Origin of the sequence: Mucilaginibacter pankratovii (genome assembly GCF_014773265.1) — a bacterium.
Classification (GTDB): Bacteria; Bacteroidota; Bacteroidia; order Sphingobacteriales; family Sphingobacteriaceae; genus Mucilaginibacter; species Mucilaginibacter pankratovii.
Window position 1 is genome coordinate 57,672 of record NZ_JACWMY010000015.1, and the last position, 115,343, is coordinate 173,014.

At 45.7% G+C, this 115,343-nt stretch carries 102 protein-coding genes and 1 tRNA gene (2 of these 103 cut by a window edge); 59 read left to right on the forward strand and 44 right to left on the reverse strand.

Annotated elements, in window-relative coordinates:
- Positions 1 to 108, forward strand: partial view of a glycosyltransferase family 4 protein gene (locus IDJ77_RS23995; RefSeq protein WP_191191527.1) — the 3' end only. 897 nt of this gene lie to the left of the window's left edge; 108 of the gene's 1,005 nt are visible here — the last part of the coding sequence; its start codon lies off the left edge, out of view; the stop codon is at positions 106 to 108.
- Between the two features lie 34 nt (positions 109 to 142).
- Here IDJ77_RS23995 and IDJ77_RS24000 read toward each other — a convergent pair whose 3' ends face one another.
- Both IDJ77_RS24000 and IDJ77_RS24005 read right to left on the reverse strand, forming a co-directional pair.
- Positions 143 to 514, reverse strand: a complete 372-nt coding sequence (locus IDJ77_RS24000) for a hypothetical protein (RefSeq protein ID WP_191191528.1) — start codon at positions 512 to 514, stop codon at positions 143 to 145.
- 163 nt (positions 515 to 677) lie between these two features.
- Positions 678 to 1,073: a hypothetical protein gene (locus IDJ77_RS24005; protein ID WP_191191529.1), complete on the reverse strand. Its 396-nt coding sequence runs from the start codon at positions 1,071 to 1,073 to the stop codon at positions 678 to 680.
- Between the two features lie 324 nt (positions 1,074 to 1,397).
- Here IDJ77_RS24005 and IDJ77_RS24010 point away from each other — a divergent pair, with 324 nt between their 5' ends.
- Together IDJ77_RS24010 and IDJ77_RS24015 are read left to right on the forward strand one after the other, a co-directional pair.
- Positions 1,398 to 2,294, forward strand: a complete 897-nt coding sequence (locus IDJ77_RS24010; RefSeq protein ID WP_191191530.1) for a hypothetical protein — start codon at positions 1,398 to 1,400, stop codon at positions 2,292 to 2,294.
- A 420-nt stretch (positions 2,295 to 2,714) separates the two neighbouring features.
- Positions 2,715 to 5,450, forward strand: a complete 2,736-nt coding sequence (locus tag IDJ77_RS24015; protein ID WP_191191531.1) for a DUF5695 domain-containing protein — start codon at positions 2,715 to 2,717, stop codon at positions 5,448 to 5,450.
- A 75-nt stretch (positions 5,451 to 5,525) separates the two neighbouring features.
- Here the strand turns inward: IDJ77_RS24015 and IDJ77_RS24020 are convergent, their stop codons facing one another.
- The 5 genes from IDJ77_RS24020 to IDJ77_RS24040 all read right to left on the reverse strand — a co-directional run bounded on the left by IDJ77_RS24020 (position 5,526) and on the right by IDJ77_RS24040 (position 11,948).
- Complete coding sequence (locus tag IDJ77_RS24020; RefSeq protein WP_191191532.1) at positions 5,526 to 6,995, reverse strand: glycoside hydrolase family 130 protein; 1,470 nt, start codon at positions 6,993 to 6,995, stop codon at positions 5,526 to 5,528.
- A 180-nt stretch (positions 6,996 to 7,175) separates the two neighbouring features.
- Complete coding sequence (locus tag IDJ77_RS24025) at positions 7,176 to 8,093, reverse strand: DUF58 domain-containing protein (protein ID WP_191191533.1); 918 nt, start codon at positions 8,091 to 8,093, stop codon at positions 7,176 to 7,178.
- 268 nt (positions 8,094 to 8,361) lie between these two features.
- Positions 8,362 to 9,081: a DUF2490 domain-containing protein gene (locus IDJ77_RS24030; RefSeq protein ID WP_191191534.1), complete on the reverse strand. Its 720-nt coding sequence runs from the start codon at positions 9,079 to 9,081 to the stop codon at positions 8,362 to 8,364.
- A 110-nt stretch (positions 9,082 to 9,191) separates the two neighbouring features.
- Positions 9,192 to 10,214, reverse strand: coding sequence for a hypothetical protein (locus tag IDJ77_RS24035; protein WP_191191535.1), 1,023 nt, complete (start codon positions 10,212 to 10,214; stop codon positions 9,192 to 9,194).
- A gap of 12 nt (positions 10,215 to 10,226) precedes the next feature.
- On the reverse strand, positions 10,227 to 11,948 hold the full coding sequence (locus tag IDJ77_RS24040; protein ID WP_191191536.1) for an ArnT family glycosyltransferase: 1,722 nt from the start codon (positions 11,946 to 11,948) through the stop codon (positions 10,227 to 10,229).
- Between the two features lie 114 nt (positions 11,949 to 12,062).
- Between IDJ77_RS24040 and IDJ77_RS24045 the strand changes: the two genes are divergently transcribed.
- From IDJ77_RS24045 to IDJ77_RS24060, 4 genes are all read left to right on the forward strand, one after another.
- Complete coding sequence (locus tag IDJ77_RS24045; RefSeq protein ID WP_224751216.1) at positions 12,063 to 12,515, forward strand: DinB family protein; 453 nt, start codon at positions 12,063 to 12,065, stop codon at positions 12,513 to 12,515.
- Between the two features lie 42 nt (positions 12,516 to 12,557).
- On the forward strand, positions 12,558 to 12,947 hold the full coding sequence (locus IDJ77_RS24050) for a hypothetical protein (RefSeq protein ID WP_191191537.1): 390 nt from the start codon (positions 12,558 to 12,560) through the stop codon (positions 12,945 to 12,947).
- 87 nt (positions 12,948 to 13,034) lie between these two features.
- Positions 13,035 to 13,277 carry a hypothetical protein gene (locus IDJ77_RS24055; protein WP_191191538.1) on the forward strand — a complete coding sequence of 81 codons (243 nt, stop codon included), beginning with the start codon at positions 13,035 to 13,037 and terminating at the stop codon, positions 13,275 to 13,277.
- On the forward strand, positions 13,274 to 13,573 hold the full coding sequence (locus tag IDJ77_RS24060; RefSeq protein WP_317174370.1) for a type II toxin-antitoxin system RelE/ParE family toxin: 300 nt from the start codon (positions 13,274 to 13,276) through the stop codon (positions 13,571 to 13,573). The genes IDJ77_RS24055 and IDJ77_RS24060 overlap by 4 nt, the downstream gene beginning before the upstream one ends.
- 55 nt (positions 13,574 to 13,628) lie before the next feature.
- On the opposite strand, the gene odhB is transcribed toward IDJ77_RS24060, so the two are convergent.
- A complete protein-coding gene (gene odhB, locus IDJ77_RS24065) occupies positions 13,629 to 15,197 on the reverse strand; it encodes a 2-oxoglutarate dehydrogenase complex dihydrolipoyllysine-residue succinyltransferase (protein WP_191191539.1) in 1,569 nt (522 codons plus the stop codon).
- 126 nt (positions 15,198 to 15,323) lie between these two features.
- Positions 15,324 to 18,143, reverse strand: coding sequence for a 2-oxoglutarate dehydrogenase E1 component (locus IDJ77_RS24070; RefSeq protein ID WP_191191540.1), 2,820 nt, complete (start codon positions 18,141 to 18,143; stop codon positions 15,324 to 15,326).
- A 240-nt stretch (positions 18,144 to 18,383) separates the two neighbouring features.
- On the opposite strand from IDJ77_RS24070, the gene IDJ77_RS24075 reads away from it, so the two are divergent.
- On the forward strand, positions 18,384 to 18,932 hold the full coding sequence (locus IDJ77_RS24075; RefSeq protein WP_191191541.1) for a hypothetical protein: 549 nt from the start codon (positions 18,384 to 18,386) through the stop codon (positions 18,930 to 18,932).
- Between the two features lie 336 nt (positions 18,933 to 19,268).
- On the opposite strand, the gene IDJ77_RS24080 is transcribed toward IDJ77_RS24075, so the two are convergent.
- Both IDJ77_RS24080 and IDJ77_RS24085 read right to left on the reverse strand, forming a co-directional pair.
- Positions 19,269 to 20,555, reverse strand: coding sequence for a DASH family cryptochrome (locus IDJ77_RS24080; RefSeq protein WP_191191542.1), 1,287 nt, complete (start codon positions 20,553 to 20,555; stop codon positions 19,269 to 19,271).
- 47 nt (positions 20,556 to 20,602) lie between these two features.
- A complete protein-coding gene (locus IDJ77_RS24085) occupies positions 20,603 to 20,854 on the reverse strand; it encodes a DUF2256 domain-containing protein (protein WP_317174371.1) in 252 nt (83 codons plus the stop codon).
- Here IDJ77_RS24085 and IDJ77_RS24090 point away from each other — a divergent pair.
- The 5 genes from IDJ77_RS24090 to IDJ77_RS24110 all read left to right on the forward strand — a co-directional run bounded on the left by IDJ77_RS24090 (position 20,805) and on the right by IDJ77_RS24110 (position 24,997).
- Positions 20,805 to 21,521 (forward strand): SDR family NAD(P)-dependent oxidoreductase, encoded by a 717-nt coding sequence (locus IDJ77_RS24090; protein ID WP_191191543.1) that lies wholly within the window; start codon positions 20,805 to 20,807, stop codon positions 21,519 to 21,521. The genes IDJ77_RS24085 and IDJ77_RS24090 overlap by 50 nt on opposite strands.
- A 90-nt stretch (positions 21,522 to 21,611) precedes the next feature.
- Positions 21,612 to 22,262, forward strand: coding sequence for a TetR family transcriptional regulator C-terminal domain-containing protein (locus IDJ77_RS24095; RefSeq protein ID WP_191191544.1), 651 nt, complete (start codon positions 21,612 to 21,614; stop codon positions 22,260 to 22,262).
- Between the two features lie 50 nt (positions 22,263 to 22,312).
- Entirely contained in the window at positions 22,313 to 23,038 is a 726-nt protein-coding gene (locus tag IDJ77_RS24100) for an HAD family hydrolase (RefSeq protein WP_191191545.1), read from the forward strand.
- 9 nt (positions 23,039 to 23,047) lie between these two features.
- A complete protein-coding gene (locus IDJ77_RS24105; RefSeq protein ID WP_191191546.1) occupies positions 23,048 to 24,376 on the forward strand; it encodes an ABC1 kinase family protein in 1,329 nt (442 codons plus the stop codon).
- A gap of 54 nt (positions 24,377 to 24,430) precedes the next feature.
- Positions 24,431 to 24,997: a hypothetical protein gene (locus IDJ77_RS24110; RefSeq protein ID WP_191191547.1), complete on the forward strand. Its 567-nt coding sequence runs from the start codon at positions 24,431 to 24,433 to the stop codon at positions 24,995 to 24,997.
- Between the two features lie 2 nt (positions 24,998 to 24,999).
- Here the strand turns inward: IDJ77_RS24110 and IDJ77_RS24115 are convergent, their stop codons facing one another.
- Positions 25,000 to 25,212, reverse strand: a complete 213-nt coding sequence (locus IDJ77_RS24115; protein ID WP_191191548.1) for a hypothetical protein — start codon at positions 25,210 to 25,212, stop codon at positions 25,000 to 25,002.
- Between the two features lie 276 nt (positions 25,213 to 25,488).
- Here IDJ77_RS24115 and IDJ77_RS24120 point away from each other — a divergent pair, with 276 nt between their 5' ends.
- The 3 genes from IDJ77_RS24120 (at position 25,489) to IDJ77_RS24130 (ending at position 29,227) form a co-directional block, all read left to right on the forward strand.
- Complete coding sequence (locus IDJ77_RS24120) at positions 25,489 to 26,937, forward strand: SDR family oxidoreductase (RefSeq protein ID WP_191191549.1); 1,449 nt, start codon at positions 25,489 to 25,491, stop codon at positions 26,935 to 26,937.
- Between the two features lie 84 nt (positions 26,938 to 27,021).
- Positions 27,022 to 27,927: a TIGR01777 family oxidoreductase gene (locus IDJ77_RS24125; protein WP_191191550.1), complete on the forward strand. Its 906-nt coding sequence runs from the start codon at positions 27,022 to 27,024 to the stop codon at positions 27,925 to 27,927.
- The gene (locus IDJ77_RS24130; RefSeq protein WP_191191551.1) at positions 27,920 to 29,227 is read left to right on the forward strand and encodes a cryptochrome/photolyase family protein; all 1,308 of its coding nucleotides are present in this window, start codon (positions 27,920 to 27,922) and stop codon (positions 29,225 to 29,227) included. Before IDJ77_RS24125 ends, IDJ77_RS24130 begins: the two co-directional genes overlap by 8 nt.
- A 2-nt stretch (positions 29,228 to 29,229) precedes the next feature.
- On the opposite strand, the gene IDJ77_RS24135 is transcribed toward IDJ77_RS24130, so the two are convergent.
- The 4 genes from IDJ77_RS24135 to ggt all read right to left on the reverse strand — a co-directional run bounded on the left by IDJ77_RS24135 (position 29,230) and on the right by ggt (position 33,107).
- On the reverse strand, positions 29,230 to 30,183 hold the full coding sequence (locus IDJ77_RS24135) for an FKBP-type peptidyl-prolyl cis-trans isomerase (protein ID WP_191191552.1): 954 nt from the start codon (positions 30,181 to 30,183) through the stop codon (positions 29,230 to 29,232).
- 6 nt (positions 30,184 to 30,189) lie between these two features.
- A complete protein-coding gene (locus tag IDJ77_RS24140) occupies positions 30,190 to 30,684 on the reverse strand; it encodes an FKBP-type peptidyl-prolyl cis-trans isomerase (RefSeq protein WP_191191553.1) in 495 nt (164 codons plus the stop codon).
- Positions 30,685 to 30,775: 91 nt separating this feature from the next.
- A complete protein-coding gene (locus tag IDJ77_RS24145) occupies positions 30,776 to 31,216 on the reverse strand; it encodes a MarR family winged helix-turn-helix transcriptional regulator (RefSeq protein ID WP_128535772.1) in 441 nt (146 codons plus the stop codon).
- Between the two features lie 178 nt (positions 31,217 to 31,394).
- Entirely contained in the window at positions 31,395 to 33,107 is a 1,713-nt protein-coding gene (ggt, locus tag IDJ77_RS24150; protein ID WP_191191554.1) for a gamma-glutamyltransferase, read from the reverse strand.
- A 168-nt stretch (positions 33,108 to 33,275) separates the two neighbouring features.
- On the opposite strand from ggt, the gene IDJ77_RS24155 reads away from it, so the two are divergent.
- The gene (locus tag IDJ77_RS24155) at positions 33,276 to 33,767 is read left to right on the forward strand and encodes a hypothetical protein (RefSeq protein WP_191191555.1); all 492 of its coding nucleotides are present in this window, start codon (positions 33,276 to 33,278) and stop codon (positions 33,765 to 33,767) included.
- A 155-nt stretch (positions 33,768 to 33,922) separates the two neighbouring features.
- On the opposite strand, the gene IDJ77_RS24160 is transcribed toward IDJ77_RS24155, so the two are convergent.
- A complete protein-coding gene (locus tag IDJ77_RS24160) occupies positions 33,923 to 37,660 on the reverse strand; it encodes a S8 family serine peptidase (protein ID WP_191191556.1) in 3,738 nt (1,245 codons plus the stop codon).
- 343 nt (positions 37,661 to 38,003) lie between these two features.
- Between IDJ77_RS24160 and IDJ77_RS24165 the strand changes: the two genes are divergently transcribed.
- Entirely contained in the window at positions 38,004 to 41,891 is a 3,888-nt protein-coding gene (locus IDJ77_RS24165) for a T9SS type A sorting domain-containing protein (RefSeq protein ID WP_191191557.1), read from the forward strand.
- Position 41,892: 1 nt separating this feature from the next.
- Positions 41,893 to 42,141, forward strand: a complete 249-nt coding sequence (locus IDJ77_RS24170; protein ID WP_191191558.1) for a hypothetical protein — start codon at positions 41,893 to 41,895, stop codon at positions 42,139 to 42,141.
- A 79-nt stretch (positions 42,142 to 42,220) separates the two neighbouring features.
- On the opposite strand, the gene IDJ77_RS24175 is transcribed toward IDJ77_RS24170, so the two are convergent.
- The gene (locus IDJ77_RS24175; RefSeq protein ID WP_191191559.1) at positions 42,221 to 42,838 is read right to left on the reverse strand and encodes a DUF4136 domain-containing protein; all 618 of its coding nucleotides are present in this window, start codon (positions 42,836 to 42,838) and stop codon (positions 42,221 to 42,223) included.
- 157 nt (positions 42,839 to 42,995) lie between these two features.
- Between IDJ77_RS24175 and IDJ77_RS24180 the strand changes: the two genes are divergently transcribed.
- Positions 42,996 to 43,244, forward strand: a complete 249-nt coding sequence (locus IDJ77_RS24180; protein ID WP_191191560.1) for a DUF6364 family protein — start codon at positions 42,996 to 42,998, stop codon at positions 43,242 to 43,244.
- A complete protein-coding gene (locus IDJ77_RS24185) occupies positions 43,241 to 43,654 on the forward strand; it encodes a type II toxin-antitoxin system VapC family toxin (RefSeq protein WP_191191561.1) in 414 nt (137 codons plus the stop codon). The genes IDJ77_RS24180 and IDJ77_RS24185 overlap by 4 nt, the downstream gene beginning before the upstream one ends.
- Positions 43,655 to 43,662: 8 nt before the next feature.
- On the opposite strand, the gene IDJ77_RS24190 is transcribed toward IDJ77_RS24185, so the two are convergent.
- Complete coding sequence (locus tag IDJ77_RS24190) at positions 43,663 to 45,312, reverse strand: NAD+ synthase (RefSeq protein WP_191191562.1); 1,650 nt, start codon at positions 45,310 to 45,312, stop codon at positions 43,663 to 43,665.
- 66 nt (positions 45,313 to 45,378) lie between these two features.
- Here IDJ77_RS24190 and gldB point away from each other — a divergent pair, with 66 nt between their 5' ends.
- Positions 45,379 to 46,419, forward strand: coding sequence for a gliding motility lipoprotein GldB (gene gldB / locus IDJ77_RS24195; RefSeq protein ID WP_191191563.1), 1,041 nt, complete (start codon positions 45,379 to 45,381; stop codon positions 46,417 to 46,419).
- Between the two features lie 255 nt (positions 46,420 to 46,674).
- Here gldB and IDJ77_RS24200 read toward each other — a convergent pair whose 3' ends face one another.
- From IDJ77_RS24200 to IDJ77_RS24215, 4 genes are all read right to left on the reverse strand, one after another.
- Positions 46,675 to 46,860, reverse strand: coding sequence for a hypothetical protein (locus IDJ77_RS24200; RefSeq protein WP_191191564.1), 186 nt, complete (start codon positions 46,858 to 46,860; stop codon positions 46,675 to 46,677).
- Positions 46,861 to 46,922: 62 nt separating this feature from the next.
- Positions 46,923 to 47,930: an NAD-dependent epimerase/dehydratase family protein gene (locus IDJ77_RS24205; protein WP_191191565.1), complete on the reverse strand. Its 1,008-nt coding sequence runs from the start codon at positions 47,928 to 47,930 to the stop codon at positions 46,923 to 46,925.
- Positions 47,931 to 48,030: 100 nt separating this feature from the next.
- A complete protein-coding gene (locus tag IDJ77_RS24210; RefSeq protein WP_191191566.1) occupies positions 48,031 to 49,809 on the reverse strand; it encodes a glycoside hydrolase family 9 protein in 1,779 nt (592 codons plus the stop codon).
- 51 nt (positions 49,810 to 49,860) lie between these two features.
- Entirely contained in the window at positions 49,861 to 51,345 is a 1,485-nt protein-coding gene (locus tag IDJ77_RS24215; protein ID WP_191191567.1) for an alpha-amylase, read from the reverse strand.
- Positions 51,346 to 51,482: 137 nt separating this feature from the next.
- Between IDJ77_RS24215 and IDJ77_RS24220 the strand changes: the two genes are divergently transcribed.
- From IDJ77_RS24220 to IDJ77_RS24245, 6 genes are all read left to right on the forward strand, one after another.
- Positions 51,483 to 51,830 carry an MmcQ/YjbR family DNA-binding protein gene (locus tag IDJ77_RS24220; protein ID WP_191191568.1) on the forward strand — a complete coding sequence of 116 codons (348 nt, stop codon included), beginning with the start codon at positions 51,483 to 51,485 and terminating at the stop codon, positions 51,828 to 51,830.
- A gap of 157 nt (positions 51,831 to 51,987) precedes the next feature.
- Complete coding sequence (locus IDJ77_RS24225) at positions 51,988 to 52,200, forward strand: YtxH domain-containing protein (RefSeq protein WP_191191569.1); 213 nt, start codon at positions 51,988 to 51,990, stop codon at positions 52,198 to 52,200.
- Between the two features lie 224 nt (positions 52,201 to 52,424).
- A complete protein-coding gene (locus IDJ77_RS24230) occupies positions 52,425 to 53,654 on the forward strand; it encodes a sensor histidine kinase (RefSeq protein ID WP_191191570.1) in 1,230 nt (409 codons plus the stop codon).
- On the forward strand, positions 53,654 to 54,061 hold the full coding sequence (locus tag IDJ77_RS24235; protein WP_191191571.1) for a response regulator: 408 nt from the start codon (positions 53,654 to 53,656) through the stop codon (positions 54,059 to 54,061). The genes IDJ77_RS24230 and IDJ77_RS24235 overlap by 1 nt, the downstream gene beginning before the upstream one ends.
- 199 nt (positions 54,062 to 54,260) lie before the next feature.
- On the forward strand, positions 54,261 to 54,983 hold the full coding sequence (locus IDJ77_RS24240; protein ID WP_191191572.1) for a DUF4397 domain-containing protein: 723 nt from the start codon (positions 54,261 to 54,263) through the stop codon (positions 54,981 to 54,983).
- A 137-nt stretch (positions 54,984 to 55,120) separates the two neighbouring features.
- On the forward strand, positions 55,121 to 57,676 hold the full coding sequence (locus tag IDJ77_RS24245; RefSeq protein WP_191191573.1) for a CheR family methyltransferase: 2,556 nt from the start codon (positions 55,121 to 55,123) through the stop codon (positions 57,674 to 57,676).
- Between the two features lie 96 nt (positions 57,677 to 57,772).
- Here IDJ77_RS24245 and IDJ77_RS24250 read toward each other — a convergent pair whose 3' ends face one another.
- From IDJ77_RS24250 to IDJ77_RS24260, 3 genes are all read right to left on the reverse strand, one after another.
- Complete coding sequence (locus tag IDJ77_RS24250) at positions 57,773 to 58,816, reverse strand: NAD(P)-dependent alcohol dehydrogenase (RefSeq protein WP_191191574.1); 1,044 nt, start codon at positions 58,814 to 58,816, stop codon at positions 57,773 to 57,775.
- Between the two features lie 147 nt (positions 58,817 to 58,963).
- Entirely contained in the window at positions 58,964 to 60,115 is a 1,152-nt protein-coding gene (locus tag IDJ77_RS24255; RefSeq protein WP_191191575.1) for a DUF3095 domain-containing protein, read from the reverse strand.
- A 65-nt stretch (positions 60,116 to 60,180) separates the two neighbouring features.
- Positions 60,181 to 61,170: a ligand-gated ion channel gene (locus tag IDJ77_RS24260; RefSeq protein WP_191191576.1), complete on the reverse strand. Its 990-nt coding sequence runs from the start codon at positions 61,168 to 61,170 to the stop codon at positions 60,181 to 60,183.
- Positions 61,171 to 61,492: 322 nt separating this feature from the next.
- On the opposite strand from IDJ77_RS24260, the gene IDJ77_RS24265 reads away from it, so the two are divergent.
- The 6 genes from IDJ77_RS24265 (at position 61,493) to IDJ77_RS24290 (ending at position 70,683) form a co-directional block, all read left to right on the forward strand.
- A complete protein-coding gene (locus IDJ77_RS24265; RefSeq protein WP_191191577.1) occupies positions 61,493 to 62,059 on the forward strand; it encodes a helix-turn-helix domain-containing protein in 567 nt (188 codons plus the stop codon).
- Positions 62,060 to 62,171: 112 nt separating this feature from the next.
- Positions 62,172 to 64,052, forward strand: coding sequence for an ice-binding family protein (locus IDJ77_RS24270; protein WP_191191578.1), 1,881 nt, complete (start codon positions 62,172 to 62,174; stop codon positions 64,050 to 64,052).
- Positions 64,053 to 64,133: 81 nt separating this feature from the next.
- Complete coding sequence (locus IDJ77_RS24275) at positions 64,134 to 66,068, forward strand: OmpA family protein (protein ID WP_191191579.1); 1,935 nt, start codon at positions 64,134 to 64,136, stop codon at positions 66,066 to 66,068.
- A gap of 173 nt (positions 66,069 to 66,241) precedes the next feature.
- Positions 66,242 to 66,619, forward strand: coding sequence for a response regulator (locus IDJ77_RS24280; protein WP_191191580.1), 378 nt, complete (start codon positions 66,242 to 66,244; stop codon positions 66,617 to 66,619).
- A gap of 372 nt (positions 66,620 to 66,991) precedes the next feature.
- Positions 66,992 to 69,460, forward strand: a complete 2,469-nt coding sequence (locus tag IDJ77_RS24285; RefSeq protein WP_191191581.1) for a TonB-dependent receptor — start codon at positions 66,992 to 66,994, stop codon at positions 69,458 to 69,460.
- Positions 69,461 to 69,465: 5 nt separating this feature from the next.
- Entirely contained in the window at positions 69,466 to 70,683 is a 1,218-nt protein-coding gene (locus tag IDJ77_RS24290) for a PepSY-associated TM helix domain-containing protein (RefSeq protein ID WP_191191582.1), read from the forward strand.
- A gap of 135 nt (positions 70,684 to 70,818) precedes the next feature.
- On the opposite strand, the gene IDJ77_RS24295 is transcribed toward IDJ77_RS24290, so the two are convergent.
- Positions 70,819 to 70,892, reverse strand: a tRNA-Ala gene (locus IDJ77_RS24295).
- A gap of 198 nt (positions 70,893 to 71,090) precedes the next feature.
- On the opposite strand from IDJ77_RS24295, the gene IDJ77_RS24300 reads away from it, so the two are divergent.
- From IDJ77_RS24300 to IDJ77_RS24340, 9 genes are all read left to right on the forward strand, one after another.
- Positions 71,091 to 71,591, forward strand: coding sequence for an RNA polymerase sigma factor (locus IDJ77_RS24300; protein WP_191191583.1), 501 nt, complete (start codon positions 71,091 to 71,093; stop codon positions 71,589 to 71,591).
- 18 nt (positions 71,592 to 71,609) lie between these two features.
- Positions 71,610 to 72,227 carry a hypothetical protein gene (locus tag IDJ77_RS24305; RefSeq protein ID WP_191191584.1) on the forward strand — a complete coding sequence of 206 codons (618 nt, stop codon included), beginning with the start codon at positions 71,610 to 71,612 and terminating at the stop codon, positions 72,225 to 72,227.
- 353 nt (positions 72,228 to 72,580) lie between these two features.
- Positions 72,581 to 74,185 carry a phosphoenolpyruvate carboxykinase (ATP) gene (gene pckA / locus IDJ77_RS24310; protein ID WP_191191585.1) on the forward strand — a complete coding sequence of 535 codons (1,605 nt, stop codon included), beginning with the start codon at positions 72,581 to 72,583 and terminating at the stop codon, positions 74,183 to 74,185.
- 32 nt (positions 74,186 to 74,217) lie between these two features.
- Positions 74,218 to 75,273, forward strand: coding sequence for a class 1 fructose-bisphosphatase (gene fbp, locus IDJ77_RS24315; protein ID WP_191191586.1), 1,056 nt, complete (start codon positions 74,218 to 74,220; stop codon positions 75,271 to 75,273).
- Positions 75,274 to 75,380: 107 nt separating this feature from the next.
- Positions 75,381 to 77,222 (forward strand): glycoside hydrolase family 13 protein, encoded by a 1,842-nt coding sequence (locus IDJ77_RS24320; protein ID WP_191191587.1) that lies wholly within the window; start codon positions 75,381 to 75,383, stop codon positions 77,220 to 77,222.
- A gap of 1,108 nt (positions 77,223 to 78,330) precedes the next feature.
- A complete protein-coding gene (locus IDJ77_RS24325) occupies positions 78,331 to 79,518 on the forward strand; it encodes an MFS transporter (protein ID WP_224751217.1) in 1,188 nt (395 codons plus the stop codon).
- Positions 79,519 to 79,749: 231 nt separating this feature from the next.
- A complete protein-coding gene (locus IDJ77_RS24330; RefSeq protein ID WP_191191588.1) occupies positions 79,750 to 79,941 on the forward strand; it encodes a hypothetical protein in 192 nt (63 codons plus the stop codon).
- A 22-nt stretch (positions 79,942 to 79,963) separates the two neighbouring features.
- Positions 79,964 to 80,116, forward strand: coding sequence for a hypothetical protein (locus tag IDJ77_RS24335; RefSeq protein WP_191191589.1), 153 nt, complete (start codon positions 79,964 to 79,966; stop codon positions 80,114 to 80,116).
- A gap of 44 nt (positions 80,117 to 80,160) precedes the next feature.
- A complete protein-coding gene (locus IDJ77_RS24340; protein ID WP_191191590.1) occupies positions 80,161 to 80,319 on the forward strand; it encodes a hypothetical protein in 159 nt (52 codons plus the stop codon).
- 72 nt (positions 80,320 to 80,391) lie between these two features.
- Here IDJ77_RS24340 and lpxB read toward each other — a convergent pair whose 3' ends face one another.
- On the reverse strand, positions 80,392 to 81,504 hold the full coding sequence (gene lpxB, locus IDJ77_RS24345; protein ID WP_191191591.1) for a lipid-A-disaccharide synthase: 1,113 nt from the start codon (positions 81,502 to 81,504) through the stop codon (positions 80,392 to 80,394).
- Positions 81,505 to 81,567: 63 nt separating this feature from the next.
- Between lpxB and IDJ77_RS24350 the strand changes: the two genes are divergently transcribed.
- Complete coding sequence (locus tag IDJ77_RS24350) at positions 81,568 to 82,029, forward strand: DUF7684 family protein (RefSeq protein WP_191191592.1); 462 nt, start codon at positions 81,568 to 81,570, stop codon at positions 82,027 to 82,029.
- 1 nt (position 82,030) lies between these two features.
- Here the strand turns inward: IDJ77_RS24350 and IDJ77_RS24355 are convergent, their stop codons facing one another.
- A complete protein-coding gene (locus tag IDJ77_RS24355; protein WP_191191593.1) occupies positions 82,031 to 82,297 on the reverse strand; it encodes a hypothetical protein in 267 nt (88 codons plus the stop codon).
- Complete coding sequence (gene surE / locus IDJ77_RS24360) at positions 82,287 to 83,063, reverse strand: 5'/3'-nucleotidase SurE (protein WP_191191594.1); 777 nt, start codon at positions 83,061 to 83,063, stop codon at positions 82,287 to 82,289. Before surE ends, IDJ77_RS24355 begins: the two co-directional genes overlap by 11 nt.
- 105 nt (positions 83,064 to 83,168) lie before the next feature.
- Between surE and IDJ77_RS24365 the strand changes: the two genes are divergently transcribed.
- Positions 83,169 to 83,723 (forward strand): Uma2 family endonuclease, encoded by a 555-nt coding sequence (locus IDJ77_RS24365; RefSeq protein ID WP_191191595.1) that lies wholly within the window; start codon positions 83,169 to 83,171, stop codon positions 83,721 to 83,723.
- Here IDJ77_RS24365 and IDJ77_RS24370 read toward each other — a convergent pair.
- The 5 genes from IDJ77_RS24370 to acs all read right to left on the reverse strand — a co-directional run bounded on the left by IDJ77_RS24370 (position 83,720) and on the right by acs (position 88,501).
- A complete protein-coding gene (locus tag IDJ77_RS24370; RefSeq protein WP_191191596.1) occupies positions 83,720 to 84,874 on the reverse strand; it encodes an acyltransferase family protein in 1,155 nt (384 codons plus the stop codon). The two genes, IDJ77_RS24365 and IDJ77_RS24370, sit on opposite strands and share 4 nt — an antisense overlap.
- Positions 84,875 to 85,054: 180 nt before the next feature.
- Entirely contained in the window at positions 85,055 to 85,240 is a 186-nt protein-coding gene (locus IDJ77_RS24375; RefSeq protein ID WP_191191597.1) for a CsbD family protein, read from the reverse strand.
- 128 nt (positions 85,241 to 85,368) lie between these two features.
- On the reverse strand, positions 85,369 to 86,316 hold the full coding sequence (locus tag IDJ77_RS24380) for an alpha/beta fold hydrolase (protein WP_191191598.1): 948 nt from the start codon (positions 86,314 to 86,316) through the stop codon (positions 85,369 to 85,371).
- Positions 86,313 to 86,504, reverse strand: coding sequence for a hypothetical protein (locus tag IDJ77_RS24385; protein WP_191191599.1), 192 nt, complete (start codon positions 86,502 to 86,504; stop codon positions 86,313 to 86,315). The genes IDJ77_RS24380 and IDJ77_RS24385 overlap by 4 nt, the downstream gene beginning before the upstream one ends.
- A gap of 95 nt (positions 86,505 to 86,599) precedes the next feature.
- The gene (gene acs, locus IDJ77_RS24390; RefSeq protein ID WP_191191600.1) at positions 86,600 to 88,501 is read right to left on the reverse strand and encodes an acetate--CoA ligase; all 1,902 of its coding nucleotides are present in this window, start codon (positions 88,499 to 88,501) and stop codon (positions 86,600 to 86,602) included.
- A gap of 179 nt (positions 88,502 to 88,680) precedes the next feature.
- On the opposite strand from acs, the gene IDJ77_RS24395 reads away from it, so the two are divergent.
- From IDJ77_RS24395 to bshC, 8 genes are all read left to right on the forward strand, one after another.
- The gene (locus IDJ77_RS24395; RefSeq protein ID WP_191191601.1) at positions 88,681 to 89,343 is read left to right on the forward strand and encodes a hypothetical protein; all 663 of its coding nucleotides are present in this window, start codon (positions 88,681 to 88,683) and stop codon (positions 89,341 to 89,343) included.
- Between the two features lie 9 nt (positions 89,344 to 89,352).
- A complete protein-coding gene (locus tag IDJ77_RS24400) occupies positions 89,353 to 90,123 on the forward strand; it encodes a hypothetical protein (protein ID WP_191191602.1) in 771 nt (256 codons plus the stop codon).
- A 126-nt stretch (positions 90,124 to 90,249) separates the two neighbouring features.
- Positions 90,250 to 90,483: a 50S ribosomal protein L28 gene (rpmB, locus tag IDJ77_RS24405; RefSeq protein WP_067187494.1), complete on the forward strand. Its 234-nt coding sequence runs from the start codon at positions 90,250 to 90,252 to the stop codon at positions 90,481 to 90,483.
- A gap of 77 nt (positions 90,484 to 90,560) precedes the next feature.
- The gene (gene rpmG, locus IDJ77_RS24410; RefSeq protein WP_067063463.1) at positions 90,561 to 90,743 is read left to right on the forward strand and encodes a 50S ribosomal protein L33; all 183 of its coding nucleotides are present in this window, start codon (positions 90,561 to 90,563) and stop codon (positions 90,741 to 90,743) included.
- 80 nt (positions 90,744 to 90,823) lie between these two features.
- Positions 90,824 to 90,982: a DUF4295 domain-containing protein gene (locus IDJ77_RS24415; protein ID WP_191191603.1), complete on the forward strand. Its 159-nt coding sequence runs from the start codon at positions 90,824 to 90,826 to the stop codon at positions 90,980 to 90,982.
- A 198-nt stretch (positions 90,983 to 91,180) separates the two neighbouring features.
- Complete coding sequence (gene ftsY / locus IDJ77_RS24420) at positions 91,181 to 92,146, forward strand: signal recognition particle-docking protein FtsY (RefSeq protein ID WP_191191604.1); 966 nt, start codon at positions 91,181 to 91,183, stop codon at positions 92,144 to 92,146.
- 128 nt (positions 92,147 to 92,274) lie between these two features.
- Positions 92,275 to 93,609 (forward strand): 30S ribosomal protein S12 methylthiotransferase RimO, encoded by a 1,335-nt coding sequence (gene rimO, locus IDJ77_RS24425; protein WP_191191605.1) that lies wholly within the window; start codon positions 92,275 to 92,277, stop codon positions 93,607 to 93,609.
- Between the two features lie 116 nt (positions 93,610 to 93,725).
- Positions 93,726 to 95,336: a bacillithiol biosynthesis cysteine-adding enzyme BshC gene (gene bshC / locus IDJ77_RS24430; RefSeq protein ID WP_191191606.1), complete on the forward strand. Its 1,611-nt coding sequence runs from the start codon at positions 93,726 to 93,728 to the stop codon at positions 95,334 to 95,336.
- A gap of 82 nt (positions 95,337 to 95,418) precedes the next feature.
- Here bshC and IDJ77_RS24435 read toward each other — a convergent pair whose 3' ends face one another.
- The 3 genes from IDJ77_RS24435 to IDJ77_RS24445 all read right to left on the reverse strand — a co-directional run bounded on the left by IDJ77_RS24435 (position 95,419) and on the right by IDJ77_RS24445 (position 99,546).
- Positions 95,419 to 95,940 carry a hypothetical protein gene (locus IDJ77_RS24435; RefSeq protein WP_191191607.1) on the reverse strand — a complete coding sequence of 174 codons (522 nt, stop codon included), beginning with the start codon at positions 95,938 to 95,940 and terminating at the stop codon, positions 95,419 to 95,421.
- 96 nt (positions 95,941 to 96,036) lie between these two features.
- On the reverse strand, positions 96,037 to 96,381 hold the full coding sequence (locus IDJ77_RS24440) for a TfoX/Sxy family protein (RefSeq protein WP_191191608.1): 345 nt from the start codon (positions 96,379 to 96,381) through the stop codon (positions 96,037 to 96,039).
- Between the two features lie 93 nt (positions 96,382 to 96,474).
- Positions 96,475 to 99,546: a GH92 family glycosyl hydrolase gene (locus IDJ77_RS24445; protein WP_191191609.1), complete on the reverse strand. Its 3,072-nt coding sequence runs from the start codon at positions 99,544 to 99,546 to the stop codon at positions 96,475 to 96,477.
- 224 nt (positions 99,547 to 99,770) lie between these two features.
- Here IDJ77_RS24445 and IDJ77_RS24450 point away from each other — a divergent pair, with 224 nt between their 5' ends.
- Complete coding sequence (locus IDJ77_RS24450) at positions 99,771 to 100,850, forward strand: Ldh family oxidoreductase (RefSeq protein WP_191191610.1); 1,080 nt, start codon at positions 99,771 to 99,773, stop codon at positions 100,848 to 100,850.
- Between the two features lie 41 nt (positions 100,851 to 100,891).
- On the opposite strand, the gene galB is transcribed toward IDJ77_RS24450, so the two are convergent.
- Together galB and IDJ77_RS24460 are read right to left on the reverse strand one after the other, a co-directional pair.
- Positions 100,892 to 103,336 carry a beta-galactosidase GalB gene (gene galB / locus IDJ77_RS24455; RefSeq protein WP_224751218.1) on the reverse strand — a complete coding sequence of 815 codons (2,445 nt, stop codon included), beginning with the start codon at positions 103,334 to 103,336 and terminating at the stop codon, positions 100,892 to 100,894.
- Positions 103,337 to 103,373: 37 nt separating this feature from the next.
- Positions 103,374 to 103,772 (reverse strand): DoxX family membrane protein, encoded by a 399-nt coding sequence (locus IDJ77_RS24460; RefSeq protein WP_191191611.1) that lies wholly within the window; start codon positions 103,770 to 103,772, stop codon positions 103,374 to 103,376.
- A gap of 170 nt (positions 103,773 to 103,942) precedes the next feature.
- On the opposite strand from IDJ77_RS24460, the gene IDJ77_RS24465 reads away from it, so the two are divergent.
- Positions 103,943 to 104,818 carry an alpha/beta fold hydrolase gene (locus IDJ77_RS24465; protein WP_191191612.1) on the forward strand — a complete coding sequence of 292 codons (876 nt, stop codon included), beginning with the start codon at positions 103,943 to 103,945 and terminating at the stop codon, positions 104,816 to 104,818.
- 180 nt (positions 104,819 to 104,998) lie between these two features.
- On the opposite strand, the gene IDJ77_RS24470 is transcribed toward IDJ77_RS24465, so the two are convergent.
- The 3 genes from IDJ77_RS24470 to IDJ77_RS24480 all read right to left on the reverse strand — a co-directional run bounded on the left by IDJ77_RS24470 (position 104,999) and on the right by IDJ77_RS24480 (position 108,385).
- A complete protein-coding gene (locus IDJ77_RS24470) occupies positions 104,999 to 106,408 on the reverse strand; it encodes a cyclodeaminase/cyclohydrolase family protein (RefSeq protein WP_191191613.1) in 1,410 nt (469 codons plus the stop codon).
- A 120-nt stretch (positions 106,409 to 106,528) separates the two neighbouring features.
- On the reverse strand, positions 106,529 to 107,305 hold the full coding sequence (locus IDJ77_RS24475) for a LytR/AlgR family response regulator transcription factor (RefSeq protein ID WP_191191614.1): 777 nt from the start codon (positions 107,303 to 107,305) through the stop codon (positions 106,529 to 106,531).
- 6 nt (positions 107,306 to 107,311) lie between these two features.
- Positions 107,312 to 108,385 carry a sensor histidine kinase gene (locus IDJ77_RS24480; protein ID WP_191191615.1) on the reverse strand — a complete coding sequence of 358 codons (1,074 nt, stop codon included), beginning with the start codon at positions 108,383 to 108,385 and terminating at the stop codon, positions 107,312 to 107,314.
- A gap of 259 nt (positions 108,386 to 108,644) precedes the next feature.
- Between IDJ77_RS24480 and IDJ77_RS24485 the strand changes: the two genes are divergently transcribed.
- The 3 genes from IDJ77_RS24485 (at position 108,645) to IDJ77_RS24495 (ending at position 113,330) form a co-directional block, all read left to right on the forward strand.
- Complete coding sequence (locus IDJ77_RS24485; protein WP_191191616.1) at positions 108,645 to 111,485, forward strand: outer membrane beta-barrel protein; 2,841 nt, start codon at positions 108,645 to 108,647, stop codon at positions 111,483 to 111,485.
- 374 nt (positions 111,486 to 111,859) lie between these two features.
- Positions 111,860 to 112,399, forward strand: coding sequence for a hypothetical protein (locus tag IDJ77_RS24490; RefSeq protein WP_191191617.1), 540 nt, complete (start codon positions 111,860 to 111,862; stop codon positions 112,397 to 112,399).
- A 118-nt stretch (positions 112,400 to 112,517) separates the two neighbouring features.
- Positions 112,518 to 113,330 (forward strand): 5'-nucleotidase, lipoprotein e(P4) family, encoded by an 813-nt coding sequence (locus tag IDJ77_RS24495; protein ID WP_191191618.1) that lies wholly within the window; start codon positions 112,518 to 112,520, stop codon positions 113,328 to 113,330.
- 14 nt (positions 113,331 to 113,344) lie between these two features.
- On the opposite strand, the gene IDJ77_RS24500 is transcribed toward IDJ77_RS24495, so the two are convergent.
- Positions 113,345 to 114,124 carry a potassium channel family protein gene (locus IDJ77_RS24500; protein ID WP_191191619.1) on the reverse strand — a complete coding sequence of 260 codons (780 nt, stop codon included), beginning with the start codon at positions 114,122 to 114,124 and terminating at the stop codon, positions 113,345 to 113,347.
- Between the two features lie 142 nt (positions 114,125 to 114,266).
- On the opposite strand from IDJ77_RS24500, the gene IDJ77_RS24505 reads away from it, so the two are divergent.
- Positions 114,267 to 115,343: the 5' portion of a bifunctional YncE family protein/alkaline phosphatase family protein gene (locus IDJ77_RS24505; RefSeq protein WP_191191620.1), read on the forward strand. 1,371 nt of this gene lie beyond the right edge of the window; only the first 1,077 of its 2,448 coding nucleotides appear in the window; the start codon lies at positions 114,267 to 114,269; its stop codon lies beyond the right edge, outside the window.

A 115,343-nucleotide genomic window follows, 5' to 3' on the forward strand; every position in this document is an offset into this window, starting at 1 on the left:
CTAAGTAACGTCAGCCGGCAAATATGCCGCGATTGGGCAGGTTCGCAATTTTCTGCGGAGAAGATGGCTGGGGATTATTTTAGGTTGTATCAGCAGATACTCAAGTAAATCATTGGTGTGGTTTATTCGCATCACACCTAATTCAATGTATTATCACTTGTAAATCAGAAGCTTTTTTAATTTCGATTTGAGGTTCGCCGTATAATTTAAGCAAACCATAGACTTTTATCGTTTGTCCTTTTAAATCCGAATTTAACGTCTTTTGGCCTAACTTATACTTTCTCCATATTTTATACGGAACCGTTATGCCAAGGCCTACTTTAATCGAATCGGTAATAACATAAAAAGATATTGAGTTTAAATATCCAGGACCCGCTTGCCCTTTGATTTCACCTACCACGAATACCTTTTCGCCTATATGCTTATAGGCGTCTTTAGCTTTTATTGTTTTTTGCGCCGATGCATTGAGATTGAAAAAGAAATATAGAATGATTGTTATACAAACATTTTTCATTCCTAAAGATATCTATTTTATATCACATAAAGACTTTCCGCTGCCGCGAGATTAGCGCAGCGCATCCCGTGGTGTGCATTGCACAAGCTTCCAGCTTGCGTCAGCTGAAAGCTGAATTGTGCTCACCACGAGTTGAAAACTCGCGGCAGCAAAAAATAAACCATCAACCAATATCCCTCAACCCTTCGCCAACGGTAATATGGCTCAACTCCGGCTGGTTATCGTAATTGATCAGCGGCCTTAGTTTGGTCTCTGTTGGCTGCATGTAGGGCTTCTCTACCACCTCTTCGTTATATGGGCCCAGGTCTGCCGGGCGGGCATAGCTATAACCCAATCGCTTGTTCTCCTCCTCAATAAAGGTAAACAGATCGCCCAACGCCGAGTGAACTGCCTGCAGGAATTTGTAGTTGGTTGATGTAAGGGCTTTGCCGGTATCATCGGGGCCTTTGCCTGGCTCGCAAAAGTTAAGGCGGGTAATTATGCCGTTTGTTAATTCAACCTCAAACTTGCCTTCGTTATGCCAGGTTAAATTATTTTTTATTTCTCTGTAGTGATCCATTTTGTTTGGTAATTATTTTTGCATGGGGTATTGTATAACAGCCACATTATTAGTTTAATAAAGGCTCATTATCATCAAAGCAATGTGTGTGCCAGCCACTGCGAAAATGCCGGCTTACAGGCCTCTTACCCGCTTTTATTTTACATGGTTAATTAATCATTAAAAAAGTTTAACGTTTCTTAATAATTCTGTAGTAAAAATCCAAAATGCATTTATCGCGGGTTAGTTTTATAGCTAAACACCGTACGGTTGTTCAGAAATATATACACTGCATTATTGCTTTATTATATGCTGATTTTTAATAAATTGCATCTGATTTAACCAATGACCGACAAACAAAAATTAGGGAACCCATACTTTATCGGCGCTGTCGCGACGCTGCTGATAAACGATTGGTATCTTAAGCAAGCGTATCATAACCAGCTCACGGGCAAGCTGTCGGATTTTTCGGGGTTGTTTGCTTTTCCCTTCTTTTTAAGCGCACTTTTACCACGCAGGGCCGTATCTATCTACCTTGCTACGCTGCTATTATTTATTATGTGGAAATCACCCTTGGTGCAGCCTTTTATCGATAGCATCACAACGCTGGGTATCCCACTTTGGCGTGTGGTAGATTATAGCGACTACCTTGCGTTGCTGGTGATGCCTTTGTCGTTCTTTGTATTCAAGACATCCTCTGCTTACCATTTAAAACCGGTGCTTTTAAATTTTTTTATGGTGGTATCGGCCTTGTCGTTTGTGGCAACCAGCATGGTGCGCGGCAAGTACACCAAAATTACGGGTATCAATAAAACTTACACTTTCAATTTTTCTAAGCGCGACCTGGTATCCAGGATAAACTCGCTGCAGCTGGAATACGTGCGCGATTTTGAGAATAGCGTGCGCAGCCAAAATAAGCTAAGTAACAAAACACCTCGACCCGATAGCGCCTGGATAGATTTCGACAGCAAAGCCAACATATTTTACTACAGCAGCACACTCAGCAAAAAAGACACGATAGCCCGGATATTGGATTATGAGCGACTGAAAGATGCCGATACCATCAGGTTGCGCACCATGTATGCAGATATCAATATTTCTGGCAATAGCACCCGTTCCGAGCTAAAATTACTGGGCCTTGTAAAATTCGTTGCAGCAACTGCCAAAACCGATGATCGGGAAATAGCCATCGGCTTTTTTGAAAAGGGTGTAATTAAGAAGATTAAGAGCTATGGAAAGTAGGAGCACGCCGGATAAGATATTGGTTTTTACCGATAAGCACGCGGCGGTTATAATCGACTGGGCCTTTATAATTGTTGCATTATTTGTCTTTTGGATATTGTCGAGGCCTTTATTTGCACGACAACCGCACGAAGGTTTTACAATTGCTCTGCTTACCTCCAATATTGCGCTTCCTTTATTGCGAGGCTTGGCTGGCAAAAAGTATAAACGTTTAGGCGGTTATTTGCATGGTACCGCGATACTTACTATCGTCGTCGTGTTCCGGATATTATATCTTTAAATCGACCAAAAGAATTATCTCAATTATTCCATATATCAGGCTTTAATAGGATAATTTATCGCCATAATCGGGCAAATTCCAACTAATTAATGGTCGATAATCAAGTACATTTACCTATCAATTTAGCTTTCGTGTGTAATATGCAAACATTCAACCGCTCTTTCCGCAATATTTTTTTCGCGATGCTTTTCGCATCGGCGTTAGTTTCCACTACTTCGGTTCGTGCACAGGACCCCTGGAAAAACCTGGAGAAAAGGCCATCAACGCTTAATCTGGACAAAGGGTTTTTAACCTTTAAAACGCCCGCATTCCGCCTAAAACTGGTGAAAGCATCGCAAACCATTGCCGCGCTGCAACCCAATACCGAAAAGGATTTTGATTATACACCCGCGGCTCGCCTTGCCCAGCGCAGCAGCAATGAAATGTACCATTTGGGTGATATTAACCTGCGGCTAAAAACCGAGGGCGATACCGGCTGGACGAAATATGCCACCGCCACCAACCGGGTCGATGTGATTCCCTTGGAAACAAAGCAAGCCGGCGTACTCGCCGCATCTGATCTTTCGCCTACCCTGCCCGCCAATATCCCCTTGAAGGTGCAGCGATACTGGCAGGTAGTAAACGGTAACCTGGTGTTGCTGTTTAAACTTAAAAATACCGGTAGCCGTACTGTGGAAATTGGCGCTTTAGGCATGCCGATGATCTTCAACAATATTTTACAGGGCGAGGAACTAGAACAGGCACACGCCCGCAATGTATTTTACGACCCCTACATTGGTAAGGACGCGGGCTACCTGCAAGTTACCCGTTTAAGTGGCAAAGGGCCTGTTTTGTTGGTAACGCCCTACGGGCATTCACCTTTTGAGGCGTACAACCCCTTATTAACCGACCCAACCCCAAAAGGGATAGATTTTGAAGGTTTTTACGAGTGGATGGTACACAGTAAAGCCTACGCCGAAACCGACTGGAAAAAAGTCGAACCCTGGAATAAGCCAACCTCGGTATTGGTAAAGCCCGGCCAAACGGTTGAGTACGGCGTTCAATTTGCGCTATCTCCGTCCATCAAAGGCATCGAACAAAAGCTGGCAGAACAGCGCCGCCCGGTTGCGGTAGGCGTGCCGGGGTATGTATTGCCGCAGGGAGCCGATGGCAGCCTGTTTTTGAACTATGGCAAAAAAGTGAAATCGATATTGGTTGAGCCGGCGGGTGCTTTAAGCGTTACGCCAGCAAGCGCCGAAAATAAAATCCTGCAGGCCTACCATGTAAAAGGGCACATATGGGGCCGCGCCCGCTTAACTATTACCTATACCGACGGGCTTTGCCAAACTATCAGCTACAAGGTGATCAAAGCAGAAAGCGACCTGGTGAAGGATTTTGGCCGGTTCCTCACCAATGAGCAATGGTTTGATAAACCCGATACTTTTCACCGCAACCCATCGGTAATTACTTATGATTACGAGAAAAAGCAACAGGTTACCCAGGATAGTCGTGTTTGGATAGCCGGATTAAGCGATGAAGGCGGCGCGGGCAGCTGGCTGGGTGCCATGATGAAGCAACTGGTACAGCCCGATAAGGCAGAGATAGCCAAACTACAGGAATTTGTGAACCATACGCTGTTCGGTAATATTCAGCACAGCGAAGGGCCACAGAAATACGGCGTAAAGAAAAGCGTATTTTATTACCAGCCTGATAGTATTCCCAAGGGCGCTTACAGCGACAGCCTCAACTGGAAAACCTGGGCCGCCTGGAGCCACAAGGATGCTAACGATGTGGGCCGTTCGTACAACTACCCGCATGTTACGGCGGCGCATTGGGTAATGTACCGGTTGGCACGTAATCATAATGGGTTGGTTACACAGCAAAACTGGCAATTCTACCTCAATAACTCTCACGAAACCGCCATGGCGATGGTAAAGCAGGCCCCATACTACGCACAGTTCGGACAAATGGAGGGGACGATCTTTTATTTATTACTGATGGACCTGAAAGCCGAAGGCTGGGGCGATAAAGCCATCTCGCTGGAAACCGAAATGCGCAAACGCGCCGATCACTGGCGTACCCTGCAATACCCCTTCGGCAGCGAGATGCCCTGGGATAGTACCGGGCAGGAAGAAGTTTACAACTGGTCGGCTTACTTTGGGTACACCGATAAAGCGGAAGTAACCATTAACGCCATATTGGGCTATATGCCAACCGTACCGCATTGGGGCTACAATGGCTCGGCACGCCGCTACTGGGATTTTTTATACGGCGGCAAACTCTCCCGCATCGAACGGCAGCTGCACCATTACGGCTCGGGCCTCAACGCCATACCCGTTTTAACAGAATACCGTAGCCATCCCAGCGACCTTTATCTGCTGCGCGTAGGTTACGGCGGCTTAATGGGTTCGGTATCTAACATCACGCGGGACGGTTTTGGCCCGGCGGCGTTCCATTCCTATCCATCTACTCTAAAGATCGATGGACTCTCCGGCGATTACGGGCCAAACTTTTTTGGCTACGCGGTAAACTCGGCTACCTATATCACTCATGATAAAAACTTCGGCTGGCTGGCTTTTGGCGGGAATTTAAAGAAGGATAAGGGATTAATTAAAGTGGATATTACAACCGCATCCAAGTCGCGGGTGTTTATTGCGCCAGCGGGGCTTTGGCTTACTTTGGATGCAGGTATCTTTAAAACGGTTACTTATAACCCGGTTAATGGCAAAGTTACCGTTACTTTAGATGCCGCCGATGAGTTTACACCGAAGGCATATCTCAGGGTGCAGCAATCCGGAAAAGCTTATAAATCGAAACAAAAATTGTTGATGGACAGAGGGGCTTATGTGATACCCCTGGGTGGTAAACCGATCGAATTAACATTGTTGGTGATTTAACCGCAGAGAACACAGAGAGATTCGCAGAGTTACACAGAGCCTTGCAAATCTCTGTGTTCTCTGCGGTTAAAAACATCACTCCACCCCGTCAGTTTTCAACTTATTAAGCAATTCATCCAGATCCACCTCGGCAAATGCGGTTGATGAATCTGATACGCCGTAAGGAATAATAAGTTTGTTATTATGGATTAACGCACCGCAGGAATACAGCACGTTTGGTACATAACCTTCGCGCTCATCACTGTTGGGGATCAATAAGGGCTCTTTCAGGCGGCCTATCTCTACGGCAGGGTCGTCCAGTTTCAGCAAGCTTGCGCCCAGCACGTAGCGGCGCATGGGGCCAACACCGTGGGTAATTACTATCCAGCCGTCCTTGGTTTCTATTGGCGAACCACAGTTGCCTATCTGCACAAATTCCCAGCTGAATTTTGGCTGCTGCAGCAATACCGGCTTCTCCCAGATGTTGATCTTATCCGAGTACATGATATAGTTATTGCAGCCGTCGATACGACTGATCATCATGTATTTGCCGTTTACCTTACGGGGGAACAGGGCCAAATTCTTATTCTGGGCACCGGCACCATAAAGCGGCATGATCTTGAAGTTATAAAAATCGGTGGTTTGCAGCAGCTTTGGCATAATCAGCGCGCCATCGTAAGCGGTGTAGGTGGCATAATAAACCGAACTGCCATCCTCGTTGTGGAACTCCACAAAGCGCGCGTCCTCAATACCTTTGCGCTCATATTCGGAGATAGGGAAGATTACCCTGTCGGAGATATCCGTATCCAGCGAAAAAACAATTTCGTAGTACGAATCGGCCAGCCAAAGTACCTTATCGTATTCCAGGCGCTTCATATCGCTCGCCTGAAGCTTTTGCGAATCGAGGATGATGCGGCGCAGGTTAGAGTATTCAAAATGATGGTCGAGCTTGCTTTCCAACTCGTGCAATACATCAATATTGATCTGCGTAATGGCAGCCTTATCAAAAAATAGTTTCTTATTGTATACAGCATTTCGTACGATCTCCGCCTCATCAATATAACTCCCGGCAGGCAAAACGGTAATGTTATTCGCCTTATCAATAAGCGCCCTGCGGAAGGTAATAGAAGAAATATGCCCTTCACCCACTGCCCTGAAACTGATGATAACGCGGCGCTGCCCGTCTTCCAGTTCGGTTTGGTCGGGGTCCTCTACAATAGAGGGGTTAAAGAAAGCGGCAGATTCAATAGAATATTCATGCGTGAAATAAGAACCTATCAGGAGTTTGCGGTAAACCGTGAGGGTGTCAAAATCGATACCCAATTCTTCAAAAAGCGGCTTTAGCTTGCTGCAATGGCGGTTTAAAACCCGGGTGATGTTACGGTGGCGCTTAGAATATTCCTGCAGTAGCGGCGAAACGATGCCGAATGCTACCTCTTCGCTGATGCCCATTACCCTTTGTAAAACTTCCTTAGCACGATCGTTCCCGTTAAAAAAGAATCTTGCAATTACACGCTTAGGGTCGGGATTTACTCTTACTGGTTTTCTTTCTATGGAAAGTCTCATCAAAAAAATATTTATTATTTAACACTATTAGTGCTAAATTGATTTGTCAATTTTACAAAACCTTAGCCACTCCAAAATTAATCATCAATAATCGGGCTAAGCTATTTGCTTAAAGCAAATATTAACAAAGCAGTTGAAACATTGATTTATATTTTAGGAAAAGGTTTAACAAGGTTGGATTTATATCATCCGGTTACGCTTGATCATATACTCGTTCAGGATGCTGTTGTAACCCTGCTCAATATCGGCATCTACAATATCAATGTGATATTGGGCGCACTTCAGTTCCAGCTGGTGGCGGTATTCTTTAAGTGATGCGATATAACTGTCGCGAATTTTATTGGGATGTACCCGCACTTCCTCGCCCGTCTCGATATCTACAAAATGGTGCGGGCGGTTATCAAAATTAAAATCCAGCTCTTTCTGCTTGCTGGTTACGTTGAAGATCACCACCTCGTGCTTTTTGTATTTAAGGTGTTGTATGGCGGCAAAAAGTTCCTGTGTTTTCTGTGGGTTGAGGCTGTTCTCCAGCATATCGCTAAAAATGATCACCATGGAGCGTTGATGGATCTCGCCCGCCAAATGGTGTAACACCGTAGAAATATTGGTGGCATTTTGTTTAGGGTTATTATAGATGCGCTCTAAAGCTGCATACAGGTAAAACAAGTGCGCCGAGGTGGAACGCGCCGGACTCATCCAGTCCATTTTATCCGAGAACAGGCACAGCCCAAAAGCATCCCGCTGTTTTTTAAACAGGTACATCAGCGAGGCGATGGCATAAACCGAGAACTGCAATTTATTGATGCCCTCCGCCGGGAAATTCATGGATGAGGAGGTATCCAGCAGGAGGTAACAACGCAGGTTGGTTTCTTCCTCAAATTGCTTTACAAAAAGCTTATCGGTACGGGCGAGGAGCTTCCAGTCGATATTTTTTACCGATTCGCCGTTATTATACAGCCTGTGCTCGGCAAACTCCACCGAAAAACCATGGAAAGGGCTTTGGTGCAAGCCCGTTATAAAACCTTCAACAACCTGCCGGGCAAGCAATTCCAGGTTGGCCAGCTGGCGTACATGTTGGTTGTTGTTTAACTGGGGCATACGCCAAGGTAGCAATTTCGGTGTAAAAACGTAACGGTTAATTTGGTGGGATTATTTTAAAGCTGCTCCTAATCACTCGCATATTTGACTCACCCCGAATGCGCTACGCTGTTCGACCCTCTCTGCTCCGCAAAGAGGGTGTAAGAAAAAAATATAAAATTCCCCTCTTTACGAAGCAGAGAGGGGCTGGGCCTGCCTGCCGGTAGGCAGGGGTGAGTTAACTCGCCGGGCGGACATTTGCACGATGTTTGGAACGATTAAACGCTACCTAAAACCTCGTATAAAACGCCGTTTGTATAATATGGTTAACGGTGTAAGCCGTAGCCTGCTTAGTATACTGGTTCATATACCCTATCTCCGCATCAAACTTTTTGCTGAAACGGAAACCGAAGGCAGCGTAAGCACGGTTTTGGTCGAAGAAGTGTTTGTTCACCTTATCCTTGTTCTGCACATTCACAAATATTTCATCCTGCAAAGCAAAGAAAGGCCCTTTGGTAAATACCGAATCGCTTTTAAAGGGGATAACCGACCGTGCAAAATAACGCAGGCGCTGCGAAAAGTAACTATCGTTGGCAGTTGATGATGTATTACCTAAAAAGCGCTGTTCTAACCGGAAGCGGTGCTGCAACGATACGTTTCTGCCCAATTTTTGGTTGATGATGAATTGCTCCCAGATGCGGCTCTCGGGGCGGAACGTGGAAGCACCATTTGCCGAACGGCCATTGGTAGCGATATAGGCGTATCCCAAAGCACCAATTTTATTATTAGCGAAATAATAATTTACCGATGGACGGAGCAGCACATTGCGCAAATAATCAACGCGGTCTGCCGAGCGGAATTGCCCGTCGAACGATGCGCCCCAGTGCTTAGAAAACCTTTGCGTGTGGAACAGGGCGGCCCAGCCGGAGAATTGGTTGTCTTGTGCCAGTAGTTTACAGGGCGCTAAAAATGTAAAAAGCAGCAAAAGCTGTAGCAGTTTATTCTTCATAAGTAAAGGATAGATACAATAAATGTATGCGATAAAAAATATTGCCTGGCGTGGGGGGCACACCCTTCAAGGCTTTGACGCGGCAAAATTAGTATAATTTGTTAAAAACGCTAATCCTTAAACTTCGCCACGCGCTTGCGGCCCAGATCGTATGTTAAGCGGAATGCCTCCTGGTTACTGCCGCTGCTAAACGGCGTTTGGTGGAAACTCGCAATAAATTGCCCGGTTATTCCTTTGTATAAAAACGGTGTGTAGATGATATCCAAGCGGTTATAGGTGTTATATTGATAATACGCATCTCCAAAAGATACATTATGCCCGTCGCCTTTGTAAAATTCATCATACAGGGCAAAGCGCTTGTAGCTTAAAAAAACATTGGCCACAAAGCCCGTCGGTTTTTTAAAGCCCGATACGTTGCGCTCCCGCTCGAAGGACATCATGCCCCCTGCCTCGATACTCAATGAATCAAGGAAGGTTTTATGGCTGAGGTTAGCACCGAGCTTTACCTGTATGGCTCCATTATCGCGGATATGGTCGTCGGGGATAGGGATCGCAGGCCCTGCATCATGCATTAAAAAGAAATAATGCGAGAGGTAGAACGGTCCTTTGGTAAAGGGCTGGTATTTGCCCGAAAAGCCGAATAGGAACTGCTCGCGGTCGGTATCGGTTTGGCGGCTCACCCAATCTATCCAAACCGTTTCGTTAAAGTTACCGGTATGGTATTTAGCCAGTAAGCCCTCTACATTGGGGCGAAAATAACGCAGGGTATCATTCAGCATAGCACGGGGGTAATCCGTCAGCAAACCTTCACGGGGAAATTCACCCGCATTAAACAGCCAGCGTTCGCTGGTGTGGTTAAAGTAGGCCACCGGCGCCACTTTTAAAAAGTAGGGTTTTGCACCAAATTCGTGCAGGCCATTCACGCCGACTATAAAGCGGTTGGCGCTATCTAAGTTCAAGCCAAAATCTAAAGCGAGGCGCGTACCCGAGTAAGTACGCGAGCGGATCAGGGATTCTTTATATTCCCGGTTATCAAAAAACACCGAGCCATTAAAATGTACGTCAACCGTTTGTGCGGCAGCAGCGCGGGTAATAAAAACAGCAGCTATCAGTAAGTATATCTTTTTGTGCATCGTATCAAGTAATTATTCAACTGTAAATTTTATCAGGCGGCTGTTCTTGCTCCCTCTAAACGGCTCGGTACGGATAGAGAACATCAAGTAATAAGTGCCCTTCTCCTTCGGCGCCGTCACCACTGTGTTATAAGGCTTGCTTTCGCCGGGTTGCAGGCTGATGTTGTTAAAATCGGCACCGGATTGCTGCACTTCTGCAATATCCGTAGGCCCGGTAAAAAAGCAGCTTTCTAAAAATACGGGGTGCTTATAGCCAACGTTGGTAAAATTAACATCGTATGTGTAAGGATTGGTTATCTTGAGGTCAAATTGTATTTTTTGACCGGGCTTTGTTGTAATCGTTGTCGTTTTGGAATCAATGGCTATTTTTTGGTAGGTGCGGGCATCCTCTACCCATGCGCCGTACCAATCGCCGCCTTCTGTTTTGATGGTATCGCTCCGGTAACCTTCCAACGGCGTACTTAACAGCAGGTAGATCTTCTTATGCTGCAGGCTATCCTCCATCGGCCAGATATCAAACATGGTGCGTCCGTAATACCGCGAATCGTAAGCGAAGCCTTTTAGGGTATGGTTATAAAAATCGTATTTAGATGGGTTTTGAAAACCATCGTCCATCACCATCCAGGCGTCGCCCGCCTTAGCATGCACCTTTGCTGCCCAATCGCGGAAACCGAAATAGGTTTGCAGGGCCATTACTTTTTTAATGAATGGCAGCCCCAGCACCAGCGAGATCCGCAGCACCAGAATGAGCGCAATATTGGCGATAGCCACATTGAAGAGCCATTTGGGATGGTTGTTATTCCGTTGCAGGTTGATAAGCACCAGTGATATTAGGGGTATAAACCCGATAAGTGTGTAGTGCGGCTGCACATTGGCAAAAAACGTATTTATACAAAAGAAACCGAAGGTACCAATGGCGTTAAACACCAGCGCCCTGCTGAACACATCGGTGATTTTAGTACGGAACGCTTTGTAAAACAGGTACCAGCTAAGGAGTATCCCGCCGAGTAAAAGCTGGCCCCCAAGGTATTCTGTAGTTAGGGAAATATTGTAGATCTTATCAGACGAGCGCTCGAACAACTGGTAATTCACCGCCGGGAAATCGCGGTGCGCCTGCCATAAAATATGCGGCGTAAAACAAATAAGCCCGGTTATGATAGCCAGGTGAAATGAGGGGCGCCTAAACAGTTTTAAGTTAGATAATACCGTAAAACCAACGAGCAATATACCGTGGTACTTACTGTACAGCAGGCAGGCAACCGCCACGCCAATAATAAAGGCGGTTAGCCAGCTATCCTCTTCCGCATACTTCTGGTAGAAATAATAAAATACCACCGCGAAGAAGAACAACGGCGCATCGGGCGTGGTAGTAAAGCCATACACATGGAAAACCAGTACACAGGAGACGAGTAAAATAAACCACTTTGCCGTTACCGCGTATTTTTTGACGATAAGCCAGAGCAGGTAAAGGGCCAGGCTATTGCTGAGCACGGCCACCAGCCTCGCGCCAAATTCATTATGGAAAAGCGTATAGCCAATTTTAATGAACACCGCCATCATGGGCGGGTGGTAAAAGTAGCCCCAGTCGGGCTTTTGGGCGTAGAGCCAGTAGTAGGCCTCGTCGCCGTGCATTTCCAATACCGCGGCTTGCAGCAGGTTCAAAACCGTCCAGCAGGCGATAAAATACCAGATGGGTTTGTTGGATTGAACAGGATTGCTTGCAGTAGTAGCCATTGAACAGATTATGCTGCAAAGGTAAAATAAATGCGTTAAGGCCGTGGCGCTTAATGGTTATGATTATTTTAAGAAACGGCATCACAATCCATATAAAAATTGAATATTTGAGCCATGATAGACAAACAGATAGAGTTTATTAAACAGCCACGTTTAATGATCCTGAGCATATTGGATAAGTTCACGATGGAACAATTAAATACCATACCTGCCGGTTTTAACAATAACATAGCATGGAACCTGGGGCACATGCTGGCTGCCCAATATGGCATTTTTTATAAACGGGCAGGACTGGAGATTGATGAAAGTTTTTACCAGCTATACAAACCCGATAGCAAACCGGAGGGACAAATAACGCAGGCGCAATTAGATGAGATCAAATCGATGCTCATCACGAGCCTGGATAAATTAGAAGAGGATTATGCAAATCAGATCTTCACCAACTACCCAACTTGGACTACACGTTACGGGGCTTCTATCAGTAATATTGATGAAGCCATTGCCTTTTTACCATTTCATGAAGGGTTGCATATCGGGTATATTATGGCGATGAGGAAGTTGGTGTAGGGGCCCCTAACCTCCTGAAGGGGGGATCGTTTGAATGGATAAATGAGAAAAATTGTTTTGATATGGTTGGTTTTCCTGCTTACATCATGCGTGGAGTCAACCTCAAAAAGAAAGTTTAATAAAACTGCGTGGGGTGAAAAAATCGACTGGGATTTCTACCAACGCGAGCCGATGCTTGACGACCTACTACAGCATCATCAAATAAAAGGATTAACCCGTAAACAGCTTATTGATTCGCTTGGAGAACCAGCTAATTATGACGATACCACTGCTATGTATTATGAGATCGTTACAGATTTTGGAAGCGATATTGATCCGGTTTATACAAAAAACTTAGTTATTTATTTAAATAAAGATTCGATAGCAACTGGTTTTAAAGTGGAAGCGTTGAAGCCAAGATACTCGAATTCCCGGAAGCAACCCCGGTTTTAACATATTTAAGATTTTACTATGATTAGGGAATTTGTATGATAAATTATTATCAGTAAATTTGACTAAAGGGCAATTAAATCAAATCCTATGAATCTTCAGTTTATTCATGATACAAAAGGGAATACTACCGGCGTGTTTATTCCTATTGAAGAATGGCAATCGTTGAAAGAAAAATACACTGAACTTCAAAAGGAAGAAGCATTGAATGTAGTAGAGTTAAGTTCCTGGCAAACTCAAATAATTGACGAGCGGCTAAACGATTATTACGCCAATCCTAACTCTGTAGAGAGTTTTGACGATATGCTTGATGATATTGAAAAAAGTTTGTGAGCTACGCCCTTATAAATAGGCCAGACGTTCGTGCGGATATTAAAAATGCAGTCGACTACTACAAAGAGATATCACCTAAGCTTGGCAAACAATTTTTACATCGTATTCGTGAAGCCAAAATTCATATCGAGCGTACCCCACTGGGTTTTCAGGTTAAATATAAAACGGTAAGAACATTAATGCTAAAGCAATTCCCTTTTCATATTCATTACTTAGTTGATAAGGAAAAAAAGCAAATAATTATTCTTGCAATAATTCATGCACATAAAAATCCCGCTGATTACTCATCAAGATAAGCCACAAAAAAAAGCCCGGCTTCCACCAGGCTTTTCAGTACTTTATTTAAAGCGATTAAACTCCCAATAACAACCTCGTTGGGTCTTCCAATAATTGTTTTACCCTTACCAGGAAACTTACCGACTCGCGGCCATCAATGATGCGGTGATCGTAAGATAGCGCCAGGTACATCATCGGGCGAATAACCACCTGGCCGTTTACGGCAACAGGGCGCTCTATGATGTTGTGCATACCTAATATGGCAGATTGCGGTGAATTGATGATCGGCGTAGACATCATGGAACCAAACACACCACCATTGGTGATGGTGAAAGTACCACCTGTCATTTCGTCGATAGTAAGCTTGCTTTCGCGGGCTTTGCCTGCTAAGACTACAATGGCTTTCTCAATTTCGGCAAGGCTCATGCTCTCCGCGTTGCGGATGACCGGAACCACCAAACCCTTTGGTGCAGATACCGCGATAGAGATATCAGCAAAGTTGCTGTAAACCACTTCTTCGCCTTCAATACGTGCGCCAACAGCCGGCCATTCTTTCAGGGCCTCGGTAACGGCTTTGGTGAAGAACGACATAAAGCCTAAGCCAACGCCATGTTTCTCTTTAAATTTATCTTTGTATTTGCTACGCAGTTCCATAATTGGCGACATATCCACTTCGTTGAAAGTGGTTAACATCGCGGTCTCATTCTTCACAGCAACCAAACGCCTTGCCACAGTTTTGCGCAGGGAAGACATTTTTTCGCGGCGATCTGAACGCGGACCAGCAGGTGCCGATGGAGTAGCAGCGGCAGGTTTTGCGGCAGGGGCAGGTGCTGCAGCGGCAGGTTTTTGTGCCGATAGTGCATCACCTTTGGTGATACGGCCATCTACGCCGGTACCGTTTACTGATGCGGTATCAACGCCTTTTTCGGCTAATATTTTTGCAGCAGCAGGCGAAGGAACGCCCGATGCATAAGTTGTTCCTTTTGATGGGGCGGTTTGCGGTGACTCGTTAACCGCATCGGCAACTGCCGGGGTTACGGCAGCAGGTGAACCGCCGCCTGATACGCCACCGCCACCTTCAATAGTACAAACAATTGCGCCAATGGCAAGGGTGTCGCCTTCTTTAGCTATGGTTTTTAGTGTGCCTGCTTTTTCGGCAGTCAACTCAAAAGTTGCTTTGTCTGATTCCAGTTCGGCAATGGCCTCGTCCATTTCAACGGCATCGCCGTCTTTTTTGATCCAGCGCGAAAGGGTTACTTCTGTAATAGACTCGCCTACGGTCGGTACTTTTATTTCTAATGAAGACGTTACAGCAGCCGGGGCTGGTGCGCTTGCGGCAGCAGGAGCCTCCTCTTTAGCGGAAACTGGGGCAGCAGGTGCAGCCTCGGCAACCGGTGCGACAGCGCCGGCGCCTTCTTCAATAACAGCAACCAACGCACCAATGGCAAGGGTATCGCCTTCTGCAGCTTTAGTGGTTAAAGTCCCGGCTTTTTCTGCGGTAAGTTCAAAAGTTGCCTTGTCTGATTCCAGCTCGGCTATTACTTCGTCCATTTCCACATGGTCGCCGTCTTTTTTCTTCCAGGCAGATAATGTTACTTCGGTTATGGATTCGCCTACCGGCGGAACTTTTATTTCTAAACTCATATTTTAAGTTTTGTAGTTTCTTTTTTGTTGAAAGGAGGAACAGTTGAAAGGTTTGAAAGTTGAAATGTTGTAAGGTTACTAAAACAACTTTTAAACCTTACAACGTTTCAACATTTAACTATCCCATCAATCCGCTCCGGCGTTAGCCATTTTTTCTGTCGTTTTTTTGATAGTGGCTTTCACCACTTTACCGGCCGGGGTATCAAACGCCTTGGTAACAATATGTGCCTGCTGCGCGGCGTGCTGTTTGGCAAAACCGGTAGCCGTGCTGCTGCCTTCTAAGCGGGAGATCACTTTCATGTTAAAGTGCTTATCGCCATGGAATTTACGGCAGATATATGGCCATGCGCCCATGTTCTCCGGCTCTTCCTGCACCCATATAAATTCGGTTGCTTTTTCGTATTTGGCTTTTATTTTGATGATCTGCTGTATTGGTGTTGGGTATAATTGCTCAACACGTACTACGGCAACATCCTTGCGTTTGTCTACTTGTTGTTTCTCCAGCAAGTCATAATAAACCTTACCGGTACAAAGCAGCACGCGTTTTACCTTTTTAACATCAGCGTAGGTATCGTCTATCAGTTCCTGGAATTTACCACTGGTAAAATCGGCAATCGGCGATACACATTTAGGGCTTCTTAATAAACTTTTAGGCGTAAAAATGATCAGCGGTTTGCGGAAATCGCGGTGCATCTGCCTCCTTAATATATGGAAGAAGTTTGCCGGCGTAGTGCAGTTAGCCACCTGGATGTTATCATCGGCGCAAAGCTCCAAAAAGCGCTCTACACGTGCAGAGGAGTGCTCGGGGCCCTGGCCTTCGTAACCATGCGGCAATAGCATTACCAAACCATTACCACGCTGCCATTTTGTTTCCGCACTGGCAATGTACTGGTCAACGATAATTTGCGCGCCGTTAAAGAAATCGCCAAACTGCGCTTCCCAAATGGTTAATGCATTAGGGTTTGCCATGGCGTAACCATATTCAAAACCCAATACGCCGTATTCTGATAGTAAAGAGTTGAAAATGCTTAGTCGTGCTTCGGTGTCGATGGTTTCCAGCGGGGTGTATTCGTCTTCGCTATCAGCCAGCGTTAATACTGCGTGGCGATGCGAGAAAGTTCCGCGTTTAACGTCCTCTCCGCTCAATCGTACCGGAAAGCCTTCTTTCAGCAGAGTTCCGTAAGCAAGCAATTCGCCCATTGCCCAATCGAACACCCCGGTTTTGTTTACCATGGCGTTGCGGTCTTCAAACAGTTTCTCAATTTTTTTGAAGAACTGCTTATCGGTTGGCAATACTGTTAATTTATTTCCTATCGCTATGATATCTTCTTTTGGTACAGCGGTATCAATAGCCGAGATCAATTCTTTATGGTTAGCCAAATGCAATCCGCTCCAGGCGCCTTCAAACATGGCGATGGTATCGGTAAAGCGGTCTTCCGCTTTCGATTCATCCAGCATGCCCTGCAATTCTGCACGGAAATCTTTTTCCAAAGTTTTCACGAATGCTTCGTCCACAGAACCTTCTGCAATCAATTTTTTGCTGTAGATCTGCAAAGGGTTCGGGTGCGCCTCGATGGCTTTGTACAATACCGGTTGGGTGAATTTTGGTTCATCCGCCTCGTTGTGGCCGTAGCGGCGATAGCAGAGGATATCGATAAACACATCCTCGTTAAATACCTGCCTGTACTCCATAGCCAGGTTTATAACATATACCAATGCCTCCACATCGTCTCCATTTACGTGGAAAACAGGCGAAAGCACGGTTTTGGCAACATCGGTACAGTAGGTGCTGGAACGGGCGTCTTTATAGTTGGTAGTAAAACCTATCTGGTTATTAATAACCAAATGCACAGTGCCGCCTGTGCGGTACCCATCCAGTTTTTCCATCTGTAAAACCTCGTACACAATACCCTGGCCTGCTACAGAAGCATCGCCATGGATCAGTATCGGGGCAATTTTAGAATGGTCGCCGTTGTATTTAAAATCTATTTTAGAGCGGGTGATACCTTCCACAACCGGGTCTACCGCCTCTAAGTGCGATGGATTTGGGCAAAGGCTTAAGTGAACGTTCTTACCGCTTTTTGTTTTAATATCTGTAGAGAAGCCGAGGTGGTACTTTACGTCGCCACCAAAAGGTGATTCAGAATCGTAGTTTTTGCCCTCAAACTCAGAGAATACCTCTTTATAGGTTTTCTCCATAATATTGGTCAGCACGTTTAACCTGCCACGGTGAGCCATACCAATGATGAACTCCTGTATGCCCAGTTCCGACCCTTGTTTGATAACCGAATCGAGCGCGGGGATCAAAGCTTCGGCACCTTCCAGCGAGAAACGTTTTTGACCAAGGAATTTTGTACCGAGGAAGTTCTCAAAAACAACGGCTTCGTTCAGTTTCGAAAGCATCATTTTCTTTTCTTCAACGTTAAACTTCGGCGTATTGCGTTTGCTCTCCATCCTGTCTTCAAACCATTTTAGCTTGATAGGGTTGCGGATGTAGCGGTATTCGGCACCAATGGCGCGGCAGTAAGTATCTTCTAACAACTGGCGGATATCGCGCAGTTTGGCGGGGCCCAGGCCAACTTCAACACCGGCGTTAAACACGGTATCCATGTCTGCTTCGCTCAGGCCAAAAGTTTCCAGTTCTTTACCGGGGAAATATTTGCGGCGCTCGCGCACCGGGTTTGTTTTAGTGAACAAATGGCCGCGCGTACGGTAGCCATCAATCATGTTCATCACGTTGATCTCCTTCAGCAGGTTTTCGGGCATAGCGCCCGCTGCCGCTGTAGGTGCCGCCGCTTTTGCAGGCTGCGATTCTTTACCAAAATCAAAGCCTTCAAAAAACTTTTGCCATCCAAAATCTACCGATCCGGGGTCTTGTTTATATGATTCGTAAAGAGAGTCGATGTAGGCAGCGTTTCCGCTATCAATATAATTTAGGCGATCCATGAGAAACCATTCTTGTAAAACGGTACAAAATTAAGCATAATAGTACAATATGCCCCAAATTATATGTTATAACTTTGTAAGTAAAGTGCACTTTAACGGTTAAATTTTTCTTTTTGCAATAAATTCCTCTCTCCCATGGTTTGAATACCCTGTTGCTTATTTATTATATTTAACCATTAATAAATTCTCCGGGGTTGATAACCGGATTAGAAAAAAATGCAAAGCGCCTTGCCTGTAAACATGGAAAATTCAGTTTCGAGATTAAAACAAAACCTGTTGTTGCAACTTTTTACAATTGGCCTGCGCTACCTGCTCGGCTCCGCTTTTGTATATGCAAGCATTTTTAAAATTGAAGGCATAAGGTTTATGCCTAAACCGGGCATAAATGAGCCGGTCGGTTCGCTATCGCACTTTTTTGAAGCGATGTATCAGGCAGGCATTTACTGGCATTTTATTGGCTGGGGACAGTTGATTGCAGGCTTTCTGCTCATGTCACAGGCTTTCAGTACGTTAGGGGCAGTAGCATTTTTCCCTATGATACTCAATATTTTTGTTATCACCATTTCGTTCGATTCTCCTAACATTCTGCTCATAACATCTTTAATGCTAATTTCAAATGTGTATTTGCTTTTATGGGATTGGAATAAGTTGAAATTCATCTTTCTACCCCGGCAGCAACAATATTTGGATGATAACACGGCTTTTTCGAAATGGAAAGGGTGGACGTATTCAGGCTTGCTCATGTTTTTCGCCGTTGTTTCCCTGCGATTATTTCAAATACATCATTGATGCACCCTCCGGGGACATACCAGGCCTTATTTATCTATTTCTTTTTTTATGAAAGCTCCTATTTATTATATTTAACCAGACAGGCGGCTACCATGCCTTTTCGGGCGCCATCATTACAACGATAATGTTCGTGGGCTTATTAACCGGGTACCGGTTGCTGATATTTTATAAATTAATGTGGACGATGCACTGATCTAATGCATCAGCTTGTGCAGGTAAGTGCGCACATAGCCCAATCCCTCAAACAGCACGGCCAGCAGGCCGATGATAATGGTAAATTGTTCGAAGGAGTTCATATACAAATATATACGATTGGACTGAATTTTTATTGCTTTGTTACACCGATACGGGTAACCAGGTGCTTATAAAATCGCTCTTGCTATCCAGTTGAGTGGCAGGTTTGGCCGCGTTAAAATAGCGGTTGCTTTTGGTATCATTACCTACACCGGCAACAAACGCCCAGTTGCCCCAGTTGCTTGCCGGCGAGTAATCTATCAGTTTCTCTTCAAAGTAAAGCGCGCCGCGGGTCCAGTCTACCTGTAATTCCTTGGTTAAATAGGTAGCCACTACTTGGCGGCTGTAATTGCTGATGTAGCCGGTGGCGTTAAGCTCGTGCATGGCGGCATCTATAAACGGCACACCCGTTACGCCGTTTTTCCATTGTTCAAAAAGTTCATCCTGGTTACTGGCAGCTTCGGGTGCCTGGTCGGTAAAACCTTCGGCTCTAAAATATTTTTGCCCGTGCTTTTTAAACATAAAGCGGAAATAATCGCGCCAGAGCAACTCCAGCATCAAAGCATCCGCGTTTTGCAGCGTGCTGCGGTGTTTTACCACCTCCCAGTAAACCTGCCTTGGCGATAGACATCCAAAAGCCAGCCAGGGCGATAGGCAAGAAGCTACGCCCCCTGTATTTTTGCCCGCCTTTTGTCCGCAATTTTGCTGGCCGGTAAAATACTGCTCCAGGCGGTTTAAGGCTTGCGTTTCGCCACCGGTAAACTGGTTTGTCGCGCGGGGGTCGTCAACAGGTTCAGGAACGCCCAGATCTGCCAGTGTTGGCATTTCGCCAGCGTCGGCAATTTCCGGTATACTGATCTCCTCCGGCGAGGTTACGCACTGGCGCACATTGCTGTCGCGCTCCACCTTCTTTTTAAAGGTGACAAAACTATCAGGGATATCTTTTATCGGGAAAGGCAGATCCTCTTTGTGGTACATGGTATGCCCGATAAAATGCCTAAGATTCAACTTCATCTTCCAGAGGGCTGATTCTACCTTTTCAGATACATCTGTTTCCTCGGGGGCTACCTCGCGGTGGTGGTAAACCTCGCTGATGTGGTATTCTTCGGCCAGTTGAGTAAGCACTTCGACTGGGTCGCCGGTGCGGATGATAAGTTCGGCGCCGCACTTTTGCAGATTGGCGCGCAGATTGGCGACAGACTCCAGCAAAAACCTGGCCCGGAAGCTCCCGGTTTTTAATACGCCCGAAGAGTTGGTTTTGAAGTAATATGGATCAAAAATATATACCGGCAATACTTTATCAGCCCTGCGTACGGCTTCTGATAATATTTCATTATCGTGTATACGCAAGTCATTTCTAAACCAAACCAGTATTGTCTTCTCACTCATATGAACACCTAATCTAAACTTATTTAGATTGATTACAAAAGTGGGAATTATTTATTTGTTCGGCACCTGTCGCTGCAATATTTGACATCGTCCCAACATTTAGCCCATTTTTTACGCCAGCTAAAAGGTTTTTTACAGCTTTGGCAAATTTTTAAAGGTAGGTTTTGCTTGTTGCCTTTGTGCACTTTTGTACCGTTTAATGATGATAATGGAACAAAGTCACGGCACATATGTTGCAGCTTTATACTTATGAATTTTAACAATAAAAACATCCTGGTGGTTGGCGGCAGTTCGGGCATAGGGCTGGCAATAATAAAACAACTCTCTGCAAAAGGCGCTACTGTTTACAATGCGTCGCGCAGCGTATCTGCAGAATGGCCCAATGGGGTAAACCACATCCCCCTTGATGTGCTGGACGATGCAAGCCAGTTGGCAGGACTACTACCCGAGCAATTGCACGGGCTGGTTTATTCTGTTGGGAGCATTAACCTTAAGCCGTTTAACCGGCTAAGCAAAGATGATTTTTTGAACGACTACCGCCTGAATGTTTTAGGTGCAGCCGCGGTGATACAACAAAGCCTGAAGGCGCTGAAAAATGCCGGGGAAGCTTCTGTTGTGCTTTTTAGTACAGTTGCAGCAACCGTGGGCATGGGCTTTCACGCCAGCATTGCATCAGCCAAAGGTGCTATAAACGGGTTAACCATTTCTTTAGCTGCCGAACTATCCCCTAACCACATCCGGGTAAATGCGGTTGCACCGTCTTTAACAGATACACCTCTTGCCAAAAATCTGCTTAGCAGCGATGAAAAGCGCGAAGCATCTGCAAAGCGGCACCCGCTGGGCAAATTCGGCACACCGGATGATCTGGCTGCTGCTGCAATATTTTTGTTATCGGGCGACAGCAGTTGGATAACCGGACAAATATTGGGCGTTGATGGTGGGCTATCCAGTATCAAGCCGATCTAAAATACACCTCGCTACCAATCGTTTATTATAACACAAGCATGATAATTCCGTGTTTATTAAATGGTAACTTTAACTCGTAAATCAAACATTATGGCAACTACCGAAAGTATTCAGAAAGCATATATAGATTTTGTATTGACCGAGGGCACACAGCCCAAATCGGTTTATGTGTTTGCTAAACAGAACGAAATGGCTGAGGAAGAATTTTATAAATTCTTTGGCTCGTTTGATGCTGTTGAGCAAAGCGTTTGGGCAGATCTGACCCACAAAACCCTCGCCGAGATCCGTAAGCAGGAAATTTGGCCGCAGTACTCGGCACGCGAAAAGGCGCTGTCGTTCTTCTACAGCTTTTTCGAACTGTTAAAAAGCAACCGCAGCTTTGCTGTTTACAGTATTAAAAAGCAGCGTGGTTTTGGTACGCCAAAGTTATTGGAACCTACTAAAGAGCTATTCGAAAGCTTCGCAGAAGGCATCCTTAACGAGGGCATCGAAACTTCAGAACTATCTGATCGTAAGTTTTTCAGCAAACGCTATAAGGATGCCCTTTGGGTACAGTTTGGCTTTGTGCTTAACTTTTGGATCAACGATGATTCCGCCGGTTTTGAGAAAACCGATGAGGCGATAGAAAAAGGTGTAAATGTAACATTCGACCTGTTCCAGCGCTCGCCGATAGATAACCTGTTTGAATACGGCAAGTTTTTGGCTAAGAATGGTGGGTTGAAGGAGAAGATGGGGTTTTAGGCGCCTCACCCCCAACCCCTCTCCAAAGGAGCGGGGCTTAAAAACATTTGATGAACAAAAATCCTTTCCCGAATAATAAAAGCACAGTCTTCTCCTTTGGAGAGGACTTAAGTGAGGCTTCCTCTGGTTTCGCCGCTATTTTTGATATGGATGGCACCCTTATCGATAATACACCTTTTCATTACAAAGCCTGGCAACTGCTATTTAAAAAATACAACATGCCCGAGCTTAGTCGCGAGACTTATAAAGGTGAAATAAGCGGTGTGCCAATTGCCAACACCGTAAGGCGCTATTTTGCTGATGCGGATGAAAGCCTGATCAAAACCATAGCCCACGAAAAGCAGGCCTTTTACCAGCAGGAGTTCCTACCTTTTTTGCGGCCGATAAATGGTTTGGAGAATTTCCTGGTAGAACTGAAGGGTGCGGGGATTAAAATGGCGGTTGCCACCTCATCAGACATGGCGGATGTCGATTTCATTTTTGATACCATCCCCATTCGCCAATATTTTGATGCCATTGTAACCGGGGATATGGTGAATGAACCAAAACCGAGCCCTCAGATATTTTTTAAAGCCGCCGAATTGTTGAACACGCCGCCCGCAAAATGCATCGTGTTTGAGGATTCTACATCGGGCTTGCAGGCGGGTAATAATGCAGGCATGAAGGTTGTAGGCATAACAACCAGTCACCCCGCCGAAACGGTTGCCAGGGTAGCCAGCCTGGTTATAAATGATTATGCCGATAGCAGTCTGCAAAAACTGGCTGCATTATTTTGATGAGTAATTATGAGCGACAATACAGCTAAAGAACAAAACAGTATACCTACCAGCAAGGTGGAACGCAGCGCCAAATTTGTAAAAACCGGTTTTAAAATTGGTGGCAACTATATAAAGCACTACTCCAAAAAACTCTTCAACCCGGAGATGGATAAATCCGAATTGAACGAGGATAACGCTACGGATATTTACCAATCGCTTAGCGAGCTTAAAGGCAGCGCCCTAAAAGTGGCGCAAATGCTAAGCATGGATAAAAACCTACTGCCTCAAGCCTATGTAGATAAATTCACGCAGTCGCAGTATAACGCGCCACCTTTATCCGGGCCGCTGATTGTGCAAACGTTTAAAAAATATTTTGGCAAGGAGCCCGGGCAGATCTACGATAAATTCAATATTCGCTCTACCAATGCCGCATCTATCGGCCAGGTACACCAGGCGGAACTGAAGGGCAAAAAACTGGCAATAAAAATTCAATACCCGGGCGTTGGCGATTCCATCTCGTCGGATCTGAAGCTTATTAAACCCTTCGCCTTCCGGATGCTGGGCATGAGCGAAAAGGAATTGAACATTTACATGATGGAGGTGGAAGAACGCCTGCTGGAAGAAACCGATTATGAATTAGAAGTGCGCCGTTCGATAGAATTTTCGGAAGCATGCGCCAATTTAAATAACGTGGTGTTCCCCAAATACTACCCCGAGCTATCCAGCAAACGTATTATTACCATGGACTGGCTGCAAGGCAAACACCTGCGCGAGTTTTTAGCCACCAACCCTTCACAAGAGCTGCGCGATCAGATAGGCCAGGCGCTTTGGGATTTTTACAACTTTCAGCAGCACGAATTGCGCGCCGTACATGCCGACCCGCATCCCGGCAACTTTATGATAACGCCCGATGGTAAACTGGGCGTGATAGATTTTGGCTGTATCAAAGTAATGCCGGAGGATTTTTATTACCCTTTCTTCGCGCTTACCTCTACCAATTTATTCGAAAGTAAGGAAGATACCATCAAGGCCTTCCGCAAGCTGGAGATGATATTGCCCAACGATACCCCGGCGCAGATAGAGTTTTATTACACCATGTTTAAGCAAATGATAGGCTTATTTGCCAAACCCTATATCACCAATGAGTTTGATTTTGGCGAAAAGGCGTTTTTTGATGAACTGTTTGGCTTTGGCGAAAAGGTATCCAAAATGCCCGAGTTTAAGCAGGCGCGCGGCGTAAAGCATTTCATCTATGTAAACCGCACCAATTTTGGCCTGTATAACATCCTGCACGAATTAAAAGCAAAGGTAAAAACCGATACTTATAAGCCGCATGTGGAAGCAGTTGGCACTTAGTAGCAGCTTGCAGCTATTGATTGTTTGCAATATATTTGATAAAACCTTTTCAACATGAAACGCCTGCCCCTGATTGCCTGTACGATGCTTGCCTTTGTTGCTTGCAAAAACAAGCCTGCACTGCCGCAAGCGCACGATATTGACTCGCTAACCATAAAGCAGGCTAACTACGTTTCTACAAAGGCCACCCACAAACCGGAAGTAGACACGCCCGAAAACATCGACCAGTTAGACCAATATGCAGATTACTACATAGTAGTTGCCGACACAGGTAAAAACTACTATGCCCTAAGGGAAAACATGCTGAAACTGCATGATACTACTGGTATTATTATAGATACCATGAATCGCTACTATAATAAAAAGAAAGACCTTATTATGGTGCCCGAAGACGATGCAGACGATATAATTGCGGGAGATTATTATCCAAGGCGCGACCCATCTAAAACCCTAAGCCTCGAATATCTGAATATTTACAAACAGGATTCAAAAAGAAATACTATTGCCTTGGTAACGGGCATTTATGATAACAAAGCCAGCGCAGATAGTGCGCTTAAATTATTGCCCGGCAATAAGGCCTTTGCCTTTAAGGGAAAAGTTTACGTAGGCTGCCTGCATTAAATTTAAATGTAATTCACTATCGCTACTAACGACAAGCCGAAAGTTGCTATCCAGCTGATAACAGATTTTACGTACCATGCCTCAATTTCGGCAACGCGGCCGGTGCCGGCGTACGATTTTGATTTGCGGTTGCAATAGTAGCCGTAAGTAACAAGGCCCGTCATAGCCAGGGCGAAAAAACAAATTAATAACTTTTGGAAGTCGTTTGTTAGCATATTAGTTCTGATGATAGATGTATACGTGTAAAATTAAAAATTGGATGCATCCATCACGCTTTTTATTCTATTAGGCAAAAATTTTACCAAATCGCACAATTGCGATTTTTGAATACTGGGCGTTTAAAAATCCTGATGATAAGTAAATATCCTCTTCAATCTCGCATAAATTTGGGGAATTACAGAACAGGTTGGGGCGCTTTGCCAAGTATAGGATATACGTACTCCTTATACCTCTATGTAAAACACACCCTTAATTTGGTTGTTGTATAACAAATGAAAGTGTTACTTGCCGGTGCTAACGGATATATAGGTACAAGGCTCATCCCCGTATTGCTGGAGAAGGGGCATAGTGTAGTATGCCTGGTGCGCGATAAGCGCCGCTTTCACGAACAGAACGACTACAGCGACCGGGTTACCCTCCTCACCGGCGATCTGCTGAAGGAAGAAAGCATAGAAGCCATTCCGCAGGATATCGATGCTGCATACTACCTGGTGCATTCTATGGCGCAGGCTGCCGATTTTGCAGCGCTGGAGGCGCTTTCATCACATAACTTTGCGCAGGCGCTTAATCAAACAAACTGCAAACAGGTAATTTATCTCAGCGGGATAGTGAATGATACAGGCTTATCCAGTCACTTGCTCTCACGCAGGCATGTTGAAGATGTGCTGAAGGAGTGTAAGGCCGCCATCACCGTTTTAAGGGCGGCCATTATCGTCGGCTCGGGCAGCTCCTCCTTTGAAATTATTCGCGACCTGACGGAGAAGCTCCCCATCATGACCGTTCCGCGCTGGGTGAACACCAAATGCCAGCCCATCGCTATCCGCGATGTATTGGGCTATTTGGAAGGCGTACTGCTGAACGAAAAGGCTTTCGATAAAACCTTCGACATTGGCGGGCCGGATATCCTCAGCTTTAAACAAATGATGTTGGTTTACGCCAAAGTGCGTAAGCTAAAGAGGTATATTATTACTATCCCATTTCTCTCGCCAAAAATCTCATCGTACTGGCTGTACTTTGTCACTTCTACCAGTTATTCGCTTGCGCAGAGCCTGGTAGATAGCATGAAGAACGAAACCATCATGAAAGATCATGATATTGATAATGTAGTAAAGCGCGATTGCCTTGGCTACGAGGAAGCGCTGCAACTCGCCTTTAAAAAGATAGAACAAAATTCCATTGTAAGCAGTTGGAAGGATGCCCTGAATAATGGCTACCTTACCTCGGGCTTTATGGACCAGATAAAAGTACCTCAAAACGGCACGCTGGAATACAAGGTAAAACAACCTTTTAGTCGCGATGGAGCCGAGGTATTAAAAAATATTATGGCTATTGGCGGCAGTCGCGGCTGGTATTATTGGGATTGGATCTGGAGCATCCGCGGTTTTTTGGATAAGCTTTTCGGTGGCGTAGGCAGCAGAAGGGGGCGTACCAGTAACATCAATGTTTCGCCCGGCGATGTGATAGATTTTTGGCGGGTATTGCTTGCCGACAAGATCAACCGCCGCCTGTTGCTCTATGCCGAAATGAAGTTACCCGGCGAGGCCTGGCTGGAGTTTAAAATTATTGAACGCAATGGCCGTACTTTTCTCAGCCAGGTAGCTACCTTTAGGCCCCGCGGACTTTGGGGCCGTATGTACTGGTACCTGATGTGGCCCTTCCACCTGTTTATATTTAAAGGAATGGCCAAAAGGATCGTAAATTTTGGAGAAGTTCATGGTTGATGGTAGCTGCTATTCGGTTACCATAAACTATAACCCAAAAATATCTTACTATGAACTATCATCTATGAACCATGAACTAACAACATGAATAAAAACATACTCATCACCGGCGGCTCGGGGCTTTTGGGGAAACAGCTTACAGAGGAATTATTGAGCAAGGGCCACACAGTAAGCCACCTTAGCCGCAGCAAAGGCAAAAACCCCAAAGTGAAAACTTTTTTATGGGATGTGGAAAAGGGGCAGATAGACGAGCATTGCATTGATGGTGTAGATACCATTATCCACCTTGCCGGCGCGGGTATTGCCGATAAACGCTGGACGGAAGAGCGCAAGCGCGAGATTGTAGAAAGCCGCACCAGATCCATCGGCCTGGTGTACGAGCTGATGAAGGCCAAGGCTAACCGCGTACATACCGTTATCTCCGCGTCCGGCGTGGGTTATTACAGCAACCGTGGCGACGTCGTATTAACCGAAGAAAGCGAACCCGCGCACGATTTTATTGGCACCTGCTGTATCGATTGGGAAAAAGCGGTAGATGAGGGTAAAGAACTGGGGTTACGGGTGCTAAAATTCCGCACCGGCGTTGTCCTCACCACCGATGGCGGTGCCCTGCCGCAACTGGCAATGCCAATAAAATTTGGCATCGGCTCGGCCTTGGGCACCGGCAAACAATGGATCCCGTGGATCCATCACCGCGATGTGTTAGATATGTATATGCTGGTGCTGGATGATGAAAAACTAACAGGCGTGTACATTATGGCTGCGCCAAACCCGGTAACCAATGCCGATTTAACCAAAGCAGTTGCCAGGCAGCTGAAACGACCGCTTTGGGCACCAAAAGTACCGGCGCTTTTAATCAAGTTGCTTTTTGGCGAAATGGCTACAATTGTGTTAGGCAGCACCCGCATATCGGCCCAAAAAATAATGGATGCCGGCTTCAAATTCCAATACCCCGATATAACATCGGCACTGCAAGAAATTTATGGATAACACAGCTATAACAATTTTTTGGTTCCGCCGCGACTTGCGCATAGCAGATAACGCCGGACTTTACCGTGCACTTAAAAGCGGCAGCCCGGTGCTCCCGCTTTTTATTTTTGATAAAGAGATATTGACGCAACTGGAAGATAAGGACGACGCACGCGTAACTTTTATCTATAATACTATAGACGAACTAAAGTCGGCTTTTAATAAAAGCGGCAGCGACCTTGAAGTGATTTACGATACGCCCGAACACGCTTTTACCCGGCTGATAAAAGACCATAAAGTTGCCGCAGTTTATACCAATCACGATTATGAGCCCTACGCTGCGGCACGGGATGAGGCCATTAAACAATTATTAGCCAAACACCGTATCGATTTTAAAACCTTTAAAGACCAGGTAATATTTGAGCGGAACGAAGTAACCAAAGATGATGGCAAGCCCTACACCGTTTTCACACCCTATAAAAACAAATGGTATCAAAAGCTAAAGCCTTTTTATCTGAAGGCCTACCCTACTGTAAAATATTTAAAGAACCTATATCCATTTAAAGCATCACCCCCCCCCTTATTAACAGAAATGGGCTTTATTAAAAGTGATGCCGGGTTCCCGGGTACAGATTATGAAAAATTCATCGATGATTATGCTGGGAAGCGCGATTTCCCGGCGATAAAAGGCACATCACATATCGGGCTGCATCTGCGCTTTGGCACGGTAAGCATCAGGCAATGTGCCGCCGATGCCTTTGAGGCAAACGAGAAAACCTGGCTGAACGAATTGATATGGCGCGAGTTTTACATGATGGTGCTATACCATTTCCCAAAAACAATGGACCATGCCTTTAAGCCCGAGTACGATAACATAAAATGGATAAACAACGAGCAGCAGTTTAAAGCCTGGTGCGATGGCGAAACAGGATACCCCCTGGTGGATGCAGGCATGCGCGAACTGAACGCCACTGGCTATATGCACAACCGGGTACGCATGGTGGTCGCCAGTTTTTTAAGTAAAGACTTGCTGATAGACTGGCGCTGGGGTGAACGCTACTTTGCACGTAAACTGTTAGATTATGAAATGGCCAGTAACGTAGGCGGCTGGCAATGGGCAGCAGGCAGTGGTACCGATGCAGCACCCTATTTCCGCATTTTTAACCCCGAATCGCAGCTTAAAAAGTTCGACCCGGAATTAGAATACGTAAAAAAATGGGTTCCAGAATATGCCGACTTCGGCAAATATCCAAAACCCATTGTAGATCACGCTTTTGCACGCGATAGGTGTTTAAAGGCCTTTAAAGCAGCCTTAACTTAATATTATTCTAACTGTGTTACCGTAGTTATCTGGAACTCGAACCTAAGTGGTGCGAACGACGGTATCGAACTTCCGGAAGGTGGAATATTACCATAACCCAGTCCCGATGGCAGTAGTAATGATATAGAGGTCCCGGCAGCAGCATGTTCTACCAAGCCTTCTCTCACACCCTTAACCAGGCCGGCAAGGCCATCGCTAACTGCCGGCGTAAATACATAGGCGGTAGTTTTGGATGCTTCGTCAAACGAAACTCCGTTTAATAATGCGCCAGTATACGTAGTGGTTACGATGGACAGATCATTGATCTCGCCAACTGTACCGGTACCCGGTGTAATTACTTTATAATATAAGCCCGAAGCTGTTTTAGTGTAACCACTTAAACTATTAGCGGTAAGATAATTGCGTATCACCAGGTCGTCGTACGCCGGCTGATCGTCAATTACGTGTACATAATACTCAAGCGATTGGTTACCTGCTATACGCGAATTTACGTTGGTAACACTACCGGTACCATAACCGCTTTTGCCATAGGCAAGGTGCGAAGGTACCAACAGGCGCATACTTGCACCTTTATGTTTAAGTAAATTATATATGCCGGTTTGCAGGCCCTTTGGTAAACCATCTTGCGCCAGGTGGCCCAGGTAATCGTAAAAATGGTTGGCAATGGTATCGCTGGATGTATACTTACCATCAAAACTTTTCAGGGTAAAAACCAGCGAAAGCCTGTCAGAATATTCCAGGTTAGGGCCGCTGCCCGGGTTTAATATCTTGTAGTACATCCCGGTAGTATCGCCGCCAACAGTATCACGAATAAAACCAGTAAGGCTGTTTGCTGCAATGTAATTTTGGATCTGCTCCTCGTCGTATTCTTTTATAGTAGGGTCAACGGTATCTTTTCGGCAAGCGCTTAAGCCGGCTGCGGCGATCAATAAAAAAGTAAAAATCTTTTGTTTCATCTAAAATTAGTTCGTTACATCTAAAAGTTGTATATTAAAATCAAGCACCGAATTTTCGGGCAAGCCTAAAGTTGGTTGAGGGTACGGGCCGTATGCATAACGCGACGGCAGCAACAATCGTACGGTGCCGCCTTTCTTAATTTGCGGTATGCCCAATCGCCAGCCTCTTATCACCTCACCCAGCGTAAACGAAGGATGGAAATTATTGCTTTGCGCAAACTCCTTCCCACTGGTTAATATGCTGCCTTTATAATCAACAGTTACCCTTGTGGAATTTGTGTACAGGTCGCTTCCTTCGCCGGGGGCTATCACAACATAAAAAACACCCGTGGTATCAATTCGCTTTGCAACTGCAGTAAGGCCGTTAGCGGCAATATAATCCTCCACTATCTTGTCATCAATAACGGCCTGTGCCCTTACTTCCTCCGCCACATCGAATCCTTTTTTACAAGAGGATAAGCCAGCGGCAAGTAATAATATGATAACCAGTAACCTGTTCATTCCTTTAATAATCCGCAAATTTATTGTTTTATATGGCAAAAACGGCAGCTTAACACTTTTTAACACTTCGGGGGTGTAAATACGCGTTGGTTTAAGGTTTGTAGTTGATGGTGAGCTGGTTTATTTTTTTCAGGATCTCGGTTAAATACAGCTTGTCGGCCTCGCTGATATGGGCGTTAAGGTAGTTATTAAACTGTTTCACCACATCTTTGGCCATCTGGCGTTTCTCTTTACCGAGATCGGTTAAAAATATTTTTACCGAGCGCTTATCACCTTTGTTGCTCTGGCGATAGATAAGCCCCGTTTCTTCCAGTTGGTTAAGCATCCGCGAAAGGCTGGTAGATTTTAGCCCAAGCAAAGCCGCGGCCTGCGATACCGTAGTACCTTCTTCATCAATATTGATGAGCAGGTAGCCTATAGACTGTGTAATGCCAAATTCCGTTACTATCTGGTTGTACCGGTTAGCAACGGTTTGCCAAACGATCTTTAAGAAGTAATCAATTGTTTCCTGGTGTTTTACACTGCTTCGCATACGGCAACAAACATAACATTTTTATATTGGTTTATAGATGATAGTTGATGGTTCATAGTAGCTCCAGTGTGGTTTATAGCTAACGGCTTAAGCTGGTTTTCAGTATCGATAATTTTCGTAAGATCAACTATAATCTTCTTTTCCTATGAACTATGAACCATCACCCATGAACTAAAAACTACCACCCCAATTTAGTATCGTCACCTCTCGGGTCGGCGCCACCTTCGTAGTAACCCCATTTGGTTTTCAGGATGCCATCTACCCGGCCTATAGCACCGCGTTTTTTTATCTTATAGCCCTTTTGCTTCAGTTTTTGTACGGTGAGGCTATCCAGGGCATCGGCTTCCATATCCACCTGATCGGGCAGCCACTGGTGGTGAAAGCGTTTTGCCGATACCGCTCCCTGCATACTTTTATCAAATTCTATTACATTAAGCACGGTTTGAAAAACCGAGGTGATAATGGTTGCACCGCCCGGGGTACCTACCACCATAAACAATTTGCCGTCCTTCTCTACAATAGTAGGCGTCATGCAGGATAACATGCGTTTGTTGGGCTGTATACTATTAGCCTTGCCGCCAACCAAACCGTACATATTCGGCGTACCGGGTTTCGAGCTAAAATCGTCCATCTCGTTGTTTAGCAAAAAGCCTGCGCCTCCTACAAATACATGCGAGCCAAAAGTATCGTTCAAAGTGGTTGTGATAGATACCGCGTTGCCATCCCTGTCTACAATAGAAAAGTGAGTGGTTTGGTCGCTTTCGTATCCAACAAAAGACCCCGGCAATATGGTGCTGCTTGGTGTGGCTGCATTCCAGTTAAAGTTGACCATACGGCTGATGATGTATTTTGTGTTCAGCAGGCTGTCTACCGGTACTTTGTAAAAATCGGGATCGCCAAGGTATTTAGAACGATCTGCATATACGCGGCGCTCGGCCTCAACAATCACCTGCACGGTAGAATCTTTATTGAAGCCCCATTTTTTCAATGGGTAACTTTCTACAGATTTCAGTAATTGCAATAAGGCTATCCCGCCGCTGCTTGGTGGCGGCATGGTAATAATTTTGTAGCCTTTAAAATCGCCGATAATGGCATTGCGCCAAACCGCATGGTAATTTTCCAGGTCGGCTTTGGTCATAATACCTTTGCCCGCGTTCATTTCGGCTACTATCAGGTCGGCAGTTTTCCCTTTATAAAAGCCATCGCGGCCTTTATCGCGGATCAGTTCCAGCGTATGGCCCAGGTCTTCCTGTACCAATATATCGCCTTCCTTCCAGTCAACATCCTTCATCAGGTAGCTTTTACCGGGGTTAAGCGATTTGAATTTTGCCTTATCGCGATTGATATCCCTGGCTATCCTTACGGTCATTTTAAAACCGTTCAGGGCCAGGTTGATGGCAGGCTGCACCAGGTCGGCCCATTTTAATTTGCCATATTTTTTATGCGCGGCCACCATACCATCCACGGAACCCGGCACGCCCGATGCAAAATGGGTATACAAACTCATATTGGGGATGATGTTGCCGGCGCTATCCAGGTACATATTGGCATTGGCTTGCGCAGGCGCCTTTTCCCTAAAATCGAGCGTATTTGTTTTGCCTGATGCCGAGCGGTAAACCATAAAGCCACCGCCGCCAATGTTACCTGCCTGCGGATGAGTAACCGCCAATGCAAACTGTACGGCCACCGCAGCATCTACCGCGTTACCGCCTTTTTTAAGCACATCAAGCCCGGCCTGTGATGCATCCGGATAGGCACAAACAACCATACCATTGCGGTACTGGCCACTTACATTTTGCCCCAATTGCCCTTTTACACAACCTGCCGTAAGGCATAAAAACAATATAGAACAGATTAATTTATGATATGTGCTGAATTTGTGATGAATCATCTTTAAACAAATATTTTCTGCCAAATTAGTCTATTTCGGTGTAAATATCCGTCCATGTAGTGTGTAATTTTCTTGTTGAGACCCAGCCATATTATGAAAAAAATCATATTCATTTTGGCCAAATAAGCATAAAACCTTAATTATGCCGTTGTATAGCAAACTACTATTATGAAAAAGATCTCCTTTATAGCATTTATTTTATGCTCGTTTTTACTTATCGCCAACCGATCGCAGGCACAGGATTATAAAACTGCCGTAGGTTTAAAATTCGGCGGATACGAGAACGGTTTTTCGGTAAAACACTTTTTAGACCAGGGTACCGCGCTGGAGGGTATACTGGGTATCCGTTCGCACGGAGCCGTACTTACCGGCCTTTACGAGTTACACCAGCCTGCCTTTAACACCGCGGGATTAAAATTTTATTATGGCTTTGGTGCCCACCTGGGTACAATAGGCAAGGGTAATTACAGGAATTTTGGCAACGACCAATATTACGACAGCAGCCACATCCTTTTAGGTGCCGACGGTGTGCTTGGCCTCGAATATAAAATAGCCGAAGCCCCTATCGCCGTCAGCCTTGATCTTAACCCACGCCTGGAGCTGGCCACCGGCCCGTTCTTTGACCTGGCGCCAGGATTGGGATTGAAGTATACATTTTAGGCTTGTTCGCGTTCGACATGCGGCGCGAACAGCCCGAACAAGCCCGAACACGTGCGATTTTAAAACGAATCGCTACTGAATAAGCCTGTAAAAACTATAAAAGCTTCCCTACACAAATGCCCGGCAATTGCCGGGCATTTGTGTTTTGTGCTGCACTACTTCACAATAATTATTTTTTTGGCATATACCTTTTGCCCTAATGTCACCTTCAACAAATAGGTACCCGGCAACTGGTTGGTGGTATTTATGGACGCGCTAAAGTTACCGGCCGCTATGGTTTGCGATTGCTCGTACACCACCTGCCCGGCGGTATTTACAATTTCTATTTTGGCGGTGCCCGCTTCCTTAGCCACAAACAACACGTTTAAATTCCCAATGGCCGGGATAGGGAAAATAGTTAAACCTATATCCGTGCTGGTATCTGGATGCTTGGCTACCAGCGCGAAGTTATACACGTCTGACCGGCTTACGCAGCCCGAATTTAAAGTTACCTCTATGGTGTAATTACCGCTTTGGATAGGTGTGTAAGTTGCACCCGTTGCACCAATTACGGCAACTCCATTTAAAAACCATTGGTTGCCTTCGGTAAAGTTAGAATTGAGCACATCGCCGGCCTGGGCGATAACCGGTTTAGTTACCGTTACCGGCAGGCGGGCGGCCGAGGGGCAACCCATGCTTTTTATATGCAGATCGTAAAAGTAATAGTAGAAACCTTTATAATAGGTAGTATCGTTAGCATTAGTTGGCGATTGCGCCGTGTTACCTGTAATGCTGAAAATGTTACCAATTTTAAAGGGATAACCAGTTACCCCGCTGTTGTTACGAAACACCGTTACCGTATTATCATACGTTGGCGTAATGGTATAAGTACCTGCAGTGGGCAGCGTTAAATTGAGCGTAACTATGGTACCCTGGTCGGCAGGGTCATCGGTCTGCGCGCCTTCACCCGGTGTGCTGCGGGTAGCTGTAGCATTAATGGTGGCCGACGATACCGTTTCGCCGTTGGCATTAGTTACCGTAAGTGTTAATTTACCGGAGTTGCCAAAGTACATTTTTGCAGTCTCCAGCACTACGGGCACATTGGTATATACCGTTACCGATGGCCCAAACTGGTTGTACCCGCCACCCGGGAACGCTGTTTTTGCTACAGGGCCAACATTGCCGCTAAAATCATTTAAACCGGCATAAAAAGTGTTGTTTACGGGCGCGGTAGTGGTTGAAGCTATCGGCCCGAACGTTACCGGCAAAGCAGCTGTTGGCGAGGTGTACCAAAGCAACTGCCCGTCGCCCGTGCCATTAAGCAGGTACGAATTGTTGTTACTGCACAAATATGCGCTTAAAGTGCCTAATGCAGGCGGCAGGCTTATGGTTACCGTACCGGTAGTTTTATCATTAGCACTTATGGGGTCTCCGGTTAAATGGGTTTCGGCAGTAATGGCGTATGTAGCACCCGCTACCGTATTAAACTTGCCTGCGAGGGTAAAATCAACCTCATCTAATGGGCTGATGGTACCTGTATAAACCTCATTAAAGGTAACTGCCGTATTATTTGGAGCCGTTACCGTAACGGTAACCGGCACATTGCTAATGCTGGCGCTGCCATAATTTTTCAGCCTTACAATAACCGCCGTGGCCACCGCGCAGGATGCACCATCCTCGGCATTAACAATAGCTGTTGCCCCGGCATCTGCCACGGGTTTTAAAAATTGTACGCGGTAGTCCTGCGTTTCGCCTTTGGCATAAGTACCGCAGGCGGCTATGGTTGATGCATCCGAAGTTTCGGTAAGTACCACACGCAGCAGGCCGAAGTTGCCGGGTATCACAGATAATGGCACGGTGATATTGCCGGTATAGGTAGCCGTACCATTTACCACGTTGGTTGTAGCAGCCAGTTCAAATATGCCATCGCCGTTCCAATCCACAAAAACTTTGGCTGCTTTATTAAAATTGCTGCCACAGGTACCCAGGGTGATGCTGAAGGGATATGTTTTTGCCTGTTCTAACTGTAAGGTGAGGTTGGTATAATCGGAATAACCGGTACAGCCGGCGGCGGGCGTATTGCTGATGTTGGAGAGCGTAAAATTATTCACCCGCGAATCTGCCGTTGACGCTGGCGCCGAAGTACAGTAAGCCGCCCCCCCTATCCCGGTAGCAATAAGCGAATACGCCTGGCTACCAGAAGACAGCGTGCCTTTGTGCGATACGGTAATGGTATATGTTTTACCAGGTGTAGCGTTGGCAATATACACCTGTTCGATATTATCGCGAATATTGTCGCCCGTGGTGGCTGCTGCCGAGGGGTTATCTGGTGTTAGCACGTATGGGTTAAAAATGGCAGCGCCATCGCTTACGCGGATATCCAGGTCGTTCACCAGCTTGGGCACGCGGCTGTTGATGGTGCCCTCGGCGTTCGGGATCCCTTGCGGATCGGTCCAGGAGATAGAAACCGCCAGCGGCCCGTTACCCGATGCGGTAACCGTGAACGTTTTACTTTGGCCCTGTGTTAGGGTATTTTCGCTGATGAGGCTTTTGCTGCCATTATCGGTAATGGCCTGCGCAGCGGCACGCATATTTAGCAATCCCCAGCCATAAATATAATCGGGGCCAGGGTTGCCGGCATCAAATGCCGTGTGGCAGGCAAGCCCTTTAAGGGTAGCGGCACGCATAAATGCGCCGGCATTTATTTTAGCATAGTATTCCTGCAACAGGTAAAGCGACCCGGTTACACTGGGTGCCGCCATAGAGGTGCCTGATAAGGTAAGATATGAATTTGGGCTGCTTACGCCGGTAGATAGTACGTTTTCGCCATTGGCCACAATATCGGGTTTAATACGGCCATCATCTGTTGGCCCCCAGCTGCTGAAATAGGAACTCACTACATCCGTGCGGTTAACAGGGCCATTGGGTAGCGCACCTACCGAGCCTACCGTTAATATATTTTTGGCAGTGCCTGTAGTGCTAATGATATCGTATCCATCGTTACTGCTGATGTTTGCCGGCCTGGGGCCTTTGTTGATGATAGAAGAATTGGTTTTAGTGGCATAACCATAATAGGTTTCGCCAACTGCCGGGCCATTGCTGCTACGGCTGTTACCTGCCGATTCTACAATGAGATAATAGGGCGCATTGTAGGCTATCCTGTCCCATGCCTGTACACGGGCATCGTAAAAACCAAAATTATAATCTTCGGTATCGCCGGGGAGGCCGTACCACTCCCAATGGCCCGCGGTGCCGTTGTATTCCCAGCCGGCCACATCCCCGTACGAGTGGTTGGAGAGGAGCAGCCCCGATGCCGCGGCGCTCATTTCAGATACATCGTTATCAAAATCCCAGGAGGAGAGCACAGGCGTATTGAATGCCATGCCCTTTGCCGGGCCGTAAACGCCTTTGGCTATCATGGTACCGGCCACGTGGGTGGAGTGATCCAGCACGCTGGCGGCATCTTTGGAAGTGATGGTTTTGCCCGAAAATTCCCCGTGAAAAGCGTATACCGAGCCGCCATCCCAAATGCCCAGCTTATTATTGAGAAAAGTGCTGTTGCCCGATAGGCCGAGCCCTAAAGCGCCGCCCGGCTGTACGGCATTGGTACCTATAGTAGCGGCAGAAATAGTATTGTTATGCGTAACCAGGTAAACCGGGAAGCCCAGGCTGTTTACCCCCTGTAATGTTTTAAGATTGCCTGTTTTTGTTTTACTGCTGATGGCCCAGCCGCGGCTTTTGGCCAGCGAAAATGCCTTTTGCTGCCCTGTAGTGAATGCCTGGTTAGCCTCTACGGAGATATGGTTGAGTTCCTGCTTTTTGGCGGCATCAACCAATGGTTTTTGTGCAAACGCCGGAGAAATGCAACACAGCAATAAAAAGCTCAGGTAAAAAGCAGCGCGAAATTTCCCCATTAAAATAAAAGTAGTGTATTTACAAGTTTCCGTATTTAATAGCGGATAAAAAAGGGAAATGCGGTATTTTTTGGGCCGCTTGTGTTTAAAGGGGGCGGCGACTCAAAAGCGGCGAAAAGTATGACATACAACCATGCAGATTTAGTGTGTATTATTTGCCTGTTTCCGGGTAAATAATACGCACCTACACAACCGCTAACCTCCAAAAATTAGCTGTAAATAAGCAAACCATCAGGGCCTTAATTCCGTATAAGTAATAAATGGTAAATATCAAACACAATAGCTTGATTTGCACCATTTTTGCTTATTTTTGCGTAAATAGAAAAATAATATCCCCAAAGCTTTGAAAAAACTATTACTTATATGTTCTATCCTTGTGTTGAGTAATACATTATACGCTCAACGCTATATTACCCGGACCTTTGGATATACATGTTATAATTTTTTCGATGACAACACCGTAGACAATACGAATAGTAATAACACTTTGGGCGTTTACGCGCCTGGTTTTAGCCCAGACCCCAATGTAAGCGGTAATAATACCACGGTTATTGTATCCGCCGGAACCACACTTAATTTAGCCAGCGGTTCCGGGAAAAGTTTAACATCGAGGTATTTGGCAACCCCAAAAGGAATCAGTTCGGATTTTATGCCCAACGCTACCGATGTTGCCTACAAAACCATAAATAGTAATGATTGGGAATGGTCGTTATTGTACAAGTCAAATTTAACAGGTAGCACCTATCCTACCACCCCACCAACCAACGTAACCACTGGCCTCACAACTGCAACAAATTCATGGCGCTATTGGTTATTTGCAAATACAAGCACTATTACGAGCAGCACAGATGGATTTTATTTAACGCAAAACAGCTCGGGCAACCTGGTAGTTTATGTAGTGAATAACGGAACAGCATATTCACTTATAACCAGCAACTCGGCCCTAACAAATGGCACCACTTACTGTATAAAAATCCAAAGGCTGGTTGGTGGTTCGTGGAGAATGTACCTGGATCCATACGCTACAAGTGTAACACAAGCCAAAACCTTACAATCTTCAACAACTACCACCAGCGATGGTCATCCATTCACACCGCTTACTTACTCGCAAACATATTTAGAAGCAGAGAACTCATCTGCGGCTACTGACGGAGCTTTTCAGTGGGATAATATTCATATGTATACCCGGTATTTAAAATTTACCAATATAACAAGTGCTGCTAACGGAGTTACCCAATCGCCCTTTTATGGCGGAATGGGTAATGTAATATTATGGGGATGTGCATTAGAAATGCGTGGAAATTACGACCTTGGCATAAGCGGGAGCTCGGAACTACAGATCACGAATAGCGGCTCAGCAGCCTCCAATTTTGCAAATGGTTTAACCCCATGCACCATATATAAAACTACTGACTCGTATTTTAGTACAACTTCTGCAAACACAACAGTTTTAACATCCAACTTTCAAATGTATAGTGGTACAGGGCAAGGAGGGATGAATGATGATGAAGTTACCTCCGGCAACACAGATGGTTCTTTATCTATACCGGTTTATTGGTTTATTGGGGCAACGGTAAATGCCTCTCCCACACCAGGCACATCCCTCACCATAAGTGGCGTGAGTGCGATTAAACAGGATGTAAATAACAATCCCGTAACCGGGACTGTTGTTTTTTCATCGGGCACAGGAGCAACTATTACTTTTGGCGACGTATGGGATTGGACAGGGAACAACGGTAGCTGGATATCAACATCAAACGCCTGGCTTAAAAACGGATCGACTTCAACTTCCCACCCGCAAGTCGCTTCTGATGTGGCGAGAATTGGAGTACTGTCCTACACAACCAATCAGCCCTTATTAACCGCAGCCAAAACTATAGGTGCCCTTATTTTGGGCGGAGCTACAGCACCAACCTTAACCACCTCAGGGAGTGGCACTTTAACCACAACCAGTTTAACTTTTGCAGGTACCGGGACGATTGCCGCCAGTGCAGCCGTTACTGTAAACGGTGATTTGAAGATAAATTCTTCTGCATTGGCTGCCGTAACCGGAGCAAGCATTTTAACAGTAAAAGGGAATTTTTCCAACGCTACCAGCGCCACCTTTACATCTATTGGAAACACTGTCGACTTTGCAGGCAGTACACAATCTATCAGCAATGCCAATACCACTTCATCAAACCCAACCGTCCAATTTAAAAATTTGACATTCACTGGCGCCGGCACCAAAACATTTTCGGGGGTTGGCTATACAAGTGTGGCATTTGATGGTTTAATGACTTTGGGGGCATCGGTTACCCTATCTATTCCATCATCCTCAACACACCTGCAATTTTTAACGGGCACCACTTTAACATTTGCACAAATAGCTACCATTCCAAGCACATCCAGTATACAGGGGAACATAGATTATTACGTCTATTTTCAGGGTGGATCAACTTTTCGCAGTTACCGGTCTATGGGGGCGCCGGTTTACACGGGGAGCTACAGCGCCTCTAATGGATCGTACAACCTTTCGAGCCTGAAAAATTCATTTATTATAACAGGCCCCAGCCCGAACGGAACAAACTTGTTTGATAAATCAACCAATAACGGTAATACACTAAAGTTTTACGCCTCGGCAACAGATACTTATACTTACGCATCTACTATAAACACCACAGTTGCTACCGGCACCGGTTTTTATATGTATTTCAGGGGCAACCGAACCCCGGTTGGCACATCATTCCCTACCACAGACCCGTACGGAGCCAAAACTAACAAAACTCTCGGAACACCAGTAGGCAGTTATGCAACACCAGAGGCGGTAACTTATACTTATACAGGGGTGCCCAATCAAGGGAATGTAACCTCTTCCATTCCAACCTGGAATGCTTTTACTACCCCGTATCCATACTACTTTATAGCTAACCCCTACCCGGCTACGTTTGATGCAAGCGCACTGATCAACTCCACTACTTATGCCTTCGGGACTCTTTACTATATTGCCCGGTATACCTGGACCTGGTCGCCTTCGGCCAGCGCCTACGCTGTTTACGACCAGGCTACGCCAGCAGCGTCTACAAATGGTGCTAAACGATATGTTATACCGGGACAAGGATTCTTTATACAAAACAATAATTTTGCAACATTTGCGACCCAAACTTTAACCATCACGGAGTCGATGAAAAGTACTGGTAACAGCCCAAATTCCGTACGTTTATTAAGCACTTCCGCTCCTGAAAAGGACGTCGACCCCCCGGTAATGCGATTGCAATTTTCTAAAAACAATTTCATCAATGATGAAATTGGCATAGTCCTCCAGAGTACCGCTAAAGATTCATTGGATAGGTCAGATGCTACTCACATGGGTGGTGATTACATGAACCTGACGACTATAACGCCCGACAATAAATACCTTGCTATTGACAAAAGACCGTTTACCGGCAACAAAATTGTTATCCCGTTGTTTATTAATGTAGCGGAGGATAGCATTTATACTTTCAAGAAAACCTTTACAAGTTCAATGATGAGCAATTATAAGGTGACACTTTATGATAGCTTACTCAATAATAACGTACAGATAACTAATCTCGATTATTCGTTTAACGTAGCCAGGTCTAAACCAGAAACATTTGGCGGTAAAAGGTTTAAGCTTATTATTGAGTCTTCGCCCGCGCCGACAACCTATTTTGATTTTGGCGGTAAGTTGAATGCCGATAGAAAGGCCCTCTTAAAATGGCAAACAAATTCCTATCGTTGGGGTACCACTTACCAGGTTCAGCGTAGCCAGGATAATGTAACATTTGTAAATGTTGGGCCAACTAAAATTGGGAATGAAACGGTAATAAACAATAATTTTGAAGTACTTGATGACGATATACAATTAGGTAATAATTATTACAGATTGGTACAAACCGATGTGTTTGATAATAAATCAATGTCAAACACTGTTCTACTTAAGATAACTGCTGATGTAGGCCCTGTGGATATTAAAAATGGTTTTAAGCTCTTCCCTAATCCGGTGAGTGATAAATTTTCAATTATTAGCGATAAATCGTACAGCGGAAAAGTTACCATGAGAATATTCAATACCAACAGCGACATTATAGTAACAGAAGCGTTTAACCAATTAACCGCGCTTGAACCTATACAGCAATATGTTAGCCAACTTAGGGCAGGTGTATATTTTGTGGAATTGAGAGATGTGAATACCAAGGTGCTTACCACACTAAAGTTTGTAAAACAGTAATATGATAGTAAAAAAGGATTTATCAGGATTAAAAAGGAAGTGTGTTGTAGTTTGCGTATTTCTGGTAATGATGTTCTTAACATTTGCTGCCCATGCACAGCCCGGCGACCCCGGAGATGATGATTGTGGCACCAGCCCCGATGACGAATGCTATGTTCCGCTTGATACCTGGGTATTTGTACTTGTAGCCATCGCATTCATATACGGAATGTATTATCTTCACAAAAAACAAAAAACCCTTTCCGCGTAAGCAAAAAAGCACAAATGATATAAAAATAAAAGCCCCTTTCCGGATATCCGGAAAGGGGCTTGATATTTTAAATACCAGCTTACGACCTCGTTGTTGCTACAGGCGGGTTAAGATTCAGTTGTTTTATAATGCCATCTACCACCTTAGGTATTTCGCGCAGGGTGGTTTTAGGGTCGTGCAATTCGCCAACACCATAACCGCGCCATACCAGCGTGTTTGTTTTAGGGTCTATCAGGTCTATAATTATGGTGCCTTCTTTATACGGAACCCTGCGCGCGTACGCACCGCCATAGTTAGGGAAACCGTAACCATAGTAGCCATAGCCAAAGGGGCGGTACCAGCCGTAGCCAAAACCACCGTAATAACCGCCATACATAGGGCTGTAATAATAATTAATTTTTGTGCCGCGCCCGGTAACGGTTGCGTAACCTACCAGCAGATCTGGGTTTTGCTCGTTAATAGTGAGCCCCTTTTGCAGCAATGCCGTTTTGGCCGACTCCTGCAGCTTGCCGTTACCAATTTCGGTAAGGGGGCGCCATTGCTTGCCACTATCCCTTTTCATGGGTGCCCAGGCAAAGGTGCGGTAACCGCTTAAGTTGGTTTTGTTTGCAGCGGCTGTGTAGTAATTGTAACTGCTGCAGGCCGACAGTACCGAAACAAACGCTACCGCCAGCATTAAATAGATATATTTTTTCATAGCAACACCTTTTATTTATAAGTCTTAGACAAGGCTGCAAGCGAAGGTTTAACGGGATAAAAACTTTTTTTTAAATCTTTCTGATTTTATAGATCACCATCCAGCCCATTTTTGGTTTTTATCCAAAATACGTATCTTTGATTAAACCACACGTGCAATGACAACCAAGTTAACATTAACCGTAGAAGAAGGCGTTATCAAAAAAGCGAAATTGTATGCAAAGCAAACCGGTAGAAGTTTATCTGAATTAATCGAAAACTACCTGGAGACGCTTACGGAGGAAAATCATGCGGAAACACAGCAAATTTCTCCCAGGCTGAAAAAACTGGTGGGTTCTGTTAAACTGCCTGCGAATTTCGATGAAAAAACAGAATTGGCTTCCTATTTTGAAAGCAAGCACCTATGAAGAATGTCTTTGTAGATACCAACGTCCTGATCGATCTGCTTGCCGACAGGCAGCCTTTTAGTAAGTTCGCCATACAATTATTCAATTTAGCAGAGAAGAAGAAAGTTAAGCTCTTTACATCTTCGCATGCTTATGCCACTACTCATTACCTATTAAAAAAGCATTTAAGCGAAAAGGAATTAAGAGAATTACTTTATTCATTGCTGGATTACATCGATTTAATCGCAATTGACAGTTCCATTATTAAGAAAAGTCTTCTATCCAATCACAAGGACTTCGAAGACGCCATCCAAATCATCGCCGCTACCTCAGTGGCAAATTTAGACTTTATTGTAACCAGGAATTTGAAGGACTTTAAAGATGCCGGCATAACCGTGCTGCCTCCAGACGAAGCGCTTGGCTATTTATAAATTATCCATTACGACAAATATTTTCCTACTATAGGCATCCTCCTGCCCATACCAAATGCCTTTGGCGATACGCGCAGTATAGGTGGTGTTTGGTAGCGTTTATGCTCGGAGATGTTCACCAGCCTTAACACTTTACGGACCACGGCTTCGTCAAAACCCAGTTTTATAATTTCGGCAGATGAGCGCCTGTTGAGGATGTATTCAAAAAGTATGGCATCCAAAGTATCATATTCGGGCAACGAATCAGTGTCCTTCTGATCGGGGCGCAGTTCGGCAGATGGTGGTTTTACAATCGTATTTTCGGGGATGATCTCGCGGTTTTTATTGATCTCGCGCGCCAACTCAAAAACCTGTGTTTTAAATACGTCGCCTATAACCGAGATGCCGCCGCACATATCGCCATACAGGGTTCCGTAGCCTACCGCGGCTTCGCTTTTGTTGGATGTATTGAGCAGGATGTACCCAAATTTATTGCACATGGCCATCAGCACCACTGCCCTGCTGCGCGATTGGATGTTCTCCTCGGCAATATTAAAGGGCAGGTTTTTGAACTGCGGCGACAGGGCGCTCTCAAACGATTCGGTAATTTTAGCTATCGCTACCGTTTCGCTTTTGCAGCCAAGGTTTGCAACCAAATCTTCGGCATCCTTTATAGAGTGATCGCTGGAGAAACGCGAGGGCAGCAACACCGCCATCACATTTTCGGGGCCTAACGCTTCCGCAGCCAAAGCACACACCACGGCAGAATCTATCCCGCCGGATAAGCCTAGGATGGCCTGCTTAAAGCCCGATTTAACAAAATAATCTTTTATACCCAATATCAGCCCCTGATGGATCTGCTCGATATCGCTTTGGTGGCCGGCCTTAATGGTAGCCGCGTGCTCAAAACTGATGCTTGCATCCTCGTTTAAGGTATAATAGGTAAGCGCCTCTTTAAAATATGGCAACTCATCCACCAAATTACCGGCATTATCAAACACCAGCGATCCGCCATCGAAGATCAGTTCGGTTTGCGCGCCAACGTGGTTCACGTAAAACAGCGGTAGGTTGTAACGGCTGGCGTTATCCTTTAATATCTCTACCCGTTCCTCATCATGATTATAAGCAAAAGGCGATGCCGCTATATTGATCATCACATCAGGGTTTTGCTTGATCAGCGTATCCATAGGGCGGGTAATGTACAGCGGGTTTTCTATCGTGTTCCAAAGGTCTTCGCAAATGGTAAGGGCTATTCGTTTACCCTTAAAATCTATACAGCTAAACTGAGTAGATGGTTCAAAGTAACGGTACTCATCAAAAATATCGTAATTGGGCAGCAAAGCTTTGTTCACTACTGCCTTTACCGCGCCGTTCTCAATAAAATAGGCCGAATTGTTTAGATCCTTGCCTTCAGGATTATTGTTTGGTGTCGGCAATCCTATAATGCAGGCGATATCTTTACATTCGGCAGCTATCGTTTTGGCGGCCTCAGCGCAAAGGGTTATAAACTCGTTAAATTCCAAAAAATCGCGGGCGGGATAGCCGCAAACGCATAATTCGGCAAACACTACCAGGTCGGCACCGTTTTGCTTGGCTTCGCGGATATGCTGAATGATCTTATTGGTATTCGATTCGAAGTTACCTACGTGGTAATTAAGCTGGGCTAATGCGATCTTCATGGTGTATGGTAGTATTGCTTACGCTGTAATGCAAATAAAAAAATTATTTTTGCTAAAACGACAGAAATGAACTTCTATTCTCTTAAAACGAGGCTTATTTATTTAAGCTTTATCACCCTGGTATTTAGCGCCTGTAACAAACATAAAAAAATTGATGTTAGCGACATACAGGTTGATGTAAAAATTGAGCGTTTCGACCGGGATTTTGATTCGCTACGCGTAAAGCCGATGGATGAGCAGGCGGGTGTACTCTACAAAAAATACGGCGTTTTTTATACCGATTTTATTGAACGTATAATGAAAGCCGGCAGCGCACGCGATACCGCTTACTTTACCCGCCTGCGGGCTATTTTTGCCGATAAAGCCTACGCCGACCTGAAACATGATGTAGACGCCGCCTACCCTAACCTGGATAAGCAAACCGGGGAGCTAACCGATGCCTTTAAGCATATTAAATATTATTACCCAAAAAAGAACCTTCCAAAGTTGTATGCATATTTCTCGGGCTTTGAGGCCCAAACATCCATTGGCGATGGCTATTTCGGTATCGGGCTGGACCTGTTTTTGGGTGCCGATTCTAAGTTTTACCCATCACTTGTAAACGCGTTCCCGCGTTATGTAAGCCGCAGGTTTACACCCGATAATATTACCCCACGGGTGGTGGAAGGCCTGGCACGTGAGGATATGTTCCCCGAAGACGAGCACGATAAGTCACTGCTTGCCAAAATGGTGTATAACGGCAAGATCATGTATTACATGGACCAGATACTGCCCGATGTGCCCGATTCTACCAAAATTGGCTATAGTGCCAAACAAACAAAATGGTGCGATGATTATAAGGGCGATATATGGAGCTATTTTTTAGAAGAGAACCTGCTTTACGAAAGCGATTACCAAAAGATACAGAAGTACCTGAACGAAGCGCCGTTTACACCCGGGCTTGGCCAGGACAACGAATCGGCCCCCAAACTCGCCGTATGGACGGGCTGGCAAATTGTGCGTGCTTATATGGACAAACACCCCAATGTTACCCTGCAGCAACTAATGGCCGATAAGGATGCGCAAAAGATCCTGAACGAAGCCAAGTACAGGCCTAAGAATCCGTAGAAAGAACACCAAAACACTAACCCCAATGTCATTTCGATGAGCGGCGGAAGGAAAGCGCGGGAGGGCGAAGAGAAATCTTCTACTCTTTGCAATTGAACTATAAAAGGTGAAGATGCTAAGCGCCTATGCAATACGGTAATGTCAAACCGTATAAGATTTCTCCTCGCTATCGCTCGTTCGAAATGACAATTGGTTTAAAACAAAAAAAGCGTCGCCAAACCGGCCACGCTTTTTAAAATATCTAAAAAGTAAAATTTAGTCTAAAATTTTGAAAACCGCTCTTAAAGCGATGATAGAACCGAACAGCAAAATGATGTTAGATACTAACGTAGCATGTGGAAATTCGGCAAAACGCAGGTAGCAACCCAATAAACCTACAGCGATAGTAAGAATTAAAAATTTATAGTGGCCTTCTTTATTGGCATTTTCCATTGATTGCATAATCCTGTTGTTTTTTATTCGCCACAAAAATATAAATGTTTACCGAAAAACCGACAACCTTTTTAAGCTTTTACCGCTTTTTTGTTCCATCCCTGTGGCAGGTTTTCTTCTATCTCAATATTCTCGAACTCGGCACTCGCGCGCGAGCCTACCACCTTGGCCCAGGCCGCCATTTTGCTGATGCCTTCTTTTAGGCTGATGTCAGCACTTTCGCCAAATACCCGAGCCGCTTTAGAGTGGTCGCTGTGCGCGTGCATCACTTCTTTACGTGCTTCCAGGTGGGTTACTTTTGGTTCAACACCAAGCTCATCGGCAACAACCTGCACCAGTTCATTCACTGTATAGGGCTTATCGGCACCTACGTTAAATACTTCGTTATACGCGGCCGGCACATTAGGGCTGTTGGCAATATGCGGCGCAACATCATCAATATAGCTAAACGCGCGGGTTTGCTCGCCATCACCAAAAATGGTCATTGGTTTTTCCTGCATAATCTGGTTCATAAAAATGCCGATAACGTTGCGGTATTTATCGCCGATGTTTTGGTTTTCCCCGTAAACATTGTGTGGGCGGAACACCACATAGTTTAAGCCAAACATATGATGAGCGGCTTTGAGGTCCATCTCCACAGCGTATTTGGCAACACCGTACGGGTCTTCCGGTTGTGGTACCAGTTCTTCGCGCATGGGTAGCTGGCCAGCGCCGTATACCGCTATAGATGAAGTGAACACAAAGCATTTCACTTTATGCAATACCGAAAGGTTGATAAGGTTAACCGAACCGATCAGGTTATTGTTATAATTGAATCTGCGGATAAAGTGCGAAAGGCCTTCGGCAGCATAAGCGGCCAGGTGGTAAACATAATCGAATTTGTGCTCCTCAAACAGCTTCTCCAACAATTCATAATCGTTTATAGAACCAAGTATAAACTCAACGCCTGCGGGCACATGGTCTTCAAAACCGCCGCTCAGATCATCTAAAACAACTACTTTATGCCCAAGGTTAAGGCAATGCCTGGCTACGTGTGAGCCTATAAAACCGGCACCGCCGGTTACCAATGATGTGATCATAGTATCTAAATAATATAGTGTGTTTCAGTTTGTCTGACAGTTGGCGCGTTCCGGCCTTCTCAAATATCCTAAAAAAAGCTTTAACTGACTGTTAAAACGTTTATTTACTTATATCCGCAGGTTGCGCCATCACGGCTACTGCCTGCAAAAACCAGGCCGCGTGAGGTATCCATTGTTCGGTCCAGCGCCATTCATCGCCTTTTGCTTCCTTCTTAAAATCAATGCCGGAGCCATCCGGGCAACCATCCTTGCCCGTAACGCCGTTAGAAATACCCCCGCGCTCGCTTCCGTGCCCGTAATTAGAGGCCATATACGGCATATTATTTTTCCCAAAACCGTAAATAAAACTTATGCTATAAGGGTTGCAACCCATTATCCACGATAGCTGCCGCTCCGCATAATCGGCAAGTGTTGATTTTATTCCCCAGTTTCCCTCGGCCGGATATGCTAACCTGCCACCCACAACGGCAGCCGTAGCCAATGAGCCAAGGCGGGCATTTTCGCCCTGCCACCACCAGCCGGTCTCATTTTCGTGCGGGATAAAAAAGCCATCCTTCACCTTGCCTTTAAACAAAAAGCTTTGGCGGGCATAACCGAAGGGGTTACTTATTTTATTGGTAACCGCCAGCTGATAATCCAACGATTGCCTGATGGTTTTTAATGCTGCTGCGCGATAAACGTCCTCTTTTTCTTTATCCAGGTATCTTGATAAAGCTACCACCGGCAAACCCGCATCCGAGGCATGGAAGTACGGGCGATTTGTATCGTTGGAGATAAAATAGCCGGCGTCGGTCATCCTGCCATTCAGGTTTTTGGCGCGTTTGCGGGCTTCGTCGCGGTATTGGTCTTCGCCGGTAGCTATCCACAGTTCGGTAGCGGCCATCAGCGCACAATAATCGTCGATAATGTTTTCTTTACCGTCATCGTCGTATTTGGTGTTATTTATCAGCAAATGCGCGAACGCGCGTTTGGCACCGTCTAAATATTGGGCAGAGGTAAATTCGCCGTTCTTTTTCCATTGAGAGATACGGGCAAGCGCCGCAATGGCCATGCCCCCGCCCTCGCGGAACGCGCATTGGTATTGGTTGGTGGTAATGCTGTTGGCCAGCAAACCTACTACCCGGCGAGCGTTAGGATCTTTATTAAAATAGCTGAACACGATCATATAAAAATAATCATCCTTGCTCAGCGCGCGCATCATGTAATCGGCTCCGTAAAGCGCTTCGCTATCAAGCGAATCTTTCAGCTTCCATTTATTTAGCAAACCCGGAATAGCTTCAGAAGCGCTTACCATGCTCCAGGTAACCAAAGGCGTTTGCTGCGGCGAAAAGTAGTTGGCATATGCCAAATGCGAAAAGTATTTGCTTACATCGCCCGAGGCATCGCACCAGCCGCCACGCAGATCTACCCTTTGGTTGCTGCCAAAAAGCTGCATTTTGGCATCGGCAGCCAGTTCGCCGGGGGTATTGGCGCGCTGCTTATTATAATAGTGTATAATGGCCGAAAGCGTGCGTTTCGCCACCATGCTCTCCCCTATTTCGAAGGGGTAAGAAGTATAAACAAGGCCTTCATATTTAATACGCAGCCGGTATTTACCCGCCGTTTTAAAGGCCGAAAAATTGGCCTGGAAAAACAACTTGCCGGGCAACCAGTCGGTTATCGTTTCAGGATGGGTAAGCATGCCGGTGTAGGCAACCCTGCCGGTAGCAACATTCACCAAATTAAAGCTGAATGGCCTGGTTAGTTTATTATCAAACTGCAGCACGCCAACCTTCGGGCTATTGCTATCAAAGGCTACCTGATTGAGGTAAATTACCGGGGCGGCAAATGCGCAACAGGAGATAAATAAAGAAAGTAAGCTTAGGTAAAATTTCTTCATGATGGGGCAGCTACCGGGTGAGATAACAGCGGCTGCCCCTAAATATAGAACTTATTTTTTAATTGCCCATACCGAAACCGACCCGGCGCGTGCGAAGAATTCGCCCCAGCCTTCTTCGTTGATGGTTACTTCGGCATCGTGCTTGTTCAGGTAATCTACAAATACCTTACCGGCATGTGCCTTGCCAACTTCCATGCTTTTGCTGCATTCGTCGCCGTTGGTTAGCAATACCGCACAGCCCGAGTTGTCGTGCTCACCGTCACCCTCGCGGGTCCAGCCGATACAGTAAGGGTTGTCAAAATAATCTCGCTGTGCGCCATAGGCGATATGCTTGCGGGCATACAGCAGGCTTTCCATCTCGCCAAGGGCAGGCAGCTCCACTTCGTGGTCGTTGCCATCATCGCCTTTATCCGTGTATTTTGACCCATATAAGTCGGAATAGAACACGCAGGGGTAGCCATGTTCGCGCAGCAAAATAAGGGCGTATGCAAGAGGCTTAAACCATTGCTCTACCGGCAGCGCCAGCGATTGCAGGGGCTGGGTATCGTGGTTTTCTACCAGCGTAACCGCACGGGATGGGTTAGCGGCTACCAGCGTATTATCAAATATTTTGGTCAGGTCGTAATCCTTCCCTCCCGTGGATGCATCGTGCAGGTTCTGGTGCAGCGGCGCATCAAAAAGCGACATGCGCCCTCCCGTTGCCGTAATGTACTCCTGCAATAAGCTCACCTCGTAACTCCAGTACTCGCCAACGGTAAACATTTCCTTGCCGGTTTCGTTGCGCAAGTTATCCAGCCAGTCGTTATAAAATTCGTAGGAGATATGTTTAATGGCATCCAGGCGCATCCCGTCAAACTGAATGGTATCGTGGAACCACTTGCCCCAGCGTTTCAGCTCATCGCGCACGGCGGGGTTGCGGGTATCAATATCATCCAGCATCAGGTAATCAAAGTTGCCGTTCTCATCACCAACCACATCTTCCCAGCTTTCGCCATACTGGTTTTGGATGCTAAAAATGGCAGATTCATTATTCCCTGCATCGTAATCAATACCACTAAAGCATTGCCAGTCCCACACAAATTTCGAGTGCCGGCCATTTCTGCCAGGAAAAGTAAATTTGGTGAAAGCTTCTATTTCATAGGGTTCGCTGGTAAATTCGTTACGGTTTTGGGGGTTTACTTTACGCACCGTCACCTTTTCTTTTTCATCGGCCCCGCCCATGTGGTTAAGTACAATATCCACGTAAACGGCCAGCCCTTTGCTTTTGGCGGTTTGCACGGCGTCTATCAACTGCTGCTTTGTACCGTATTTTGTACGTACTGTACCTTTTTGGTCAAACTCGCCCAGGTCGTAAATATCATATACATCGTATCCAACAGAGTAACCACCGGCTTCGCCTTTGTAAGCCGGCGGCAGCCAAACGGCATCTATACCTATAATCTTCAGCCTTTCGGCATCTTTCTTTAAGTGTTCGTATAAGCTGCCATCGCCGGGGTAGTACCATTCAAAAAACTGCAGCATTGTAAAATTTTCCATAAGGGCAATTGATGTATTTAAACAGCCTACACAACCCGTTATGCCGAATTTGGTTTTAAGCGGGCTATTAAAACAACAGAATTATGACTCTCGCAATATTTCTTTTCGGGATGGTTAAGTTTAATTAATTTTAGTTTATGGACACCAGCATATTTATTTACCTGCAATTTTTGCGTGATAAATTATTGCCCCTGCCCGGCGTTACCGAAAAAATGTGCTTTGATACGCCCGCGTTTTATGTAAATAAAAAATACTTTATCCGCATACGCGAGGATGGCGAAACCCTGGTACTGCACACTTTTGAGCGCGATAAATGGATAAGCGCCAACCCCGATGTTTACTTTATAACCGAGCATTATTACAATTACGATTACATGCTGGTAAATCTGCCCAAAGCCAACCCGATAGAATTAGAGGGCCTATTGATACAGGCCTGGAAGGACAGGGCGGGCAAGAAATTGATAAAGGAGTGGGGACACGATTAAAGGATTTGTGGATCAGCACGATTTACTTAAAACTGCCACAAAAGCTTAGTTACCACAAACGAAATTATCGTGCTAATCTTTCAATCCATCAATCGTGTTGGCACTATCCTTGCAAACATCTCGTTATATATACATTTACCATTAAAAACATAAAATCATGGGCTTATTAAAATTTATAGCAGTTGGCGCAGCCATAGGTTACGGAATAAACTATATTACTAAAAAGGGCCCGGATGGCCGCTCTATACTGGATGATATTACTGACGATGCACCGGAGTGGTTTGATAAGGCTAAGAAATTCGCCGAAGAAAAAGTGGAGCAGGTAGTAACTTCATCGCAATCTAAAGGCGGCTACACCGAAACTTTGTAACGATCTTTTTTTTTCACACTCGCTAAAAGCTTCTGCCTGTAACCGGCAGGAGCTTTTTGTTTTAAGGGTTACCGTTGGCTGTTTTTTCGTTAAAAGAGCCGCTCTGTTAAATATCAATTAATGCGATTAACGATAGCTTTAAGTAATCCCGCGCTTTAATTAAATTATTTGATAAATTTTTAAGCACGGGGTTATTAATTATATTTATTGCAAACTTGCCCGTTTTGAAACTTATTGATAGCCTAACCCAAACCGCCAAATTGTGCGGCCCTGTGTGTGCACCCGTTAAGCCAATCGTAAAAGCTTCGCCCGGGAAGCAGCTGGCCGATTTTTTTGGCAATATTTTCAGCACTGCCGATTGGCCGGCGCGATGGCATTGCGGCAGCTGGAGCGATTTCCATGGCTGGCTGTATATTATTTCTGATATCGGCATCTGGGCGTCCTATTTTGCTATCCCTCTTCTGCTCATTATTATGCTCAGGAAAAAGCAGGATATCCCTTTTCACAAAATAATTTTCCTGTTTGTAGCTTTTATATTACTATGCGGACTTACCCACTTAATTGACGCCGCTATATTTTGGTGGCCGGCCTATCGTTTAAGCGCGCTGCTGCGCTTTATTACCGCTGTAGTATCTATTTTTACGGTTTATGCTTTATACAAAATACTGCCAACAGTATTTAACCTGCGTACCGTGGCCGATTTAGAGGCCGAAATAGAGAAGCGCCGCATGGTAGAGGAAAAATTAACGTTAAACGAGATAGCTTTGAACAAGTCGCTGGAGCTTACCACCCAAAACAACAAGCAACTGAAGAGTTTTACACACATCCTGTCGCACAATATCCGCAACCATGCAAGTAATATGGCGCTGGTTTCGAGCCTGGTAGACACAGAGAAGCTGGACCCGGGCACCGCCGTTCTGTTTGAAAAGCTAAACAATGTATCGCGTGCACTTAATAATACACTGGAAGACCTCTCACAAGCCATCAAAATAAAAGAAAGCGTAATGAAATCTACCGTGCTTTATTTTAAAACCGTAACGGACGAGGTACTGCAAATCTTTGAATCGGACCTGAAGGTGAATAACGCCACATTAGAAGCAAACTTTAAGGCGGAGCAGGTGGTTTTTCCGCATATCTACCTGGAGAGTATCCTCATCAACTTAATATCAAACGCTATTAAATACAGAAGCGCGGAGCACCATCTGAAAATAAAATTAAAAACGTATATTAACAACGAGTTGCGAACCGTTTTAGAGTGCAGCGATAATGGCTTGGGTATAGACCTGAACCTGCATGGCCACAAGCTGTTTGGGCTATATAAAACCTTTCACGATCGTAAAGATGCGCATGGCGTAGGGTTGTTTTTAGTGAAAACGCAGGTAGAGTCGCAGGGCGGGCGGATAGAGGTAGAAAGTACGCCAGGAAATGGCGCCACGTTTAAAATAATTTTTTAATGAATAAAGTAAAAATTGCTTGTGTTGTAGACGATGATGAGATCTATACCTTCACGGTTACACGCATTATAGCCCGATCTGAAATTGCTGAGAAAACCATTTTTTTTCATAACGGCAAGGCTGCCCTCGATTTTTTTGTGGCAAATGCTAACAATAACGAAGAACTGCCCGACCTGATCCTATTGGATATTAATATGCCCGTACTTGATGGCTGGCAGTTTTTAGATCAATACGTAAAAATGGCACCAAAGCTGGGCAAGAAAATAACCTTGTTCATTGTAAGCTCTTCCATCGATGAAGAAGATTACGCACGGGCAAGGGCTATTGCGCTGGTAAGCGATTTTATTGTAAAACCCCTTACCGTAGAACATTTGCATAGTATTTTGGGGCAGCTGGAAGAGCAATAGCGCTTTCCCGGTATTGCTTTAGTCACGGTCGTTTTCACGCGCAAACCGGTACTTTAGTATTTAAAATATCTACCCGCATTTCCCGGTTTTGTAAAGCGCCGGTGGCAAAAAAAATCAAGTTTTGTAAAAATACGTTGTCCTGTTGTATCGTTTTTAAAAATAGCTGCGTAATGCAGGTATTATACTTACTAAAAATGTTATGATGAAAAACGTTCAACAAAATTCAAGAAGGTGGGCAGGCATGGTCGGGATGATGTGTTTGCTGGCCGTATCGCTTAGTTCATGTTTAAAAAACAGCACTACTGTACAACCACCAATAGCGCTGTTATCTGTTATCAACGCTTCGCCGGATGCGCCCACGCTTGATTTCTATTTAAACGATAATAAGGCCAACGCTTACTCTTTTGGCTTTGGCAACGGTTTAGATTACGTAAGCGCTTACACCGGCAAACGCACAGCAACATTTACCACTGCGGGTACCAAAACGGTTTATAAAGCCGATACCATTACGCTTAACGAAAACAGGTATTATTCACTTTTTTTAGCCAATACATTAGGGCACGAAGAATTTGTTGTGCTTAACGATACCATTACCAGGCCGGCAGAAAGCAAGGCAAGCATTAGGTTTATTAACCTAAGCCCAGATGCACCTGCGGCAGACCTGGTTATAAAAGACGGTGCCACGCTGGTTTCCAACAAAAGTTTCAAAGGTTTTTCGGGCTTTGTGCCTATTGCCGCTACGGCCAAATACACCCTGGAGATTCGGCAGGCAGGCACTGCTACGGTACTGGCCACGCTAACTAACGTTACTTTAAACAATGGATCGTTGTACACTGTATGGTTGCAGGGGATTGCAGCCACAGGCACACCCGACGCAAAGAAACTGGCCGGCAAAATTCAAACAAACGTTTACTACTATTAAGTTTATACCCATTTACCTATGGAACAAAAAACCTGGCTTCGGCCGGGTTTTTTTATGGGCTACCTTTAAAACACAGTTGCCGGCATTATTTAATCAGAAATAAATTTACCTTTAAGTTTTTAACCCCTCCGCACTTAATGAGTAAATCGAAAATAACGCTTGCCGAGCTGCCAAAGCCCCAGTTCCCGGTGGTAGGCATCGGCGCATCTGCAGGCGGGTTAGAGGCCATCAAATTATTTTTGCAGGCCCTGCCAAAAAAAACGGGGATGGCCTTTGTATTTGTACAGCACCTTAGCCCCACGCATGTAAGCATCCTGCCAGAAATACTGGAGCGGATATCGCCCATACCGGTTGTGCCTATCAGCGATGGTATTGCGTTGCAACAGGACCACTTTTACATCGGCCCCGAAAATACGGTTGTAAAAGCTTCAGAGGGCATACTAAAGCTGGAGCCCGCTGGCCTAAAAAACAAAAAAGCAAATGCTATTGATGTTTTGTTCAGTTCGCTGGGATCGGTACACCAGAGTTATGCTATTGGTATTATCCTATCCGGCTCGCTTAATGATGGCACGGTAGGGATGCAGGTCATCAAATCAAACGGTGGTATCACCTTTGCGCAGGATAAGGAATCGGCAGCATTTGACAGTATGCCAAAAAGCGCCGTGCAAAGCGGCGTGGTAGATTTTATTCTGCCTCCCGCCGAGATCGCCAAACACCTGGTGAACATCAATCATCCCTTCAATTTAAATTTTTTGGCCGGTAACGAGCCGGAATCGAAACAGGAGGACCACGACGTTTTCAAACAGATACTTACGGTACTCCGCGTGCGGCGCGGCGTAGATTTTCAGTACTATAAATCAAGCACGTTGAAGCGGCGCATCATCCGCCGGATGGCGCTCAATAAAATAGAAAAACCTGCCGATTACCTGTACAGGCTGCGCGAGAGCAAAAGCGAACAGGATGCGCTGTACAACGATATGCTGATCTCGGTAACGCATTTCTTCCGCGATCCGCAGACCTTTGAAACACTTTGCAGCGATATTTTTCCGGCTTTGGTCAATCAAAAATCAACCGCGAACGAGCCGCTGCGCATTTGGATAGCGGGCTGCGCCACCGGCGAAGAAGCATACAGCATGGCTATGTGCCTGCAGGAGTACATGGGAGATAAGGCCGCCACCATGAAATTGCAGATCTTTGCCACCGATATATCCGAAACCGCTATCGCCAAGGCACGCAACGGCCTGTACCGCCAAAACGAGCTGGAAGGGCTTAGCGCATCGCGCATACAGCAATTTTTTATTAAGATGGATGGGCACTACCAGGTTACAAAATCCATACGCGATATGTGCGTATTTGCGCATCATAACCTGTTAAAAGATCCGCCTTTCTCTAAAATAGATCTCATCAGCTGCCGCAATGTTTTAATATACCTGGAACCGGTACTGCAAAAAAGGGCGCTTACCACTTTCCACTACGCGCTTAACGAGGGTGGCTACCTGATGCTTGGCAAATCGGAAAGTATTGGCACGCATACCGATATTTACAGCCCTTACCGCTCGGCAGAAAAGATCTACCTGCGTAAAGGGCCGCCGGGCAGGTTTATGAATGTGGCATCCAAAACATCCGAGCAAAACTTCAGGAATATTGACCAGGGAGAACAACGCGGCGAAACGAAGGATATTTACAAATTGGCCGACGAGACCATGCTGGAGAAATTTGTGCCGCCCGGTTTATTGGTAAACGATAAGTTTGATATCATCCAGTTTCGCGGGCCTACCGATAACTGGTTGGGGCAGCCACAGGGTAAACCCAGCTTTAACGTACTGAAGCTGGCACGCAACGGGCTGGCATTTGAACTGCGGAACCTGTTGCAGCAAGCTAAAAAATCAAACCAGCCATCGCGTAAGTACGGTATATTTTATCAGCACAACGATCTGCAGCATTTCCTGAATATTGAGGTGGTGCCCCTGCGCGACCAGGACGAACAGCATTTTCTGATCGTTTTTCAGCAGGCATCATCCACCGGTATTGAGCCGGGGATGTTTGAGGGCGGGCCAGCACACGCTAATACCAATTACAACGCAGACGAACTGCGCATAGAGCACCTGGAACGCGAGTTGATCCAATCGCGGGCGGATATGCGCGTGGTGAGCGAGGAGCAGGAACTGGCAAACGAGGAGCTGCAAAGCGCCAACGAAGAGCTGTTATCGGGCAGTGAGGAATTACAAAGTTTGAACGAGGAACTGGAAACATCTAAAGAGGAACTGCAAAGCACCAACGAGGAGATCATTGTAATTAATAACGAACTGCTTGACAGGAACGAACAGTTGAACAATTCGCGCCTTTATGCCGAGGCGATCATCAACACCATCCGCGACCCATTGCTGATACTGGATAAGGACCTTAAAGTACTGCGCGCCACGCAGGGTTTCTACAAAACCTTTATGGTAACCGAGCGCGAAACGGAGGGCCAATACCTGTACGACCTGGGCAACAAACAATGGGATATCCCAGCTTTGCGCGAGGTGTTGGACCGCATATTACCGCAGCACAAAGAGTTGAAGGATTACGAGTTAAAACACGATTTCCAAACCATTGGCAGCAAAACCATGCTGTTGAATGCTTATCAACTGGATAACAGCCAGCAGATATTGCTGGCGCTAAAGGATATAACCGAGTTTGTAAAAAAGTAATTGCGGGCTAAACAAATATCCCCCCAAATAAAACAGCCATCAGTTTTAGCTGATGGCTGTTTTAGAAAGTTGACTGTTAGTTTGTGCCCGACACCCTTACAACGTCGCCATATCTATCACAAACCTGTAGCGTACATCGCCTTTTTCCATGCGTTTGTAAGCGGTGTGGATGTCTTTGATGTCTATCAGTTCGATATCAGACACAATATTGTTTTCGGCACAGTAATCCAGCATTTCCTGGGTTTCTTTTATACCACCGATGCCCGAACCGGCGAGGCTTTTACGGCCACCCAAAAGGCTGAACGCTGCAACCGAGGCGGGCTCATTAGGGACGCCTACACATATCATAGTACCATTGGTACGCAGTAACGACAGGTACATATTAAAATCGTGCGGTGCCGATACCGTATCCAATATAAAATCAAAAGTGCCTGCAGCTGCTTTTATTTGCTCAGGGTCTTTTGTAACCACAAAATGGTGCGCACCAAGTTTTTTTGCATCTTCTTCTTTACTTGCCGAAGTGCTTAACACGGTAACTTCGGCGCCAAAGGCAACACCAAATTTAACCCCCATGTGGCCCAAACCGCCCAGGCCTAATACAGCCAGTTTATGGCCTTTACCCACTTTCCAGTGTTTTAATGGCGAATATGTGGTGATACCCGCGCAAAGCAATGGCGCAACAGCAGCCAGATCTACACCTTCTTTCAGTTGCAGTACAAACTCCTCGCGCACCACAATGGTGTTAGAGTAGCCACCGTAAGTAGGCATCGAGCCATCGCGCTCCATGCTGTTGTAGGTTTGGGTGCTGCCTTCCAGGCAATACTGCTCCAGGTCCTGTTTACAGTTTTCGCAAACCTGGCAGCTATCCACCATACAGCCGGTAGCGGCAAGGTCGCCTACTTTAAAGTTTTTCACGTGGTCGCCCACTTTTACTACGCGGCCAACAATTTCGTGGCCGGGCACCATCGGGAAGATCCCCGGGAACCAATCGTTTGTTATCTGGTGCAGATCTGAGTGGCACACACCGCAGAAAAGAATATCAAACTGTACATCGTGCGGGCCTACTTCGCGGCGCTCAAAGGTCCATGGCGCCAGAGGTGTTTTTTCGTCCTGTGCCGCGTAAGCTTTAGTTTCAATCATGGTAAATAAGTTTTTTCTAAGTGAGATTTTCGTTTAGCCGGTTGACTAAAACAAATATACAATCCAATAGATATATGGTGTTGATGCCGCGTGCATAAAAATGTTTATGACGGTTATAAGACAAACCGATAGGCCTCCTACAATCACCTACCTGCTTACCTTCCCCTTCAGCATCCTTGCTGCCTGGGTGTAGCCGCCTTCGGAGCCATCTACAAAGTGGATATGATCGTCCTTAAGGTCGCGCACGTAGCACGACATTACCGAGGCGCGGCTGATGTGCAGGCCGTATATGATCTTGCCCTCTGCCTCCAGCTTATCCAACACCTTTTGTAACGCCAGGCGCTGTTTGGCTGTGCCGGATATTACGGTGTTTATTTTGCCGTCGATAACCAGGGTATCAGCCATTTCTACCAGGCTTTGCAGGTAATGCTTCCCATTTTTGGTATGGAAGTAGATGTATCCATACAAGCCAAACATCCACGTTTTTAGCAATTGAAGCCATTTTATTTCGCCCAGCTTTACCATCATCTCGTTACTGAGCTTGGAGAACGTGCTGTTAAATTGCAGCTTGGCTACGGATATAGGCTGCCTTTTTTGCGGCAGGCCGTAGATCTCGTCCATAGCGTTCATCACATCCTTAAACACTACCGATTGGCGGTTACCATCGCGTGCAACAACCAGCAGGCTTACTACTTCCTCTTTGTTCTCGGGTGGAGCTATGCGGTCCCACCGGCATTGCATCCCGGTTAGGTCGGGCTCTTCTTCTGCGCCGGTATGGGGTGCCAGCATATAATCGTCGCCTTTGATGATCTTCTCGGCATAATTGATACCGTTACCCAATACCACGGGGATATAAAACACCTGCGAACTGCTGTATTTGGCAATGTGCAGCTGGTAGCCTTCGGCATATATTTTTTGTACGGGTACGGTGCCTGTGCGCAATTCGAGGTTGAAATTCTGTAGTGTATTTACCTTATATGCGGCCAGCGCAAGCATCACCTTATCTATAATAACGGGCGGCACAATAAAGGTTGCCCCATCCCCACCAAAAAAGAATGGCACTGTAACGCCCATGCCAAAGGCGATATTGAGTACCGATACGATACTGCCCGTAGCAATAAGATTAACAGTTTCGTGCGAGCCGCTCATCACCGCCTGGGTGGAGCTTTTGATATCGGTGATCACTATATGCCAGTCGGCCGGTACATCAGCAAAAAGCGCATCACTCGTCAGCAGATCGCCAAGGGGCATCCGGTTAACGGGTAATTGGGCATAAAACTGGCTGTTATCGGTTGGCATAAAAGATCGCTTATTTTATAGTTAATGTACGATTTTTTCGATGGAACGATTTAACCTCTTTGCCCTTATTGCGGTATCGCCGCAAGCACCGGCACATGGTTTGCCCCATAAATTAACCAGGCATTTACAAGCAAATAAACCAGCAGCAAAACCTGTGCGCACCAAAAATCAAACTTTTTGGCCTGGGCGATTTTCTCCAGCTTAACCAGCCGGAGCGAATAGGCGGTACAAATAATAACAGTAAGTATAAATAATAAGGTGAGGCCGTGCAGGCTATCTACCAGCGTAAAGGTGGTAGACTCGGGCAGCGTAGAATCGATAATGTACTTGTTACCGATAACCGCGAACAATGCACCTACACTAAGCCCAAAGCGCGAATCGATACTATCAGTATGGATATAAAAACACATGTAGGCGATGAGGAAGGCTACATACATGCCCAAAAACATCTTCCAGAACAGGCCCATGGCATCGCGGTCTATCTGAAGGCGCACCCTGAAATTGCTATACTCGGTATGGGGTTTGGCAAGGCTTTCGTCGCCAAAAGCTGTTTCGTATTTTTTTATGCCGGTTTTTATGTCGAGGCTGTCAACCCGCCAGCCGCGCAGGGTAAAGCGCGGGTCGAAATGCTTGCCAAGCGTATCCACCCTAAACACCAGCGCGTCCGAATCGAACTGTGAATTTTCGATAGAAAAGCGAAGCTTCTGCTTATCAAATGGGAAATTATCTATCGCCCAGGAATCTTTCATTACGCATTGCAACTTCATTAACAGGTACACCTGCCCGCCGGTAGTATCAATAGTAGAGAAGGACGTGGTGTACGACTTTGCCTGCGGCACTTCCAGGTTGTGCAGAAAATCAAACTTCTTGTTTTTATACTTTAACCATAGCCACAGGTTGAGGCTGTACTCTTTATCTTTAAAGTTGATATCGTGGATGCTGGTAATGTAAACCCCGGTAAGTACGGTATCGGGCGTGGTTTTTTGGGCGATGGCCGGCGAGCATATTACTATTGATGTAATAAAAGCTGCAACGGCGAATAACTGTTTTAACATAGGGCTGTATTGGATAGGTTAAAAATAGGGATTTTTATCTTAAATATTTACCCGGCATCTCCGGCGGAGAATATTCGTTAAAGCGCTAATAAAGTCCTAAATACCATCCATAATTAATTATAACTTAAATATATTACCCTGATGTAAAAGGCGGACCAAAAAAACTAAGGCTTTAAATTCTCCACCGTTCCGTATATTCCCAATTAGAATACTTGCATGGCAGTGCCAAAAAGCATTATTATTAAATTATTGTTAAAAAGGCGGTGTCACTCAAAAAACGGCAACACCAATCGGGGCATTTGTTTTGCACGCTCTTTCCCGAATGATATTCTATATAAAAAACATGGTGTGCATGAGCTGCCAGGTGGTGGTAAAGTACGAATTAGAGAAACTGGGGCTAACCCAGCACAAGGTTGAGCAGGGAAACGTAGAAATATTTGAGCCCATTTCTGCCGAGCAGATCCTGGAGTTTAAGCTGGCGCTTATCCGCTCCGGGATGGAATTGATGGATAATAAGAAGAACCTTCTGGTGGAAAAGATCGTATACGTGATAACAGAAATGATAGATTACGGCCAAAACGAACTAAAAACAAATTTCTCTTACCATTTGAGCGAAAAACTAAACCATGATTATACCTACCTGGCCAATATATTCTCGGAAGCAAAGGGCACTACGATAGAACAGTTTATTATCCTCAAAAAAATACAGCGGGTAAAACAACTTATTTGTGATAAAGAACTCAACCTGACAGAAATATCCTGGAAGATGCACTATAGCAGCGTTGCCCACCTATCCACCCAGTTTAAAAAGATTACTGGTGTAACCCCCTCCCATTTCAAACAATCGGGCTGCAATAGTGAAACTTTGCCCCAAATGTGTGAATTATAGAACATTTTTAAATAGTTGTGTAACATCCCGGCCCCACACTGGGTGTAGGTTTGTAGCGTCCCGGCGTTTTGTCTAAAAACTCCTCGGCTCTCATTCCTACTAAAAATATTACATGACCAAAAAAACTACTTTCCCCGCCGGCGGCAATTTGATGCTTCCGCGTAAAAACCACTCCGGCATCTTCAAAGCGATTTGTATGCTGGCCTTAGCCGTTACTTTTCTTTCAGCCTGTAAAAAAGACGATTACAAAGGCGAAATAGTTGGCGACTGCCCCGTGGTAGTGAGCACCGATCCGGCTGATAAAGCTGTAGATGTTGCCCTCGCTAAGGTAATAACGGTAACCTTTAATACCGGCATGGCCAAATCAACCCTAACCGATAAAACTTTTATTATTAAACAAGGCGCTACGGTAGTTGCCGGTACTATTGCCGCAACGGCAGATACTAAGGTATATACCTTTACCCCTGCACAGCCGCTATCACCTTTTGCCGTTTATACGGGCACCATTACAACCGGCGCTACCGATACGCTGCGCACCGCCATGGTAGCCGATTACGTGTGGAGCTTTACCACTATCCCGCAGGTAACCCTATCATTTGCCCCGGCTTTGGGCGGTACTACTACCGGTGGCGGCGCATTTGCGCAGGGCTCAACGGTAACCGTTACCGCTACGCCAAGTGCAGGCTACGCGTTTACCAACTTTACCGAAAACGGCACGGTGGTTTCCACAAGCTCCAGCTACCAGTTTGTTATGGCGGGCAATAGGGCATTAATTGCCAACTTCACGCTCATCCCGGCTTCGCAATTCGCAGTGGTATTATCATCATTACCTGTAGCAGGCGGTACAACCAATGGCTCGGGCGCATTCAATGCCGGCAGCACGGTAACGGTAAGTGCCACTCCAAACGCTGGCTACACCTTTGTAAACTGGACGGATAACGGCAACGTAGCATCTACCAGTTCCAGCTATCAATTTATTTTAACGGCTAATCGCAGCCTGGTTGCACATTTTGCGGCTATACCGGCATCGCAATTTGCGCTGGTATTAAACTCGAGCCCGGCAGCGGGTGGTTCAACCACCGGTTCAGGGGCGTACAGTTCCGGCACCAACGTATCGGTAACCGCAACGGCAAACCCGGGTTACAGCTTTACCTCATGGAGCGGCGATGCATCGGGATCAAACAATCCGCTTACAGTTACCATGAACGCCAATAAAAACATCACGGCAAACTTTACGCAGATAGTTGTTACCATACCGCCGGCTCTTGGCGCTATTGCACCATTTGGCGCATTTGGTGGTAATGCAGGCGTAACCAACCAGGGCCTGAATACCATCATTAATAATGGAGGTATAGGTACTACCGCCGCATCTACCTTAATAACCGGTTTCCATGACGGTACCAATGGCGACATTTATACCGAAACACCTTTAAACGTGGGTAATTCAACCGGCGGGATATTTACTGCACCACCGGCACCGGGTACTGCTACCTCTTTTGCAACGGCTACACAAGCGCTTTTAGCTGCTAACGTTGCTTACAACAGCATTTCCCCAGCCTCCAAACCGGGCGGTATCGATCCGGGCGCAGGCGAACTGGGCGGCTTAACTTTAGCACCGGGCATTTACAAATCTGCCAGCGGCACGTTTAAAATAACCAATGGCAACCTGGTACTGGATGCCAAAGGCGACCCGAACGCAACCTGGATATTCCAGACAGCGGCAGGGCTTACAGTAGGTGTTGCAGGCCCGGCTGGTGCCCGCAGCGTTACGCTCATCAACGGCGGCCAGGCCAAAAATGTGTTCTGGTACGTTGGTACCGCAGCTACCATTAACGGCGCAGGCGGCGGCATCATGACGGGGACCATCATCGCATCGGCAGGTGTTACTTTTTCTACAGCAGGTAATGCGGTACAAACGGTATTAAATGGCCGGGCAATATCATTGGTAGCCTCGGTTACCATGGTAAACACCACCATAAACGTTCCGCAATAACATCCAATTTGATCAATAGGTAAAAGCCCCTTCGGGGGCATTATCTAACCGTACGCAAAACACATTTTAAAAAGACATCCTATGTTACCCATAAATAAAATCATCTCAAAAGCCATCATTTGTTTACTGATGGTAATAGTGGCCGGCACAGCGGCTAAAGCACAAACCACGCAACCTACCTGGTGGTTTGGCGTATCGGGCGCGGCCAACTTTAACATTTATAACGGTACTACACAGCACCTCACCAATTCTTTAACTGCGCCTACCGCGTTCCATAAGGGCAATGGCGTACGCCCTTACGGTTCCATACTAATGGAATATCGCCCAAAGAGCGTTTTAGGCCTGATGCTGAACGTGGCTTATGATGGCCGCGGCGGTAAATTTAAAGATGTAGTTGCCCCCTGCAACTGCCCGGCTACTTTAGGTACCAGCGCAAGCTACGTGGCTATCGAGCCCAGCATCCGTTTAGGCGGTGCTTCGGGTTTATACTTTTTTGCAGGCCCGCGTATTGCCTTTAACGTAAACAGCGATTTTGCTTACACCCAGCTTAAACAACCTAATACTAACGGCGAGTTTAGCGCTATGCGTAAATCATTGGTTTCGGGCCAGGTTGGGCTTGGTTATGATATCATGACCTCTTCGGCAGCCAGCACTACCAAGGTAAGCATCTCTCCTTTTGTTTCCTTCCACCCTTACTTCGGGCAGGATCCGCGGAGTATCGAAAGCTGGAACATCAGTACCGTTCGCGCAGGTGTAGCACTAAAATTTGGCAAAGCAAGCAAACTTGCACCTGCCGAAGTTACCGTAACACCAGCCCCTATACACGATTTTGCGTTTAATGTAAGGGCACCATTGGCCGCACCGTTAAAACGCCAGGTAAGCGAAACCCTGCCATTGCGTAATTCGGTGTTTTTTGATGAAGGCTCAACCCAGCTTTCGCCAAGGTATATTACGCTGACAAGCAGCCAGGCCGCCGGTTTTAAGGAAAGCCAGCTGCAGAACGAGCAGTCGGCTGATATGTCGGGCCGCTCTGCAAGGCAGTTAACCGTTTACCATAACATCCTCAATATATTGGGCGACAGGCTGCGTGCCAATCCTGATGCCAGCATCACCCTTACCGGTGCATCCGGCGCAGGCGCCGCAGAAGGTAAAACACTTGCCGAAAACGTAAAGCAATATTTAGTTACCACATTTGGTATAGGTGCCAATAGAATAGCAATCGCAGGCCGCACGAAACCGGTTATCCCATCAGAACAACCGGGCGGTACCAAAGAACTGGTGCTTTTACGCGCCGGCGACCGCCGGGTAGATATCACCAGCACTTCGCCGCAATTGCTGATGGAAGTTGGCGGAGGCATGATGAGGCCTATCCAGATAAATACCACGCAGATAAACCCACTGGATAGCCAGGTGGTGCTGAATATCGATAGTGCACAGCAGTTGCTTAAATCATGGTCGGTAGATGTTACTGACGACAAAGGTACTGCACAGCATTACGGCCCCTACACCCGCAACCAGGAAAGCATTCCGGCTGCCAGTATTTTGGGCAGCAACACCGCCGGCGATTATAAACTGGTAATGACCGGCGAAACCCGCAAGGGCTTGCCGATACGGAAAGAAAGCACCCTGCATTTGGTACGCCAGGACGAAGCCCCAACCAAAGGCCTGCGTTATAGCATTTTGTACGATTTTGACAGCTCGAACTCTACAAACGCCTACGATAAGTTCCTGACGGATGTAGTGGCTACGTCCATTATAGATGGCTCTACCGTAATTATACACGGGCATACCGATATAATTGGTGTGGATGAGTATAACATGCAATTATCAAAAGACCGTGCGCGCGATGTAAAGACAACTTTAGAACGCGCCTTAACCGCGGCAGGCAAAACCAATGTAAAATTTGAAACATTAGGCTTTGGCGAAGATACCGGCAACGCCCCGTTTGAAAATAATACGCCCGAAGAACGCTTTTACAACCGTACCGTTATTATTGATATAGTACCGGTTAAGTAGTTAGCGATAAGCGTGTACTTTACCTAAAAAGCCGGCTTCAGCGTAAAACCTGGAGCCGGCTTTCTTTTGAGCGCGGTTTGAAAAAGATTTATTATATTGACATGCTTGTTACACACGGCAATTGCCATTTCTACAATAGTTAATAAAGTTGCGTATCTTTATAAAAAATTAATGTGTTGAAGAAAAAAGTGTTGATTATTGAAAACGACCAGGATATAAGGAATATTGTGGAATTTATTTTGGAGGAACAAGGTTTTGAAACAATGAGCACCCCGGAGCCGGAAGACTTATCGGAGATCACCACTTTTAAACCTGATGTTATCTTGCTCGACGAATTCATTAACAGCCGGCCCGGGCACCGTCTGTGCCTGAAGATCAAAAGGATAGAAAGCCTGAGGCATATTCCGGTTATCATCCTTTCTACTGCCAACAACATTGAATTAATAGCCACCGAATGCGAGGCCAACGACTACATCAGCAAGCCATTTGATATAGAACATATGTTGGGTAAAGTTGTAAAACTTATTGACCATCAACCCCTGGCATATTAATCAGCATACGCTGACAGCTTTCAGCATAAGGTATTCCAGCATCACAAACAGGTGGATGTGCTCTACATCTGCTACAATAACTATTCGCACAAATATTATGATGCAAGGAATCTGGCAATCGTAGAGGACTTCACCCCAGCCAATTCCCATACAAGCTTCACGCTCAACCCACCAATTCGCGTTAAGCGCTTTTAAATTTATTCATCGGTAAAAAATCTAAAGTTTAACGGGTTATTTGTGGCTTGGCTGTATCTGCCAGATATCGTTACAACTTGATTAGCGACAGCCCCACTCAAAAAATCTTAAAAATTTATAGGCGCTTTTAAAAATTACGCTTATTATTGCGTCGTTATTTTTAATTAGTCTAAATAAATGAAACATACTCTTACCCCTCTCTTAACTTTCTTAATTCTTATCTCATCTTTTTCTGCTTTCCCGCAGCAAGCCACACATCCCGCAGTTATCAGCGGTTACATCCAAGACAGTAACGGGGAGCGTTTAGCCGGTGCTACCATATTCGTAACCGGCACGCAAATATCTGCGGCAACAAATACAAGCGGGGCATACAAGTTACAGGTACCTCCCGGTAAATATATTTTGCGTTACTCCTTTATTGGGCTTAATACCTTAACCAAACAAATAGACATCGCATCGGGAGCGAACCTGAAACTTGATGTGCTATTAACAACAGGTAGCAATGCTTTGCAGGGCGTAGAAATTACAGGCCGCAAAGAAAAAACCTACAAAACCAAATCAACCTTTATAGGCAATAAAACCGAAACGGATATTAAAGACCTGCCGCAATCAGTATCCTATGCCAGTAAAGAGCTCATGGCCGACCAGGGAGCCGTGCGTGTAGGGGACGTGGTTAAAAACTTTAGCGGTGTGAGCCAGTTTACCTTTTACGACGACCTTACCATCAGGGGTTTCCGTGTAAACGGCCAAAGCAACACGCAGTTGGTGAACGGCTTACGTACCAGTACGGGTTTCTGGAAACAACCCTTAACCAACTACCTGGAACGTGTTGAAGTGCTGAAAGGCCCTTCGTCTGCCTTGTATGGCAATGCCAGCCCGGGCGGCGTGGTAAACCGGGTAACCAAAAAACCGCTTAATGAAACCCGGAAATCTATCAGCCTTTCGCTGGGCAGCTTCAATACATTCAGGGCACTTGCCGATTTCACCGGCCCGGCCAACAAGGATAGCTCACTTTTATACCGCTTAAACCTGGGATATGAGGATGCTAATTCCTTCCGGGACCTGCAATTCGATAAAAACGTTATCGTTGCTCCATCTCTTTCTTTTATCGCGTCGCCTAAAACACGCATCAATTTCGATCTGGTATACAATAGTTCGCGCAGCCGGCTCGATCGCGGGCAGGCAGTAATCGGGAACGATCTCTTCTCCACCCCACAATCCCTTGCCTTAAGCGCCGGCAATGATTTTTTGAACGAACAGACTTATATTGTTACGCTATCTTTAAACCATCAGTTCAACAGCAAATTAAGCTTTAATGCCGGTTACTCTAAAACAGGCTACCAGGAGGATCTTTATGAACACCGCAGCGCCAATGCTTATGCAAAAGATAAGCTTGGGAACGATATACCCAACCTGGTTGCCATGCAGCTTTTCCAGCGTAAACGAAAACGCTATATTGATAATTTTAGCGGTTACTTCAACTACAACGAAAAAACGGGCCCAATTGAGCATAAAATAGTAGTAGGTTATGATTATGGCAGCGAGAAAATGCCGGTGGGGGCTTCCCAACTTACCGCATCGGGCTATCGCAATGCGTCTAATACCGGTACAATTACCAATTACGTTGCCAAAGACAGTCTTAAATATCTTAGGGATACAAAAGGCAACCCGGTACCCAACGTAGCATCGTTTAACTTAAATGATATTTTAAGCTCCCAGCGCCTGCAGGACGATAGCAAATCGTTTTTTGCGCCAACTGCGCTGGCGCCAACTTATTATTATCTCCATGCAGGTTATGCACAGGACCAGTTAAAGCTTGGTCGTTTACAAGCCCTGATTGGCATACGCTACGAGTACTATACCGATTTTGTAAACTACGCCGCTCCAACACAAGCAAAAACGCATTCGAGTGCCTGGCTGCCCCGGTTTGGCCTGGTTTATACAGCATCCAAAAACATCAATATTTACAGTACCTATGTAATGGGTTATAATCCCCAAACGGCAGCAACCATAGCCAACCCTAATGCCGGTGGGCCATTTGACCCGGTTACCAGCAACATGATAGAATTGGGGGCTAAAAGCAGCTGGCTGGATGACAGGCTTTCTATCACCACATCCATTTACCAGATAGAACAGAAGAACACGCTCTACAATGCTAATGTGGCCGGCCAGCCCGATTTGCTGAGGCCTGTAGGTAAAGAACGTTCGAGAGGTGTTGAATTTGATATCACCGGGCGGATAACACCCTACTGGAGCATATTGGCTTCCTATGCTTATAATGATGCAAAAATAACAGAAAGCGGTGTTGTCACCGAAGTAGGGCAGCAAAAACCAAACGCCCCCAAGAACATGGCCAATATCTGGACCCGCTATAACTTCACAAAAGGAACACTAAGCGGCCTGGGCCTGGGCTTAGGCGCCAACTATGTTGATAAGCGGATGCTATCTATCAATGTAACGCAAAGCATCCCTTCTTACACCCTGGTTGATGCCGCCTTATTCTACAACATTGGCAAAGTGCAGTTGCAGTTTAATGCAAATAACCTCACCGGTAAAAAATACTGGGTAGGCGGATATGATTATATCCGATTGTTCCCCGGCGCGCCATCCAACTACCTGTTAACATTAACTTATACATTTAACTAATAGCTATGCAATTTTGGAAACGGTTTAAAGCAGTTGCCGCCTGGCTACATTTGTGGCTGGGGCTGGCTACCGGAGTAGTTATTGTAATTGTATCGGTAACCGGTTGCGTACTTGTTTTTGAAGACGAGCTGTTTGACTTTTTTCACCGGGACCTGGTAGAGGTTAAACAAACCGGACAGCCAAAAGCCGTTTCTGAATTAATGGCCGTAGCGCAACGCACCTTAGGTAAAAGCAAACCCATTACCGATATCAGGATAAACGAGGATGGCCACAGCTATGTATTTTCGGCAAGCAAGGTCAATAAGGCTAAGGCTATTACGCTAAGCTATTTTAGCCAGTTTAAATACCGCGACGATGTATATGTAAACCCCTATAACGGGAAAGTGCTTGGGGTGATAGACGTGCGTTATGAATTTTTTAATGTTACCGAACAATTGCACAGGCAGCTATTGCTGGTTAAACCTGTTGGTAGTGTTGTTATTGGCTGTTGCGTTTTGATCTTCCTGCTCATGTTGGTTACCGGCTTTATTTTGTGGCTACCTAAAAACTTAAAACAATTTAAAAAAAACGTTACCATTAAATGGGGAGCTAAATGGAAACGGGTAAACTACGATTTGCATAACAGCTTTGGCTTTTATGTGTTACCGATAGCCATTGTTATAACTGTTACCGGGCTTACCTGGTCGTTTAAATGGTGGGAAAAGGGTATCTATCAAATCCTTGGATCTAAAAAGCCGGTGGTGCTTGTCCGCAAGGCACCTCCGGTTACCCCTGCCGATACCACCGGAAACCACCTCGACCTGATGCTGGCTACGCTCCAGCACAAACTTGAGGGTAATTACCGGACGATAGGCCTTAATTTGCCCGATAAAGGCGAGCACACTATGATGGCTTTTGTATACCTTAAAAACCGCACAGACGGGTGGCGCAACCTAAGTTACTATTATTTTGACAGCCGTACCGGCAAGCTATTTGATCAGCTGGAACATGCGAAAAAACCACTGGGCCTAAAATGGCGCAACTCTAATAAGGATATCCATACAGGAAGAATTTACGGGTTACCAACACAGCTGCTGGCGCTGCTGGCAGCACTTATTTGCGCATCGCTGCCCATAACAGGTTTTATGATATGGTGGGGCAAACGGAAAAAGACCAAAAAAGCAACGCCATTCCGCAGGCGGCATCTTCAACAGCCCGTATTGCAAAACGCCGAAAGCCAATAATAAGACCATCCATGATTTTCCCTGGTGCTTAGGTAGCCTGTTATAGGCACCAAACCCAGGCGTATTTAGCCATAAAGCTAAGCAGATAGCAATAAACAAAAAAAGCCTGACCTTTCGGTCAAGCTTTTTTTGTTGTGGAGAATATCGGAGTCGAACCGATGACCTCTTGCATGCCATGCAAGCGCTCTAGCCAGCTGAGCTAATCCCCCGGTAATTTCCCATTGGGGTCGCAAATATATTAAACCCTCCGTTAAAAAAAAATTCAAAGTTCAATTATTTATCAGGCAGTGATCCAATACTGCTTAATAAGCTAAAGCGGCATCAAAATATTTTTTAGTTTTAATGTAGTGTTTTGATTTTTCTACATACTAATTGGGTATAACAATTGAATATTTCTTTTAAATATCATGCAAACTATACCGGGCGATAAATTCATTAACCTCATCAATAATAATATTGGCATCATCCATAAGATATGCAATATCTATTTTGCTGATGCCGACGACCGGAAGGATGCCTACCAGGAAATATTGTACCAGTTATGGCGCTCATATGCCGGCTTTAAAGGCGATGCTAAATTTTCTACCTGGATGTATAAAGTCGCGCTGAATACGGCCATCACTTATTCCAAAAAAGGAAGCCGCGGGCACAACATAAGTACCCTGCCGGAAAATTGGGACCAGGTTGCCGTAAGCGATGAGCAACAACACGTAAACGAGCGGATGGCAGTGCTCTACGCCGCTATTAACACGCTAAACGCAACCGATAAGGCAATTACCCTGCTATATCTGGAGGATAACAGTTACGAGGAGATTGCCACCATAACAGGCCTTAGCAAAACCAATGTGAGCGTAAGGCTGGTACGCATAAAAAAAAGCCTTAAGGAAAAACTGAAAAATATTATTTAACCAAAAAACACACAAATCATGGAACCATTTGATGAGGTAAAAAACCTCTGGCAGCAAAACACAGCCCAGGCAGCAGATGCCTCTTTATTACAGCAGCAGGACGTTACAGGCATTATTAAACAAAGAGTGAAAAAAGAGAAGGAAAACATTGCCGGATACTTTTGGCTCTCGCTTACATTCCACATTATTATTTACTCCTTCAGCAGCTATCTGCTTATAAAATATTGGGGCGATACGCAAATTACTGTGCTGACCGCCGTTGGGGTGTTACTTTATATCCCTTTAACCATTATTTTGATGAGGAAGTTTAAGGCGCTGTACCAACCGGCCGCTGCGGCAGACGACAACATCCGCACCTACGTGGGCAAGCAGTATAAAACTTTAAGCGAGTTCTTCTCCTTCAAAAAAAGGTTTGATGTTGCCTCCGTCCCGCTAACCTCTGTTATATTAACCGGAATATTATTTAAGCTTTACGTAACAGGCGGCATAGCGGCACATTTGCCTGCGGCATGGGCAAGCTGTTTGGCAATGCTGTTTATTTATGGCCTGGCCGCCTGGGCCGAAAATAAAAAGCATTTTACCAACCCGCTAAAGCGCCTCCGCTTCCTGCTGGAGGATATGGAAAGCAACGCTTAGGCAAGTCGGTTAAACTTCCTTCATCATTCCGCGGTTATCGCTGCATATCTTCACCCGCCTGCACTGTTAAGGGTTAACAGCAGGTGGGTAAAGATGTTCCATTCCCCTCTCTCTTTGTTGAAACCAACAAGCCCCCACTAACTTTAAAAGGTTTATAATAAATGTAAAGCCAACAGTACTTAGTGTATCGAAATTTATTTTAAAAAATAAATTTACCATTATAATATACTTATATTCAACTGTTTAAATAGTGTGTAAAAAATACATTATGTAAATAAATATTAAAAAACACTTGTTTCTTAGTGTTTTTTAAGCCTAATTTTGGGGCAACCAATTATAAACTTTTAACCTTAATGAATACAAATAATAACCGGGTGCCCCAATTAGGGTATCTCAACCTGGCTAATGGCCATGCTGTTTTATACCAGCTGAACCCCGCACAATTAATTGAAGCGGCCATCAAACGCAACGAAGGTATTTTAAGCGATTCGGGCGCGCTCGCGATAGATACCGGTACCTTCACTGGCCGGTCGCCCAAAGATCGTTTTATTGTAGACGACCACATCAGCCACGATAACGTGTGGTGGGGAGCGGTCAATTTTAAATTCGACGGCGCGAGGTTCAATACGCTCTTTAAAAAAATGACACAGTACCTAGCGCAAAAAGAAATATTTGTGCGCGATAGCTGCGCCTGCGCCAATGAAGATTATCATATCGATATCCGCGTGGTAACCGAAACCGCTTACCAGAATTTGTTTGTACACCACCTGTTCATCAGGCCCGAGGTTGCCAACCCCGATGGAAGGCCCGAATGGACCATCATCGCCGCGCCCGGCTTCGCTGCCGACCCGGAGATAGATGGCACCCGCCAAAAGAATTTCACCATCATCAGCCTCAGCAAAAAAACCATACTGATAGGCGGCACCGGCTACACCGGCGAAATAAAGAAAGCCATTTTCACCGTGCTCAACTTTACCCTCGCGCATGATAAACAAGTACTGCCTATGCACTGCGCCGCCAATACGGGTGTTAACGGCGATACTGCCATTTTCTTCGGTCTATCGGGAACGGGCAAAACCACCTTATCGGCAGATCCTGAACGCCGCCTGATCGGCGATGACGAACACGGCTGGAGCGATCACTCGATATTCAATTTCGAGGGCGGCTGCTATGCCAAATGCTCGGGCTTAACTGCCGAAAAAGAGCCGCAGATCTTCCGCGCCATTACATACGGAGCTTTGCTGGAGAACGTAAACTTTACACCCGGCACCCGCACGGTCAACTTTGATAATATCGATAAAACAGAGAATACCCGCGTGGCCTATCCCCTGTCGAATGTAAATAATGCGGTTATCCCGTCGGTAGGCGCGTCGCCCAAAAATATTTTCTTTTTAACTGCGGATGCTTTCGGCATCCTACCGCCCATTTCTAAACTAAACGCCGAGCAGGCAATGTATCACTTTATCTCGGGCTATACAGCCAAAGTAGCGGGCACCGAAACAGGTGTTACCGAGCCAAAGCTTACGTTTTCGGCCTGTTTCGGCGAGGCCTTCCTGCCCCTGCACCCCGTGGCCTACGCCAACCTGCTGGGCAAAAAAATTAATGACAACCAGGTGAACGTTTGGCTGGTAAACACCGGGTGGACAGGCGGCGCCTACGGTACCGGGCAGCGCATTAAGCTCTCCTACACCCGCGCCATGATCAGCGCCGCCATAAATGGAAAGCTGGACAATGTTACCTATCGCCGGCACCCGATATTTAAAACCATGATGCCTGCCACATGCCCCAACGTACCTGATGATGTGCTCGACCCAAAAAACACCTGGCGAAGCGAAAACGAATACGAGGAAAGCGCCAACAAGCTGGCGGAGGCCTTTAACAACAACTTCCGCAAATACCTTAACGATGATACCGCGCACCTGTTAGCGGCGGGCCCGGTTGCAATACAGGCGGTTTAAAAGATCCATCAACCATATATTAAAATACATTTATGCCAAAGGTTACTACTTTAGGTCAGTTTATTATTGAGAAACAAGCCGATTTCCCCTATGCCAAGGGGGAACTTTCGCGCTTGTTGAGAGATATTGCCATAGCCGCCAAAATTGTAAACCGGGAGGTGAACAAAGCCGGGCTAATGGATATTTTGGGGCAGGCGGGGAGCACCAACATCCAAGGAGAAAGCCAGCAGAAGCTGGATATTTTTGCGAACGAGCAGTTCATTTCGGCGCTTACCAGCGGCGGGGAATGCTGCATCGTAGCATCCGAAGAAAATGAAGACATCATCATTATCGACCCGAAAGACAGGAAGGCCGGCAAGTACGTGGTGGCTATCGATCCGCTCGACGGCTCGTCTAACATTGATGTAAACGTGCCGGTGGGTACTATTTTTTCTATCTACCGGCGAAAAGATTTTGATACCGCGCCCGGCCTCGCCGATGTACTGCAAAAAGGCACCGAACAGGTGGCCGCTGGCTATATCATCTACGGCTCCTCTACCATGCTGGTTTACACCACCGGCAGGGGCGTTAACGGCTTCACGCTCGACCCATCCATCGGCGAGTTCTGCCTCTCCCACCCCGGGATGCGAATTCCCGAGGATGGCACCATCTACTCCATCAACGAAGGTTATTACATGCATTTTCCGAAAGGGGTTAAGCAGTACATTAAATATTGCCAGGAGGAGGACAGGTCTACCAAGCGCCCTTACACATCGCGCTATATTGGCTCCATGGTGGCCGATATTCACCGCAACCTCATCAAAGGCGGTATTTTCATCTACCCATACACTGCCGCCACGCCATCGGGCAAACTAAGGCTTGTATACGAGTGCAACCCCATGGCGTTTATTATAGAGCAGGCAGGCGGCAGGGCAACCAACGGGAGCGTCCGCATACTAAGCATGGAGGTTGACGAGTTGCATCAGCGCACCCCGGTTTTTATCGGCTCAAAAAACATGGTGATCCATGCCGAGGAATTTATGCGGGAAGCCATCGAACTATCCTTTGCTTATGATGAAAGCCAGGGCTTCCCTTTCGCGGCAGATTAGCGCGGTTTCTGCCGGGGAGGTTGTCGCTTTCAATTGCGCGCACAACAAATAAGTATCTATATTTGACCGGGCACCGCCCGGCAATTATTAAACTATTCATGTTCGGCATGAAAAATTATACCGCTATGCTTATTTGCTTGTTCGCCGCTTTTACCACCCAGGCACAGGATACCGCTACGCCCTTTGACAAAGCACCCGAATGGAGCAAAAGCGCTATCTGGTACCAGATCTTCCCCGAGCGGTTTCGCAATGGCGACAGCAAAAACAACCCCAGGCCCGAAAATATCAACATCCCCCCTATGGGGCAAATTGCGCCGGAGGGCTGGGCGGTGAACCAATGGACCGAAAACTGGTACGGCCAGCAAGGCTGGGAACAAGGCCGCGATTTTAACGACAATATGTACTACCGCCGATATGGTGGCGACCTGCAGGGAATTTTAGATAAGCTGGATTACCTGCAAAACCTGGGCGTAACCGCCCTGTTTATGAATCCCCTGAACGACGCGCCCTCGGCACATAAATACGATGCACGCCATTATCACCATATCGACGTAAATTTTGGCCCCGACCCGGAGGGTGATAACAAACTCATCGCCACCGAAAACCCTGCCGACCCTGCAACCTGGCAATGGACAGCTGCCGACAAACTTTTTCTGAAACTGGTAAAAGAGGTACATAAGCGTGGGATGCGCATCATTATGGACTATTCCTGGAACCATACAGGCGTAATGTTTTGGGCCTGGCAGGATGTGCTCAAAAACCAATCACATTCGCCGTATAAGGATTGGTACGAGATCCGGTCGTTTGATGATAGCAACACACCAGGGGATGAATTTGCCTACACCGGCTGGGTGGGCGTATCCAGCCTGCCCGAGATCCGCAAGGTGGATGTAGCAACGCCACGCGTAAATGGCCAACCCTACGAGGGTAATATTAACGAAGGCGCCAAAAAGCACATCTTCGCGGTAACCGAGCGCTGGCTGGCACCGGATGGTAACGCAGCCAATGGCATCGACGGCTTCCGACTGGATGTTGCCGACCAGATAGGCCTTGGTTTCTGGCGTGATTTCCGCAGGGAGGTTCGCCGTATAAAGCACGACGCCTATTTAGTAGGCGAAATTTGGTGGGACACCTGGCCCGATACGCTGATGGACCCAACGCCATACACCCATGGCGATATTTTTGATGCCGTAATGTTTTACCAGGCCTACCGCCCTGCACGCTATTTCTTTGCCAAAACAGATTTCCCGCTGGATGCCCTGCAGTTTAAGAACGAACTGGAGCACCAATGGAACCGCCTGCCCGAAGATAAGCGTTACGCCATGATGAACGTATCCAGTACGCACGACACCCCCCGCCTGCTTACTGATTTTTACAATACCAATAAATATAAGTTCCAGGCAAACCCGCGCGAAAACCCCAACTACCACACCGGCAAACCCGATGAGGAAACCTACAAACGCCTGCGCCTTTACCTGGTGCACCTGTTCACCAGCATTGGCGCCCCCCAAATTTGGAATGGCGAAGAGATGGGCATGTGGGGTGCCGACGACCCCGACCCGCGCAAACCCCTCTGGTGGCCCGATTACCAATTTGCCGACGAAACCCGCAACAACATCCAGCCCGGCGAAAAGGAATACGACCAGGTAGGCTTTAACCAGCAAACTTTTGATTGGTATAAAAAATTGATCGCTATCCGCAAGGATAACCCGGTGCTGGTGAATGGTAAAATAGAGTTTATACTTGCTGAAGGTGGCGAACTGATCTACCGCAGGTACAACGACAATAAGGAGATCACCGTTTACTTCAACAATACAGCAATTGGGCAGGATTATCATTTAGGAAGCGCAATATTGGTCGACCTGCTAAATGGTAAGCGCGAGTCTGGCATTTTACATCTCGAGCCGCTGCAGGCAGCGATCTTAAAACCAGAAATGATTACTTATTAGTGCAACAATATATTAGCCGACGTTCCGCGGGATGGAAGCCCACCTGCGCCTGAAAAAAAGTTTACAAAAGTTTACACTTTTCATATGTTAACTTTTATAAAATATTAATATTCAACTGCTTAACACTTTTACAGGGTTAACACTTTTTGGCTGATTTAGCGCTTCTTTTTGTCGATGGTTTTTTGTATATAGAGGTTAGAAAACCTTTATTAAAAAACCCTGAAAGCTTTTTTATAAGCATACGTCCCGCAGGGATTCTTTTTAAAATTTATTAGCCCACAAAATTTTCTTTTATAAGATCAAAGAGGCATCGCCTCGGCCAATATTGTAGCAACGGATTTCAATCCGTTGAATTAATATAATACAACCAAAGAGACCCGTAGGGTTCGGGACATGTATTGAACATTATCATATCTGGCAGATATGGGTCGTTCCTCCGGAACTCTATTGTATTTTTCGCATTATTCAACGGGTTGAAACCCGTTGCTACAATATGTGCCGTCCGCTATGCGGACTCTCGAATTGTGTAATCAGACAGAGTCTTGTGGGTTAAATAGACTTTGAAAATGGCCCTGCGGCAGACGGCATTCGCTATCTTTAATGCTTTTGTCTGAGTCGTTGATTTTTACTGATTGCATTGATGGCGCTGATTTATATTTAGTTACAAAAATAAGCATAATCGAATGCCGAAATCATAGGCGTCTTTAAATTCTAAACTAAGTCCAGGCGAAAAATCAACGAAATCCTAAAATCATTCAAATCAGCGGTTCAGAAATAAATTGCAATAAATCAGCGGTCAAAATTCTTGTAAAAAAGTAAAGCCCCTGATGGGCAGGGGCCTTTACTAACCAATTATAAACCTAAATTATGAGAAGACTATTTTATGTATCAACATTGTCTGTTCTTGTTGATGGTGTAAAAGTAACACTAACTTTTGAATTACAAAGAATTTATTTGTAATTTTTTTGTCATCCTTATATCAATGTACTTTTTTTGTTATTGTATTAACAAAGATACTTCATTTTGATTGAAATATTTTCAATTATTTATGAATTTATGCTGACTAAATGTTAAAATATCTTTTACACCTTTGTGAATATCTTAAAAAATGGCCGTTGCAACACACAAACCGCATTTAACTACCACCACCCTTTGGGTAATGACTTTAACCACCGGGCTTGTTGTGGCCAACTTATACTACAACCAGCCCTTATTAAACGATATGGCCGAAACTTTTCATGTTAGTAACGGCAAAGTGGGGCAGGTTAGTATGCTCACTCAAATTGGTTATGCCGTTGGCATCCTTTTCGTCATCCCGATGGCGGATATGGTAAAACGCAAGCGCCTGATGCTTATTGAGTTTGCATTCATCGTTTTGGCGCTATTGTTAACCGCCCTTGCACCCAACATACATATATTATTACTGTCGGGATTTTTATTGGGCGCTGCATCCATTATGGGGATGCTGCTGGTACCCATGGCCGCGCATCTGGCTGATCCGGCCGAACGCGGCAAAAAAATAGGATTTATCATGAGCGGGCTGTTGATAGGCATTCTGCTCTCCCGCACGCTGAGTGGTTTTGTTGGCGCTCATTTTGGCTGGCGCAGCATGTATTTTATAGCCGCCGGTATCATGATAATACTATGGCTGCTTATATACTTGCTATTGCCCGAGGTAGAGCCCGATTACAAAGGCAACTACCGCCAGCTGATGCGATCGCTGGTCGATTTAGTTAAAAACGAACCCAAACTGCGCCTGGCAGCTTTACGCGGTGCACTTTGCTTTGCCTGCTTCAGCGCGTTTTGGACCAGCCTGGTGTTCATGCTCAAACAAAACTTTAACGAAGGCAGCGATGTGGCCGGAGCCTTTGGGCTGGCAGGCGCTTTCGGTGCTATCGCTGCTGGGTTAATGGGCCGGCTGAGCGATAAAATGGACGCTTACAAACTTTCTACTATTACTTTGGCGCTGGTGCTGGTGTCGTTCATTATCTTCTGGTTTTCGGCATATAGCATCGTCGGTTTAATTATAGGGGTTATTATTATGGATATGGGCGTACAGGCTACGCATATCTCCAACCAGGCTATCATCTTCTCGCTGGATCCGGCGGCACGCAACCGCATCAACACCGTTTACATGGTAACTTATTTTACAGGTGGTGCAACGGGCACTTACCTGGCCACACTGGTTTGGGGTGCATATAACTGGCCGGGCATCTGCGCTATCGGCATTATCCTGTCGGGCATCACTATCGTTATCCATTTAATTACGCGCAAAACGATGCAGCGCACTGTCTGAAAACGAACAGTGTACACCTTTCCCGAACACCTGTTGACCACCATTTACCACACGGTGTACTTTTTTCTTGGATAGTTTTCCGGCGCATTTCCTTTAAAAGGGCGTAAAACAGCCCTTTTTGGCCTCTTTTTGTACACTGTGTAAAAAAACTTTACGCGTACCGCCATTTTTTTTGAGCGGCTCCTGTTTTTTGGCACAAAGTTGGAATAAGTACTTTCAAACGGAGACACCATGGAAATCGACAAGAAACCAGAAGCCCCGGCTGAAGAGAAAGAATGGGAAAACCCGGTAGCACCGGAAAAACCAGCCGACCACCGGGAAGAGGAACAACTGGAAAGGCAAATGAGGGAAGCGAAGCGCAGGCACGATAACCTTGAAGAAAACCAGGACGAAGCAAGTGATAACGAACAAGCTAAAAACTAAACATCATTTAAAAATATTGATCATGAAAACTACTCCATCACAAGCATCAGCAAGCAAACTGGTAAACCGTTTCGATAAAGAATTGAGAACTCTTTTAATGAATGATCTGAAGGCTATCCGGTCGGTAAAAGAACAAATACGCGCAATTAACGCTAATGGTTTAACAGCCGCATAGTTTTACATAGCTATTAATACTGATAACATTCAAAGCATCTACCTATGAAAACCTACAAAAAACCAGCTACCGGCAAACTTTTTGCCCGTTTTGATAACGAATTGAGAAGCTTATTAATGGAAGACCTGAAGGCTTTAAAGGAAAGAGGCCAGTTTACCACACGCAACAACCAGGCTACACAACAAACGTTGTCGGCCGCCTGATCTATATATATTCTATCTACCTATTTAAAACAGTACTTTGAGAAAAACAAGGCTCGGCAGCAATGCAGGGCCTTATTTTTTTGAGGCGTATTTGATAATCAGCGTGGCGGTTTTGGCAGAAGCACCTGGCTTACCCATGCGCTGATCCAGCAGATCGTAATCGGCGAGCATGGTGTTACGGTAATCTTCCAGGCCTACCAGTTTATCCAATTCGTTGGCGATGGTGTGGAAATCGCAATCCTGCTGGATCAGTTCCTTTACCACTTCTTTATCCATAATAAGGTTCACCAGCGAGATGAATTTTATCTTCACCAGCATTTTGGCTATACCAATAGTAATCGCGTTGCCTTTATAAACTACCACCTGCGGTACGTTAAGCAAAGCGGTTTCTAAAGTGGCGGTGCCCGATGCTACGATAGCAGCTTCGGCATTGCTCAAAAGATCATAAGTGGCGTTGAACACTACGGGGATATGCATACCGCCGATGTACTGGCGGTAATACTCGGCATCGAAGGTTGGCGCACCCGCTATTACAAACTGGAAGTTGGTGAACCGCCCCGCAACCTTAGCCATCTCGGGTAACAAGCGGCTGATCTCCTGCTTGCGGCTTCCGGGTAACAGGGCAACTATTTTTTTACCGATGAGCATATTGTTCTTCAGGAAACCGGGATTGGGGGTAAAAGCATCTACAGCATCCAAAAGCGGGTTACCCACGTAATCGATATCCATGCCCCATGCCTTGTAAAACTCTACTTCGAAAGGCAGGATACAAAACAGGTGATCTACAGATCTCTTTATTTTTAATACCCGTTTCTGGTTCCAGGCCCAAACTTTGGGGGAAATGTAATAGCAAACCAGCAGGCCTTTCTTTTTGGCGAATTCTGCTATTTTTAGGTTGAAGCCGGGGAAATCTATCAGGACCAAAACATCCGGCTGATAAGTTAGGATGTCCTTTTTGCAAAGGTTCATATTTTTAAGGATGGTGCCCAGGTTGGCCACTACCTCAACAAAGCCCATAAAGGCCATATCCTCGTAGTGTTTTATTAGCGTACCACCTTCGGCCTCCATCAGGTCGCCGCCAAAAAACCGGAACTCGGCCTTGGGGTCTTTTTCCTTCAGCGCCTTCATCAAATTAGCCCCATGCAAATCGCCCGAGGCTTCGCCGGCTACCAGGTAATACTTCATGCTACAATGATACTGAGTAAAATATTGTTTATTGAAAAATGAGTGAGTAATTTAGTTTTTATCATGATTGATATAGCAACAGTTAACAGTCGAAAAGTTTTTTATCAAAAATACAGCACCGAACTACCCTGGAGTAAGAACATTCCAACGCAAAACTGGCTGGCTTTTGTAATTGTAGCTAATCAGGCTAAAACTAAGTTAGCTGAAATTGCCAATAAATTAATTGGACATAATGCATGCTTTATTTGCTGTTCGGGAGCGCAAGGCGAATTGTTGCATGATATGATTGATGAAGAAATAGTTTTCAGGCAGGTGGATTTTGAGGACCTCTATCTCCCCCCTTTTGACATTGTTACAACCTGGCACAACAACATAGCCGAGGGACTATGGTATGCAACAAAAGCAGCTTGTAATGACCCTATTAAAATTGATAAAGTAGTATGCTTAGATGCAAGCGAAAGCGGCATTGAGCCAGAGATCCGGGAGTTGCTTTTTAAATTTAACGAGGGTTACATTCCTGATTAAATTATCGGTTATGTATCTTAAATAGAAAAACTACCAGTGTAAAAGCAAAGGTAAACATCATTATACCCTTAGCTGTATTATCGAGTTTATTTTTAAAACAGTAACGCAGCAACACCAAATTCAAACCAATAGCAATGAGGTAGGGCACCGCTGGCTTATCCATAATCAGGGTATCACCGTGCAGCACATACTCAAATACAACCCAGCTTAAGGCAGGCAAAACACTACCTATGGCAAGGCCCACTCCTACACTATTTTTATTCAACATTAAAGTTCCAGGTGTTTAAAACGGGAATGGCGTGATGCGCCGTCATATCAAACTGAACGGGCACTACCGAGGCGTAATTATGCTCCAGCGCCCAAACGTCGGTATCCTCACCATTGTCGTTATTCTGGAAAACGCCGGTAAGCCAGTAATACGGGCGTTTATAAGGATCCATTCGTTGATCAAATTCTTCCGCCCATTTGGCGTTGGCCTGGCGGCAGATCTTAATGCCTTTTATATCGTGTGTGTTCGGGAAGTTGACGTTGAGGAGGGTGCCGACAGGCAGGCCGTTCTGCAATACCTGCAGGGCAATTTCCCTGATGAATTTCTCGCAATGCTCAAAGTTTGCCTGCAACGAGTAATCATCCAGCGAGAAGCCTATGGACGGGATACTCTCTATCGCCCCTTCTACCGCTGCAGACATGGTGCCCGAGTATAGCACGTTGATGGAATTATTTAATCCGTGGTTGATGCCCGATACGCAGAGGTCCGGTTTTTCACCTTTGAAAATTTTGGTTACCGCCAGCTTCACACAATCAACCGGTGTGCCGCTGCAACTGTAGATCTCGATGCCTTCGTACAGGTCCACCTTATCCAAACGGAGCGGTTTGCCAATGGTAATAGCATGCCCCATCCCCGATTGAGGGCTGTCGGGTGCTACAACCACAACGCGGCCGATCTCCTTCATTACATGCATCAGGGTTTTGATGCCCGGCGCGGTTACGCCATCGTCGTTTACAACAAGTATAGTGGGTTTGGTAGATTTCATCAAGTAATTTGTTTTCTATAGGATGATGAGCTACTATGTGCTAATTTGTTTTTTGGCAGCACATGGTGGTTTGTCATTTGGCACAAAATTAGTTATATTTGATTTATGCTTACCGCTGAAAAGAAAAAGAAATACACTGTTGAAGATTACATGCTTCTGGAGGAGGGTGCGCCTTTTCAGCTTATCAATTATGATTTAGTTATGTCGCCTTCGCCTATCCCTTTACATCAGGTAATATCTATCAGATTTTCTAATGCTTTAGTAAACTTTTTAGATGCCACGGAAAATAACGGGTTTATTGTTGCAGCCCCTATGGACGTAAAGTTTGATGAGGGAAACGTGCTTCAGCCGGATATACTTTATGTCACCGAATCAAGAGCCGCCGAAATAGTAAAAACAAGGGTAGAAGGTGCGCCTGATTTGGTTGTGGAAATATTATCTCCATCAAATGCTTATTACGATCTCCGTCAGAAAAAAGACATTTACGAGAAATACGGGGTTAAGGAATATATAATCATCGATCCAATACAAGAGAATGCAGAAGTATATATCTTGAAGGATGAAGTATACTTCTTACATCAAAAAGCGCAAAAAGCGGAAACATTACAGTCTGTTTTATTGGAAGGCTTTAGCTTCGATTTAAATAAGATCTTCCGCTAAACCACCCTATTTACCCCTGGTATCCTCACCACCAATAATCCCAGCAAAAAGCTGCCAAGAACTGCCAGCGGCCCCACCACTAAAAATTTTAAAGCAGGCTCTATAGCCCAGCTATGCAAGGCGACCGATAAGCCTATCAGTATCAGTGGGTGGAAAATATAGACCGCAAACGAGCTTCGGGCTAACAAGCTTAAAAAAGCAGATGGCTTATTCCAGCGCGTTTTGCCGATGCAAAGCAATGCGGTAACGATGGTGAAGCCTACCAATTGCTCCCACACGGCGTACCATAAACTTTGCCAGTGCCCGCCCACGTTATAGTATTCCACGGGGAAACCTACCAACTGCCTTACCACAAAAAATACGGGGAAGCCGATAAACACCAAACACAGCGCAATGGTGCGCATGGTTTTGCCTGTGGCATAATCGGCATTACTAATCCATTTGCTGCGCGAGGCGATGATCCCCAAAACAAACATGGCTACATATTGCGCAAAATGTCCTAACTGAAAACCCAGAGGTTTCAACACCCAGCCAACCGGAAAAAATATCCGAACGGTATAGGTTAGCACCCCAACACAAATGGCAAAAGTGAGAATCTTTACTGTCGACGGGATTGGCTTCGAGACAAGCCTGTCATCAACAAACATTCGGAACAAAGCATAAGCCAGCGTGAACAGCAGCAGCGCGGCCACAAACCACAGTACACCAAAATCTATCCAGCTATCAAACCCGCCCAGGTATTGGGCATAGGTGATCTTTGGATGCGTACCGGTATAATTATAAGGCATGAAACTGAGGAAGGGCGACAGTACCAGCGAGTAAAATACCAGTGGCAGGCCCAGTCGCAGCAACCTATCGGTAATAAATTTGGCAGGTCCTTTTTTATCATAAGATGATGGAATGAACAATGCCGACAGGAAAAAGAAGAAGCCCATAAAAAACGCCTGGTTTACGGCCACGAATGCCGTCATGGGTACAATGGCACCCAAAAGCTTTGTTTTCTCGTTAAAATACCAGTTACCCGGCGCACCATAAGTAATAACGGTATGGTGCAGGATAACCAATACAGTGAGTACCACTTTCAGGTGGTCGATATATACGATCTTGCCTTTGGGGTGTTCGGGCGTGATGGCGGATTTAGTTTCGGGCATTGCGTGATAATGGATTTGGATGGGTAAAATACAAAGATTAATCTATAATAGGTTTAGGTAATCGACACCCTTTTAAGCCGAACGTTGCGTCGCCCTAAAAATAAAAAAGCCCCGCTATGCAGGGCAATTAAATATAAAAGTAGTGCTTTTAACTAATCTCTAACCTCCAGCCTCTAATCACTACAAGCTATTTATCCATTTCACCAGGTCCTCGCGGGTTTTGCCGGTTTTCTGTTGGATGCGGCCAAGAGTTTCATCGTCCTTTCCTTCTTCGTGTGCCAGATCGTCGTCGGTGAGATCGCCGTAGGCTTGTTTTATTTTTCCTTTCAGCTCGTTCCAGCCGCCTTTTAATTCTAACTTATCCATGGTATTTTTCTCCTTATTTAGATGTATAAAGAGAACAGGCGGGGGACTATTTGGTTTTGTTTAGAATCAAGAAATAAGAGACAAGAATCAAGACAGGAGAATTATAGAAGCTTCTTGACTCTTGATTCTCAACTCTTGTCTCTACGCCAGACTTCTTCCCTCACTATCCGCTCAAACTCCTCAAAACACTCCACATGCGGGAAATGCGCGGCATCCGGGAAAGTATAGAACCGTTTTTTAAGCGCGCTTAGCTTTTCAAAGTAATCCTTCGCCCCTTCGTAATAAGTATGATGGTCGTGTTCACCGTGGAAGAAGTAAACGGGTATTTGGTATTCGGTTACCACCTCATTGATATTGGTGTTGATGATTGCATCCCATAGCCTGTTAACACTAAGCGTAGAGCCTTTCATATAATTCAGCTTATCGGCAAAAGTATATTCTTTACAGGTAAGCAGCTTCCATATCGCCAACAAAAAAATGTTCTTCTGCCGCATGCTGCCGCGATAACGCGCTACCTGCCATCGTTGGAAATTAAGGTACCTGAACCAGGCTTTTGCGCCTGCATCCTTGGAGGGCACAGTCCACTTTTTTAATTTACGAAGCACGCCGCTATCCTTGCGCAGGGTAGCTTGCTCATTAATAAAGTTGTAAGATTCTAATTCGGACAAGTATTGATTGGTCACCTGCCCTACGCTTAAGTATGCGTGGTAGAGTTCGGGGTAACGCTGTACTACCAACGAGCCTAAAAAAGTGCCCCATGACTGGCCCAGCACGTATATTTTCTCTTGCCCGAATTTTTGGAGGAGGTAACGGCTTACCGCTTCGGCATCCATTATCATCTGCTCCAGCGATATGGAGTTCTTATCTTCGAGTGCAGCATAAGACCGTCCCGCTCCCCGCTGTTCCCAATAACAAATGGTGAACAGTTTTTCCAGCGGCTTCAGCGTATCCTTCACAAAAAACAAATCCGGTGTTCCCGGCCCGCCATGCAGGTACAGTAACACCGGATTCTCCTGGCTTTCGCCTTCGATTAAAATGTATTGTTTATTGCCGTTGATGATGGGCGTATCGGTCATTTCAGCGAGGTAATAAAATCTAATTTTTCCATGTCGTTTAAGAGAATGGATTTTCGTCCTTCTTCCATTGCAGTTAGATAGTATTTATCATCTTCTCCAGATTCCGACAATTCTATTTTAAGCGCTCTTGCCAACTCTATAATAAGAGGCAAATGCTTTTTTTGAACGTTTTTCAACACGAGTTCCATATACCAAGTTTAAGATATTCTTATGTAAGAAAAAAGTCCGTGACAAATATGTTTGCCACGGACTTTTACAATGTCTAATGGATATTAATCTTATCCTACAAAGCTCCCGCCTTTATCTCCTCCACAACAGCAGGATCCAACAGCGTAGAAGTATCGCCCAAATTCCCGGTATCCCCCTCGGCTATCTTCCTTAAGATCCTGCGCATAATTTTGCCCGAACGTGTTTTTGGCAGGCCGGTCACAAACTGGATCTTATCGGGCCGGGCAATAGCACCAATGATGCGGGCTACCGTCATCATAATATCTTTACGGGTAAGTTCCGCATCGCCGTGTTGGTTGGGGCATACTACAAAGGCGTAAACGCCCTGGCCTTTTATATCGTGCGGGTAACCAACCACGGCACTTTCCACTACTGTAGCATGCATATTAATGGCATTCTCCACCTCGGCAGTGCCAATACGGTGGCCGGATACATTAAGCACATCATCTACACGACCAGTAATGCGGTAATAGCCATCCTCATCGCGCAGGCAGCCGTCGCCGGTAAAATATAAATTCTCGTAAGTAGCAAAATAGGTGGTGCGGCAGCGCTCGTGGTCGCCGTAAGTGGTACGCAACATCCCCGGCCACGGGAATTTGATACAAAGGTTCCCGCTTACGCCATTGCCTTCTATCACTTTACCGGTCTCATCTACCAATACAGGCTGCACGCCCGGCAATGGCAGGGTTGCGTAGCCTGGTTTAGTTGGCGTAATGCCTGCAATCGGCGATATCATAAAGCCGCCGGTTTCGGTTTGCCACCAGGTATCTACAATTGGGCATTTACCCTGGCCTATCTTTTCATCAAACCAGTGCCACGCCTCCTCGTTTATCGGCTCGCCTACCGACCCTAATTTCTTTAGCGAACTAAAATCGCGACCTTTTACCACATCATCGCCAAAACTCATCAGCGAGCGGATGGCGGTTGGGGCCGTATATAATATATTAACCTTAAATTTCTCTACAATATCCCACAGGCGGCCTGCGCTTGGGTAGGTTGGGATCCCCTCAAACATTACTGATGTAGCACACTGGGTAAGCGGACCATAAGCGATGTAGGAGTGGCCGGTTATCCAGCCGATATCTGCCGTACAAAAATAAACTTCGCCAGGCTGGTACTGGAACGCGTTACTGAATGTGTAGCCGGTATAAACCATATAACCACCGCAAGTATGTACCACACCTTTTGGCTTGCCTGTAGACCCCGAAGTATAAAGGATGAACAGCATATCCTCGGCATCCATTTCTTCTGCCGGGCAATCGGGGTTACCCTGGGTCTCTACTTTTTTAATTTCGTCTTCCCACCATACATCGCGCCCCTTTATCATAGATACAGGCACACGGCTGCGGGTTAAAACAATCACTTTTTTTATCGACGGGCATTGCACCAATGCGTCATCAATAATATTTTTCAGCGGCACTTCTTTTGTGCCACGGAAACCGCCATCGGCAGTTATTACAATGTTACATTCGGCATCCTTTATTCTATCGGCAATAGATTGTGCCGAAAAACCGCCGAATACTACCGAATGTACGGCCCCGATACGGGCGCAGGCCAAAACGGCAATGGCCAGCTCGGGCACCATAGGCATGTAGATGCAAATACGGTCGCCTTTTTTGGCGCCGTTGTTTTTAAGCACATTGGCAAACTGGCAAACCTTGGCGTGCAGTTGTTTATAGGTGAGGATGCGGTGGTCTTCGCTTGGGTCGTTTGGTTCCCAAATGATAGCCGTGGTATCGCCGTTATGTTCCAGGTGGCGGTCGAGGCAGTTCTCGGTAATGTTCAGTTTGGCGCCTTCAAACCACTTTATTTTTGGTTCTTTAAAGTTCCAGTCTAAAACCTTATCCCACTTTTTTTTCCATAAAAAATTGTTGGCAATGCCTTCCCAAAATTGCTCGGGCTGTTCCACACTCAGGCTATAGGCCTGCTGGTATTCTTCAAACGACTTAACTTGCATAGTGATGTATAAATGGTGGCGTAAATTAGTAATTTTTGTGTTAAGCGGATAATAAATTTAAGGCTTCTTAAAATATTTTAAGAAGTGTTATTCTAACGTATTTGGTGTACCCAAAGGTCAATTTAAATGGTATCTTTATTTTATCCGCAAATTGACATGAATAGATTGCTATACTTTTAATGCTTTCGTTGGCTGGGTTTGCCCAAACAAATAAACAGCAACAGTCGACAGAACTGCTAACCGAACCTTTTGAGGTTTTAAAAGGTCGCGTGAAACAAGTAATCGAGACCAGAGTAAGTTTACGGGGAAGCCCTCTTTTAATGCTTCATCACGATACAATAGTCTTTGATAAAAAAGGACATCAAGTTGAGTTAAGGGCACGCCCTGCCGGTCGATTTTTATATACATACCAATCCATTGATACTGATATGGAAATAGTGTTAATTCATCCAAGTGGAAACTGGAAAAGAATTTATAGAAGAGCAAGTAATGGGCTTATTGTTGAAACCGTGGATTATCTTAAAAATGAAATCTCTGAGCAACATATCTATACTTATGATTCACTTGGCAGAGTAACCGAAAGGAAAACCTTTATTAAAAAAAATGGTACCAGTTATAGTACACGATATTATTATAACAACCGTGGATGTTTAAAAGAAGAAAGAAATTCATCTGTTGGCAAAAAGGACAATCTCATATTAGAAAAAACATTAGAAAAAACAGAATACCAATACCTTTCTTTCGATAAGAAAGGAAACTGGACAACGCAAACCAAAACCAATCATCATTTAAATAATACAGATTCTCCCGATACCGTTACCCGCAAAATCACTTATTATTAATAAAGGTAAATGAAACCAATCCTGTCATACCTCTCCTTTGTATACTTTGCGATATGTGTTACCTGCCTGTCTTTTAAAAATACCCCTCTCCCCTCCACAACCATATTTTTTTATAACGGCAACTACGATGAGCAGATAGAAGTAATGCGTGGCGCGGTGAAAAGCATATCCATTGGCGATTCTTTATCGGCAGACGACTATTACCATGTTGATTTTGATAAAAAAGGGAACATGGTTCGCTCATTCGAAAAGGACAAGTTTTATGGGAATATTTACCATATTACGGCCCGCTACAAGGTATTGCATAATAAAGAGGGTGTAAAAACAGCCATGACAGCCAACTACAATATTAGCCCTGCCGGGATTTGTGATTGCTTCGGCCGCTCTGCAAAATGGAAATTTGACCAATCGGGGCATATTATAGAATTTCTGCCTAAACGCCGCAGCGGCTACACCGAATATGAATACAACACCCTGGGCCGCGTGTTGTATCAAAAAACATGGGGAAAGTTTGATGTACCAGAAATAAGCAAGTATAGGTATGACGAGAATAACCGCCTTGTTGAACTACAAAATTACGAACCCGAATGGGAAAGCGGCGACTTCAAGGGCGGCGGGCACGTAAAAGAATTGCACGAGCGGATAGCTTTTGACTACCCGGCGTTTGATACACACCTTAACTGGACAAAGAAGCAAATGCGCTTCCTGTCAACCCGCCCAAATGGGGAAACTTATATCAACAGAACGCGTATCATAACCCGCAAAATCACTTATTATTAACCTCATTTCCCACCCCAAAAATCTTTTTGAAATATTTTGCAAAACACTATTGCCTATTTGCTTTAAAAACCTGATATTTGCAAACTCTTTTTAGGAGAAGAGCGAGAATTAAAAAAAATATTTGTCATGTCAAGAATTTGTGATCTAACAGGAAAAGGCTACATGAACGGTAACAGCGTATCAAACTCGAACGCTAAAACCAAACGTAAGTTCTATCCAAACTTACAGCTTAAGAAATTTTATATCCCTGAAGAAGATAAATGGATCACTTTAAAAGTATCTACTTCTGCTGTTAAAACTATCAGCAAACTGGGTATTACCGCTTGTATCAACAAGTTTGTAAAAAAAGGTTCTATTTAATAAAGCATAGTGATGCGTAGTGAGTGGTGAGTATTAAACTCAGCGCTTAATACCCAAAGCTCAAAACAATATACAAGATGGCTAAGAAAGGCAACAGGGTTCAGGTAATTTTAGAATGCACAGAGCATAAAACCAGCGGCATGCCGGGTATGTCTCGCTACATTACCACCAAAAACAAAAAGAACACAACCGAGCGTTTGGAAATGAAAAAATTCAACCCGGTATTACGTAAAGTAACAGTTCATAAAGAAATTAAATAATAATTGATTGATAGGTTATCGGTGCTTTAGGTTTCTTAAATCACTCATTCACTAATTCAATCATTCAAAATTAAAAAGACATGGCAAAGAAAGTAGTTGCAACACTGAAAGTAGCAGGTAAAGGCAAAGAATATTCGAAAGTTATTACAATGACTAAATCACCACGTACCGGTGCTTATTCATTTAAAGAACAAATTGTACCTAACGATAACGTTAAGGATGCAATTGCAGGTAAATAATACCTGGTAAAACTTTTGCTAAAATATTAAAAGCCGTCTTGTATCTTACGAGAGGGCTTTTTTTTATTAAGCTCATTGTCTGAACCGTGATTTATCGGATTAAAGGATTAACAGGATTCTGAAAATTCCTAAATTCTAAAAATTCGGGTTCAGCCAATCATCTGCACATCCGCATATTTAAAATCTGCACATCTACATATGGGATTATTTGATTTTTTTAAGAAAAAAGAAAGCACGCAGCAGGAACAGCAGGCGCTTGATACCGGGCTGGAAAAAACCAAGGACAATTTCTTTTCAAAATTAACCAAGGTTGTTGCCGGTAAATCTACCGTTGATGATGATGTGCTGGATGATTTGGAAGAGGTGCTGGTTACCTCTGATGTTGGTGTTACCACCACCCTCAAAATTATCGACCGGATACAGGCCCGTGTTGCCAAAGACAAATACGTTGGCACCTCCGAACTGAATAATATGCTGAAGGACGAGATCCAGCAGCTCCTGGCCGAAAACAACAGCAACGATTTCCAGAATTTTGAATACGGTAATCATAAGCCTTATGTAATTATGGTGGTTGGCGTAAATGGCGTGGGCAAAACCACCACCATTGGCAAGCTGGCCCATAAACTGAAACAAGCCGGCAACCAGGTAGTACTTGGCGCTGCCGATACTTTCCGCGCTGCGGCGGTGGATCAGATAAAACTTTGGGGCGAACGCGTTGGCGTAAAGGTTGTAGCACAGGCTATGGGCAGTGACCCGGCTTCTGTTGCTTACGACACCCTGCGTTCCGCAGTATCTAATGGCGACGATGTGGCAATTATCGACACTGCCGGCCGTTTACATAATAAGGTAGGTTTAATGAACGAACTCACCAAGATCAAAAACGTAATGCAAAAGGTGATCCCCGGCGCCCCGCACGAGATTTTGTTGGTGCTGGATGCATCAACCGGGCAAAACGCAATTGAACAATGCAAACAGTTCACCGAGGCTACTGCAGTAAATGCATTGGCTTTAACCAAGCTTGATGGCACCGCAAAAGGCGGCGTAGTGATAGGGATCTCCGATCAGTTTAAGATCCCGGTAAAATATATAGGCGTAGGCGAAGGGGTGGAACATTTACAATTGTTTGATAGAACCTCCTTTGTCAACAGTCTGTTTAAATCATAAGGGTGCGTAGCATCCGCAAATAATAATAAAGCGTCATTGCGAGGAACGAAGCAATCTCCCGATTAGCATATCCAAATGCATAGTTCAGAGATTGCTTCGTTCCTCGCAATGACGGGTTGGGAAATGTAATGAGGACAAAAACAATAAGCAAGCCGATACTAACCGCTAAACCCCGTGTAAACGTGGTAACCCTTGGCTGTTCAAAAAATATTTACGATAGCGAAGTTCTGATGGGCCAGCTGAAGGGCAATGCCTATGATGTGGTGCACGAGGCCGAAAAGCTGCGTAACAATGATATCATCGTTATTAATACCTGTGGTTTTATTGATAACGCCAAGCAGGAATCTATCGATACCATCCTGCAATACAGCGAACTAAAGGAACAGGGCAAAGTAGGCAAAGTAATTGTTACCGGTTGCTTAAGCGAACGTTACAAACCCGAGCTGGAAGCCGAGATCACCAACGTTGATGCCTATTTCGGCACCAACGATCTACAAAATATCCTCACCAATATTGGCGCTGATTACCGTCACGAATTAATTGGCGAGCGCCTGTTAACCACGCCTTCGCATTTTGCATACTTTAAAATTGCCGAGGGCTGTAACCGTCCCTGCTCGTTCTGCGCTATCCCGCTGATGCGCGGCAAGCACGTAAGCACGCCTATCGACCAGCTGGTGAAGAATGCCGAAAGCCTGGTAAAAAACGGCACCAAAGAACTGATATTGATTGCACAGGACCTTACCTATTACGGTTTGGATCTGTATGGCAAACGTAACCTGGATGAACTGCTGCGCCGCTTAAGCGACGTGAACGGTTTAGAGTGGATCAGGATGCAATATGCTTACCCGGCAGGTTTCCCGATGGAAGTTTTAGATGTAATGAACGAGCGCGATAATATCTGTAAATACCTCGATATGCCATTGCAGCACATTACCGATAATATGCTGAAATCGATGCGCCGCGGCTTAACTAAACAAAAAACCATTGATGTGGTGAACGAGATCCGCGACCGTGTGCCTAACATTGCCATGCGTACCACGCTCATTACCGGTTACCCCGGCGAAACCGAGCGCGATTTTGAAGAAATGCAGCAATGGGTTGCCGATACCAAGTTCGATCGCCTGGGTTGTTTCACTTACTCGCACGAGGAGAAAACACATGCCCATTCTTTAATAGATGATGTGCCCGAAGAAGTAAAACAGGAACGCGCCGACGCCATTATGGAAATTCAGCAGGGCATAAGCTTCGATAAAAACCAGGAGAAGATAGGCAATACCTATAAAGTACTGATTGACAAGAAAGACGGCGGTTACTTTGTTGGCCGTACCGAATACGATTCGCCCGAGGTGGATAACGAAGTGCTGATTGACGCGAGCATTGATTATGCAGCAGTTGGCAGCTTTGTTAACGTAAAAATTAACACCGCCGAAGACTTCGACCTTTATGGACAAATTGTAAAATAAGCCCATTTTTGCAGCAGGATGTTTGATTTAGAATTTTAAAATCTAAATTCGACACTTTATGAATGCCATTTCGATATCCAACATTCGAAATTCAACATTCAATATTCGAAATAAAAATGGAAGCTGCCTGTATTGACTATAAAGAAACGGGATACTTTTCCCAAACCGTTATCGACTACCTGGACGATGTGCCCGAGTTGAGATCATTTTACAGTCACCGCCCCACACTAAAAGGCTTTGCAGAATTCTTCGAACACAAAAAGGTTATTGCCGACCGCCAGCTTTTGGTGGAAGTACTGACCGAACAGTACTTTAAAAACGCCCAACACGGCGCGCCGGAATTAGAAGCTGTAGAGATCGTCCGTAAGAAGATCGAATCGCTTGCTTCGCCCGATACTTATACGGTTACTACCGGGCACCAGCTGAATATATTTACCGGTCCGCTTTATTTTATTTACAAGATAGTAACCGCCATTAAGCTTTGCCGCGAGTTGAAAGAGGCACACCCCGACAAAGATTTCGTACCCGTTTACTGGATGGCATCGGAGGACCATGATTTTGCCGAGATCAATTACACCAACATCGGCGGCAAAAAAGTACACTGGTGGTACGAGGCATCCGGCGCAACGGGCCGCATTAACCCCGATACCATGCGCCAGGCGCTTAACCAATACAAAGGTGTGCTGGGTATCGACGGGCACTCCAGCGAACTTGGCGAAATGGTTGAAACCGCCTACACCGCATTTGATAAACTGGCCGATGCTACACGCTATTTAGTAAATGCCCTTTTCGGCCGTTACGGTTTGGTTATTATTGATGCCGACGACCATCGCCTTAAACAATCTTTCGCCCCTATCATAGAGCGGGATATCATCGAACAAAATAGCTTTAAAAACATCAATGCTGTAAATGAAAAATTACAGGGTCTGGGTGTACATATCCAGGTAAACCCGCGCGAGATCAACTTTTTTTACCTGAAGGACCAGCTGCGCGAACGCCTTGTTTTTGAGGACGGAGTTTATAAAGTTAACAACACCGAGATCAGCTTTACCGAAGCTGATCTAAAACAAGAGATAGCTACCGCGCCCGAAAGATTTAGTCCCAACGTAGTAATGCGGCCCTTATACCAGGAATGCATCCTGCCCAATATCGCATACATTGGTGGTGGTGCCGAGGTGGTTTACTGGCTGGAGCTGAAATCGAATTTCGACCATTACGGGGTGGATTTCCCCATCCTCATCCTTCGCAATTCGGGCCTGGTTATCCGTAAGGAAACAGCTGCTAAAATAAAAAGCATGGAGCTGTCACCTGCCGATATTTTTAAAAGTGCCGATGAAATAAAAAACAGCTGGGTACAAAAACATAGCAATCACGACCTTACCCTTACCGAAGAATGGCGCGAAATGGAACGCGCCTTCGAAAAGATAAAACTGCGCTCGCATAAGATAGATTCTACCCTCGCGCCATCTGCCGCCGCAATACAGGCCAGGCTAAAGCACGCGATGGACAACTTCCAAAAGAAGTTGGTAAAAGCCGAAAAACGCAACTACCAAACCCGGTTGGAGCAGATAGAACACATTAAAGACGACCTTTTCCCAAAAAACAGCCTGCAGGAACGCCAGGAGAATTTCGGTTTGTCCTATGTAAAATGGGGGCAGCTATTTATCGATGAACTCATCCGTAATTTTGAGCCGTTGGAGTTTAAGTTTACGGTGTTAACGGAGTAATGCATCAATAGATATTCTACCCAAAAACAAAAAATGCCGGCATTAACCGGCATTTTCCATATTATCTCAATATCATATTTTATTATTTGGCGACGGAAACATCAAATTTACCCTCGCTGATCACTTTCTTGGCACCGCCTGTACCGGTGGAAAACACAGTAAGCCCGCCGCCAAAAGTACCCGATATACGGCTTGATGAAGCGCTGGTTATGGTAACTGTTACCTGGCTTGCTGCATCATCATCGTTAATAAAAGTATCGTCGTCCTTAGTGTTGAATAATACCAGTGGCTTGTCGTCGTCGGAAGCCGCCGTGTTGCTATAAGTTTTCCCTGCTACCGGAGTGCCATTTATGGTAACAGAAATGCTTGTGCCATTGGCAGCTGTGCCCTGTATCGCTGTAAAAGAAAGACTTCCCGAAGTACCTGTTACCGCGAAGGCGTTGGTGTTAAAAGCGGTGGCGGTACCATCAACTTTAGCAGAAATAGTGTTAGCTGGTGTACCATCAGAATCCTTTTTACATGAACTGATAGTTAAGGTTGCAAAAGCAACGGCAAAAAGCATAATAGCTTTAATAGATGTTGTGATGTGTAAGCGTTTAGGCATTGTTTTTTATTTATAGGTCTACTTATTTAGACCGCCGCGAAGATAGTCAAATAAGGCAATATTTTTAATACACGGTATAAAAAATTAACCCAGCGACTATTGCAGTTTACTCCGCTTCTTGCTCGCCTTGGCTATTTTATTATACGCAAGCGCTTTATTCACCCAGGCATCAAAATCCTTTTTGTTGCCCAGTACATCTTCGTGTACAAAAACGTAGCCTTTTGCCGTGCGGGCACGCTGTTCCATTGGCCTTACGCCATCCATCTCTAAAGCGGCTTCAAATTCATCGGGGTTGATGCGGCAAAGCATCTCGTGGCTGTTCACACAAATGCAAAGCTTATCATCCACCATAAAACAAACGCCGCCAAACATGCGCTTTTCTGCAATGGGCGATACATCCACCAAAGCTTCGCGTACCCGGTTTAAAAGATTTTCGTCCATCTTAAGCTGTAAGCAAAAAGTCCAAAGCTAAAAGCATAAATGCAGGTTTCTTAAATCACTAATTTCACTCCTTCACTCATTCACTCATTAAACTTACTCCACCGTTATCTCATCCGCGAAAATGTATGAGGGACTGCCTTTGCTTTCGTGCCAGTCGGGCAGGGGGCCGTATTGTTTGGCAATGAGTTTTATGTAGCGGGCCTTTACATTAACCGCGGCCGCAAATTCCTGGGTTTGCGGCTCCAGTTCTTTAACATCTATTTTGGTGTTTACCGTGGCGGCCAGCTTATAATTCTTCCCGTCGTCAGAGATCCAATACTGCACATATTTGGGGAACACTATCCATGCGCGGCTATCCTGCAAAGTGCCCAAACTGAGCTGCTTAATGGGTTTTACCTGGCCCATATCTATCACAGCCTCCAGGTCTTTACCCTGGTAGCCCTGCCAATTTCCCAGTCGCCAGTTGGCGGTGCCATGTATGCCGTTAATAAGCGTTTCATCGCCCTGTGCCGAGTAGTTGGGCAAGTATTTATTGGTGAGGGTAAGTTTAATATCGCTGCGGATCTTGGTGAAAGTGGCCTCGTCTATAAAGCTACTTTTGCCATTATTAATTGCTACAGCCTTTACCGTGGTGTTCACCAATATCTGTATCGGCTTATTATACAAGGCAGATGAAGCGGTTGGGGTGGTACCATCCAGCGTGTAATATATTTTAGCTAAGGAATCGATGCATTTAATTTCTACCGTGATGGGTTTTTTAAATGTTTTGGTCCCCGCTAAAATGGAAGGATTAGGCACGATGAGTTCGTCTTTTATGGCGGATGTTGGTTTCTCCAGGTCCTGCACAAAAAGTTTGTTGGCTATCCTGCCGCTGAACACCTCAAAAGTGCCACCTTTTTCAATGGTTTCATAATCGATGTAGAGCTTGTTGTATGCCTTGCCATCCAGGTTTAAGCCTTGCAAAAAGTTATTCTCACGGCTCACGGTAGCGCCGGTATTGCTGATGTTGAAACGTTTGCCATTCTCCAAACTCACGATGATAGATTCGAACTGCGGCACACCCACCTGGTACTGTTGCTGCCCCGGCGCTATGTTGTAAATGCCCAGCGAACTCATCACATACCAGGCCGACATCTGCCCGCAATCCTCGTTGCCCGACAGGCCATCCGGCTTGTCGCTGTACTGTTCGCGTAAGATCTTGTTTACATAGTACTGCGTTTTATCGGGCGCATTGGTAAAATTGTACAGGTAGGCAATATGGTGGCTCGGCTCGTTGCCGTGCGCGTATTGCCCAACCAGGCCGGTTACGTCGGCCTGTTCGCGGCCACTTAATTTGGCATTGGTGCTAAACAATTCATCCAGCTTTATTTCGAAATCCTTTTTGCCGCCCATGGCTTTCATCAACCCTTCCACATCCTGCGGTACCAGGAAAGTGTATTGCCAGCCATTGCCTTCGGTGTAGTTGTTGTTGATCTCGGTAGGCTCAAATGGCGTGTACCAGCCGCCATTATCGCGGGCCTGCATAAAGGTATTCTCGTTATTGAAAACGTTTTTCCAGTACTGCGCACGTTTAATGTATTCGGCGTATTCCATGGGCTTGTTCAGCATTTTAGCCATCTGGGCAATACACCAGTCGTCGTAAGCGTAATCGAGCGTTTTAGAAACCGATTCGTGCTCTACATCGGCATTTACCGCGCCGGTTTTGCGGTAATTATCCAAGCCAAACTGGTCGCGGTTTACGGCGGCTTTCATCGCGGTAAAAGCTTCCTCGGCATTAAAATCGCGGATACCCTTGGCGTAAGCATCCACAATAACGGGGATAGCGTGGTTACCCACCATACAATACGTTTCGTTTGATGCCAGCGGCCATATCGGCAGCAAGCCGCCCTGTTCGTACATCGCCAAAAAGGTTTTGATAAAATCTGATGTGCGTTTGCGGTCTATAAGGTTAAGCAAGGGGTTCTCCGCGCGAAAGGTATCCCAAAGCGAAAAAACCGTATAATAATTAAAGCCCGTGGCGGTATGGATCTTTTGATCCAGCCCCCGGTACTGGCCATCCACATCGTTATAAATATTTGGCGCCACCATGCAATGGTACAGTGCGGTATAAAATATCACCTGCTTGGCCCGCGCATGATCCGGAAACTGGACGCCTTTTTTGGTATAAGTAGGGTAGCCATAAGGGCTAACCTCCTGCGCTTGCTGCGGCTTTGGCGGCGCGCCGCCTTCTACCTGTATCTTGTTCAGCTCTACGTTCCAGGCGGCCTTGGCTTGCTTGTATACCTTTTTAAAATCGAAATCCGGCACTTCGGCGTCCAAGTTTCTCAATGCACCTTCGGCACTTACTGCCGAAATGCCAACTTTTGATACCACTTCGCCGGGGTTATCAAACTGGATATACATCTTAACATTTTTGCCCTGCACCTTGCTTTGGCCGGTTTGCAGCTTATCATCCAGCGCGATGCCATAGGTTTTAAAAGGTTTGGAGAATTTGGCGTAGAAGTATAAGTACTGATCGGTAGCCCACGATTTGGAACGGCGGAAGCCCCGGATCTCGTGATCGTTCACTACCTCTATCCACGAATCCAGCACCTCGTCGCGGTGCTGCAGATCGATAATGATATTGGCCTTATCGGTGTTTGGGTAATCGTACTGGTGCATACCCGCGCGGGTAGTAGCAGTAAGCTCTACCTCGATATTATATTTATTCAGTTTGGTTTTATAATACCCGGGCGAAGCCACTTCATTTTTTTTGCTGAAGCCGGATCGGTAATCGGTATTTTTTAATTGGGGGTCGCCGGTGGTAGGCATAAACAATACGTCGCAGTAATCGGCAATGCCCGTACCGCTAAGGTGGGTATGCGAAAACCCGTAAACTGTAGTATCACTGTAATGATAACCCGATGAACCGTCCCAACCCTCTAAACGGGTATCCGGACTAAGCTGCACCATTCCAAAGGGGGCAACCGCACCCGGATAAGTATGCCCATGCCCTCCCGTGCCGATGAAGGGGTCTACAAACTGGGTAAGTTCCTTTTTCTTAAGCGGCTTTTCTTTCTTCTCCTTTTTTGGCTTTTCCTTCGGTTTCTCCGTATCCTGGGCAGAGGCATTCAGCCCAAAACTAAAGGCAAGCACAAACAAAACACCGCGTAAAATCAATCTCATCTATAAATCCGGTTTACATTTTTTTGAATAACGCAAAATAGCAACTTTAGTTGTATTTGGAAGGCTTTTAGGGTGATTAGTAAATGGGTGATGGTTAATTGGGGGAGTGGTTGATGAAGGGGCGCATCGACTGATAAAATGGCCGATGTGAGTTAGCGACCTGCAGTAAAAAACAAAATCAAACTGCTTACCGCTATCTGCCAACTGCCCACTATCTTTGCCCTATGCTCGTACCCGAACCCGAATTACGCACCTTCACCCAAAATATCTTCCTGGCCATGGGCTGCAGCGAGGCGCATGCTGTATTGGCTACCGACGTGCTGCTCAAATCCGACCTGCGGGGTATCGATTCGCATGGCGTGGCCCGCCTAAGTGGCTACATTCGCCTTTGGGAAAAGCAACGCATCAACGCTACGCCAGATATTAAGGTAATTTACGAAACCGCCACCACCGCCACCGTAGACGGCGACGCCGGGCTGGGCCTGGTAGTTGCGCCTTTTGCCATGCAAATAGCCATAAACAAAGCAAGAACATATGGCTCGGGATGGGTATCGGTACGCAATTCCAACCATTTTGGTATAGCAGGCTACCATGCGCTGATGGCGGTAGAGCAGGATATGATCGGCTTTGCCATGACCAACGCCAGTCCGCTGGTTGCACCAACGTTTGCTAACGAGCGCCTGCTGGGCACCAACCCCATGTGCTATGCCTTCCCCGCAGGGCAATACCCGCCTGTAATTGTAGATATGGCCACCTCGGCAGCCGCCAACGGTAAGCTGGAAATTGCCCAGCGCAGTGGCAAACAAGTACCCGAAGGATGGATACAGGATGGACAGGGCAACTTTACCACCGACCCGCACGCCTTAAAATCAGGCGGCTCCCTTCTCCCCCTTGGCAGCGACCGCGAGCACGGCAGCCACAAAGGTTTTGGACTGAGCGCAACCGTGGATATATTATCGGGCGTATTATCCGGTGCTAACTACGGGCCATGGGTGCCGCCATTCGTATCGTTCTTAGAACCGCCCGCCAACCCTCCCGGCAAAGGCATCGGGCACTTTTTAGGCGCTATGCGGGTAGATGGTTTCCGCCCGGCAGCAGAATTTAAGGCAGACCTGGATAACTGGATCCAGCGTTTTAAATCGGCATCTACCATTGATCCCACCCAAAAGGTAATCATTCCCGGCGAACCCGAACTTGAAGCGGAACAGGATAGAATGCAAAACGGCATCCCACTGGTGGATGCCGTTGCAAAAGATTTGTATGAGCTGGCGATTAAGTTGGGCATAAAACCGCTCGAAAGATAAGATTTGACAACTTTTTAAAAGTTGTCAAATCTGCTCAATACCTACTTCGATCTGATAACCACCGTAGCAGGTGCCAAACCCTCCGATGTGGCGGTGAATGTAATCGTCCCTGCCTGCTCTTTGCCCTGCACAATGGCCAAAGCCAACCCGTGAAATGCCTTGCGGTAATCTGCTTTAAAGGGGGCGTGGCTTACCGGGTCGCCGTTATCTACGCTGGCGATGGAGGCAGCTCCGCTGATTTTGAATTTCACCAGGTTGTCGGCATTGGGTACAACGTTGCCGTTCTTATCCAATATCCTTATAGTAATAAACGAAAGGTCCTTACCGTCCGCTTTAATGTTGCTTCTATCAGCAATCAGCTCAATTTTAGCTGGTGCGCCTGCTGTGTTTATCACCTTAGTTAATACAACCTTACCGTTTTTGCGCGATACTGCTTTCAGTGTACCCGGCTCGTATTTTAAGCGCCACATTACGTGCAGGTCGTCGCCGGTTTTCTTTTTGATGCCGATTGATTTGCCGTTGAGGTATAGTTCCACCTCGTCGGCATTGTTGTAATAGGCCCAAACGTCCACCGTTTTGCCGGCCTCCCAGTTCCAGTGCGGGAAGATGTGCAGCACGGTTTTATTGGTCCATTCGCTTTGATACATATAGTACACATCCTTAGGAAAACCCGCCAGGTCTATCACCCCGAAATACGAACTGCGCGATGGCCAGCTATACGGGGTAGGCTCACCCAGATAATCGAACCCCGTCCAGATGTACATGCCCGAGAGCATGGGGTTTTTCTTCACCACCTTCCAGGTTTCCTCGTGCGTGCTGCCCCATGGTGCCGAAACATTATCATATGCCGAAACAGAGTTATCCTTGTTACCGGTAGTAAAGGGCTTATCCCAGCTGATGGGCCAGCGGCGGATGCTATCCGATGGCATATCGTAACTGCCACGGGTTTCCAGCGCCGAAGTAGATTCGGTACTGATAAATTTCTTCCCTGGATAACGTTTATGGAACGATTCGTAATCCTGGTGATGGTAGTTGTAGCCAATGATATCCAGCGCGCCCGAGGCGATAATGTTGCTGGCCGGTTCCGGATCGTTATTGGCGGCAGTGATGGGGCGGTTATCCAGGCTGCGTACAATGCCTGCCAGTTCGCGGGCTATAACGCGGCCAACAGTATCGGTGCGGCTGTATTGCTCGCCAATTTCGTTGCCGATGCTCCAGATGAAAACGGATGGGTGGTTACGGTCGCGCAGGATCTGGTCCTGCAGATCGCGTTTGTGCCATTCGTCCCAAAACTGGTGGTAATCGTACTTGGTTTTCTTCATCTTCCACATATCGAAGGCCTCATCCATTACAATGAACCCCATCTTGTCGCACAGGTCCAGCAGTTCGGGCGCAGGCGGGTTGTGCGAGGTGCGGATACCATTCACGCCCATACCTTTCAGTATCTGTAATTGCCTTTCCAGCGCCCGGGTATTGATGGCGGCGCCAAGGCTTCCCAGATCGTGATGATCGCAAACGCCCAGGATCTTTAATGATTTGCCGTTCAGTATAAATCCCTTATCGGCATCAAATTCAAAGGTGCGGATGCCAAGGGGCGTGGTGTAAGTGTCGACAACTTTTTTATCAATAAGCACCTCTGTTACCACCTTGTATAAATATGGCGACTCAACCGACCATAAACGCGGCGCATATACTGGAAGTGTATTTTCAAAAGAAACAGCTGAATCACTTAGCTGTGCTTTCGACGGTATCGACCCGCCGACGGCAACCAATTTATTATCCGCGTCAAATATTTTAGTTCTAACGGTGTAGGGCTTTGCGGTTGACTGGCTGTTCCGAACCGTGGTTTTCACCACTACGCCTGCCGACTTAATGCCAAGCTCTGGCGTAGTCACATACGTCCCCCAATGATCAATCGCCACCGGGTTTGTCGTCACCAGCCAAACATTGCGGTAAATGCCGCTGCCCGAGTACCAGCGCGAATTGGGCTGTTCGGAGTTGTTCACCTTTACGGCAATCACATTTACGCCACCATAATTGAGGTACTTAGTTAGTTCGTACCTGAACGAGATATACCCATTGGGCCTGAAGCCTAAATGGTGACCGTTCACCCAAACATCACTGTGCTGGTAAACGCCGTCGAAATCGATATAAACCTGCTTGCCTTTTGATGCCAGCGGTACAGTAAAGGTTTTGCGGTACCAGCCTATGCCGCCCGGCAAAGCGCCACCCTCGGGCGATGCCGGGTTATCCTTGCTAAATGTGCCCTCTATGCTCCAATCATGCGGGAGGTTGAGCAAGCGCCAGTTTTTATCTGGGGCCGATGCTTTCTCCGCGCCCTTTACGTCGCCTAAATGGAATTTCCAGCCTTTATCGAAATCGGCAATGGTTCGGCTGGTTTGGGCAGAGGCGTAAGGTGCAATTCCTAAGCACAATAGCAGTAATACAAGCATGCGGCGGCTTGCGGATGGCATTATTGAAAACATATTCAAAAAGGGTGTTTGTTATATGTCAAACATACAATTATACTGTTGGATGTACAGCAAACAAGCCCTTATAATTTTTACGATACGCTATCAGCAGGAAGATATTGAGGACTATTAAAACGCCACCCAGGAACAGCAGCTGCGGCCCCAGGAAAATATCGAACAAAAATATATTGAAGGTAATGGGGAACAGCATAATTAAAAACAAAGCGGTAAAGCGGTTGATGAGCAGGCCCAGTCCGCAGAGGATCTCCAGCACTTTTAAGCAGGGGAAAAAGTATTCGGCATGGGTAAGGGCGGTTAAATAGTTATCTGCCTTACGGTCTAAGCCGGGGAAGCGGACAATTCCGCTAATAAAATGAAGGAAAAAATCTAGGCCGAAGGCCAGGAAAACTATCCCAAGCACAATGCGGGCGATCATTACAGCAGTTTTCATGATGAGGGGGTTATGTGGTTTACCAAATATAATTATTTATAAACAGATAATTATAAGGAAGTTAAATGTCGCGTTGCACCCCTCCTATGTCGTTTTTGCACAGCGCGCAAGCCTGAAATGCCCACTATATTTGTATGGTCAACCAAATCAAAACAATTTAACTCACTGTTATGAAAAAAGTATTTAAAGCATCCGCAGCACTTAAACCGTTATTAATAATTGCTATTCTGGTTTTTACAGCATTTCAGTCTAACGGGCAAAAGCTTAAACCTGCCACCAGTGGCTATGCCCCGGTTAATGGCATAAAGGTTTATTACGAAGTATATGGCAAGGGCAAACCCATTGTTTTGTTGCATGGCGCTTTTTATACCATTGAGATGAACTGGGCGGAATTAATACCCCAACTATCGAAAACAAGAAAAGTAATTGCCCTCGAAATGCAGGGCCACGGGCACTCACCCTATTCGGACAGGAAGTTAGACATTGTTACCATGGCAAGTGATGTGGCAGCGGTAATGGATTATTTAAAGGTTGATAGTGCCGATGTTGCCGGGTACAGCATGGGTGGCTCTATAGCTTACCAGTTTGCTGTGCAGAGCCCTAAACGGTTACGGAAATTAGTCATTATTTCTTCTACCTATAAAACCAATGGCTGGCTGCCCGTAGTGAACAAGGCGTTTGACGGTTTCAAGCCTGAACTTTTTGATGACTCTCCTCTGCACACGGGATACGATGCTGCAGCACCCGACAAAACGAAATGGCATAAGTTCTTAGCTCAGATGTTTGTTTTTGCCGGGGAGACCTTCGATGTAGGCGACAGCAATATCGCAAAAATCACCTCGCCGGTACTGCTCATCTCGGGCGACAATGACGGAGTGGATAAAATTGAGCTGATGAAAACCTATCAACTATTGGGAGGCGGCATAGCTGCCGACCTGGCTCCGATGCCAAAATCGCAATTGGCTATTGTGCCATCGCAGAGCCATGTGGGCCTGATGATGCAGACGAAAACAATATTGGGGTATATGGAGGAGTTTTTAAAGTAGGTGTTTTCTGGCCCGCCATCCGGGCATCTCCGCCTCGTCAAGTGTCCACACTTGACGAAAAAATATGGCAAGCGTCCACGCTTGCGAGTTTAGCATTTGGGTTAAGGTAAGCGTGGACGCTTACCAACGTTATTGCGCCAAGTGTGGACACTTGGCGCGGCAGGAGGATTGTATATTCGCTCAGCTAAATGCAACTAATTGTAGTTCTTCCAAGCGGATTGCCATAGTTTCGACTGAAACTTGAAATATATCAGCCAAATTTTTAAATGGCTTGCCATTGTAAGATTCCGCTGAAGCAAGTATTTTAGTCAATCCGCGTAAATCTTTACATTTTCTTCTAAAAGAAATCACATCCTTTTCATTTAAACCAAATGCTGTATCTTGATTTATCACAAATACTCCTTTTACGAATAATTGTTGAAATTGGTCCTCAACTTGTTTTCTTGGCATCAAAAAAAATGTTGCGAACTTATCAGCTTGCAGTTCTTTAATATCTTTAGAACCGCGATTACTTGATCCGTCTAAGGGCTTGTCTCTATGTAAAATAGCTTGTTTGTGTAAGAGCGCATGACCAAGTTCGTGAGCAGCGGTGAAATTTTGAGTCGAGATTGGAAATTGTTCGGAGATGGAAACAAGTCTTTTGCTTTTGTCAATAACTCCTGCAATCTGAAGCAACTCTCCATTAACTTCATGTTGTCCTAATGTAGGCTCCCAAAAAAATTTATAGTTTAAAATTTCACTGAGAACTTTGTCGGGCTTCAATACATCAATTGGATGTTGATAATTACTGCCTTTAAAAAATTTATTTCGATGTTTCCATAATGCCAGTTGTACTTGCCTCGCCACTTCTTCGATGTCTGAATTAGACAATTTCTTATCTACCCAAATATCCGAACGTAAAGAATCCATTTCTTGATGGTACAAGGTATTGATTTTCACGTCTTCTTCAAGGGTTTGAAAGCATTCCGCACCCTTTGTTGTAAGTTCTTGATAGCTAACCTTTAGTGCTTTTGATTGGACATTAATCTGTGTAGGCCATTCTTCATTGCCAAACCAAAGTAGATTTAAGTTTATTATAGACAGGCATCCTGAAACAGCAGCTATAGCGTTGTTCAACGCGACGCCGGAATCACCCCTTGCGAATTTAACGCCATTATTAAATACGAAGATTGATGCATTCGATAATTCAACACACAAGTTCGCAATCTCAAGTAAAATCTCGGTAGGCAATTTAAGTGCTTCTACAGATTGGCGGTTTAACTCTGCTTTTAAATTCCGGTCAGACTCTTCATCCCGAGCTTGACGGAGTTTGATTGCTCGGTCGAACTCTTCTGAGTCTTGTTGAAAAAGTTGTTCTAATCGAGGATATATTCGACTCTTTATGTCTAAGTCAATTCTATTCAGTTCAGTAAGCGAATTTTTGTATCGTCCTCTATTTTTTATGTCATTAGTTAAAGTTATGACAGTTAAAGTTAATTGGGCTGCTAACATTCCTTGTAACGCGGCTGCACTTCCTGACCCCGGTTTATGGTTACCCGCGCCGAATTTATTAAGAAGTGTTCCCGTTGGCAGATTAATTAAACTTTCCATTCATAACTAACATTAAATTAAAACTTTAACGAGTTGAAGTTACGAATTAAAACCCAATTTACCAAGTTAATTAGCATTCCACCTGTGGTCGGTATTATTTACCGCACCACCACCACTCCCCTACACCCACCTACTCAAAAACGCCCCAAACGCATCCTTATATTGATCCCCCACCGTAATGTTGATCTTGCCTATTTGCATGGCGTTGCGGGTAATGGAGTTGATCTTATCCAGCGATACGATGTACGAGCGGTGCACGCGCATAAAGCGTTTGGCGGGCAGCTTTTCTTCCAGTGCTTTCAGGCTGCTGAGGGTGAGGATGGCCTTCTCGGAGTTTTTGAGGAACACTTTTACATAATCCTTCAGGCTTTCCAGGTACAATATATCGCTTAGCGCGATGCGCACCAGCTGGTATTCTACTTTGATGAAAAGGTAATCGTCTTCCACGCGTTCGGCAACTACGGGTGCGGGTTCTGTTGCAGGGGCGGCGGCAGCTGCAGGTGCCGGGTTGTTCGATTTTTGCAGCAATTCTGCATAGGCCAAAGCCTTGTTGGCGGCATGCAAAAACTCTTCGTAGTTAAAAGGTTTCAGCAGGTAATCCAATGCATCTACCCGGTAACCTTCCAGCGCGAACTGGTTGTAAGCGGTGGTGAAGATGATGCGGGGTTTGCTGGGGCCGCGACTATCCAGTACGCGGGCAAGTTCGATACCATTGAGGTTGGGCATCTGGATGTCTAAAAATATCAGGTCTACCTTATGCTGCTGTAAGCCGCCCAATGCTTCTACCGCGCTGCCGTATCTGCCCACCAGGTTTAAAAACGGGGTTTGTTCAATAAAAGCGCAAACCAGGCCAAGGGCAAGCGGCTCATCATCAACGGCAATGCAGTTTACAGTCATGTTGGTTTATAAGGAAAGTGTTAAGTTAACGGTATAAACGTTGGCATCCAAATCGTTATTCACCTCCAAAATATGTTTGCCGGGGTATAATAGGTCCAGCCGGCGGATGGTATTGGCAAGCCCGATGCCTTTGTTATCCTCCAGGTCGGCACCCTGTTTTTTATAAATGCTGTTTTGCACATGCAGTTTCACCTGGTTCTCGTCCTGCGTAATGCGTACTTCAATAGTGCTGGGCAGGGTATCGCTTACGCCGTGCTTAAAAGCGTTCTCTACAAAGGGCAAAAACAACATGGGTGCCACCGGGAACTCTTTTAACGGTACCGGCGATGTATAATCTACTGTTACCTTATCGGTAAGGCGCAGCTGCATCAGGCTGATATAATCTTTAATAAAAGCTATCTCCTGGCTCAGCAGGGCGGTGCTGTTTTGGGTATCGTACAGCACATAACGCATCATCCGCGAAAGCTGGTGCAGCGCCGTGCGCGATGTTTCTACGTTCACCAGCGTAAGGGCGTAAATATTATTCAGCGTGTTGAAAAAGAAGTGCGGGTTGATCTGCGCCTTTAAAAACGACAGCTCGGAACTGATCTTATCGGCCTCCATCTCCTTTTGCAGGGTTTTGTTCTTTTGCCAGCTTTGCACAGTGGCCACACTGGTACTTATACCCAGCACAAGCGAGGTAATGGTGATGGTGAACGTATCAAAGTAACCGTGCTTGCCAAAGCCGCGTTTGACGGGCCCGCGTTTATGAAAAGCCACTTCCAGCAATTCGCGGATATTAAAAAACCTGTCGGCAAAGCCGGTTAAAAACACAATGGCTATAATAATGGCAGTAAGCAGCAAAAAGTAAATACCATTGCGTTTTTTGAGCAGGAAGGTAGGCACCAGCACATACGCATTTAAATAGTACGCACCTACGAGCAGGGCAAATACAAAGGTTTGCTTTAACCAAAACTGGTAAGGCACCTCTATATCGCGCAAAAAGGGCTGGTAAAACAGCAGTATATTGCCCAGCACTATCCATATCAGTATCTGGATGAGGATGCTGCCAAATGAGCTTTTAAAACGTTGAATTATCATTTGCTATAAGCAATTTGTAAACAGTGTGTTACAATATTACAAATCCATTCGCCATATCCCCAACCAAAATCTACAGGAGGCACACATTTACCGACGAGAGCTTAAAACTTACCGTTAAAAAGGTTTTTTTGCGGGTTTGATGTTCCGGCGGCTTTTCATCGGTTAAAAAGGGGCATCTGTCTACACAATTCCATTACCTGTCTATCGCATTTTTTTAGGGTGCTGTAAAAGTATTGTTTTGTGCATCATCAAAAAATATATGAAACTTAAATACTTATTTGTTGCCCTCGCTTTACTGCTCAACGTAAAGGTTTTTGCCCAAACCGGCAGGGATGTAAAAGGCCTTGTGAAAGATAGTACAGGTGTTACCCTCCCCGGTACCACCGTAAAAATAATAACCGATAAAGATAGCAGCGCCATCATTACCGATGCCAACGGCTCGTTCATCTTCCATAATGTTACCGTAAATCAGTTTAGTTTGGTAGTGGTATCTATGGGGTATCAACCCATCAAACGCCGCTTTATTTTAGATAATAAAACCACCCCCTTTACCCTGCTGCCCATTGTGCTGAAATCAGACACGAGAATGCTGGGCGTAGTAACCATTACCGATGTAAACGCGGTAAAGTTGAAGGAGGATACGGTAGAGTTTAATGCCGCCGCCTACAAAGTGCGCGATGGCGCCCCGGTGGAGGATGTAATAAAAAAGCTGCCCGGTGTAGATGTAGATAAAGATGGCAACGTAACCGCGCAGGGCAAAAGCGTTACCAAGATAAGGGTAAACGGTAAGGATTTTTTTGGGGGCGATCTAAAAACAGCTACCAAGAATTTGCCGGCAGACATTGTACAAAGCATACAGGTAATTGATGATTACGGCGACCAGGCCAACATTACCGGTATAAAAACCGGCGAACCCGAAAAAGTGCTGAACATTAACATAAAACCCAGCAAAAACTATGGCTACTTTGGCCAGGCTACCGTTGGCGGCGGGCAGGATATGATCCCTAATGCCGATGAGAAAGGCCGTTATGTAGCATCGGGTAACCTTTTCAGGTTTGATGGCGACAGGCAACTTGCTGTATTAGGCAACTTAAATAATACCAACACCAACCTGTTTAGTTTCGGTAGCCCTCCGGGAGGGGGAGGCGGCCCGCGTGGTGGTGGCCCCGGTGGTAATGCAAACGCGGCAAACGGTATTACCACCGCGCGCAGCATCGGCTTTAACTATCGCGATAGCTGGAGCAAAAAAACAACCGTATACGGCAGCTACAGCTTTGCCAACAATACCGTGAATACTACCAGCACTACTATACAAAACAACATATCGTTAAACAACCCCAGCACCAATAACCAAAGCAGCGTACAGGAAACCAGTAACCTTAACCACCGCTTTAACTTTAATATTGAGTACAAGCCCGATACGCTTAACTACCTAAAAATAACGCCGTCGTTTTCTTTTGCAGGTGTAACTACCGACCAAAACGCAGCCAATACCCTGATAAACGCTACGCAAACCATCTCCGATTATACGTTTAACTCGTACCTACACTCCACCTCGCCAAGCTTTGGCGGCAATGTATTGTACAACCACCGCTTTCCTAAAAAAGGGCGTAATTTTAGCCTAAACATCGGTGCAGGTTCGTACCATATCGATCAGTATCAAAACCCGATATACACTTATATCGAGGGAGCTGCCAATGCACCGCTTAATCAGTTCATCAATACGGCCAGCCGTACCGATAGTGTTGGCGTGAACGTTTCTTACCTGGAACCCTTGGCCAAAAAATCGTACCTGGAGTTTACTTACGGCTACAAAAACCAGAATACTACATCAGACAGGAGCACCGATACTTTGACAACAGGGGGTGTGCGCAATAATTATGCGCTGCTTACAAACGATTATCAATACACTTTTATCACCAACCGCTTCGGGTTAAACTTCAGGTTTATCGATAAAAAATACAACTACACTTTGGGTGTGGTAGCGCAGCCATCAATATTGGAAGGCAACTCGCCGGGTTTCGCGGTTAACCGTAAAACGGAGTTCAACGTGGCGCCTACAGCGAGGTTTATTTACAACTTCAGCAGGAGCCAGTCGCTTAGCATCAACTACAACGGTACCAGCCAGCAGCCAACCTATACGCAGCTGCAACCCGTTACCGATTACTCCAACGCATCGTACCCGGTAACAGGTAACCCCGATTTGAAACCGGAGTTTAACAATGTGCTTTCGGTACGTTATAACAAGTTCGATTTTGCAACAGGTAATGTGTTCTTCAGCAACCTGTCGTTCACCCAAAGCAATAACAAGATCGTTTCTACCACAATCAATTACCCGGTGAACGCATCGGACCCTAACCTGGCAGGGACCATTTTAACCACCTACCAAAATGCTGACGGGTATTATGCGGCCAATGCCTTTTATGTATTTGCCAAGCCATGGGCAAAACGCAAGTACAACCTGTTTTTTCAGGGTAATGCCAACTACAATAACAATATTTCCTACATAGGCGGTTTTGGTACCGATGGTTTATCGATAGAAAAGAACATCGCCAAAAACCTGGTTCTATCGCAGGGCGTAAGGTTCAGGGTGAATATTACCGATGTAATTGATGCGGAAGCCAACACCACTTACGCCATTAACCGTACTACCAATTCGCTGAGCGCAGCTAACGTAAATACCAAATTCAGCACGCTTAATTTAGGTTTAAACGGCAAAAACTATTTCTTTAAAGACTGGACCCTGAGCTACGATTTCACCAAGCAGATCTACTACGGGTACCAGGGTGCAACCAACCCCAACATCCTGAACACCTACGTAGAACGCAGGTTTTTAAAGGGCAATGTAGGTACCCTGCGTTTCGCGGTGAACGATGTATTTAACGAGAACACGGGCTACACCACTACATCAAGCGGGAGCTTTATTACCCAAACCAATGCCAATCGCCTTGGCCGTTACTTCCTGCTAACCTTTACCCTGAGGCTGCAGAAATTTGCAGGCGCAAGGCCATCAGGCCCGGGTGGCCCGGGCGGTCCGGGCATGGGTGGCCCAGGGCCAGGCGGTCCGGGCGGCAGCGGACCAGGCTTTGGCGGCAATTAATATTGTATACTGATCTGTTCTATATTCAAAAATGCGAGGAGGCACCTGTAAGGGGTGCCTTTCGTGCTTAAAGGTGGGTGTAAAAATTGCCGGCGAAGGAGGCACCTACGGAGCCAAAATGTTTATGTCGCACTTTGCTATAAACAGGAAGCTCCTGCCGGAGCTCTTTGATAAGGATTTTGGGCTCATCGCAATTTACTGGTACAGAACTATAAAGAATAAGCCTGTAACCGCTTTTTTTGACTCCAGGGGAGTCCCCTGTTTATAGAAATAAATGAAATATCCTTGGCTCCGTAGGTGCCCCCTGTATGCTGATGTAACAGCTAATTATTACAAATAAGTGCTACATTTATCAAACCTTAAACTGCTACAATATGAGGAAGCTGATATTAATATTGCTTTGCCTGTTTACCGCTAACGCCTTGTTTGCACAGGCTGTTAAAAACACATCCTATAAAACTTCTTCGGGCGAACGTGTGCTGCAGTTAGAAGTAGTACTGGATACGGATATGGCTTCTGCCTGGAAACTGTTATCTACCGATGAGGGCCTGGTAAAATGGGTGGCACCGGTAGCGCATATCGAACTGAAGAAAAACGGTGTTATTGTAACCAATTATGATAAAACCAAACCATTAACCGATAGCAGCTCCATAAGGTTACCTATACTGGCCTACACCAAAGGCAAAATGATCACACTTAAGGTAGAACTGAATAACAATTTCACCAAAAGCGTTAGAAATAGCGACGATAACCTGAAGGAGGTGATCACGCTGGTAAAAATAGATGCGGGGCATACCAAACTCATCTCGGCCATGTCGGGCTTTGGCGCCGGGGCCGATTGGGATAAAACCTACGAGTTTTTTGTACGGGGCAATACCTACACTTACGAAGAATTGCTAAAGCATTATAAATAAAACGCAAATCATTCTCTTTTACCTTCCCGGCGCGGGCGGTAATTCCACAACCGGGCAAACATTTTACGGATAAAATAAAACCCGGATTGTTAAAATCGCCATATTTGTATAACCAGATATGAAAAAGATCACCGCCTCCCTTTTAGCCGGGCTTATCCTGATAAGTGCCTGCTCTGCACCAAAAAAAACGGAAAGCATCTCTATGGCTAATAGCGGCAAAGTATGGTCCTCGCTTTGGCAGCAGCGCTCGGCAGAGTACAAGGCGCTGTGTTTCCAGGCGTATAACCTGGCCAAGATGCGCCTGAACGAAGCCATTCGCACCGAGGGTACCAAACCCTTTGCGGTGGTTACCGATATCGACGAAACGGTTTTAGACAACAGCCCCTACGACGCTATGCGGGCAGATTCTAACCTTGAATACACCCCCGATACCTGGAAAGCCTGGACCGCCAAGGCCATCGCCGATACCGTGCCCGGCGCGCCCGCTTTCTTTAAATACGCCGCATCAAAAGGCGTAGCGGTGTTTTACATCACCAACCGCAACGAAGACGAAAAGGCCGCCACCATCAAAAACCTGCAGCTGTACGGCCTCCCTAATACCGATGACGCACATGTGCTGATGCGTGAAAGTTTATCAAGCAAAGAAAGTCGCCGCCAGGTTGTGCTGTCTACCTATAATATCGTACTGCTCTGCGGCGATAACCTGCCCGATTTCGATGCCCTGTATGATAGCCCCGCGGATAAAAAACAAACCGAACAAAGCCGCGCCGCCGTTACCGAAAGACTGAAAAAAGAGTTTGGCAGCCGGTATATTGTTATCCCCAACCCCTCTTACGGCGATTGGGAGAACGTATTGTTTGATAACAAAAAGCTAAGCAACCCGCAAAAGGATTCGGTGATGCGGGCAAAGGTGAAGGTGGATAAGCAGTAGCGCGGGCCAATATATTATTTTGCTTTAAGCCATTCCCCAAATGAATTTATAAATAGCCCAATAAAAACGATTCCTAAAATAGCCTCAAAGCCCACTAATAATCTCAAATTATCGTCAATTGGTACAATATCGCCGTAACCAATAGTTGATATGGTTACAGCACTGAAATATATCATCCTCTTGAGGCTATCATTTATTATCAATCCCTGATTATATCCAATCAAATTATTAATATTTTCAATTTGATCGTCTTTTAAGACAATTGAGGTTGGCTTTAATGTGTCGCTCTTCGGGATGAGATATTTAGAATCTATTGGATTGTCTTGGTTAGAATAGGCAAACAGTTCTCGCGTTTGTCCAAAAAATATAGGTTTCGCAACAGTTTTCGAAATAGTCTGTAATGAAAAAAAGTAATTATAAATTGTGGGTTGAAATTTCCCCGGCGTGGAATGATACATATCTGTGTAGTTAAAATTTCCAATAAAAGTAATCTCGCCTTCTTTTACCTCTAACTCTTTTAAGATTAACCTGTCAATGTGCAAATATACCGGCAGATAAGCGCGTTCAATTTCCATTGATGTCGAGTCATGATGATTACTACGAAAATTCCTTACGATTCCATCCTTTAAGTCATCAATTACTGTGTCTCTAAGGTCTTGGTATTCTTTCTCAAACTTTACTGTACTGTTGTAAAACTTATCTTTAAAAAAACAATTGTATACCACTGCAAACGCAAAAATTATGATGATATAACTTACAAGGAGTAACCCGGGGTTGAGAAAAAACTTACGCATTGACTTTACTTTTGATCCAAGTTAGAATTATTTCCCCATCCCTCAATCCCAATGATTGTTTTTTTTGTCAATATTAAGTTTTTGTTAAGCGGCACCCTATCCACAAATACAATCCGTAATTTTGGACACATTCCTTCCCTTTATGAAACAAAAACTTATTATCTGTATCGCTGCGGCATTTGCATTTAGCTGTAGCGTTTCGGCACAAACACCCGGTAAAATAGCCCAAACCGGGCAGGTATTGCTCCCCAACGGCTGGAAACTTAGTCCCGCCGGGCGCTCTCTGCCCCTCGGCGATCTCCCGCTAAATATGCAGCTATCCGCATCTGGCAAATACCTTGCGGTAACTAATAACGGGCAAAGCACGCAATCCCTTCAATTGATAGATCCGCGCAGCGAAAAACTGCTGGATGAAAAAGTATTGGGTAAATCCTGGTATGGTATCGCCTTCAGTCGCGACGAGAAAAAACTCTATGCTTCCGGCGGTAATGATAACGTTATCCTTACCTTCTCCATCAGCAACAGCAAACTCGGCACACCCGATACCATTAAGTTAGGGCAGCCCTGGCCAAAAAACAAGATCTGCCCTACAGGCATCGCCATCAATAGAGCCAATACCCGGCTGTATACCGTTACCAAGGAAGACAGCACCCTCTACATCATCGATCCTTTAAAAAACAGCGTCCTCAGCAAAGTAAAACTAAGTGCTGAGGCCTATAGCTGCGTATTATCCCCAGATGAAAAAACGCTTTACATCTCGTTATGGGGCGGCGATAAGTTGGCCTTTTACAATACTTCAACCCAGGCGTTAAATAGCATCAGCACCGGCAGTCACCCTAATGAATTACTGCTCAACAAAAAGGGCACCCTGTTATTTGTTGCTAACGCGAATGATAACTCGGTATCCATCATCAATACCGCCACGCACAAAACTATCGAGACGGTATCTACCGCTCTTTACCCAACAAAGCTAACCGGCTCTACTACCAATGGCTTCGCGCTTTCGGCCAATCAAAAAACGCTTTATATAGCCAATGCCGATAATAACTGCCTCGCCGTTTTTGATGTGTCAAACCCCGGCAGCAGCCAAAGCCGCGGCTTTATCCCGGTGGGCTGGTACCCAACCAATGTAAAACTACTGGGCAGCAAAATATTGGTAAGCAATGGCAAGGGTTTTACCTCCATGGCCAACCCCAACGGGCCACAGCCCATGAAAAAA

What these genes read in the sequence shown, in the direction of transcription:
- IDJ77_RS24000 (WP_191191528.1), bottom strand. Translation starts at nt 514, where the DNA reads ATGAAAAATGTTTGTATAACAATCATTCTATATTTCTTTTTCAATCTC.
- IDJ77_RS24005 (WP_191191529.1), bottom strand. Translation starts at nt 1,073, where the DNA reads ATGGATCACTACAGAGAAATAAAAAATAATTTAACCTGGCATAACGAA.
- IDJ77_RS24010 (WP_191191530.1), top strand. Translation starts at nt 1,398, where the DNA reads ATGACCGACAAACAAAAATTAGGGAACCCATACTTTATCGGCGCTGTC.
- IDJ77_RS24015 (WP_191191531.1), top strand. Translation starts at nt 2,715, where the DNA reads ATGCAAACATTCAACCGCTCTTTCCGCAATATTTTTTTCGCGATGCTT.
- IDJ77_RS24020 (WP_191191532.1), bottom strand. Translation starts at nt 6,995, where the DNA reads ATGAGACTTTCCATAGAAAGAAAACCAGTAAGAGTAAATCCCGACCCT.
- IDJ77_RS24025 (WP_191191533.1), bottom strand. Translation starts at nt 8,093, where the DNA reads ATGCCCCAGTTAAACAACAACCAACATGTACGCCAGCTGGCCAACCTG.
- IDJ77_RS24030 (WP_191191534.1), bottom strand. Translation starts at nt 9,081, where the DNA reads ATGAAGAATAAACTGCTACAGCTTTTGCTGCTTTTTACATTTTTAGCG.
- IDJ77_RS24035 (WP_191191535.1), bottom strand. Translation starts at nt 10,214, where the DNA reads ATGCACAAAAAGATATACTTACTGATAGCTGCTGTTTTTATTACCCGC.
- IDJ77_RS24040 (WP_191191536.1), bottom strand. Translation starts at nt 11,948, where the DNA reads ATGGCTACTACTGCAAGCAATCCTGTTCAATCCAACAAACCCATCTGG.
- IDJ77_RS24045 (WP_224751216.1), top strand. Translation starts at nt 12,063, where the DNA reads ATGATAGACAAACAGATAGAGTTTATTAAACAGCCACGTTTAATGATC.
- IDJ77_RS24050 (WP_191191537.1), top strand. Translation starts at nt 12,558, where the DNA reads ATGAGAAAAATTGTTTTGATATGGTTGGTTTTCCTGCTTACATCATGC.
- IDJ77_RS24055 (WP_191191538.1), top strand. Translation starts at nt 13,035, where the DNA reads ATGAATCTTCAGTTTATTCATGATACAAAAGGGAATACTACCGGCGTG.
- odhB (WP_191191539.1), bottom strand. Translation starts at nt 15,197, where the DNA reads ATGAGTTTAGAAATAAAAGTTCCGCCGGTAGGCGAATCCATAACCGAA.
- IDJ77_RS24070 (WP_191191540.1), bottom strand. Translation starts at nt 18,143, where the DNA reads ATGGATCGCCTAAATTATATTGATAGCGGAAACGCTGCCTACATCGAC.
- IDJ77_RS24075 (WP_191191541.1), top strand. Translation starts at nt 18,384, where the DNA reads ATGGAAAATTCAGTTTCGAGATTAAAACAAAACCTGTTGTTGCAACTT.
- IDJ77_RS24080 (WP_191191542.1), bottom strand. Translation starts at nt 20,555, where the DNA reads ATGAGTGAGAAGACAATACTGGTTTGGTTTAGAAATGACTTGCGTATA.
- IDJ77_RS24090 (WP_191191543.1), top strand. Translation starts at nt 20,805, where the DNA reads ATGAATTTTAACAATAAAAACATCCTGGTGGTTGGCGGCAGTTCGGGC.
- IDJ77_RS24085 (WP_317174371.1), bottom strand. Translation starts at nt 20,854, where the DNA reads ATGCCCGAACTGCCGCCAACCACCAGGATGTTTTTATTGTTAAAATTC.
- IDJ77_RS24095 (WP_191191544.1), top strand. Translation starts at nt 21,612, where the DNA reads ATGGCAACTACCGAAAGTATTCAGAAAGCATATATAGATTTTGTATTG.
- IDJ77_RS24100 (WP_191191545.1), top strand. Translation starts at nt 22,313, where the DNA reads ATGAACAAAAATCCTTTCCCGAATAATAAAAGCACAGTCTTCTCCTTT.
- IDJ77_RS24105 (WP_191191546.1), top strand. Translation starts at nt 23,048, where the DNA reads ATGAGCGACAATACAGCTAAAGAACAAAACAGTATACCTACCAGCAAG.
- IDJ77_RS24110 (WP_191191547.1), top strand. Translation starts at nt 24,431, where the DNA reads ATGAAACGCCTGCCCCTGATTGCCTGTACGATGCTTGCCTTTGTTGCT.
- IDJ77_RS24115 (WP_191191548.1), bottom strand. Translation starts at nt 25,212, where the DNA reads ATGCTAACAAACGACTTCCAAAAGTTATTAATTTGTTTTTTCGCCCTG.
- IDJ77_RS24120 (WP_191191549.1), top strand. Translation starts at nt 25,489, where the DNA reads ATGAAAGTGTTACTTGCCGGTGCTAACGGATATATAGGTACAAGGCTC.
- IDJ77_RS24125 (WP_191191550.1), top strand. Translation starts at nt 27,022, where the DNA reads ATGAATAAAAACATACTCATCACCGGCGGCTCGGGGCTTTTGGGGAAA.
- IDJ77_RS24130 (WP_191191551.1), top strand. Translation starts at nt 27,920, where the DNA reads ATGGATAACACAGCTATAACAATTTTTTGGTTCCGCCGCGACTTGCGC.
- IDJ77_RS24135 (WP_191191552.1), bottom strand. Translation starts at nt 30,183, where the DNA reads ATGAAACAAAAGATTTTTACTTTTTTATTGATCGCCGCAGCCGGCTTA.
- IDJ77_RS24140 (WP_191191553.1), bottom strand. Translation starts at nt 30,684, where the DNA reads ATGAACAGGTTACTGGTTATCATATTATTACTTGCCGCTGGCTTATCC.
- IDJ77_RS24145 (WP_128535772.1), bottom strand. Translation starts at nt 31,216, where the DNA reads ATGCGAAGCAGTGTAAAACACCAGGAAACAATTGATTACTTCTTAAAG.
- ggt (WP_191191554.1), bottom strand. Translation starts at nt 33,107, where the DNA reads ATGATTCATCACAAATTCAGCACATATCATAAATTAATCTGTTCTATA.
- IDJ77_RS24155 (WP_191191555.1), top strand. Translation starts at nt 33,276, where the DNA reads ATGAAAAAGATCTCCTTTATAGCATTTATTTTATGCTCGTTTTTACTT.
- IDJ77_RS24160 (WP_191191556.1), bottom strand. Translation starts at nt 37,660, where the DNA reads ATGGGGAAATTTCGCGCTGCTTTTTACCTGAGCTTTTTATTGCTGTGT.
- IDJ77_RS24170 (WP_191191558.1), top strand. Translation starts at nt 41,893, where the DNA reads ATGATAGTAAAAAAGGATTTATCAGGATTAAAAAGGAAGTGTGTTGTA.
- IDJ77_RS24175 (WP_191191559.1), bottom strand. Translation starts at nt 42,838, where the DNA reads ATGAAAAAATATATCTATTTAATGCTGGCGGTAGCGTTTGTTTCGGTA.
- IDJ77_RS24180 (WP_191191560.1), top strand. Translation starts at nt 42,996, where the DNA reads ATGACAACCAAGTTAACATTAACCGTAGAAGAAGGCGTTATCAAAAAA.
- IDJ77_RS24185 (WP_191191561.1), top strand. Translation starts at nt 43,241, where the DNA reads ATGAAGAATGTCTTTGTAGATACCAACGTCCTGATCGATCTGCTTGCC.
- IDJ77_RS24190 (WP_191191562.1), bottom strand. Translation starts at nt 45,312, where the DNA reads ATGAAGATCGCATTAGCCCAGCTTAATTACCACGTAGGTAACTTCGAA.
- gldB (WP_191191563.1), top strand. Translation starts at nt 45,379, where the DNA reads ATGAACTTCTATTCTCTTAAAACGAGGCTTATTTATTTAAGCTTTATC.
- IDJ77_RS24200 (WP_191191564.1), bottom strand. Translation starts at nt 46,860, where the DNA reads ATGCAATCAATGGAAAATGCCAATAAAGAAGGCCACTATAAATTTTTA.
- IDJ77_RS24205 (WP_191191565.1), bottom strand. Translation starts at nt 47,930, where the DNA reads ATGATCACATCATTGGTAACCGGCGGTGCCGGTTTTATAGGCTCACAC.
- IDJ77_RS24210 (WP_191191566.1), bottom strand. Translation starts at nt 49,809, where the DNA reads ATGAAGAAATTTTACCTAAGCTTACTTTCTTTATTTATCTCCTGTTGC.
- IDJ77_RS24215 (WP_191191567.1), bottom strand. Translation starts at nt 51,345, where the DNA reads ATGGAAAATTTTACAATGCTGCAGTTTTTTGAATGGTACTACCCCGGC.
- IDJ77_RS24220 (WP_191191568.1), top strand. Translation starts at nt 51,483, where the DNA reads ATGGACACCAGCATATTTATTTACCTGCAATTTTTGCGTGATAAATTA.
- IDJ77_RS24225 (WP_191191569.1), top strand. Translation starts at nt 51,988, where the DNA reads ATGGGCTTATTAAAATTTATAGCAGTTGGCGCAGCCATAGGTTACGGA.
- IDJ77_RS24235 (WP_191191571.1), top strand. Translation starts at nt 53,654, where the DNA reads ATGAATAAAGTAAAAATTGCTTGTGTTGTAGACGATGATGAGATCTAT.
- IDJ77_RS24240 (WP_191191572.1), top strand. Translation starts at nt 54,261, where the DNA reads ATGATGAAAAACGTTCAACAAAATTCAAGAAGGTGGGCAGGCATGGTC.
- IDJ77_RS24245 (WP_191191573.1), top strand. Translation starts at nt 55,121, where the DNA reads ATGAGTAAATCGAAAATAACGCTTGCCGAGCTGCCAAAGCCCCAGTTC.
- IDJ77_RS24250 (WP_191191574.1), bottom strand. Translation starts at nt 58,816, where the DNA reads ATGATTGAAACTAAAGCTTACGCGGCACAGGACGAAAAAACACCTCTG.
- IDJ77_RS24255 (WP_191191575.1), bottom strand. Translation starts at nt 60,115, where the DNA reads ATGCCAACCGATAACAGCCAGTTTTATGCCCAATTACCCGTTAACCGG.
- IDJ77_RS24260 (WP_191191576.1), bottom strand. Translation starts at nt 61,170, where the DNA reads ATGTTAAAACAGTTATTCGCCGTTGCAGCTTTTATTACATCAATAGTA.
- IDJ77_RS24265 (WP_191191577.1), top strand. Translation starts at nt 61,493, where the DNA reads ATGATATTCTATATAAAAAACATGGTGTGCATGAGCTGCCAGGTGGTG.
- IDJ77_RS24270 (WP_191191578.1), top strand. Translation starts at nt 62,172, where the DNA reads ATGACCAAAAAAACTACTTTCCCCGCCGGCGGCAATTTGATGCTTCCG.
- IDJ77_RS24275 (WP_191191579.1), top strand. Translation starts at nt 64,134, where the DNA reads ATGTTACCCATAAATAAAATCATCTCAAAAGCCATCATTTGTTTACTG.
- IDJ77_RS24285 (WP_191191581.1), top strand. Translation starts at nt 66,992, where the DNA reads ATGAAACATACTCTTACCCCTCTCTTAACTTTCTTAATTCTTATCTCA.
- IDJ77_RS24290 (WP_191191582.1), top strand. Translation starts at nt 69,466, where the DNA reads ATGCAATTTTGGAAACGGTTTAAAGCAGTTGCCGCCTGGCTACATTTG.
- IDJ77_RS24300 (WP_191191583.1), top strand. Translation starts at nt 71,091, where the DNA reads ATGCAAACTATACCGGGCGATAAATTCATTAACCTCATCAATAATAAT.
- IDJ77_RS24305 (WP_191191584.1), top strand. Translation starts at nt 71,610, where the DNA reads ATGGAACCATTTGATGAGGTAAAAAACCTCTGGCAGCAAAACACAGCC.
- pckA (WP_191191585.1), top strand. Translation starts at nt 72,581, where the DNA reads ATGAATACAAATAATAACCGGGTGCCCCAATTAGGGTATCTCAACCTG.
- fbp (WP_191191586.1), top strand. Translation starts at nt 74,218, where the DNA reads ATGCCAAAGGTTACTACTTTAGGTCAGTTTATTATTGAGAAACAAGCC.
- IDJ77_RS24320 (WP_191191587.1), top strand. Translation starts at nt 75,381, where the DNA reads ATGAAAAATTATACCGCTATGCTTATTTGCTTGTTCGCCGCTTTTACC.
- IDJ77_RS24325 (WP_224751217.1), top strand. Translation starts at nt 78,331, where the DNA reads ATGGCCGTTGCAACACACAAACCGCATTTAACTACCACCACCCTTTGG.
- IDJ77_RS24330 (WP_191191588.1), top strand. Translation starts at nt 79,750, where the DNA reads ATGGAAATCGACAAGAAACCAGAAGCCCCGGCTGAAGAGAAAGAATGG.
- IDJ77_RS24335 (WP_191191589.1), top strand. Translation starts at nt 79,964, where the DNA reads ATGAAAACTACTCCATCACAAGCATCAGCAAGCAAACTGGTAAACCGT.
- IDJ77_RS24340 (WP_191191590.1), top strand. Translation starts at nt 80,161, where the DNA reads ATGAAAACCTACAAAAAACCAGCTACCGGCAAACTTTTTGCCCGTTTT.
- lpxB (WP_191191591.1), bottom strand. Translation starts at nt 81,504, where the DNA reads ATGAAGTATTACCTGGTAGCCGGCGAAGCCTCGGGCGATTTGCATGGG.
- IDJ77_RS24350 (WP_191191592.1), top strand. Translation starts at nt 81,568, where the DNA reads ATGATTGATATAGCAACAGTTAACAGTCGAAAAGTTTTTTATCAAAAA.
- IDJ77_RS24355 (WP_191191593.1), bottom strand. Translation starts at nt 82,297, where the DNA reads ATGTTGAATAAAAATAGTGTAGGAGTGGGCCTTGCCATAGGTAGTGTT.
- surE (WP_191191594.1), bottom strand. Translation starts at nt 83,063, where the DNA reads ATGAAATCTACCAAACCCACTATACTTGTTGTAAACGACGATGGCGTA.
- IDJ77_RS24365 (WP_191191595.1), top strand. Translation starts at nt 83,169, where the DNA reads ATGCTTACCGCTGAAAAGAAAAAGAAATACACTGTTGAAGATTACATG.
- IDJ77_RS24370 (WP_191191596.1), bottom strand. Translation starts at nt 84,874, where the DNA reads ATGCCCGAAACTAAATCCGCCATCACGCCCGAACACCCCAAAGGCAAG.
- IDJ77_RS24375 (WP_191191597.1), bottom strand. Translation starts at nt 85,240, where the DNA reads ATGGATAAGTTAGAATTAAAAGGCGGCTGGAACGAGCTGAAAGGAAAA.
- IDJ77_RS24380 (WP_191191598.1), bottom strand. Translation starts at nt 86,316, where the DNA reads ATGACCGATACGCCCATCATCAACGGCAATAAACAATACATTTTAATC.
- IDJ77_RS24385 (WP_191191599.1), bottom strand. Translation starts at nt 86,504, where the DNA reads ATGGAACTCGTGTTGAAAAACGTTCAAAAAAAGCATTTGCCTCTTATT.
- acs (WP_191191600.1), bottom strand. Translation starts at nt 88,501, where the DNA reads ATGCAAGTTAAGTCGTTTGAAGAATACCAGCAGGCCTATAGCCTGAGT.
- IDJ77_RS24395 (WP_191191601.1), top strand. Translation starts at nt 88,681, where the DNA reads ATGCTTTCGTTGGCTGGGTTTGCCCAAACAAATAAACAGCAACAGTCG.
- IDJ77_RS24400 (WP_191191602.1), top strand. Translation starts at nt 89,353, where the DNA reads ATGAAACCAATCCTGTCATACCTCTCCTTTGTATACTTTGCGATATGT.
- rpmB (WP_067187494.1), top strand. Translation starts at nt 90,250, where the DNA reads ATGTCAAGAATTTGTGATCTAACAGGAAAAGGCTACATGAACGGTAAC.
- rpmG (WP_067063463.1), top strand. Translation starts at nt 90,561, where the DNA reads ATGGCTAAGAAAGGCAACAGGGTTCAGGTAATTTTAGAATGCACAGAG.
- IDJ77_RS24415 (WP_191191603.1), top strand. Translation starts at nt 90,824, where the DNA reads ATGGCAAAGAAAGTAGTTGCAACACTGAAAGTAGCAGGTAAAGGCAAA.
- ftsY (WP_191191604.1), top strand. Translation starts at nt 91,181, where the DNA reads ATGGGATTATTTGATTTTTTTAAGAAAAAAGAAAGCACGCAGCAGGAA.
- rimO (WP_191191605.1), top strand. Translation starts at nt 92,275, where the DNA reads ATGAGGACAAAAACAATAAGCAAGCCGATACTAACCGCTAAACCCCGT.
- bshC (WP_191191606.1), top strand. Translation starts at nt 93,726, where the DNA reads ATGGAAGCTGCCTGTATTGACTATAAAGAAACGGGATACTTTTCCCAA.
- IDJ77_RS24435 (WP_191191607.1), bottom strand. Translation starts at nt 95,940, where the DNA reads ATGCCTAAACGCTTACACATCACAACATCTATTAAAGCTATTATGCTT.
- IDJ77_RS24440 (WP_191191608.1), bottom strand. Translation starts at nt 96,381, where the DNA reads ATGGACGAAAATCTTTTAAACCGGGTACGCGAAGCTTTGGTGGATGTA.
- IDJ77_RS24445 (WP_191191609.1), bottom strand. Translation starts at nt 99,546, where the DNA reads ATGAGATTGATTTTACGCGGTGTTTTGTTTGTGCTTGCCTTTAGTTTT.
- IDJ77_RS24450 (WP_191191610.1), top strand. Translation starts at nt 99,771, where the DNA reads ATGCTCGTACCCGAACCCGAATTACGCACCTTCACCCAAAATATCTTC.
- galB (WP_224751218.1), bottom strand. Translation starts at nt 103,336, where the DNA reads ATGTTTTCAATAATGCCATCCGCAAGCCGCCGCATGCTTGTATTACTG.
- IDJ77_RS24460 (WP_191191611.1), bottom strand. Translation starts at nt 103,772, where the DNA reads ATGAAAACTGCTGTAATGATCGCCCGCATTGTGCTTGGGATAGTTTTC.
- IDJ77_RS24465 (WP_191191612.1), top strand. Translation starts at nt 103,943, where the DNA reads ATGAAAAAAGTATTTAAAGCATCCGCAGCACTTAAACCGTTATTAATA.
- IDJ77_RS24470 (WP_191191613.1), bottom strand. Translation starts at nt 106,408, where the DNA reads ATGGAAAGTTTAATTAATCTGCCAACGGGAACACTTCTTAATAAATTC.
- IDJ77_RS24475 (WP_191191614.1), bottom strand. Translation starts at nt 107,305, where the DNA reads ATGACTGTAAACTGCATTGCCGTTGATGATGAGCCGCTTGCCCTTGGC.
- IDJ77_RS24480 (WP_191191615.1), bottom strand. Translation starts at nt 108,385, where the DNA reads ATGATAATTCAACGTTTTAAAAGCTCATTTGGCAGCATCCTCATCCAG.
- IDJ77_RS24485 (WP_191191616.1), top strand. Translation starts at nt 108,645, where the DNA reads ATGAAACTTAAATACTTATTTGTTGCCCTCGCTTTACTGCTCAACGTA.
- IDJ77_RS24490 (WP_191191617.1), top strand. Translation starts at nt 111,860, where the DNA reads ATGAGGAAGCTGATATTAATATTGCTTTGCCTGTTTACCGCTAACGCC.
- IDJ77_RS24495 (WP_191191618.1), top strand. Translation starts at nt 112,518, where the DNA reads ATGAAAAAGATCACCGCCTCCCTTTTAGCCGGGCTTATCCTGATAAGT.
- IDJ77_RS24500 (WP_191191619.1), bottom strand. Translation starts at nt 114,124, where the DNA reads ATGCGTAAGTTTTTTCTCAACCCCGGGTTACTCCTTGTAAGTTATATC.